Origin of the sequence: Nocardioides coralli, from assembly GCF_019880385.1 — a bacterium.
Classification (GTDB): Bacteria; Actinomycetota; Actinomycetes; order Propionibacteriales; family Nocardioidaceae; genus Nocardioides; species Nocardioides coralli.
In genome coordinates this window covers 1632217-1745081 of record NZ_CP082273.1, presented here as the reverse complement: position 1 = coordinate 1745081, position 112865 = coordinate 1632217, and the positions used below count along the sequence as shown (strand labels likewise).

The 112865-nt window shown below is 71.5% G+C and carries 110 protein-coding genes, 1 tRNA gene, 2 rRNA genes and 1 pseudogene (2 of these 114 only partly in view); 37 read left to right on the top strand and 77 right to left on the bottom strand.

Going from position 1 to position 112865, the window contains the following annotated elements; translation table 11 throughout:
* From tpiA to uvrC, 7 genes are all read right to left on the bottom strand, one after another.
* Window positions 1-648, bottom strand: partial view of a triose-phosphate isomerase gene (tpiA, locus tag K6T13_RS08535; protein ID WP_222898046.1) — the 5' portion only. 141 nt of this gene lie to the left of the window's left edge; only the first 648 of its 789 coding nucleotides appear in the window; it begins with the start codon at window positions 646-648; its stop codon lies off the left edge, out of view.
* Between the two features lie 40 nt (window positions 649-688).
* Complete coding sequence (locus K6T13_RS08530; protein WP_222898045.1) at window positions 689-1888, bottom strand: phosphoglycerate kinase; 1200 nt, start codon at window positions 1886-1888, stop codon at window positions 689-691.
* Between the two features lies 1 nt (window position 1889).
* A complete protein-coding gene (gene gap / locus K6T13_RS08525; RefSeq protein WP_222898044.1) occupies window positions 1890-2888 on the bottom strand; it encodes a type I glyceraldehyde-3-phosphate dehydrogenase in 999 nt (332 codons plus the stop codon).
* A gap of 130 nt (window positions 2889-3018) precedes the next feature.
* Window positions 3019-4005 carry a DNA-binding protein WhiA gene (gene whiA, locus K6T13_RS08520; RefSeq protein ID WP_222898043.1) on the bottom strand — a complete coding sequence of 329 codons (987 nt, stop codon included), beginning with the start codon at window positions 4003-4005 and terminating at the stop codon, window positions 3019-3021.
* A 50-nt stretch (window positions 4006-4055) separates the two neighbouring features.
* Window positions 4056-5015, bottom strand: coding sequence for a gluconeogenesis factor YvcK family protein (locus K6T13_RS08515; protein ID WP_222898042.1), 960 nt, complete (start codon window positions 5013-5015; stop codon window positions 4056-4058).
* A gap of 1 nt (window position 5016) precedes the next feature.
* A complete protein-coding gene (gene rapZ, locus K6T13_RS08510) occupies window positions 5017-5886 on the bottom strand; it encodes an RNase adapter RapZ (protein WP_222898041.1) in 870 nt (289 codons plus the stop codon).
* Window positions 5886-7868 (bottom strand): excinuclease ABC subunit UvrC, encoded by a 1983-nt coding sequence (uvrC, locus tag K6T13_RS08505; protein ID WP_222898040.1) that lies wholly within the window; start codon window positions 7866-7868, stop codon window positions 5886-5888. The genes rapZ and uvrC overlap by 1 nt, the downstream gene beginning before the upstream one ends.
* 145 nt (window positions 7869-8013) lie before the next feature.
* Between uvrC and K6T13_RS08500 the strand changes: the two genes are divergently transcribed.
* Window positions 8014-8649, top strand: coding sequence for a fasciclin domain-containing protein (locus K6T13_RS08500; protein ID WP_222898039.1), 636 nt, complete (start codon window positions 8014-8016; stop codon window positions 8647-8649).
* A gap of 58 nt (window positions 8650-8707) precedes the next feature.
* Here K6T13_RS08500 and K6T13_RS08495 read toward each other — a convergent pair whose 3' ends face one another.
* Complete coding sequence (locus K6T13_RS08495; RefSeq protein WP_222898038.1) at window positions 8708-9139, bottom strand: Rieske (2Fe-2S) protein; 432 nt, start codon at window positions 9137-9139, stop codon at window positions 8708-8710.
* Window positions 9140-9213: 74 nt separating this feature from the next.
* Complete coding sequence (uvrA, locus tag K6T13_RS08490) at window positions 9214-12219, bottom strand: excinuclease ABC subunit UvrA (RefSeq protein ID WP_222898037.1); 3006 nt, start codon at window positions 12217-12219, stop codon at window positions 9214-9216.
* A gap of 113 nt (window positions 12220-12332) precedes the next feature.
* Here uvrA and K6T13_RS08485 point away from each other — a divergent pair, with 113 nt between their 5' ends.
* From K6T13_RS08485 to K6T13_RS08475, 3 genes are read left to right on the top strand one after another with little or no spacing between them, the layout of a single operon-like run.
* On the top strand, window positions 12333-13049 hold the full coding sequence (locus K6T13_RS08485; protein ID WP_222898036.1) for a maleylpyruvate isomerase family mycothiol-dependent enzyme: 717 nt from the start codon (window positions 12333-12335) through the stop codon (window positions 13047-13049).
* Entirely contained in the window at window positions 13049-13720 is a 672-nt protein-coding gene (locus K6T13_RS08480; protein WP_249424012.1) for an MBL fold metallo-hydrolase, read from the top strand. The genes K6T13_RS08485 and K6T13_RS08480 overlap by 1 nt, the downstream gene beginning before the upstream one ends.
* A 2-nt stretch (window positions 13721-13722) precedes the next feature.
* Window positions 13723-14445: a maleylpyruvate isomerase family mycothiol-dependent enzyme gene (locus tag K6T13_RS08475; RefSeq protein WP_222898035.1), complete on the top strand. Its 723-nt coding sequence runs from the start codon at window positions 13723-13725 to the stop codon at window positions 14443-14445.
* A 13-nt stretch (window positions 14446-14458) separates the two neighbouring features.
* Here K6T13_RS08475 and K6T13_RS08470 read toward each other — a convergent pair whose 3' ends face one another.
* Entirely contained in the window at window positions 14459-14926 is a 468-nt protein-coding gene (locus K6T13_RS08470) for a cupin domain-containing protein (protein ID WP_222898034.1), read from the bottom strand.
* Window positions 14927-14931: 5 nt separating this feature from the next.
* Between K6T13_RS08470 and K6T13_RS08465 the strand changes: the two genes are divergently transcribed.
* On the top strand, window positions 14932-16860 hold the full coding sequence (locus K6T13_RS08465; protein ID WP_430228199.1) for an alpha-amylase family protein: 1929 nt from the start codon (window positions 14932-14934) through the stop codon (window positions 16858-16860).
* Here K6T13_RS08465 and K6T13_RS08460 read toward each other — a convergent pair.
* From K6T13_RS08460 to K6T13_RS08445, 4 genes are read right to left on the bottom strand one after another with little or no spacing between them, the layout of a single operon-like run.
* Window positions 16857-17912, bottom strand: a complete 1056-nt coding sequence (locus tag K6T13_RS08460) for an NAD(P)H-binding protein (RefSeq protein ID WP_222898033.1) — start codon at window positions 17910-17912, stop codon at window positions 16857-16859. The genes K6T13_RS08465 and K6T13_RS08460 overlap by 4 nt on opposite strands.
* A 4-nt stretch (window positions 17913-17916) precedes the next feature.
* A complete protein-coding gene (locus K6T13_RS08455) occupies window positions 17917-18378 on the bottom strand; it encodes an SRPBCC family protein (RefSeq protein ID WP_222898032.1) in 462 nt (153 codons plus the stop codon).
* Between the two features lie 13 nt (window positions 18379-18391).
* Window positions 18392-18916, bottom strand: a complete 525-nt coding sequence (locus K6T13_RS08450; protein WP_249424011.1) for a flavin reductase family protein — start codon at window positions 18914-18916, stop codon at window positions 18392-18394.
* A gap of 32 nt (window positions 18917-18948) precedes the next feature.
* Window positions 18949-20226, bottom strand: coding sequence for an HNH endonuclease signature motif containing protein (locus K6T13_RS08445; protein ID WP_222898030.1), 1278 nt, complete (start codon window positions 20224-20226; stop codon window positions 18949-18951).
* 195 nt (window positions 20227-20421) lie between these two features.
* Between K6T13_RS08445 and K6T13_RS08440 the strand changes: the two genes are divergently transcribed.
* On the top strand, window positions 20422-21264 hold the full coding sequence (locus K6T13_RS08440) for a hypothetical protein (protein WP_222898029.1): 843 nt from the start codon (window positions 20422-20424) through the stop codon (window positions 21262-21264).
* 10 nt (window positions 21265-21274) lie between these two features.
* Here K6T13_RS08440 and K6T13_RS08435 read toward each other — a convergent pair whose 3' ends face one another.
* The 3 genes from K6T13_RS08435 to K6T13_RS08425 all read right to left on the bottom strand — a co-directional run bounded on the left by K6T13_RS08435 (window position 21275) and on the right by K6T13_RS08425 (window position 22984).
* Entirely contained in the window at window positions 21275-21448 is a 174-nt protein-coding gene (locus K6T13_RS08435; protein ID WP_283247958.1) for a Txe/YoeB family addiction module toxin, read from the bottom strand.
* A 73-nt stretch (window positions 21449-21521) separates the two neighbouring features.
* Window positions 21522-22607 (bottom strand): DinB family protein, encoded by a 1086-nt coding sequence (locus K6T13_RS08430; protein ID WP_249424010.1) that lies wholly within the window; start codon window positions 22605-22607, stop codon window positions 21522-21524.
* A complete protein-coding gene (locus K6T13_RS08425; RefSeq protein ID WP_222898028.1) occupies window positions 22604-22984 on the bottom strand; it encodes a VOC family protein in 381 nt (126 codons plus the stop codon). Before K6T13_RS08425 ends, K6T13_RS08430 begins: the two co-directional genes overlap by 4 nt.
* On the opposite strand from K6T13_RS08425, the gene K6T13_RS17650 reads away from it, so the two are divergent.
* Window positions 22962-23471: a cupin domain-containing protein gene (locus tag K6T13_RS17650; RefSeq protein WP_430228195.1), complete on the top strand. Its 510-nt coding sequence runs from the start codon at window positions 22962-22964 to the stop codon at window positions 23469-23471. The two genes, K6T13_RS08425 and K6T13_RS17650, sit on opposite strands and share 23 nt — an antisense overlap.
* Window positions 23472-23496: 25 nt before the next feature.
* Complete coding sequence (locus K6T13_RS08415; protein WP_222898211.1) at window positions 23497-24141, top strand: class I SAM-dependent methyltransferase; 645 nt, start codon at window positions 23497-23499, stop codon at window positions 24139-24141.
* On the opposite strand, the gene K6T13_RS08410 is transcribed toward K6T13_RS08415, so the two are convergent.
* The 6 genes from K6T13_RS08410 to K6T13_RS08385 all read right to left on the bottom strand — a co-directional run bounded on the left by K6T13_RS08410 (window position 24112) and on the right by K6T13_RS08385 (window position 29325).
* Window positions 24112-25212: a prenyltransferase gene (locus K6T13_RS08410; RefSeq protein WP_222898026.1), complete on the bottom strand. Its 1101-nt coding sequence runs from the start codon at window positions 25210-25212 to the stop codon at window positions 24112-24114. The genes K6T13_RS08415 and K6T13_RS08410 overlap by 30 nt on opposite strands.
* Window positions 25202-25930: a class I SAM-dependent methyltransferase gene (locus K6T13_RS08405; protein WP_222898025.1), complete on the bottom strand. Its 729-nt coding sequence runs from the start codon at window positions 25928-25930 to the stop codon at window positions 25202-25204. The genes K6T13_RS08410 and K6T13_RS08405 overlap by 11 nt, the downstream gene beginning before the upstream one ends.
* Window positions 25917-27173: a glycosyltransferase family 4 protein gene (locus K6T13_RS08400; RefSeq protein WP_222898024.1), complete on the bottom strand. Its 1257-nt coding sequence runs from the start codon at window positions 27171-27173 to the stop codon at window positions 25917-25919. Before K6T13_RS08400 ends, K6T13_RS08405 begins: the two co-directional genes overlap by 14 nt.
* A gap of 99 nt (window positions 27174-27272) precedes the next feature.
* Window positions 27273-28277 (bottom strand): NAD(P)/FAD-dependent oxidoreductase, encoded by a 1005-nt coding sequence (locus K6T13_RS08395; RefSeq protein ID WP_222898023.1) that lies wholly within the window; start codon window positions 28275-28277, stop codon window positions 27273-27275.
* A 45-nt stretch (window positions 28278-28322) separates the two neighbouring features.
* Window positions 28323-28829 carry a hypothetical protein gene (locus K6T13_RS08390; RefSeq protein ID WP_222898022.1) on the bottom strand — a complete coding sequence of 169 codons (507 nt, stop codon included), beginning with the start codon at window positions 28827-28829 and terminating at the stop codon, window positions 28323-28325.
* Between the two features lies 1 nt (window position 28830).
* The gene (locus K6T13_RS08385; RefSeq protein WP_222898021.1) at window positions 28831-29325 is read right to left on the bottom strand and encodes a hypothetical protein; all 495 of its coding nucleotides are present in this window, start codon (window positions 29323-29325) and stop codon (window positions 28831-28833) included.
* Between the two features lie 80 nt (window positions 29326-29405).
* Here K6T13_RS08385 and K6T13_RS08380 point away from each other — a divergent pair, with 80 nt between their 5' ends.
* On the top strand, window positions 29406-29954 hold the full coding sequence (locus tag K6T13_RS08380; RefSeq protein ID WP_222898020.1) for a DUF1707 SHOCT-like domain-containing protein: 549 nt from the start codon (window positions 29406-29408) through the stop codon (window positions 29952-29954).
* Window positions 29951-30613, top strand: a complete 663-nt coding sequence (locus tag K6T13_RS08375) for a potassium channel family protein (RefSeq protein ID WP_222898019.1) — start codon at window positions 29951-29953, stop codon at window positions 30611-30613. The genes K6T13_RS08380 and K6T13_RS08375 overlap by 4 nt, the downstream gene beginning before the upstream one ends.
* A 9-nt stretch (window positions 30614-30622) precedes the next feature.
* Here K6T13_RS08375 and K6T13_RS08370 read toward each other — a convergent pair whose 3' ends face one another.
* Window positions 30623-31171, bottom strand: a complete 549-nt coding sequence (locus K6T13_RS08370; RefSeq protein ID WP_222898018.1) for a hemerythrin domain-containing protein — start codon at window positions 31169-31171, stop codon at window positions 30623-30625.
* Window positions 31172-31281: 110 nt separating this feature from the next.
* Window positions 31282-33408 carry an excinuclease ABC subunit UvrB gene (gene uvrB, locus K6T13_RS08365; RefSeq protein WP_222898017.1) on the bottom strand — a complete coding sequence of 709 codons (2127 nt, stop codon included), beginning with the start codon at window positions 33406-33408 and terminating at the stop codon, window positions 31282-31284.
* Window positions 33409-33597: 189 nt separating this feature from the next.
* Here uvrB and K6T13_RS08360 point away from each other — a divergent pair, with 189 nt between their 5' ends.
* From K6T13_RS08360 to K6T13_RS08335, 6 genes are all read left to right on the top strand, one after another.
* Window positions 33598-37080, top strand: coding sequence for a sensor histidine kinase (locus tag K6T13_RS08360; protein WP_222898016.1), 3483 nt, complete (start codon window positions 33598-33600; stop codon window positions 37078-37080).
* A gap of 5 nt (window positions 37081-37085) precedes the next feature.
* A complete protein-coding gene (locus tag K6T13_RS08355; protein WP_222898015.1) occupies window positions 37086-37520 on the top strand; it encodes a roadblock/LC7 domain-containing protein in 435 nt (144 codons plus the stop codon).
* Window positions 37517-37906, top strand: coding sequence for a DUF742 domain-containing protein (locus tag K6T13_RS08350; RefSeq protein WP_222898014.1), 390 nt, complete (start codon window positions 37517-37519; stop codon window positions 37904-37906). The genes K6T13_RS08355 and K6T13_RS08350 overlap by 4 nt, the downstream gene beginning before the upstream one ends.
* Window positions 37887-38471, top strand: coding sequence for a GTP-binding protein (locus tag K6T13_RS08345; RefSeq protein WP_222898013.1), 585 nt, complete (start codon window positions 37887-37889; stop codon window positions 38469-38471). Before K6T13_RS08350 ends, K6T13_RS08345 begins: the two co-directional genes overlap by 20 nt.
* Window positions 38472-38520: 49 nt before the next feature.
* Window positions 38521-39270: a class I SAM-dependent methyltransferase gene (locus K6T13_RS08340; RefSeq protein WP_222898012.1), complete on the top strand. Its 750-nt coding sequence runs from the start codon at window positions 38521-38523 to the stop codon at window positions 39268-39270.
* Between the two features lie 108 nt (window positions 39271-39378).
* Window positions 39379-40548, top strand: coding sequence for a phospholipase D-like domain-containing protein (locus tag K6T13_RS08335; protein WP_222898210.1), 1170 nt, complete (start codon window positions 39379-39381; stop codon window positions 40546-40548).
* Between the two features lie 12 nt (window positions 40549-40560).
* Here K6T13_RS08335 and K6T13_RS08330 read toward each other — a convergent pair whose 3' ends face one another.
* Window positions 40561-41502, bottom strand: coding sequence for a DNA-3-methyladenine glycosylase family protein (locus K6T13_RS08330; RefSeq protein ID WP_222898011.1), 942 nt, complete (start codon window positions 41500-41502; stop codon window positions 40561-40563).
* 104 nt (window positions 41503-41606) lie between these two features.
* Here K6T13_RS08330 and kynA point away from each other — a divergent pair, with 104 nt between their 5' ends.
* Window positions 41607-42458: a tryptophan 2,3-dioxygenase gene (gene kynA, locus K6T13_RS08325; RefSeq protein ID WP_249424009.1), complete on the top strand. Its 852-nt coding sequence runs from the start codon at window positions 41607-41609 to the stop codon at window positions 42456-42458.
* Between the two features lie 147 nt (window positions 42459-42605).
* Complete coding sequence (locus K6T13_RS08320; protein ID WP_222898010.1) at window positions 42606-44105, top strand: ATP-dependent DNA ligase; 1500 nt, start codon at window positions 42606-42608, stop codon at window positions 44103-44105.
* 50 nt (window positions 44106-44155) lie between these two features.
* On the opposite strand, the gene K6T13_RS08315 is transcribed toward K6T13_RS08320, so the two are convergent.
* A complete protein-coding gene (locus K6T13_RS08315) occupies window positions 44156-44482 on the bottom strand; it encodes a hypothetical protein (protein ID WP_222898009.1) in 327 nt (108 codons plus the stop codon).
* A 239-nt stretch (window positions 44483-44721) separates the two neighbouring features.
* Between K6T13_RS08315 and K6T13_RS08310 the strand changes: the two genes are divergently transcribed.
* Window positions 44722-45285 (top strand): VanZ family protein, encoded by a 564-nt coding sequence (locus K6T13_RS08310; RefSeq protein WP_222898008.1) that lies wholly within the window; start codon window positions 44722-44724, stop codon window positions 45283-45285.
* A gap of 72 nt (window positions 45286-45357) precedes the next feature.
* Complete coding sequence (locus K6T13_RS08305) at window positions 45358-46044, top strand: TetR/AcrR family transcriptional regulator (protein ID WP_222898007.1); 687 nt, start codon at window positions 45358-45360, stop codon at window positions 46042-46044.
* A gap of 81 nt (window positions 46045-46125) precedes the next feature.
* Here the strand turns inward: K6T13_RS08305 and K6T13_RS08300 are convergent, their stop codons facing one another.
* Window positions 46126-47406: an acetyl-CoA C-acetyltransferase gene (locus K6T13_RS08300; RefSeq protein WP_222898006.1), complete on the bottom strand. Its 1281-nt coding sequence runs from the start codon at window positions 47404-47406 to the stop codon at window positions 46126-46128.
* Between the two features lie 99 nt (window positions 47407-47505).
* Here K6T13_RS08300 and K6T13_RS08295 point away from each other — a divergent pair, with 99 nt between their 5' ends.
* Both K6T13_RS08295 and K6T13_RS08290 read left to right on the top strand, forming a co-directional pair.
* On the top strand, window positions 47506-48837 hold the full coding sequence (locus tag K6T13_RS08295; RefSeq protein WP_222898005.1) for a 3-oxoacyl-ACP reductase: 1332 nt from the start codon (window positions 47506-47508) through the stop codon (window positions 48835-48837).
* Window positions 48837-49682 (top strand): MaoC family dehydratase, encoded by an 846-nt coding sequence (locus K6T13_RS08290; RefSeq protein WP_222898004.1) that lies wholly within the window; start codon window positions 48837-48839, stop codon window positions 49680-49682. The genes K6T13_RS08295 and K6T13_RS08290 overlap by 1 nt, the downstream gene beginning before the upstream one ends.
* Here K6T13_RS08290 and K6T13_RS08285 read toward each other — a convergent pair.
* From K6T13_RS08285 to K6T13_RS08255, 7 genes are all read right to left on the bottom strand, one after another.
* The gene (locus tag K6T13_RS08285) at window positions 49670-50665 is read right to left on the bottom strand and encodes an NAD-dependent epimerase/dehydratase family protein (RefSeq protein WP_222898003.1); all 996 of its coding nucleotides are present in this window, start codon (window positions 50663-50665) and stop codon (window positions 49670-49672) included. The two genes, K6T13_RS08290 and K6T13_RS08285, sit on opposite strands and share 13 nt — an antisense overlap.
* A 61-nt stretch (window positions 50666-50726) precedes the next feature.
* Entirely contained in the window at window positions 50727-51590 is an 864-nt protein-coding gene (locus tag K6T13_RS08280; protein ID WP_222898002.1) for an acyl-CoA thioesterase, read from the bottom strand.
* A gap of 3 nt (window positions 51591-51593) precedes the next feature.
* A complete protein-coding gene (locus K6T13_RS08275; RefSeq protein ID WP_249424008.1) occupies window positions 51594-52544 on the bottom strand; it encodes a proteasome assembly chaperone family protein in 951 nt (316 codons plus the stop codon).
* Between the two features lie 31 nt (window positions 52545-52575).
* Window positions 52576-54486 (bottom strand): 1-deoxy-D-xylulose-5-phosphate synthase, encoded by a 1911-nt coding sequence (gene dxs / locus K6T13_RS08270; protein ID WP_222898001.1) that lies wholly within the window; start codon window positions 54484-54486, stop codon window positions 52576-52578.
* A gap of 49 nt (window positions 54487-54535) precedes the next feature.
* Window positions 54536-55417, bottom strand: a complete 882-nt coding sequence (locus K6T13_RS17430) for an NUDIX domain-containing protein (RefSeq protein ID WP_283247953.1) — start codon at window positions 55415-55417, stop codon at window positions 54536-54538.
* Window positions 55407-56063 carry an SDR family oxidoreductase gene (locus tag K6T13_RS08260; RefSeq protein ID WP_222898000.1) on the bottom strand — a complete coding sequence of 219 codons (657 nt, stop codon included), beginning with the start codon at window positions 56061-56063 and terminating at the stop codon, window positions 55407-55409. The genes K6T13_RS17430 and K6T13_RS08260 overlap by 11 nt, the downstream gene beginning before the upstream one ends.
* 71 nt (window positions 56064-56134) lie before the next feature.
* A complete protein-coding gene (locus K6T13_RS08255; protein ID WP_222897999.1) occupies window positions 56135-56500 on the bottom strand; it encodes a hypothetical protein in 366 nt (121 codons plus the stop codon).
* 98 nt (window positions 56501-56598) lie between these two features.
* On the opposite strand from K6T13_RS08255, the gene K6T13_RS08250 reads away from it, so the two are divergent.
* Window positions 56599-57870, top strand: a complete 1272-nt coding sequence (locus K6T13_RS08250; RefSeq protein ID WP_222897998.1) for an ATP-binding protein — start codon at window positions 56599-56601, stop codon at window positions 57868-57870.
* A 53-nt stretch (window positions 57871-57923) separates the two neighbouring features.
* Here K6T13_RS08250 and K6T13_RS08245 read toward each other — a convergent pair whose 3' ends face one another.
* Window positions 57924-58328 (bottom strand): secondary thiamine-phosphate synthase enzyme YjbQ, encoded by a 405-nt coding sequence (locus K6T13_RS08245; RefSeq protein WP_222897997.1) that lies wholly within the window; start codon window positions 58326-58328, stop codon window positions 57924-57926.
* 206 nt (window positions 58329-58534) lie between these two features.
* On the opposite strand from K6T13_RS08245, the gene K6T13_RS08240 reads away from it, so the two are divergent.
* The 3 genes from K6T13_RS08240 (at window position 58535) to K6T13_RS08230 (ending at window position 60609) form a co-directional block, all read left to right on the top strand.
* A complete protein-coding gene (locus tag K6T13_RS08240) occupies window positions 58535-59269 on the top strand; it encodes a glycerophosphodiester phosphodiesterase (protein WP_222897996.1) in 735 nt (244 codons plus the stop codon).
* Window positions 59270-59395: 126 nt separating this feature from the next.
* On the top strand, window positions 59396-59917 hold the full coding sequence (locus K6T13_RS08235; RefSeq protein WP_222897995.1) for a DUF421 domain-containing protein: 522 nt from the start codon (window positions 59396-59398) through the stop codon (window positions 59915-59917).
* A 2-nt stretch (window positions 59918-59919) separates the two neighbouring features.
* On the top strand, window positions 59920-60609 hold the full coding sequence (locus K6T13_RS08230; RefSeq protein WP_249424004.1) for a DUF305 domain-containing protein: 690 nt from the start codon (window positions 59920-59922) through the stop codon (window positions 60607-60609).
* Window positions 60610-60713: 104 nt separating this feature from the next.
* On the opposite strand, the gene K6T13_RS08225 is transcribed toward K6T13_RS08230, so the two are convergent.
* The gene (locus K6T13_RS08225; protein WP_430228184.1) at window positions 60714-60875 is read right to left on the bottom strand and encodes a thiamine-binding protein; all 162 of its coding nucleotides are present in this window, start codon (window positions 60873-60875) and stop codon (window positions 60714-60716) included.
* 419 nt (window positions 60876-61294) lie between these two features.
* Between K6T13_RS08225 and K6T13_RS08220 the strand changes: the two genes are divergently transcribed.
* A complete protein-coding gene (locus K6T13_RS08220) occupies window positions 61295-61672 on the top strand; it encodes a hypothetical protein (RefSeq protein ID WP_222897994.1) in 378 nt (125 codons plus the stop codon).
* Between the two features lie 71 nt (window positions 61673-61743).
* Entirely contained in the window at window positions 61744-62148 is a 405-nt protein-coding gene (locus K6T13_RS08215) for a hypothetical protein (protein WP_222897993.1), read from the top strand.
* Between the two features lie 187 nt (window positions 62149-62335).
* On the opposite strand, the pseudogene K6T13_RS08210 reads toward K6T13_RS08215, so the two are convergent.
* The 9 genes and pseudogenes from K6T13_RS08210 to K6T13_RS08170 form a co-directional block, all read right to left on the bottom strand.
* Window positions 62336-62452, bottom strand: a pseudogene (locus K6T13_RS08210) (thiamine-binding protein); the annotation flags it as partial.
* Window positions 62449-62961, bottom strand: a complete 513-nt coding sequence (locus K6T13_RS08205) for a SigE family RNA polymerase sigma factor (protein WP_222897992.1) — start codon at window positions 62959-62961, stop codon at window positions 62449-62451. The gene K6T13_RS08205 and the pseudogene K6T13_RS08210, both read right to left, overlap by 4 nt.
* The gene (locus K6T13_RS08200; protein WP_222897991.1) at window positions 62948-64225 is read right to left on the bottom strand and encodes a TolB-like translocation protein; all 1278 of its coding nucleotides are present in this window, start codon (window positions 64223-64225) and stop codon (window positions 62948-62950) included. The genes K6T13_RS08205 and K6T13_RS08200 overlap by 14 nt, the downstream gene beginning before the upstream one ends.
* 76 nt (window positions 64226-64301) lie before the next feature.
* Window positions 64302-65363 (bottom strand): arginase family protein, encoded by a 1062-nt coding sequence (locus tag K6T13_RS08195; RefSeq protein ID WP_222897990.1) that lies wholly within the window; start codon window positions 65361-65363, stop codon window positions 64302-64304.
* Window positions 65360-66364 (bottom strand): ABC transporter ATP-binding protein, encoded by a 1005-nt coding sequence (locus K6T13_RS08190; RefSeq protein ID WP_222897989.1) that lies wholly within the window; start codon window positions 66362-66364, stop codon window positions 65360-65362. Before K6T13_RS08190 ends, K6T13_RS08195 begins: the two co-directional genes overlap by 4 nt.
* Entirely contained in the window at window positions 66361-67332 is a 972-nt protein-coding gene (locus K6T13_RS08185; protein ID WP_222897988.1) for an ABC transporter ATP-binding protein, read from the bottom strand. The genes K6T13_RS08190 and K6T13_RS08185 overlap by 4 nt, the downstream gene beginning before the upstream one ends.
* Window positions 67332-68240 carry an ABC transporter permease gene (locus K6T13_RS08180; RefSeq protein WP_222897987.1) on the bottom strand — a complete coding sequence of 303 codons (909 nt, stop codon included), beginning with the start codon at window positions 68238-68240 and terminating at the stop codon, window positions 67332-67334. Before K6T13_RS08180 ends, K6T13_RS08185 begins: the two co-directional genes overlap by 1 nt.
* Window positions 68237-69277, bottom strand: a complete 1041-nt coding sequence (locus K6T13_RS08175) for an ABC transporter permease (RefSeq protein WP_222897986.1) — start codon at window positions 69275-69277, stop codon at window positions 68237-68239. The genes K6T13_RS08180 and K6T13_RS08175 overlap by 4 nt, the downstream gene beginning before the upstream one ends.
* Window positions 69274-71094: an ABC transporter substrate-binding protein gene (locus K6T13_RS08170; RefSeq protein WP_222897985.1), complete on the bottom strand. Its 1821-nt coding sequence runs from the start codon at window positions 71092-71094 to the stop codon at window positions 69274-69276. Before K6T13_RS08170 ends, K6T13_RS08175 begins: the two co-directional genes overlap by 4 nt.
* A 12-nt stretch (window positions 71095-71106) precedes the next feature.
* On the opposite strand from K6T13_RS08170, the gene K6T13_RS08165 reads away from it, so the two are divergent.
* From K6T13_RS08165 to K6T13_RS08155, 3 genes are read left to right on the top strand one after another with little or no spacing between them, the layout of a single operon-like run.
* Entirely contained in the window at window positions 71107-73281 is a 2175-nt protein-coding gene (locus K6T13_RS08165; RefSeq protein ID WP_346729106.1) for a prolyl oligopeptidase family serine peptidase, read from the top strand.
* Entirely contained in the window at window positions 73278-74594 is a 1317-nt protein-coding gene (locus tag K6T13_RS08160; protein WP_222897983.1) for a M20/M25/M40 family metallo-hydrolase, read from the top strand. The genes K6T13_RS08165 and K6T13_RS08160 overlap by 4 nt, the downstream gene beginning before the upstream one ends.
* Window positions 74595-74603: 9 nt before the next feature.
* A complete protein-coding gene (locus tag K6T13_RS08155) occupies window positions 74604-75023 on the top strand; it encodes a PaaI family thioesterase (RefSeq protein ID WP_249424001.1) in 420 nt (139 codons plus the stop codon).
* Here K6T13_RS08155 and K6T13_RS08150 read toward each other — a convergent pair.
* From K6T13_RS08150 to K6T13_RS08140, 3 genes are all read right to left on the bottom strand, one after another.
* Entirely contained in the window at window positions 75020-75715 is a 696-nt protein-coding gene (locus K6T13_RS08150; protein WP_283247957.1) for a sulfite exporter TauE/SafE family protein, read from the bottom strand. The two genes, K6T13_RS08155 and K6T13_RS08150, sit on opposite strands and share 4 nt — an antisense overlap.
* Before the next feature lie 31 nt (window positions 75716-75746).
* On the bottom strand, window positions 75747-78560 hold the full coding sequence (acnA, locus tag K6T13_RS08145; protein ID WP_222897981.1) for an aconitate hydratase: 2814 nt from the start codon (window positions 78558-78560) through the stop codon (window positions 75747-75749).
* 143 nt (window positions 78561-78703) lie between these two features.
* Window positions 78704-79168 (bottom strand): SRPBCC family protein, encoded by a 465-nt coding sequence (locus K6T13_RS08140; RefSeq protein WP_222897980.1) that lies wholly within the window; start codon window positions 79166-79168, stop codon window positions 78704-78706.
* Between the two features lie 106 nt (window positions 79169-79274).
* Here K6T13_RS08140 and K6T13_RS08135 point away from each other — a divergent pair, with 106 nt between their 5' ends.
* From K6T13_RS08135 to K6T13_RS08120, 4 genes are all read left to right on the top strand, one after another.
* Entirely contained in the window at window positions 79275-79829 is a 555-nt protein-coding gene (locus K6T13_RS08135; protein WP_222897979.1) for a GNAT family N-acetyltransferase, read from the top strand.
* 285 nt (window positions 79830-80114) lie between these two features.
* Window positions 80115-81295, top strand: a protein-coding gene (locus K6T13_RS08130; RefSeq protein WP_222894389.1) for an IS3 family transposase whose coding sequence is annotated in 2 segments (ribosomal slippage) — window positions 80115-80399 and window positions 80402-81295 — 1179 coding nt in all. Because the reading frame shifts where the segments join, the coding sequence is not laid out codon by codon here.
* 192 nt (window positions 81296-81487) lie between these two features.
* Window positions 81488-81706, top strand: a complete 219-nt coding sequence (locus K6T13_RS08125; RefSeq protein ID WP_191281024.1) for a helix-turn-helix transcriptional regulator — start codon at window positions 81488-81490, stop codon at window positions 81704-81706.
* 4 nt (window positions 81707-81710) lie between these two features.
* Window positions 81711-82892, top strand: a complete 1182-nt coding sequence (locus K6T13_RS08120) for a tyrosine-type recombinase/integrase (protein WP_222897978.1) — start codon at window positions 81711-81713, stop codon at window positions 82890-82892.
* A 104-nt stretch (window positions 82893-82996) separates the two neighbouring features.
* Here K6T13_RS08120 and K6T13_RS08115 read toward each other — a convergent pair.
* The 13 genes from K6T13_RS08115 to K6T13_RS08055 form a co-directional block, all read right to left on the bottom strand.
* A tRNA-Pro gene (locus K6T13_RS08115) sits at window positions 82997-83070 on the bottom strand.
* An 81-nt stretch (window positions 83071-83151) separates the two neighbouring features.
* Window positions 83152-83787, bottom strand: coding sequence for a class I SAM-dependent methyltransferase (locus K6T13_RS08110; RefSeq protein ID WP_222897977.1), 636 nt, complete (start codon window positions 83785-83787; stop codon window positions 83152-83154).
* Window positions 83784-85175: a ribosome biogenesis GTPase Der gene (gene der, locus K6T13_RS08105; RefSeq protein WP_222897976.1), complete on the bottom strand. Its 1392-nt coding sequence runs from the start codon at window positions 85173-85175 to the stop codon at window positions 83784-83786. The genes K6T13_RS08110 and der overlap by 4 nt, the downstream gene beginning before the upstream one ends.
* On the bottom strand, window positions 85172-85921 hold the full coding sequence (locus tag K6T13_RS08100) for a lysophospholipid acyltransferase family protein (RefSeq protein WP_222897975.1): 750 nt from the start codon (window positions 85919-85921) through the stop codon (window positions 85172-85174). Before K6T13_RS08100 ends, der begins: the two co-directional genes overlap by 4 nt.
* The gene (gene cmk / locus K6T13_RS08095; RefSeq protein WP_249424000.1) at window positions 85918-86607 is read right to left on the bottom strand and encodes a (d)CMP kinase; all 690 of its coding nucleotides are present in this window, start codon (window positions 86605-86607) and stop codon (window positions 85918-85920) included. Before cmk ends, K6T13_RS08100 begins: the two co-directional genes overlap by 4 nt.
* A 9-nt stretch (window positions 86608-86616) precedes the next feature.
* Window positions 86617-87687, bottom strand: coding sequence for a prephenate dehydrogenase (locus K6T13_RS08090; protein ID WP_222897974.1), 1071 nt, complete (start codon window positions 87685-87687; stop codon window positions 86617-86619).
* Window positions 87680-88066 carry a chorismate mutase gene (gene aroH, locus K6T13_RS08085; protein WP_222897973.1) on the bottom strand — a complete coding sequence of 129 codons (387 nt, stop codon included), beginning with the start codon at window positions 88064-88066 and terminating at the stop codon, window positions 87680-87682. Before aroH ends, K6T13_RS08090 begins: the two co-directional genes overlap by 8 nt.
* 52 nt (window positions 88067-88118) lie before the next feature.
* Window positions 88119-88418 (bottom strand): hypothetical protein, encoded by a 300-nt coding sequence (locus K6T13_RS08080; RefSeq protein WP_222897972.1) that lies wholly within the window; start codon window positions 88416-88418, stop codon window positions 88119-88121.
* Window positions 88415-89152, bottom strand: coding sequence for a pseudouridine synthase (locus K6T13_RS08075; RefSeq protein ID WP_222897971.1), 738 nt, complete (start codon window positions 89150-89152; stop codon window positions 88415-88417). Before K6T13_RS08075 ends, K6T13_RS08080 begins: the two co-directional genes overlap by 4 nt.
* Window positions 89149-89790: an SMC-Scp complex subunit ScpB gene (gene scpB / locus K6T13_RS08070; protein WP_222897970.1), complete on the bottom strand. Its 642-nt coding sequence runs from the start codon at window positions 89788-89790 to the stop codon at window positions 89149-89151. The genes K6T13_RS08075 and scpB overlap by 4 nt, the downstream gene beginning before the upstream one ends.
* Window positions 89783-90646, bottom strand: coding sequence for a segregation and condensation protein A (locus K6T13_RS08065; protein ID WP_222897969.1), 864 nt, complete (start codon window positions 90644-90646; stop codon window positions 89783-89785). Before K6T13_RS08065 ends, scpB begins: the two co-directional genes overlap by 8 nt.
* A complete protein-coding gene (locus tag K6T13_RS08060) occupies window positions 90643-90996 on the bottom strand; it encodes a hypothetical protein (protein WP_222897968.1) in 354 nt (117 codons plus the stop codon). Before K6T13_RS08060 ends, K6T13_RS08065 begins: the two co-directional genes overlap by 4 nt.
* Window positions 90981-92021 carry a ParA family protein gene (locus K6T13_RS08055; protein WP_430228174.1) on the bottom strand — a complete coding sequence of 347 codons (1041 nt, stop codon included), beginning with the start codon at window positions 92019-92021 and terminating at the stop codon, window positions 90981-90983. Before K6T13_RS08055 ends, K6T13_RS08060 begins: the two co-directional genes overlap by 16 nt.
* Before the next feature lie 221 nt (window positions 92022-92242).
* Here K6T13_RS08055 and K6T13_RS08050 point away from each other — a divergent pair, with 221 nt between their 5' ends.
* The gene (locus K6T13_RS08050; protein WP_222897967.1) at window positions 92243-93985 is read left to right on the top strand and encodes a CocE/NonD family hydrolase; all 1743 of its coding nucleotides are present in this window, start codon (window positions 92243-92245) and stop codon (window positions 93983-93985) included.
* Between the two features lie 3 nt (window positions 93986-93988).
* Here the strand turns inward: K6T13_RS08050 and K6T13_RS08045 are convergent, their stop codons facing one another.
* From K6T13_RS08045 to K6T13_RS07990, 12 genes are all read right to left on the bottom strand, one after another.
* Window positions 93989-96553 (bottom strand): DEAD/DEAH box helicase, encoded by a 2565-nt coding sequence (locus tag K6T13_RS08045; RefSeq protein WP_222897966.1) that lies wholly within the window; start codon window positions 96551-96553, stop codon window positions 93989-93991.
* Window positions 96550-97488, bottom strand: a complete 939-nt coding sequence (gene xerD / locus K6T13_RS08040) for a site-specific tyrosine recombinase XerD (protein ID WP_222897965.1) — start codon at window positions 97486-97488, stop codon at window positions 96550-96552. Before xerD ends, K6T13_RS08045 begins: the two co-directional genes overlap by 4 nt.
* Window positions 97481-98596 (bottom strand): alanine dehydrogenase, encoded by a 1116-nt coding sequence (gene ald / locus K6T13_RS08035; RefSeq protein WP_222897964.1) that lies wholly within the window; start codon window positions 98594-98596, stop codon window positions 97481-97483. Before ald ends, xerD begins: the two co-directional genes overlap by 8 nt.
* A 55-nt stretch (window positions 98597-98651) precedes the next feature.
* Window positions 98652-99275, bottom strand: a complete 624-nt coding sequence (locus K6T13_RS08030; protein ID WP_222897963.1) for an NUDIX domain-containing protein — start codon at window positions 99273-99275, stop codon at window positions 98652-98654.
* A 66-nt stretch (window positions 99276-99341) separates the two neighbouring features.
* Window positions 99342-101039 (bottom strand): CTP synthase, encoded by a 1698-nt coding sequence (gene pyrG / locus K6T13_RS08025; protein WP_222897962.1) that lies wholly within the window; start codon window positions 101037-101039, stop codon window positions 99342-99344.
* Window positions 101040-101050: 11 nt separating this feature from the next.
* On the bottom strand, window positions 101051-101905 hold the full coding sequence (locus K6T13_RS08020; RefSeq protein ID WP_249424029.1) for a copper transporter: 855 nt from the start codon (window positions 101903-101905) through the stop codon (window positions 101051-101053).
* Window positions 101905-103074 carry a putative cytokinetic ring protein SteA gene (gene steA / locus K6T13_RS08015; protein ID WP_222897960.1) on the bottom strand — a complete coding sequence of 390 codons (1170 nt, stop codon included), beginning with the start codon at window positions 103072-103074 and terminating at the stop codon, window positions 101905-101907. Before steA ends, K6T13_RS08020 begins: the two co-directional genes overlap by 1 nt.
* Window positions 103075-103131: 57 nt before the next feature.
* Window positions 103132-104826 carry a DNA repair protein RecN gene (gene recN, locus K6T13_RS08010; RefSeq protein ID WP_222897959.1) on the bottom strand — a complete coding sequence of 565 codons (1695 nt, stop codon included), beginning with the start codon at window positions 104824-104826 and terminating at the stop codon, window positions 103132-103134.
* Window positions 104819-105766, bottom strand: a complete 948-nt coding sequence (locus K6T13_RS08005; protein ID WP_222897958.1) for an NAD kinase — start codon at window positions 105764-105766, stop codon at window positions 104819-104821. Before K6T13_RS08005 ends, recN begins: the two co-directional genes overlap by 8 nt.
* Window positions 105763-106599 (bottom strand): TlyA family RNA methyltransferase, encoded by an 837-nt coding sequence (locus K6T13_RS08000; RefSeq protein WP_222897957.1) that lies wholly within the window; start codon window positions 106597-106599, stop codon window positions 105763-105765. The genes K6T13_RS08005 and K6T13_RS08000 overlap by 4 nt, the downstream gene beginning before the upstream one ends.
* 18 nt (window positions 106600-106617) lie before the next feature.
* On the bottom strand, window positions 106618-106797 hold the full coding sequence (locus K6T13_RS07995; RefSeq protein WP_222897956.1) for a hypothetical protein: 180 nt from the start codon (window positions 106795-106797) through the stop codon (window positions 106618-106620).
* Between the two features lie 10 nt (window positions 106798-106807).
* Complete coding sequence (locus K6T13_RS07990; protein ID WP_249423998.1) at window positions 106808-107821, bottom strand: HAD-IIA family hydrolase; 1014 nt, start codon at window positions 107819-107821, stop codon at window positions 106808-106810.
* Window positions 107822-107870: 49 nt separating this feature from the next.
* On the opposite strand from K6T13_RS07990, the gene K6T13_RS07985 reads away from it, so the two are divergent.
* On the top strand, window positions 107871-108989 hold the full coding sequence (locus K6T13_RS07985; RefSeq protein WP_222897955.1) for a DUF1015 family protein: 1119 nt from the start codon (window positions 107871-107873) through the stop codon (window positions 108987-108989).
* Here the strand turns inward: K6T13_RS07985 and K6T13_RS07980 are convergent.
* The 3 genes from K6T13_RS07980 to K6T13_RS07970 form a co-directional block, all read right to left on the bottom strand.
* Window positions 108964-109320, bottom strand: coding sequence for a single-stranded DNA-binding protein (locus K6T13_RS07980; RefSeq protein WP_222897954.1), 357 nt, complete (start codon window positions 109318-109320; stop codon window positions 108964-108966). The two genes, K6T13_RS07985 and K6T13_RS07980, sit on opposite strands and share 26 nt — an antisense overlap.
* Window positions 109321-109540: 220 nt before the next feature.
* A 5S ribosomal RNA gene (gene rrf / locus K6T13_RS07975) occupies window positions 109541-109657 on the bottom strand.
* A gap of 159 nt (window positions 109658-109816) precedes the next feature.
* A 23S ribosomal RNA gene (locus tag K6T13_RS07970) occupies window positions 109817-112865 on the bottom strand; it runs 93 nt beyond the window's last position.

Here is a 112865-nt window from a genome sequence, read left to right as displayed (position 1 = left end):
GAGGACGCGTACGCCGTCGGCCGCCGTGTCACCGTGCACCTCGCGGATCCGCTCGCGGATGGCGGCGCACACCTCCTGGGCGTCGTCGGGCGTGGCGACCTCCCCGGTGCCGATGGCCCACACCGGCTCGTAGGCGACCACGAGCTCGGCCACCTGCTCGGCCGAGAAGCCCGCGAGCGAGCCGTCGACCTGGGCCAGCGTGTGGGCGACGTGCTCGCCGGCCTGACGCACCTCGAGCCCTTCGCCGACACAGACGATCGGGGTCATGCCTGCCGCCAGGGCGCGGTGGGCCTTGGCGTTGACGAGCTCGTCGCTCTCGCCGTGGTGCTCGCGGCGCTCGGAGTGGCCGACCACCACGTAGGAGCAGCCGAGCTTCGCGAGCATCGCGGCGGAGATCTCGCCCGTGTAGGCGCCTCCCTCGTGCTGGGAGACGTCCTGGGCGCCGTACTTCACCAACAGCTGGTCGCCGTCGACGAGGGTCTGCACCGACCGCAGGTCGGTGAACGGCGGCACCACCACCACCTCGACCTGCTGGTAGTCGTGCTTCTTGTCGGCGAGCGTCCACGCCAGCTTCTGGACCAGCACCACCGCTTCCTGGTGGTTCAGGTTCATCTTCCAGTTGCCGGCCATCAGGGGCGTGCGGGTCATGCGGGCTCCTTGGAGGGTGGGAGGGAGGCGGAGACGTGGGTCAGCGCTCGAGCACCGCGATGCCGGGGAGCTCCCTGCCCTCGAGGTACTCGAGGCTGGCGCCACCACCGGTCGAGATGTGGCCGAAGCGCGACTCGTCGAAGCCCAGGGCGCGGACGGCGGCCGCGGAGTCGCCGCCCCCGACCACCGACAACCCCTGGACGCCGGTCAGCGCCTCGGCGACCGCGCGGGTGCCCTCGGCGAAGGCGGGCGTCTCGAACACGCCCATGGGGCCGTTCCAGAAGACGGTCGTCGCACCGCCCACCACCTCGGCGAACCGCGCCGCGGCGGTGGGTCCGATGTCGAGACCCAGGCTGTCGGCCGGGATGGCGTCGGCGGCGACGACCTGCGGCTGCGGCTCCCGGTCTCCCGACGGGAACGCCGTGTCGACCACCACGTCGGCGGGGAGCACGATCTCGACCCCGGTCTCCTCGGCGCGCGCGAGGTAGTCGCGACAGGTGTCGAGCTGGTCCTCCTCGAGCAGGCTCTTGCCGACCTCGTGGCCCTGGGCCGCGAGGAAGGTGAAGACCATCCCGCCGCCGATGAGCAGCGTGTCGGCCTTGGTGAGGAGGTTGTCGATGACACCCAGCTTGTCCGAGACCTTCGACCCGCCCAGCACCACGGCGTAGGGCCGCTGCGGCTCGTGGGTGAGGCGGTGGAGCACCTCGACCTCGTCGGCGACGAGGCCGCCCATCGCTGCGGGCAGTCGCAGCGCGATGTCGTAGACGGAGGCCTGCTTGCGGTGCACGACGCCGAACCCGTCGCTGACGAAGGCATCCGCCAGCTTGGCGAGCTCGCTGGCGAAGGCCGCACGGACCTCGTCGTCCTCGCTCGTCTCACCGCTGTTGAACCGGACGTTCTCGAGCACCGCGACCTCGCCGTCGTCGAGGGCGTCGACGGTGGTCGAGGCGCTCTCGCCCACGGTGTCGGTCGCGAAGGCGACGTCCTGCCCCAGCAGCTCGCCCAGGCGCGCCGCCACCGGCGCGAGGGAGTACGCCGGGTCCGGCTCGCCCTGCGGGCGACCGAGGTGGGCCATGACGACGACGCGGGCACCCGCGTCGGTCAGCCGACGGATGGTGGGCACGCTGGCCCGGATCCGCCCGTCGTCGGTGATCGTGGTGCCGTCGAGAGGCACGTTGAGGTCCGACCGGACGAGGACCCGCTTGCCGCGGAGATCGCCCAGCGCGTCGATCCCCGCCACGTCAGAGCGAGGAGCCGATGTGGGTGATCAGGTCGGCCAGCCGGTTGGAGTAGCCCCACTCGTTGTCGTACCAGCCGGCGACCTTCACCTGGTTGCCGATGACCTTCGTCAGCGGCGCGTCGAAGATGCAGGACGCCGGGTCGGTGACGATGTCGGTGGAGACGATCGGGGCGGTCGAGTAGCGCAGGAACCTGCCGTCGGCCGCGGCCTTCACGATCTCGTTGACCTCCTCGACCGAGGTCTCGCGCGAGGCCTCGAAGGAGAGGTCGGTGAGCGACCCGGTCGGGGTCGGCACCCGCAGTGCGTAGCCGTCGAGCTTGCCCTTGAGCTCGGGCAGCACCAGCCCGATCGCCTTCGCGGCGCCGGTGGAGGTCGGCACGATGTTGACCGCCGCGGCCCGGGCACGGCGCAGGTCCTTGTGGATGTTGTCCTGCAGGTTCTGGTCGGCGGTGTAGGCGTGGATGGTGGTCATCAGGCCGTTGTTGATGCCGAGGCCGTCGTTGAGGGCCTTGGCCATGGGGGCCAGGCAGTTGGTGGTGCAGGAGGCGTTGGAGATCACCGTGTGCTGCTCGGCGTCGTAGAGCTCGTGGTTGACGCCCATCACGACGGTGATGTCCTCGTTCTTGGCCGGCGCGGAGATGATCACCTTCTTGGCCCCGCCCGAGTCGACGTGGGCGCGCGCCTGGGTGGCGTCGGTGAAGAAGCCGGTCGACTCGACCACCACGTCGACGCCGAGGTCGGCCCACTTCAGGCTGGCCGGGTCGCGCTCGGCGAAGGCGGCCACCTCCTGGTCACCCACCTTGATCGCGTTGTCGGTGCTCGTCACCTCGGCGTCGAGCCGCCCCAGGATCGAGTCGTACTGGAGCAGGTGCGCGAGCACCGCGTTGTCGGTGAGGTCGTTGACGCCGACGATCTCGATGTCGGCGTCCGAGGCCTGGACGGCGCGGAAGAAGTTGCGGCCGATGCGGCCGAAGCCGTTGATACCTACACGAACGGTCACAGCAGGTCTCTCCTGAGTGGGTGGGTCGGTTCGGGTTCGACCCTATCGCCACCCCGGATCCGGGACGAGCGTCGGTCCCAGGTACGGGTGAGTAACGTTGGAACGATCCAATCCGTGCTACCGGATCGGGTCACCCCTCGGCGAGCATGTCCGGGGTCAGCGAGGCCTCGGTGTCGGGGATGCCGAGCTCCTCGGCGCGCTTGTCGGCCATGGCCAGCAGCCGCCGGATCCGGCCGGCGATCGCGTCCTTGGTGAGCGCGGGCTCGTGGAGCTGCCCAAGCTCCTCCAGGGACGCCTGCTTGTGCTCGAGCCGGAGGCTCCCCGCCTGTCGCAGGTGGTCGGGGATCTCCTCGCCCAGGATCTCCAGGGCTCGATCGACGCGAGCGCCGGCCGCGACCGCGGCGCGGGCGGAACGGCGCAGGTTGGCGTCGTCGAAGTTGGCGAGCCGGTTGGCGGTCGCCCGGACCTCGCGACGCATCCGCCTCTCCTCCCAGGCCATCAGGGACTCGTGAGCGCCGAGGCGCGTCAGCAGCGCGCCGATGGCGTCGCCGTCGCGGATCACCACGCGGTCGACGCCGCGGACCTCACGTGCCTTGGCCTGGATCCCGCCGAGCCGGCGAGCCACGCCCACGAGGGCCAGGGCGGCCTCGGGCCCCGGACAGGTCACCTCGAGGGAGGAGGAACGACCCGGCTCGGTCAGCGAACCGTGAGCGAGGAAGGCGCCGCGCCAGGCGGCCACGGCGTCACAGCTCCCCCCGGAGACGACGGCCGGCGGGAGTCCGCGCACCGGCCGGCCACGCTGGTCGAGGAGCCCGGTCTGGCGGGCGAGCGCCTCACCGTCCTTGACGATCCGGACGAGGTAGCGGCTCCCCTTGCGGATGCCGTTGCCCTGCACCATGACGACGTCGGACTGGTGGCCGTAGACCTCGGCGATGTTGGTGCGCAGCCGTCGCGCGGCCGAGCCGGTGTCGAGCTCGGCCTCCACGACCACCTTGCCGCCGACGAGGTGGAGCCCACCGGCGAAGCGGAGGGTCGAGGCGACCTCGGCCTTGCGGCAGCAGGTCTTCGAAATCGAGGTGCTGGACAGCTCTGCCTTCACCTGGGCCGTCATCGCCATGCGCCCGATCCTGCCATGCGCGTCAACGATCCGCTGGGACCCGTGCGCAGTCACTCCCCGGTGAGGATCTGCTCGTAGGCCTTGGCCAGCAGGTCGGGGTCGTGGCGGGCACCCGCCGCGGGGTCGGCGACGTCGGCCACCACCAGCCGGGCGTCGTACGACGCCACCGCGCCCTGCAGCACGTCGTGGTCGGTCACGGTGCGGGTGTCGGCCAGCACCGTGTGGACCGTCAGCTCCGGCGCGTGCTCCATGAGCGCCGCCAGGTGGTCCTCCGGGGCGTAGCCCTGGGTCTCCCCCGGCTGCTCCTCGAGGTTGAGCACGACCATCACCCGGGCCCGGGTCGACACCAGCGCGTCGCGGAGCTCCGGCACCAGCAGGTGCGGGATGACCGAGGTGAACCAGGACCCCGGCCCGAGCACGACCCAGTCGGCGTCGAGCACCGCCTGCACCGCCTCGGGGCAGGCCACCGGGTCGGCGGGGTCGAGCGCGACGCTGGAGATGATGCCCTCGGTGGTCGCCACCTCGACCTGGCCGCGCACCGTCGTGGGCACGTCGCCACCGGCCAGGCCACGCACCTGGGCGGTGATGTCGAGCGGTGTCAGGGCCATCGGCAGGACCCGACCGCGGGCTCCCAGCAACCTTCCCACCCAGTCGAGGGCGGACACGTGGTCGCCGAGCCGCTCCCACAGGCCCACGATGAGCAGGTTCCCGATGACGTGGCCGTTCATGTCCCCCTCGCCGGCGAAGCGGTGCTGGACCACGTCGGCCCAGGTGCGACCCCACTCGTCGTCACCGCACAGGGCTGCCAGCGCCATCCGCAGGTCGCCTGGGGGCAGCACCCCGAACTCACCCCGGAGCCGGCCGGAGGAGCCGCCGTTGTCGGCGACCGTCACCACGGCGGTGACCTGGTCGAGGGTCAGCTCGTCGTGGAGCTTGCGGAGCGCGCTGAGCGAGGCGTGCAGCCCGTGGCCGCCGCCGAGGGCAACCGCCGACTGGGCGAGGGGACGCACCTCACTCCCGCCCGAGGTCGCGGTGGTGGGGGCGTACGTCGTAGCCGACGGCGGCGAGCCGGGCGGCGACCTCCTCCGTCATGGCGACGCTGCGGTGCTTGCCGCCGGTGCAGCCGATCGCGATCGTCATGAAGCGCTTGCCCTCCGCGAGGTAGCCCTTGGCGACGCCCTCGAGCACGGGCAGGTAGCCGTCGAGGAACTCGGCCGCACCGGGCTGACCCTTGACGTAGTCGGCCACGGGCTGGTCGGTGCCGTTGAGCGGCCGCAGGTCGGGGACCCAGTGGGGGTTGGGCAGGAACCGCATGTCGGCGACGAAGTCGGCGTCGACGGGGATGCCGTACTTGAAGCCGAAGCTGATCACCGTCACCTTGAGGCGGGAGGTCTCCGGCGTCCCGAACGCCTCGGCGATCCGGTCGGTGAGCTGGTGCACGTTGAGGTTGGTGGTGTCGATGACGAGGTCCGCGTTGCTGCGCATGTCGGCGAGGACGACGCGCTCGCGCTGCAGCCCGTCGAGGAGCCGGCCGGAGCCCTGCAGCGGGTGGGGCCGGCGCGCGGCCTCCTGCCGCCGGACGAGGACGTCGTCGCTGGCCTCGAGGAAGACCAGCGTGGCCCTCCGGCCCGTGGCGCCCTGGGCGAGGTTGGCGGTGAGGGACTGGAAGAAGGACCCCGAGCGGACGTCGACCACGACGGCGATCGACTGCTGGACGCCGCGGTTCTCGTCGACCAGCCGCACGACGTCACGCAGCAGCGACGGCGGGAGGTTGTCGACGACGTAGAAGCCGAGGTCCTCCAGCTCCTTGGCCGCGGTGCTGCGCCCGGCGCCGGTCATGCCGGTGACGACGACCAGCTCGCCGCTGGACTGTTCCTCCATCAGGACTCCTCGACCTCGCCGGTGGCGGTGTTGACGTGGACAGTCTTGCGGTCCGAGTCCGCGATCGCATCCTTGATCGCACCGGCGGTGCGGGCGCCGATGCCGGGGACCAGCGCGATCTCGTCCACCGACGCCGCCCGCAGCTTGCGCAGCGACCCGAAGTGCTTGAGGAGGGCCTTGCGTCGCACCTCCCCCAGGCCGGGGACGTCGTCGAGCAGGCTCTCCACCATCGACTTCGAACGCCGCGACCGGTGGTGCGTGATCGCGAACCGGTGGGCCTCGTCGCGGATCCGCTGCAGCAGGTAGAGGCCCTCGGAGGTGCGCGGGAAGATCACCGGGTCGTCCTCGTCGGGGAGCCACACCTCCTCGAGCCGCTTGGCCAGGCCGCACACCGGCACGTCGACGACCCCGAGGCGGGAGAGCGCGTCGCGCGCGGCCGCCACCTGGGGGGCGCCACCGTCGACCACGACCAACCCCGGGGCGTAGGCGAACTTGCGGGGACGCCCGGTGTCGGGGTCGACCAACATCGGGCCGGAGTCGGTCACCACCTCGGTGGACCGCCCCTGCTCGTCGAGCAGCCGCCGGAACCGGCGCGTGATCACCTCGTGCATCGAGGCGACGTCGTTCTGCCCGCCCTCCGGGTTGGCGTCCCCGCGGATCACGAAACGGCGGTACTCCGACTTGCGCGCGAGGCCGTCCTCGAAGACGACCATCGAGGCCACGATCTCGGTTCCCTGCAGGTTGGAGACGTCGAAGCACTCGATGCGCAGCGGGACCTCGTCGAGGCCCAGCGCCTGCTGGATCTCCTCCAGCGCCTTGCTGCGCGTGGTCAGGTCGCTGGCCCGCTTGGTCTTGTGGAGCGCCAGCGACTGGGCGGCGTTGGACGCGACCGTCTCCTGCAGCGCTCGCTTGTCGCCTCGCTGCGGGACCCGGATCCGGACCCGGCTCCCCCGCAGCTCGCTGAGCAGCTCCTCGAGGGTCGCGGCGTCGGGCGGGAGTGCCGGGACCAGCACCTCGCGCGGGATGGTGTCGGCTGCCTCCTCGCCCGCCCCGCCGTAGAGCTGGAGCACGAAGTCCTGGACGAGCTCAGGGGTCTGGCCCTCGTCGACCCGGTCGGCCACCCAGCCGCGCTGCCCCCGGATCCGGCCGCCGCGCACGTAGAAGATCTGGACCGCCACCTCGAGCGGGTCCTCGGCCAGCGCGATGACGTCGGCGTCGGTGCCGTCGCCGAGCACGACCGCCTGCTTCTCCAAGGCCTTCTCCAGCGCTCCGAGGTCGTCGCGCAGCCGCGCGGCCCGCTCGAACTCCTCGGCCGTGGAGGCGGCGTACATCTCCTGCTGGATCCGCTTCACGAAGCCGGCGGTGCGACCGGCCATGAACTCGCAGAAGTCGTCGACGATCTCGCGGTGCTCCTCGGCGCTGACCTGACCCACACAGGGTGCGGAGCACTTGCCGATGTAGCCCAGCAGGCAGGGGCGCCCCATCTGGGAGTGGCGCTTGAAGACGCCGGCCGAGCAGGAACGCATGGGGAAGACACGCAGCAGCAGGTCGACGGTCTCCCGGATCGCCCAGGCATGGGAGTAGGGACCGAAGTAGCGCGTGCCCCGCTTCTTGGCGCCACGCCCGACCATCACCCGCGGGAACTCCTCACCGACCGTGACGGCGAGCCACGGATAGGACTTGTCGTCGCGGTACTTGACGTTGAACCGCGGGTCGAACTCCTTGATCCAGGAGTACTCGAGCTGCAGCGCCTCGACCTCGGTCGCCACCACGGTCCACTCCACCGACGCCCCGGAGGTGACCATCGACGCGGTACGGGGGTGGAGGTTGCCCACGTCCTGGAAGTACGACGAGAGCCGGGCCCGGAGGTTTTTGGCCTTGCCGACGTAGATGACCCGGCCTCGCGCGTCGCGGAACCGGTAGACCCCCGGCCGTGTGGGGATCGACCCGGGAGCGGGTCGGTAGGACGCGGGGCTGGCCACGCGGCAACCCTACGGGTGCCCACCGACCCTCCCTGCCACGCCTCGGCGGCGGGGAGCCGGTCTGGACCACCCATCCGAACTCGACACTGTGTCGAAGGTGGTGTTGAGGGGAACAGGCCCCTCCCTGCTGATACCAGGAGACACGATGCACAAGCGCACCACCGCCACCGTCGTCGCCGGCCTCGCCGTGGCCCTCGCCGCCCCGCTCACGGGGTCTGCCGCGCACGCCGGGGACTCCCGCGGCAACACCAGCCTCGCCCAGGTGCTCGCCGCCGATGGCAACGAGTTCGACCGCAACTGGATGGACTTCGACATCGTCGACGCGGCCGTCAACGCGGTGCTCGACGCGAAGCCGGACAGCACAGTGGGCGTGCTGGCCGACGGCGACGTGGACCTCACGGCCTTCATCCCGACCGATCGCGCCTTCCGCCGTCTCGTCGACGACCTGACCGGCGACAAGCCGGCCACCGAGCAGGAGACGTTCGACGTGGTGGCGTCGCTGGGCATCGACACCGTCGAGGGCGTCCTGCTCTACCACGTCGTCCCCGGTCCGGCGATCGACTACCGGACCGCCCGCAAGGCCGACGGTGCCCGCCTCGAGACGGCCTTGGGCAAGAAGATCCGCGTGAACGTCAGCCCCAACGGCAAGGTGGTCCGGCTGAAGGACCGCGACCCCGACGCGCGCAACCCGATCGTGCTCCGGAAGCTGAGTGACATCAACAAGGGCAACCCGCAGATCGCCCACGGCATCCGCGACGTGCTGCGGCCGGCGAACCTCTGAGAACCTCGTCCGGGCGGGGCCTCGTCGGACGGGGACCCGCCCGGACGCACGCTCCGGGTCAGCTGCGCGAGATCTCCTCGCCGTCGACGGAGATGGCCACCTCGTCCAGGGGCGAGGTCGCGGGGCCCGAGATCACCGACCCGTCGGCGATCGAGAACGCGCTCCCGTGGCAGGGGCACTGGATCTGCTCGCCCTCGACCCGTCCCACCAGACAGCCCTGATGGGTGCACACGGCAGTGAAGGCCTTGAAGTCGCCCTCGCTCGGCTGCGTCACCACGACCCTCTCGTCCTCGAGGATCAGGCCACCGCCGACCGGTACGTCGGCGGTCGATGCCAAGCCGCCCGCGGCCCCGCCTGCGTCGTCCGGCGGCGGCGACTCGGCCCCGGTGTCGGCGTCCCCCCCTCCGCATGCCGCGAGCACGGGGAGCCCGAGCCCCAGGCCGGCCATGCCCGTCAGGGCGTGACGTCGGTGCAGTCCGGGGGTGGTCATCGGTGCCTCCTGATCGGTGCGGGCCATGGTCGCGACACTACTCAGCAACCTGAGACGGAGTTGAGAGCGCTGTGTCAGCGACGCCCCGCCGGCTTGCCCGACCTCTTCGCAACGGTGGTGCGCGCAGCCACCTTCTTGGCCGGGCCCTTCGCCGGCGTCGCCTTCTTTCCCGCGGCCTTCTTCGCCGGAGCCCGGGTGTCGGCCGGCGCACGCCGACGCTTCGGTTGAGCAGCTGCCCTTCCCTCCAGGATCGGCGCCAGGAACTGACCGGTGAAGCTCGCCGGGTTGGCGGCGACCTCCTCGGGGGTCCCCTCCGCCACGACCAGCCCGCCCCGGGACCCGCCCTCCGGTCCCATGTCGACCAGCCAGTCGGCCGTCTTGATCACGTCGAGGTTGTGCTCGATGACGAGCACGGTGTTGCCCTTGTCGACGAGGCTGGAGAGCACGCCGAGCAGCTTGCGGATGTCCTCGAAGTGGAGGCCCGTCGTGGGCTCGTCGAGGACGTAGACGGTGCGGCCGGTCGAGCGCTTCTGCAGCTCGCTGGCGAGCTTGACGCGCTGGGCCTCGCCCCCGGACAGGGTCGTGGCGGGCTGGCCGAGCCGGACGTAGCCCAGCCCGACCTCGCACAGCGTCTTCATGTGGCGCGCGATCGCCGGGACCGCCGCGAAGAAGTCGGCGGCCTCCTCGATCGGCATGTCGAGGACCTCGGCGATCGTCTTGCCCTTGTAGTGGACCTCCAGCGTCTCGCGGTTGTAGCGCGCGCCGTGGCAGACCTCGCACGGCACGTAGACGTCCGGCAGGAAGTTCATCTCGATCTTGATGGTGCCGTCGCCCGCGCACGCCTCGCAGCGGCCACCCTTGACGTTGAAGGAGAACCTGCCCTGCAGGTAGCCGCGCATCTTCGCTTCGGGCGTGGAGGCGAAGAGCTTGCGGATGTGGTCGAAGACGCCGGTGTAGGTCGCCGGGTTGCTGCGCGGCGTCCGGCCGATGGGCGACTGGTCGACGTGGATCACCTTGTCGACGTGGTCGACCCCGGTGATGCGGCGGTGGCGGCCGGCGACGCGGCGCGCACGGTGGAGCTCCTTGGCCAGCGCGGTGTAGAGGATGTCGTTGACCAGCGTCGACTTGCCGGAGCCGGAGACACCCGTGACCGCGACGAAGAGCCCGAGGGGGAAGGTGACGTCGATGTCGCGCAGGTTGTGCTCGTGGGCACCCCTGACGACGAGCTCGCGGCCCTTGGTGCGGGGCCGGCGTACGTCGGGGACCGGGATCTCGCGCCGGCCCGAGAGGTAGGCGCCGGTCATCGAGTCGGGGTGGTCGAGCAGCCCCTGGACGGGGCCGGAGTGCACGACCTGGCCGCCGTGCTCGCCGGCGCCCGGCCCGATGTCGACGACCCAGTCGGCCACCCGGATGGTGTCCTCGTCGTGCTCCACCACGATCAGGGTGTTGCCGAGCTCCCGGAGCCGCACCAGCGTCTCGATCAACCGGTGGTTGTCGCGCTGGTGGAGCCCGATCGACGGCTCGTCGAGGACATAGAGGACGCCCACCAGTCCGGCCCCGATCTGGGTGGCCAGGCGGATCCGCTGCGCCTCACCGCCCGACAGCGAGCCGGAGGCACGGTCGAGGGTGAGGTAGTCGAGGCCGACGTCGAGGAGGAAGTTGAGCCGCTCGAGGATCTCCTTGAGGACCCGCTCCCCGATCTGCTTCTCGCGAGGGGTGAGGTCGAGGCCACGGAGGAACTCGGCCGTCTCGTTGATCGGCAGGGCGCAGACCGCGGCGATGCTCATCCCGCCGACCGTCACCGACATCGAGACCGGCTTGAGCCGCGAGCCCTCGCACGTCGGGCACGGCACCTCGCGCATGAAGCCCTCGAACCGCTCGCGGCTGGTGTCGGACTCCGCCTCGCGGTGGCGCCGCTCGATGTAGGCCTGCACGCCCTCGAACTGCGCGTAGTAGGAGCGCTCGCGGCCGTAGCGGTTGCGGGTGACGACGTGGACCTTGGTCGGGTGACCCCACAGCAGCGACTTCTGCTGCTTGCCCGTGAGGTCCTCCCACGGCGTGTCCAGGTCGAATCCCAGCTCCTGGCCGAGCGCGCCCATCAGCCGGTGGAAGTAGTCGGCGACGTGGGCCTGGCTCCACGGCTGGATCGCGCCCTCGCCCAGCGACGCGGACGGATCGGGGACCACGAGCTCGGGATCGACCTCGAGCCGGGTGCCGAGGCCGTGGCACTCCTGGCAGGCGCCGAAGGGTGAGTTGAACGAGAACGACCTCGGCTCGAGCTCGTCGGTGTCGATGGCGTGGTCGTTGGGGCACGACATCTTCTCGGAGAAGCGGAGCTCGCGACCGGGGTCTCGCTCGTCGAGGTCCACGAAGTCGAGCACCACGAGCCCGCTGGCGAGGTTGAGCGCGGTCTCGACCGAGTCGGTCAGGCGCCGCTTGGCGGACTCCTTGACCGCCAGCCGGTCGACCACCACCTCGATGGTGTGCTTGCGCTGCTTGTCGAGCTTGGGCGGGTCGTCGAGCTGGTGGGTCTCGCCGTCAACCCGGGCCCGCGCGAAGCCCTGGGTCTGCAGCTGGCGGAAGAGCTCGACGTACTCGCCCTTGCGACCGCGGATCACCGGCGCCAGCACCTGGAACCGACGGCCCTCCTCCAGCGCCAGCACCCGGTCGACGATCTGCTGCGGGGTCTGCCGCTCGATGGGGGCGCCGCAGGTCGGGCAGTGCGGGTGACCGATGCGGGCGAAGAGCAGCCGCAGGTAGTCGTAGACCTCGGTGATCGTGCCGACGGTCGAGCGGGGGTTCTTGGAGGTCGACTTCTGGTCGATCGACACCGCGGGCGAGAGCCCCTCGATGAAGTCGACGTCGGGCTTGTCCATCTGGCCCAGGAACTGTCGGGCGTACGCCGAGAGCGACTCGACGTAGCGGCGCTGCCCCTCGGCGAAGATGGTGTCGAAGGCGAGGCTGGACTTGCCGGAGCCGGAGAGCCCCGTGAAGACGATGAGGGAGTCGCGCGGCAGGTCGAGGGACACGTCCTTGAGGTTGTGCTCCCGGGCACCCCGGATGATGAGCTGGTCGGCCACCTGCGGTCCTGTCCGTCCCGTCGTCTGTTCGAACACATGTTCGCTCGTCGTGCGCCCGCGCGCAAGCCACCGCGCCGACGCGCCCAGACTCTCACGTCGGGCAAGATGGGCGTATGGCCGATCCCACGACCACCGCCCTGGACGCCGACGTGCTCGTGGCGGCCGGCCATCGACTCACGCGCACCGTCGACGCGCTCGAGCCCGACGACTGGCACGCGCCCTCGCTCCTCCCCGGGTGGACCCGGTCCCACGTCGTGGCGCACCTCGCGCTCAACGGCGAGGCGCTGGGCGGAGTGCTGCGTGGCGTGGTCGATGGTGAGACGGTGCCGATGTACCCCTCCCAGCAGCGTCGCGACGACGACATCGAGGAGCTCGCCGCCGCCGAGCGCTCCAACCTGCGCGACCGGCTGCTCGCGTCCCTGACGACCTTCGTGGAGGCGGCCCGCGCGGTGCCGGAGCACGCGTGGTCGGGACGCTTCGACCGCACGACCGACGGTCCGTCGCTCCCCCTCGACGCGATCCCGTTGATGCGGCTCCGCGAGCTGGAGATCCACCACGCGGACCTGGGGGCCGGCTACACGTCCGCCGACTGGTCCACGGCGTTCGCCGAGCACGTCATCAGCAGCATGTCCAGGCGGCTCGACCCCGACCAAGGGTTCCGGGTGGCGCCCCTCGACGCCTCGCGGACCTGGGACGTGGGCGAGATCGGCGAGGACTCACGGGTGGTCACCGGGCCGGTCACCGACGTCGCGTGGTGGCTGACCGGCCGCGAGCCGAGCGACCAGGTGAGCTGCAGCCGCGGCGCCCTGCCGATGATCGGCGGCTGGTAGTGGCCTACACCGGCCGGGTCTCCCCCGGGGGCGATCCCGACGTACGTGAGCTGTCGCGGCTGACCGTCACGAAGGTCGCGGTCGACCCCGAGATGTCCAACAACTGCTACCTGCTGCGGTGCGCGACGACCGGGTCGCAGCTGCTGGTCGATGCCGCCGACGAGCCGGACGTGCTGCTGCGACTGGTCGGCGACGACGGGCTGACCGCCGTGGTCACCACCCACCAGCACTGGGACCACCACCGCGCCCTGGCGGCGGTCGTGGCGGCCACGGGCGCGGCGGTGGTGGCCGGTACGCCGGACGCCGAGCCGATCACCGAGCAGACCGGCGTCGAGGTGACGCGCCGGGTCGACCACGGCGACACCGTCGAGGTGGGCACGTGTGACCTCGAGGTGATCGCGATCCCCGGCCACACCCCCGGCTCCATCGCGCTGCGCTACCGCGACCCGGAGGGGCACGACCACCTCTTCACCGGCGACTCCCTGTTCCCCGGCGGGGTCGGCGCCACGTTCGGCGACGCCGACGCCTTCGCCCAGCTGATCGACAACGTCGAGACGCGCGTCTTCGGCACCCTCGACGACGACACGTGGTTCTACCCCGGCCACGGCGACGACTCCACCCTCGGGGCCGAGCGACCCCACCTCGCCGAGTGGCGCGAGCGGGGCTGGTGACCGTGGCGGAGCCGACGCTCGACCAGGCCCTCACCGACCGGGTCCAGGACGCGACCGCCCGCTACCTGCAGGTCCTGGACTCGCTGACCGACACGGGCCGAGCGGCGCCGAGCGTGCTGCCGGGGTGGGACCGTGGCCACGTCGTGGCCCACCTCGCGCGGCAGGGTCTGGCGACCGCGGCGGCGCTCGACGAGGTCCGACGCGGCCAGGACCCCGTCCTCTACGCGTCGCCGTCACAGCGCGAGGACGACATCGAGACCCTGGCCGCGGCACCGCTCGACGAGCTCCGCGCCGCGACCCTCGAGGCGGCGGGACGGTGCCACCGCGCGATCGAGGCCGCGCTCCACCACGACCCGGCCGCCCTGGCCGGACGCCGCGTCACCGTGTTCCCCGGGTCCGACCGGGCGATGGACGTCACCGAGCTGGTCCGCACCCGGTGGCGAGAGGTCGAGATCCACCACGCCGACCTCGACGGCGGCTACGGTCCCGCCGACTGGCCCGACGACTTCACCGACCACCTGCTCGAGGTCGTCGTCGCCGACCGCGCCCCGGAGTGCGACCTGCTGCTCGTCACGCCGACCCGTGACGTCGTGGTCGGCGCCGCCGGTGGGCTCCGGGTCGAGGGCACGGCCGCGGGCCTGGCCTGGTGGCTGCTGGGGCGACCGGCGGTGCCGGAGCTCACCGGGCGGTTGCCCCAGCTCTCCCCCTGGGTGCGACGGGGCTGACGCTCGCGCCGCCTCAGAGATAGGAGTCGGGCACCGGGCCCAGCACCTCCATGCGATTGTCGTGGGCGATGCGGTCCAGCAGCTCGGGTGTCGCCCGACCGGTCGCCTCCGCAATCGACAGCTCGGCGAAGAACCCCACCATGGCAGCCGGTGCGAACAGGTTCAGCTTGACCCCGGGCGTCGAGGACACCACCTGGAAGGTGTGGGGAGCGGCTCGTGGCACGTACACGAAGGTCCCGGGCGGGCACTCGTGCTGCTGGTCGTCGGCGAACACCTGGTAGGTCCCCTCGAGGACGTAGAACGCCTCGGCGGCGTCCTGGTGGCGGTGCAGCGGTGGGCCGAAGCCCGGGGGCTCCCGCCGGGTCTGGATGAGGGAGAACGCCCCCTCGGTCTCCGGTCCATCCACGATCACGCGCGCCTCGAAGTTGCCGAGGTCCAGCAGCCGCCCCTCGTCGGGGCGGACCACGACGGTCCTGTCCATGAGGCATGGTCGCGGACGGCGGCCTCGGCAGGCAACGGGCCGACACTTTCGACATACTCGGACCCGTGCACCCCCACGACATGCGCGCCGGGTTCGAGGGGCGGGTCCGCACCTGGCGGCCCGATGTCGAGCGTGGCCTGCGACGGGTCTGGCCGGAGCTGCCCGAACGCCAGCAGCAGGCCCTCCTGGGCCGGTTGCTCTCGATCGCCGAGGACGGTTGGGAGGAGCGGCCCGCCGACCTCCGCGAGCTCGACCACCGCCGGCTGGCCGAGCCCGACTGGTTCCAGCGACCGACGATGCTCGGCTACGCGGCGTACGCCGACCGCTTCGCCGGAACGCTCCAGGGCGTCGCGCGGCGCGTCGACCACCTCGCCGACCTCGGCGTCACCTACCTCCACCTGATGCCGCTGCTGACGCCGCGGCCCCGACCCAACGACGGCGGGTACGCCGTCGCCGACTACCGCAGCGTGCGCGCGGACCTCGGCGACGTCGACGACGTCCGCGACCTCGCCACGACGTTGCGGGGCTGCGGCATCAGCCTCTGCCTCGACCTGGTGCTCAACCACGTCGCCCGGGAGCACCCCTGGGCGGTCGCCGCGCGCGCGGGCGACCGTGAGAAGCGGGCCTACTTCCACGTCCACCCGGACCGGGCGGTGCCCGACGCGTTCGAGGCGTCGCTGCCGGAGGTCTTCCCGGACTTCGCCCCCGGCAACTTCAGCTGGGACGACGACCTCGCGGCCTGGGTGTGGACGACCTTCCACGACTACCAGTGGGACCTCGACTGGTCGAACCCCGACGTGCTGTGCGAGTTCGCCGAGCTGATCTGCCTCTGGGCCAACCGGGGCGTCGAGGTGTTCCGGCTCGACGCCATCGCGTTCCTCTGGAAGCGGCTGGGCACCAGCTGCCAGAACCAGCCGGAGGTGCACGAGCTCACCCGGCTGCTGCGCACGGTGGCGCGGATCGCCTGCCCGGCGGTGATCTTCAAGGCCGAGGCGATCGTCGGTCCGGCCGACCTGCCCGCCTATCTCGGGGTGGGCGAGCACGCCGGTCGGGTGTCCGACCTCGCCTACCACAACAGCCTCATGGTGCAGCTGTGGTCGATGCTCGCCACCGGGGAGGTGGGCCTGGCCACCCTCGCCCTGCAGCGACTCGCGCCACCGCCCCCGACGACCTCGTGGCTGACCTACGCCCGCTGCCACGACGACATCGGGTGGGCCATCGACGACCGGGACGCGGCCGAGGTCGGTCTCGACGGCGGCTCGCACCGCCGCTTCCTCTCCGACTGGTACGCCGGCACGTTCCCGGGCTCGTGGGCGCGTGGGCTGGTCTTCCAGGACAACCCCGCCACCGGCGACCGCCGGATCTCCGGCTCGCTGGCGTCCCTGGCGGGCCTGGAGTCCGGCGACCCGGGTGCGGTGGATCGGATCCTCCTGCTGCACGCGGTGATGTTCGGCTTCGGTGGCCTGCCCGTGCTGTGGATGGGTGACGAGGTCGGTCTCCTCAACGACGAGGGCTGGCACGACGACCCGGCCCACGCCACCGACAACCGGTGGGTCCACCGCCCCGAGATGCCCTGGGACCGGCTGGACTCCCTGACCGACGAGCAGCACCAGGTCGCCGTGGGGATCAAGCACCTGGCCACCGTCCGGGCCGGGCTGCCCGCCCTGCACGCGGGGGTCCCCACCGAGGTCTGGGACCCGCGCGACCCCGGGGTGCTGCTGGTCGTCCGTCGGGCCGAGCAGGGCCCGTTGCTGGTCGCCGCCAACATGACTGCCGAGCAGCGGTGGGTCGCCGACGACGTGCTCCACTGGCTGGGGCTGCACACCGAGGGCCTGGTCGACGCGATCACCGGCGACCGGCCGGAGCTGCGCTCAGGTGCGGTGCCGCTCGCGCCGTACGCCTGCGTCTGGCTGCACGACGGGGAACTCCCTTAGCCGCGACCGAGCCGCAGCAGGCCGCGCGTGCGGTGGAGCGCCAGGCTGGCGCCGGCACGCACCGCGGCGGGTGCCCGCAGCTCGTCGAGCACCGGCGCGCGCTGCCGGGTCCAGGCCGGGTCGCTGGCCAGCGGCGCCTCGGCGGTCGTCGGGTCGCCGGCCAGCGCCCGGTCGATCGCCTCCTCCAGCGGCAGCAGGGGTACGCCGTCGGCCGGCTGCCAGGTCTCCCCCGGCCGGCAGACCATGTCGTGCCGCAGCGACTCGACGAGCGCGGCCACGGTCCAGAACGGGGCCTGGACCAGGCCGGCCGTGGCCAGCGAGACCAGACCGGGTGGCGCCGAGAGCACGGGCACCGAGACCCGGCGGAGCCGGGCGCCGCGGGTGCAGACCCGGAGCAGCCGGGGGTAGGTCACGACGTCGGGACCGCCTACGTCGAGCGTGCCGGTCCGCGGGACGCTCTCGTCGAATCCCTCGACGAGGGCCCGCACGACGTCCGTGACCGCGACCGGCTGCACGGAGCTGTGGAGCCACCGCGGGATCGGGTGCACCAGCAGCAGGGTCGCGAGCTGGCGCACCACCTCGAAGGACGTCGAGCCGGCGCCCACCACGACGCCGGCGCGCAGCGCCAGCGTGTCGCACTCGGCGGCCAGCAGCTCCTGCTCGACCTCGAGCCGCGAGGCCAGGTGGGCCGAGAGCGCGCCGGGCGGCTCGTCCGGCACCAGTCCGCCGAGGTAGACCAGTCGACGGACCTCCGTGGACGCGTCCACGGCGCGACGTACGTTGCGGGCGGCCGCCCGATCCCGGTTCGAGAAGTCGCGCAGGTCGAGCGAGTGCACGAGGTAGCAGACGGCATCGACCTCGGCCACCGCGTTCGCCACCGCCACGGCATCGGTTACGTCGCAACGGCGGTGGGTCACGCCGGCGCCCCAGGCGAAGCGACCGGGGTCCGGCGGCGAGGAGGACGCCGCCACCACCTCGTGGCCGGCCTCCAACAGGGCCGGGACGAGGCGGGTGCCGACGTAGCCGGTCGCGCCGAGGACGAGGATGCGCATGCCGTCAGCCTCGCAGGTGGCGCCGCATGTTCCGGCTGAAGACCCGGCCGGTGGCTGCGAGGAAGGCGTGCATCGTGGACTGGACGGCGGGCCGGGAGACGCGCGGCAGCGGGAGGTCGACCCAGATCGTGATGTCGATCGCGACCCTGGTCCTGTCGCCCTCGGCCGTGAGGAGGTACTCCCCCTCGGCACCGGTGCGCTCCCGCTCCTCGTCACCGTCGTGGGTGAACCCGATGCGGCGCCCCTCCTCGAACTCCATGCGCTCGGTGAAGGAGGGCTGGATGGCCGTCGAGAGGACCGGGATCCGGGTCAGGTGCCACGTCCAGCGGTCTCCGTCGGTGTCGATGCGGGTCAGGTTGGGCGTCATCCGCACCAGCAGGTCGGGGTCGGTGAGCACCGCCCAGACCGCCGCGGTGTCGGCGGCGAGCGTGGCGTCGGAGTGCGTGTGCGCCTGGAACCGGTTCATGGGGGAAGGCCTCTCAGGCGCCGTCGGTGGAGCCGTACCGGCCCTGGAAGTAGGTGAGACCCGCGACGTCCTCCACCAGGTCGAGGTCGACGACGCGCCCCACGACGAGGTAGTGGTCACCACCCTCGTGCACGGCCTCGATCGTGCAGTCGACGTAGCCGACCACCCCGTCGAGGAGCGGGGACCCGGTGACCGTCGAGGGGCGCCAGCCGACTCCGCCGAACTTGTCCGCACCCCGCGTCGCCATCCGCTCGGCCAGCTCGACCTGGCTGGCGGCCAGGAGGTTCACGCAGTAGGACCCGGACTCGTGGATGTGCGGCCACGCGCGGCTGGTGCGCGAGGCGGCGAAGACCACCAGGGGCGGCTCGAGCGACAGGGACATGAAGCTCTGCACGGTGAGTCCGACCGGGCCGAACGGTGCGGTGCCGGTGACGGCGGTGACGCCGGAGGAGAACCTGCTCAGGACGTGCCGGAACTGGTCGGCGGCGTCGTCGGGGCCGGGGCTCGACTCGCCGCGGCGGCTCCCCTGGACGTGCATGGTCGCCCAGTGTGTCACGGGGGGTGAAGGCCTCATGTCCGCCGGTTGAACCTGACGGATCCGTCGGGGTGGTGTCGGTGGAGGTAGCCGCGGTCGTGGATGCGGCGGTGGTGGAAGCCGCAGAGGGGGATCATCTGGTCGAGGTCGGTGGTGCCGCCGTGGCTCCAGGGTTGTCGGTGGTGGAGCTCGGTCCAGGCGTAGGGGACGTCGCAGCCGTCGGCGGCGCAGCTGGTGTGGTGGAGGGCGCCGGCGGTGGCCTGGGTGTCGGTGAAGAAGCGTGTGCGGCGGCCGAGGTCGAGCAGCTGGGAGGCGCCGTCGAGGACGGCGGGCAGGATGCCGGCCTGGCAGGCCAGGCGGCGGGCCTCGGCGGCGGAGACCAGGTCGCCGGTGTCGAGGCCGGCGGCCTTGAGCTGGCCGCGCAGGGTGTCGGCGTCGAGCGTGACGATGACGGTGGCGGCGACCTTGCGGTGGAGGTGGTCGGTGGGCAGCCGTTCCAGCAGGCTGGTGAGGGCCTCGCCGTGGCGGCGTGGCCAGTCGAACCCTTCGGCGGTCGGGGAGGGCGAGCGCCCGGCCTGGGCGGTAGTGGCGCCGAGCCGGCCGCGGCGGGGTGAGGCGAGCTGGTCGACGGCCTTCTTCAGAATCGCGGCGGCCAGGGTGGGCACGGTGAAGTGGCCGGTGCTGGTGCCGTCGCCGTTGTCGTGGAGGGTGAACCGGGTCTTCGCCAGCGCGGCGCTCTCCTCGTCGACCAGCTGGGCGTCCTCATGGGCGTCGACGGTGGCGGGGTCGGGTTCGACGGCAGCCAGGGCGCGGCGGGCCAGGCGGCGCAGCTGGGTGGGGTCGACCCGGCGGGCCTGGTCGACCAGCCGGTCTTCCACGCGGGCGCGCTGGTCACCGGTGAGGTGGCGGGGCAGGCGGGAGGCGGCATGCGCGATCACGGCGGCGTGCTCAGCCGAGACCTCCCCGGCGCCCAGGGCCGCCCGGGTCGCGGGGAGCTGGGCGTCGAGGTCACGCGCGAGCCTGACCTCCCGGGCGGCCGCGGCGGTGCCGGTCCGGGTCTGCCGGGACAACCACGCACCTGTGGAGGCACAGCCGGCGTCCTCGGCCACCGTGGACCGCTCCGCGGCCGCGACCAGCCGGAGCTTGATCGCCTCCATCCGGTGCAGCGCCCGCTCCCACTCCGTAACCGTCGCGGCGAGCTGGTCGGCGGGCAGCCCGGCCACCTCGACCCGGTCGAGCACCTCGTGCACCGCCGCCACCACCGCGGCCGGATGACCGCTCGGCGGTGCGTGAAGCTCGAGGACCGGTGACATACCAACCACGCTATTCGAACACATGATCGAACGCCATGCCCTCCGCCGAGGGTGTGCACACCCGGGACCGAAGAGAGCTTGTGGACACCACCTGGCCCCGCTGGGTGCGGTCTGATCGTGCGTCCGGTCTGCGTCTGAGTGCCGCCGCCCGTCGCGAGGGCGGCGGTCTGCGCGGGGTGTGACAGCGTGATCTGTGTGCGTGTGCTCTCGACCGTGGATGCCTGGCTTGACGTGGCGCATCTCAGCGACCCGGACCAGCGGATCGCAGGCTGGAGCGCAGACTACGAGGCGGCGTTCCCGTCCGTGTTCGAGGTCTACTACAGGTCGTGGGGCTCACACGCTCGACGGGTGGAGGCGGCGAAGTCGGCGCCCACACTCATTGAGAGTGTGCGCCGTGCGGAGGGTCGCGCCATCGAGTTGCTCCAGACCGCCGAGCAGGACTTTCGCGACCATGGACTCATTGACGGAGATGACCTGAATGTCGTCTTGATGGTTGGCGGCCGTTCCTCCAATGGCTGGGTGGCCGATCACGAAGGGCAGCCCACCCTCTTCCTCGCGCTGGAGTACCTCGGGCTGTCGCCGTACGACGACCTGCTGGTCGTGCACGAACTGACCCACGTAGCGCAGCAGAGACTCTCTGCAGATGCCCGCGATGCCACGTACACCAGCGCACTGGCGCTGCTGGTGGAGGGGTCGGCGGTCACCACCACGCGGCTTCTCCGGCCCGGCTTCTCCGACAGTGCCTACCTGTGGTCAGACGAGGAACACGGAGAGTGGGTTTCGAGATGCGAGGTGTCAGCGCCTCGCATCGCTCGACTCGTCCTCGATCATCTCGACACCCTGGACGATGACGAAGGAGTCGCACCACTCTTCAGGAATCGCGAGCACGGTCATGTGCCAGCGCGGGCGGGCTACTGGGCTGGTGACCAGATTGCCCAGGCGCTGGTGACGCAGGGCATCGGCCTGTCGGATCTGCTCGCCGTGGACGCCGCAGAGGGTCGAAGGTTGGCCGCGCGCTGGGGCGAACAATTGGCGTAGTTCGGTGACGTCACCGGCCGTAGTGGTACCGGCAAGCTGCGATGCGAACCTCGGTGTCGGTGAGCTTGTACTCGAGCCTGTGTTCGTCCGTGATTCTTCGTGACCAGTAGCCGGCGACGTCGTGCTCGAGGTGCTCAGGCTTGCCGATGCCGGCGTTTCCGTTGCGCCGAATGTCCTGGATCAGCAGGTTGATCCGCGGCCAGCCTCGAGGCGCTCCATCGCGTCGAGGAGGCGCCGAGGGTTGGCCGGCGAGCAGGTCAGTGGCGCCCGGTCACCGGACCCGAGCGGAGCCTGCGGCCCTCGGCGTCGTAGAGCTCGGCCTGGAGGTCGCGTCGGGCGTGGCCGCCCTCGGCGATCAGGATGGCGACGCCGTCGATGACCTGGTCCTCGTCGACGACGTCGCCACTGCTGGTGTCGAGGAGGCGGGCGGTCACCGCGTCGGGGTCGGCGACCCAGCCCCCATGGACACTGCGGCGACCGTTGCCCCAACCGCCGTTGGCCGCGAAGACGTCGTCGGGCTCGGCCTCGACCGGGCCGGACATGAACCCGGCCGAGGTCCGCCACAGCCCGTCGCTGCGGCGGTCCAGTCCGACGAACCCCTGCCGTGGCCGACCGTCGGGCCCGTCGAAGGTCACGGCGACCGCCGCCGCGTCGCCGACGTCTCGTTCACGCACGAGGCGCAACGACTCCTCCTCGAGCGCGTAGTCCGCCAGCACCCGGGCTCGCGCGACCTCCTCGGGGCTGGAGCTGTCGACGGTCGGCTCGTCCGCGAACGACACGGCGACGGCCTCCAACCGGGCGACGTGGGCCGGCCAGTCGACCTCGTCCGGGAGGTTGCTGACGTCGCGTCGGAGCCCCGCCGACCCGTCCAGGCCCTCCCGCAGGATGTCGGCGTGCCCGGCGTGACGGTTGGTGTCGGCGATGACATGGATGAGCAGCAGCCGCAGCGGGACGCGGTTGGTCTCGGCCGGCCACCACGGCACGGTGCCCTCCGCGTCGAGGTCGAGCTCCTCGAAGGTCTTGGCCGCTTCAGCCCAGGCGAGGTGGTAGAGGCCGACGACGTCGTCGCGGGACTCCTCCTCGGTCGCCCACATGTCGGCGTTCGGCTCCGCGTCGTCGGCGTACCAGGGCAGGGCCACCGGGATCTGCCGCCCGAAGCAGCCCACGAAGTAGCCCAGCTCGACACTGGCAAGGTGCTTGACGAGGCCCAGCAGGTTGGTGCCCGTCGGCGTGAGGGGCCGCCGAACGTCGTAGTCGTCGAGCCCCTCGAGCTTCCACAGGATCGCCTCACGCGCGGCCTGCAGGTAGCGGACCAGGATCTCCTTCTCGGTCTCCATGGTCATGCGCCCTCACCGAGCGGGCGCAGGACGCAGAACTCGTTGCCCTCGGGGTCGGCCAGGACGGCCCAACCACGGTCCGGTCCCTCTCGCCGGTCGTCGACCATGGTGGCCCCGAGCTCCAGGATCCGCTGCACCTCCTGGTCCCGGCTGCGGTCGGTGGGGCGCAGGCACAGGTGCATCCGGTTCTTGACCGTCTTGGGCTCCGGCACCTTCAGGAACAGCAGGTAGCGGTCGTCGGGCCCGCTCAGCCCGCACTCCTCGTCGTCGGGCGCCGGCGCCTCGTCCTCCAGCACGAAGTCCTCGAGCACCCGGGACCACCACACGGTCTGGGCGTGGGGGTCGCGCGCGTCGAGGCAGATGTTGGACGTCCGAGAGGCCATGCACGCACCCTGCCACCTGCCGCCCCCGCCCGCCACGCCCCACAGGGGTGGGTGTCTCCGTATCCTCAGGGCATGGCTGAGCAGCCTCAGGACCAGCGGCGCGACCCCGACCCGGCCCGCCCGTGCGAGCACGTCGCGGCCGAGTCGCTCACACCGGCCGACCCGACTCCCGGGATGGCGCGCCGCCTCGCCTCCCACGACGCCGGGATGTGGACCGGGCTCGTCGACACCGAACCGGGGGCGGTGTCCGGCTGGCACCACCACGGAGACCACGCTCTACGTCGTCGCCGGGCGGATGCGGCTGGAGTCCGGCCCCGGGGGCGGCGACGTCGTCGAGGCGGGCCCCGGCGACTTCCTCCGGGTCCCGGCCGGCGCGGTGCACCGGGAGTCCAACCCTGGTGACGCGCCCTCCCGGGCGGTCATCGTCCGGTGCGGGACGGGCGAACCGACAGTCAACGTCGACGGACCGGCACCGGACCCGACGTGAGCACGCGGCTACAGTCCGCGGCGTGATGCCGGCCGACCTGCTCGCCCACGCCCGTGCGGCGAAGGGCTTCATGCCCGACGACGAGGGTCTGCTGCTGCACCGGTACGCCCTGGAGCGCCTGCCGCACGGGCCCGTGCTCGAGGTGGGGACCTACTGCGGCAAGTCGGCGATCTACCTCGGCGCGGCCGCCCGAGAGGTCGGCGGCACCGTGTTCACCGTCGACCACCATCGCGGCAGCGAGGAGAACCAGGCCGGCTGGGAGCACCACGACCCGACCCTGGTGGACGCCGAGACCGAGCTCATGGACACGCTGCCGGTGTTCCGCCGAACCCTCGAGCGCGCCGGGATGGAGGACGTGGTCGTGGCCGTGGTGGGGCAGTCGGCGACCGTCAGCCGGCACTGGCGCACCCCGCTCAGCATGCTCTTCATCGACGGTGGTCACGCCGAGGAGCACGCACACCAGGACCTCACCGGCTGGGCGCCCTGGGTGATGCCGGACGGGCTGCTCGTCATCCACGACGTCTTCCCCGACCCTGCGGACGGAGGCAGGCCGCCGTACGACGTCTTCCTCCGCGCGCTGGACGGGGGCTGCTTCGCCGAGGTGGAGGCGCTGGGCTCGATGCGCGTGCTGCGCCGGACCTCAGGAGCGCCGGGCGACCCGGTCGGCTGAGGCACAGCCGCAGGCGAGGCCGATCTCGGCGAACGCCGGCCCCAGCGTGGTCCCCCGCATGATCGTCGACCCGGACGTCGTCCCCGAGAGGGCGTCGACGGCGAGGATCACCGCCGCCGCGGTGTAGGTCGTCTGCTCCCCCGGCCAGTTGACGTCCTCCGGGAAGACGAGGCCCGTCCAGTAGGACCCGTCGTCGCGGCGCAGGTGCTGCATGTCGCGGAGCAGCGCGACGGCCCGCGTCCGGTCACCGAGCGCGTCGAGCGCCAGCACCAGCTCGCTGGTCTCCGCACCCGTCACCCACGGGTTGGGGCTGACGCACCGGATCCCGAGCCCGGGTACGACGAAGGCGTCCCACCGCGAGGCGATCAGCTCCTCGCCGGCCGGACCGCGCACCGCACCCCCGAGCACCGGGTAGTACCAGTCCATCGAGAACTCGGACTTGTCGAGGAACAGGTCGCGGTGGTCCCGCAGCGCGTGGGCCAGGCGACCACCGGCCAGCTCCCAGTGGGGCTGGGGGTCGTCCATCAGGCCAGCCAGGGCGGTGCCCGCCTGCAGGGCGTGGTGGATGCTCGAGGACGCCGCGACCAGGGCCTCCTCGTCGACCCGGTCCGGTCGCCCGTCACGCCACTCCTGAGACCAGGCGATGCCGCCCCACGGGAGCTGCAGGCCGACGACGAAGTCGAGACCGCGGCGCACGACCGGCCAGAACCGGCGTACGAAGGCGCTGTCCCGGTGGACCAGCCAGTGGTGCCACACTCCCACCGCGAGGTAGGCCGACATGTTGGTCTCGCCGCTGTGGTCCTCGACCTCGCCGGCGACGATCTTCATCGGGACCGACCCGTCGTGACGCTGGACGGTGGCGACCCAGGCGTAGGCGCGCTCCGCTGCGCGCCGCTCGCCCGCTGCGACGAGACCCATGGCGGACTCGACGTGGTTCCAGACGTCGGTGTGACCACCGACCCGCCACGGGATCGCCCCCGACGGCTCCTGCGCGGCGACGATGCTACGGGCGGTCGCCCGCACGTCGTGGGCGGTGAGGACCCCGTCCAGGTGGGGGACGTCAGCGATCACGGGAGCGCTCCGGCTTGCGGCAGTAGAGCACCAGCGACTTGCCGATCAGCGGGTCGAGCACCCGGCTCGCCCACCGCAGCACCCGGGGCTGCGACATGATCTCCCACACCAGCAGCCGGTGGTAGGCCCGCGCGAGCGGGTGGTCGTCGTTGGTCACGCCGACGGCGCACTTGATCCACCAGTACGGCGAGTGCAGCCCGTGGGCGTAGCCGTGACCGGTCACCTCGAGGCCGGCGCCCGCGGCCTTGGACGCGAGCTCCTTGTCGGTGTAGATGCGGATGTGGCCGCCGGGGACGTCGTGGTACTCCTCCGACAGCTTCCAGCTGACGACCTCGGGGAACCAGCGGGGCACCGTCAGCGCCACCGTGCCACCAGGCCGGGTCACGCGCACCAGCTCGCGGAGCGCCCCGATGTCGTCGGGGATGTGCTCGAGTACCTCTGCGGCGACCACCCGGTCGAACTCGCCGTCCGCGAAGGGCAGGGCCAGCGCGTCACCCTCCTTGACGTCCGCCTCGGCCCCGTCCGGGACCTCGCCGGCCTCCCTCATGGCGGCGAAGAGCTCCCGGACGCCGGCGAGCTCGTCGGCGTCCTGGTCGAAGGCGACCACGTCGGCACCCCGCCGGTACATCTCGAAGGCGTGCCGGCCGGCCCCGCACCCGAGGTCGAGCACGCGGTCACCGGGCCGCAGCCCGAGCCGGTCGAAGTCAACGGTCAGCACGGCGGCGCTCCTCCTGGTGGTCGGCGATGGCCTCGGCGTACGCCTCCGCCGTGGCGCGGGCGACGGCGTGCCAGCTGAAGTGGTCGAGCACGCGTTGACGCCCCGCGGCCCCGAGCCGTGACCGCCGCTCCGGGTCGTCGAGGAGCCCGGCCAGAGCCTGCTCGAGCTCACCCACGTCGCCGGGCTCGACCAGCACAGCGCACTCCCCCTCCTCGCCGACCACCTCGGGGATCGCTCCCGCCCGGGAGACCACGAGCGGCGTCGCGCAGGCCATCAGCTCGGCCGTGGGCAGGCTGAAGCCCTCGTAGAGCGACGGGACGCAGGCCACCTCGGCCGACCCCATGAGCGTGACCAGCTCGTCGTCGGAGAGGCCGTGGACGAAGCGGACCGAGTCGGCGATGCCGAGGTCGTCGATCAGCTGCTCGGTCCGGCCACCGGCGACCGGCCGGGTCACCAGCACCAGCTCCAGGTCGCGCTCCACGCGCAGCTTGGCGAAGGCCTCGAGCAGGGTGGCGATGCCCTTCATCGGGGCGTCGGCCGAGGCCATGGCCATGATCCGGCCCGCGACCCGCGGTTCGGTGGGCGGCACGAACCGGTCGTCCACGCCGAGCAGGATGACCCGCATCCGTTCTGGGTCCACGCCGAAGTCCCTGGCAGCGTCCCGCCGCGAGGCCTGCGACGGCGTGAGGATCAGGCGCATCTGGCGGGCCACCTTGGCCTGCATCCTCACGAAGCCGTACCAGCGACGGACGGAGAGCCGCTTGCGCCACGTGGGCGCCTGGGCGAGGTCGATCCGGCGGTCGAAGGTGATCGGGTGGTGGATCGTCGCGACGACGGGGAGTCCGAGCTTCCGCTCGATGTCGACGATGCCGTGCCCGAGGACCTGGTTGTCGTGGACGACGTCGAAGTCGTCCACCCGGTCGGCGAGCAACCGCGCCACCCGGGTGCTGAACGTCCTGGGCTCCGGGAACCCGCCCACGCACATGGTGAGGAACTCCTCGACGTCCACGAGGTCGCGGAACTCCCGGAGCCGGGGCACCCGGAAGGGGTCCGGCTCCCGGTAGAGGTCGAGGCTGGGGACCGGCGTGAGCGTCACGCCCTCGTCGAGCTCGGGGTAGGGCTGACCGGAGAAGACCTCGACGGTGTGGCCCAGCCGGGCGAGCTCCCGGCTCAGGTGGCGCACGTAGACGCCCTGCCCGCCGCAGTGCGGCTTGCTGCGGTAGGACAGCAGTGCGATCCGCATGCGGCGCCTTTCTGTGTGACCCGGGGAACACGTGTTCCTATCACGTCCGTGGCCACGGGGGCTGCGGCGGACGCCACACGCCGGACCGTCCCCCGGGGGCTACTGGTCGCTGGAGTGGCCCGGGAACACGTGGGCGGACGGGTCGATCGCCACCGCCGCGTTGTTGACGGCCGTGGCCGCCTCACCGAAGCCGACAGCGATCAGCCGGACCTTGCCGGGGTACTCGGTGACGTCGCCGGCGGCGAAGACGCGCTCCAGGGAGGTCCGCATGGAGGAGTCCACGACGACGTGACGCTTCTGCACCTCGATCCCCCACTCCTGCAGCGGGCCCAGGTCGGCGACGAAGCCGAGGGCGGCCACCAGTGCCTGGGCCGGCCGGGTCTCGGGCTCCTCGCCGTCCACGGTGATCTCCACCTCGCTCAGGGTCGACTCACCCCGCAGGGCGGTGACCTGCGCGCGGGTGATGATCTCCACCGAGGAGCCCCGGACCTCCTCGACCGTCCGCTGGTGGGCCCGGAAGGCGTTGCGCCGGTGCACGAGGGTGACGGAGCTGGCCACCGGCTCGAGGTGGAGGGCCCAGTCGAACGCGCTGTCGCCACCACCGACGATCACGACGTCCTTGCCGGCGTACGGCTGGAAGGAGGGGACGAAGAACTCCAGGCCCCGGCCCAGCCACCCGTCGCCCGCCGGCAACGGTCGCGGGCTGAACTTGCCGATGCCGGCGGTGATGATGACCGCGCCCGCGGTCACCTCGCTGCCGTCGTCCATCCCGATGGTCACGGCGTCGCCGTGGTGCCGCAGGGTGGCGGCGGTGCGGTCGAGCAGGTAGTCGGGACGGGCGGTGGACGCCTGGGCGACCAACCCGTCCACGAGGTCGCGGCCCTTGACGTTGGGGAAGCCGGCGACGTCGAGAATCGCCTTCTCGGGATACATCGCCGTGATCTGGCCGCCGAGCTCCGGGAGGCTGTCGACGACGGTGACCCGCAGCCCGCGGAAGCCCGCGTAGTAGGCGGCGTAGAGCCCGGTCGGACCTGCCCCGATGATCAGCAGGTCGGTGTCGGTGGGCGTGCCGGCAGGCTCTGCCGGGCTGTCGTCGTCGGGCACGCGCCGATCCTCGCGCGCGGACGGGTGCGTCTCAAGGGCATCCGGTCAGCGCGTCTCGATGTCCTGCAGCAGCCAGCGCCCGTCGTCGCGCACCACGGTGGCCAGGGCGCGGTACGGCGTGACGGTCGGGTCCGACCCGGCCTTGGCGACGTACTGGTCCAGGAAGAGCAGTGCCGTCACGCGGCCGGCGGAGGCTGTGACCACGCCTGACCCTACGACCCGGACCTCCTGGGTCGTGCGCTCGGCGACGAACCGGTCACGCGCCTCGAGCGTGGTACGCCGGTACTCGTCGGCGAAGCCCGCGGTCATCTCCTCGGTGGCGGCATCCACCTGCGCGTCGAAGTCCTCGAACCCGTAGGAGAGCGCCCGCTGCGTGGCGGCGGCAGCAGCCCCGACACCCGCCCGGTGCGTGGCCTCGCCGACCGTCACGGGCATCCCGCTCGTCGAGGTCGACTCGATCTGGTCGATCGCGCGGATCTCGATGACGACCAGTGCCGCGAGCATCGCGGCAACCGCCGCCAGCAGCGCGGTGACCCGCGATCCCGACCCCATGTCAGGACACCAGCTCGACGTCGTCGACGAGCCAGCGCCGGCCCTCGAGGACGAGATGGATCCGCAGGCGCAACCGTCGGGTCACCCGCTCACCGTCGGTCCGCCGACTCCTGACCGTGCCCGTCGTGGCGGCCAGGGCCGTCGCCTCGTCCGCCGCCATCGTCTCCACGCCGGTCCACACGACGAAGCCCTCGAGCACCGACCGGTTCCTGACCACCGGCCCGCCGACCCGGCCGGTCTCGGTGTAGTCATCGACCAGGTCCCCGGTGGCCCCGGCCTGTGCCCGGCGCAGCGTGGCCGGCTCGTCGTGACGGAGGTTGACCAGTGCGTCGGCATGGGACCTCGCGACGCGGATCACCTCGCCGTAGGGCCGCTGCCGGGCCTCCGCCGCCCGCTGGTCGCGGTCGGCTCGCCACACGAGCGCGGCACCAGCGACCGTGGCGACCACGAGGGCGACCACGAGGGCCAGCAGCGCAACGTTCGGTCGCGCGGTCACGATCGCCTCCCCGGATGTCGACGTCCCCGGCATCCTAGGGTCCACCCCCCTAGGATGCGGGCCGTGGTGGGAGTGTCGGGATGAGAGAGCCAGTGCAGGTGTGGGCGGCGTTCAGCCGCGACCCGCGCGACCCCGCGGCACGCGACCTCCGCGCCTCGGACGCCGACCGCGACGTGGTGCTGGGTGTGCTCGGCGAGTCGTTCGCGGACGGGCGTCTCGACCGTCACGAGCTGGACGAGCGCACCGCCGCCACCGCTGATGCACGGACCCTCGGGGCGCTGCTCGCGCCGCTGGAAGGTCTCGTCCCCCGCGATGACGCCCCCTCGTCGGCCCTGACCCCGGCCGAGCTCGATGCACGGGCGCTGGAGTCGTGGCGGAGCGACCGGCGCGAGGCACTGTGGGGGGTGCTGACGATCTCCGCCATCGTGTGGACCATCTGGCTGGTCGGCTCCTTCGGGGACGCCGGCTTCGAGCCCTACTTCCCGTGGCCCGTCTTCGTCACGCTCGTCGGCCTGGTCAACCTCGCCCGGGTCCAGGCCCGCCGGGAGGAGTCGGTCCGCGAGGAGCGGCGGCGGCTCGAGAAGAAGCAGCGCAAGGCGATCGAGAAGCGGCGCGAGGAGACCGAGTGAGCGACTCCCCCACCGAGACGCTGCGCCGACACCCCTCGGGCCTGGTGCTCCTCGCCCAGGTGGTGGCGATCCTCGCCTACCCGTTCCTGGAGAGCTCGACAGCCGGCCGCGCGATCCTCGGTGTCGTGCAGCTCGCCATCGTGCTCGCGGCCGTCTTCGCCGTGCGCCGAACGCCCACCCTGACCTGGGTCGGGCTGCTGCTGGCCCCGCCGGCCATGTTGTTCAGCGTCGGCGAGTCGATATGGCAGGACACCGACTGGATCGTGCTCGGATCCGCAGTCCTCCACGCACCGTTCTACTTCTACGTGTCCTACGCGATGATCCGCTACCTCTTCCACGACGACCGGGTGACGCGGGACGAGCTCTACGCGACGGCGGCAGCCTTCACGGTGGTGGCGTGGGGCTTCGCCTACGTCTACGCCGGCGTGCAGGTGCTCGTGCCCGGCTCCTTCGCGGGAGCCGACCCAGGTGCGCAGTCCTGGTTCGAGCTGCTCTACCTCTCCTTCGCCACCCTGACCAGCGTCGGCCTGTCCGACGTGGTGCCGGTGATGCCTCACGCCCGCTCGGTGGCCATGCTCGAGCAGGTGGCCGGGGTGTTCTACATCGCGCTGGTGGTCGCCCGCATGGTCGGACTCACCGTGGTCCGCCACCGGGCCTGACCGAGCGACTCACTCGTCGTCGTCGTCGAGGAGTCCCTCGCGCTCGGCGTCGCGCACCAGCGCCCGGACGTTGTCGAGCCGGCCGCAGTCCTGCTCGATCTGCCGGTTGCGCTCGGCCGCGAACTGCTCCCCCAGGTCGGCGCGCACCTGCTCGCCGACCTCCTCGCGCGCCGGGTTGAGGATGGTCAGCTCCTCCTCGGTGAGGTGGTGGTTGACCGCCTCGGCCAGCTTCTCGACGGCGTCGTCGAAGGCCTGGGTGTCGGTGCCCTTGAGCTCGAGCACGGCCAGCAGCGCCTCGTGTCCCTCGGCGTGCTCCTCCTCGCCGTGCTCGGCCTCGTGCTCGCTCACCGCCCGCTTCTTGCGCAGCGTGGGGTAGACGTGCTTCTCCTCCGCCTCGGCGTGCGCCACGTGCAGCGCCGCGAACGCCTGGCGGACCGCGTCGCGGTCGCTGCTGGCGTCACGCAGGTCGCGCAGCAGGGACTCGAAGAGGCGGTGGTCGTGGAGGATCAGGTCGATGACGTCGCCCTGGACGGGCCGGCCGAGGTCGATGGTGGTCATGACGGCAACCCTAGTGAGCGGTCGAAGCGGGCGGCTCCGCCCGAGCGGGTGAACCCGGTCGGGCCGAGCTCAGTCGAGCCTGTCTTCACCGTTGTCGCTCGGCGCTGCCCTCACTTCGTCGCTTCCATCATCTGGCGGAGCTCCTTCTTGAGGTCGGAGATCTCGTCGCGGAGCCGGGCCGCCACCTCGAACTCCAGCTCGGCGGCAGCGGTCCGCATCTGCTCGGTGAGCTCCTGGATGAGGTCGGCGAGCTCGGTGCTCGGCAGTCCCGCGAGGTCGGGGTGCTGGCCGTCCTCGCGCAGCCGCGACAGCGCCGGGGTGGGTGAGGTGCCCTTGACGCCGCCGGCCCGGCCCTTCTGGCCCACGTCGGCCCAGGTCTGCAGGAGTGCCTGGGTGTTCTCGTCCTCGCGGGCGAGCATCTCGGTGATGTCCGCGATCTTCTTGCGCAGCGGCGTCGGGTCGATGCCGTGCTCGCGGTTGTAGGCGACCTGCTTCTCGCGCCGTCGGTTGGTCTCGTCGATCGCCGCCTCCATCGACGGGGTGATCGAGTCGGCGTACATGTGCACCTGTCCGGAGACGTTGCGCGCCGCACGACCGATTGTCTGGATCAGGGACTTGTCGGAGCGGAGGAAGCCCTCCTTGTCGGCGTCGAGGATCGACACCAGGGAGACCTCGGGCAGGTCGAGACCCTCGCGGAGCAGGTTGATGCCGACCAGCACGTCGTACTGGCCCAGCCGCAGGTCGCGCAGCAGCTCGATCCGCTTGAGGGTGTCGACCTCGGAGTGGAGGTAGCGGGTCCGGATGCCGGCGTCGAGGAGGTAGTCGGTGAGGTCCTCCGACATCTTCTTGGTCAGCGTGGTGACCAAGACCCGTTCGCCCTTCTCGACACGCAGGTTGATCTCGTGGATCAGGTCGTCGATCTGGCCCTTCGTCGGCTTGACGACCACTTCGGGGTCGACCAGGCCGGTGGGACGGATGATCTGCTCGACCGTGTCGCCCTGCACCTTGTCGAGCTCGTAGTCGCCCGGGGTCGCCGAGAGATAGATCGTCTGCCCGATCCGGTCGAGGAACTCCTCCCACCGCAGCGGCCGGTTGTCCATGGCGCTCGGCAGCCGGAAGCCGTGGTCGACCAGGTTGCGCTTGCGGGACATGTCGCCCTCGTACATGCCGCCGATCTGGGGCACGGCCACGTGGGACTCGTCGATGACGAGCACGAAGTCCTCGGGGAAGTAGTCGAGCAGGCAGTTGGGCGCCGACCCGCGGGCCCGGCCGTCGATGTGCATCGAGTAGTTCTCGATGCCCGAGCAGCTGCCGACCTGGCGCATCATCTCGACGTCGTAGGTGGTGCGCATCCGCAGCCGCTGCGCCTCGAGCAGCTTGCCCTGTCCCTCGAGCTCGGCCAGCCGCTCCTCCAGCTCGGCCTCGATGCCGGCGATCGCGCGCTCCATCCGCTGCGGGCCCGCGACGTAGTGGCTCGCCGGGAAGACGTAGAGCTCGGTGTCCTCGGTCAGCACCTCGCCGGTGATCGGGTGGAGGGTCATCAGCCGCTCGATCTCGTCGCCGAAGAACTCGACCCGGACGGCCATCTCCTCGTAGACCGGGAAGATCTCCAGGGTGTCGCCACGCACCCGGAACGTCCCCCGGGAGAACGACATGTCGTTGCGGGTGTACTGGATCTGGACCAGCCGTCGCAGGATCTGGTCGCGGTCGTGCTCCTCCCCGACGCGCAGCCGCAGCATCCGGTCGACGTACTCCTGGGGGGTGCCCAGGCCGTAGATGCAGGAGACCGTCGACACCACGATCACGTCACGCCTGGTCAGCAGGCTGTTGGTGGCCGAGTGACGCAGCCGCTCGACCTCCTCGTTGATGGAGGAGTCCTTCTCGATGTAGGTGTCGGTCTGGGGGACGTAGGCCTCGGGCTGGTAGTAGTCGTAGTAGGAGACGAAGTACTCGACGGCGTTGTCGGGGAACAGCTGTCGCAGCTCGTTGGCGAACTGGGCCGCCAGCGTCTTGTTGGGCTGCATCACCAGCACGGGACGCTGCACCTGCTCGGCCACCCACGCCACCGTGGCGGTCTTGCCGGTGCCGGTCGCACCCAGGAGCACGACGTCGGACATCCCTGCCTCGACCCGGCGGGTGATCTCCGCGATCGCCGCCGGCTGGTCGCCGGACGGCGAGTAGTCGGAGACGACCTTGAAGGGCGCCACCCGGCGCTCGAGATCGGTCACTGGACGCATGGGTCGAGCGTACGACCACCCACCGACAGGTAGGACTATGCAGGTCTGGCCGAACGATTGCGTCGTTCGCGGGACGGGATGTCCGGTTGTCCCTAGGCTCGAAACGAGCGTCATCGAGGTCCCCCCGGCCCCGATGGCACCACCACCACACGGCACCACTCAGCCAGCGACGACGAGAACAGAGCGATCATGGACCAGAGGCCAGACCCGAGCCGGCGGGCACTGCGGACTCCCGACGTGTCCGACTGGCCGGTACGCCGCAAGGTCGCCCTCGTCGTCGCGCTCCCCCTGCTCCTGGCCGTGGTGCTCGGCGGCCTGCGGGTGGCGTCCGCGCTCGACCGCTCCGAGGCCGCCACCGCGGCGGCCAGCCAGGTCACCGTCCTCGAGCCCGCTCTCGGCTACCTCTCCGCCGCGGAGGAGGCGGCGATGGTGCACCGCGACGACGACGTCGAGCAGGCGGGCCGCGAGGCCGCCGTGGTCGCGGTCCGGGCGGCAGGCGCCGAGCTCTCCGCCACCGCCGACGACGCCGACCTCACCGGCAACCAGCGGGCGCTCGTCGACCGCGCCCTCTCCGGGTCCGAGTCGCTCCGTGACGGTTCCGCCTATGCCTCCGGCCCCTCCTCCCTCGTCGAGCTCGGGCAGCTCGAGGCCGACGTCTCGCTGCTCGTCGCCGACCTCGCCGCCACCGGGTCCCCCGCCGAACGGGCTCTCGCCCTGACGGGCCAGCTGGTGGAGGGACGCTACGCCGTCACCCGGCTGCAGCTGCAGGCCCTCGACGAGCCACGCTCGCTGCCGGCCGACGTCCTCTACAGCCAGCTCGGCGTCGAGTCCGCCGTGATCTCGAACCTGCTCCGCGCCCTGCCGGACGACGACCGGGTGCAGCTCCTCCGCCGTCTCAACGCGAGCAACCAGGGTGCCGTCGACCGCGGCGCCGCCGTGCAGGGCGGAGACGCCCTCCGGATCTACGACGAGCTCGCCGGGGAGCTGCTCGCCGACGCCGAGCGGTCGCTCGCCGAGGAGGCCTCGGGGTCCCGCACGGAGGCCACCGTCACGGCGGTCCTGGTCGGGGTCGCGCTGCTCATCGCCCTGGTCCTCGCGCTCCTGGTCTCCCGCGCCCTGGTCCTCCCGCTGCGTCGGCTGCGTGACGGTGCCCTCGAGGTCGCCAACGAGCGGCTTCCGGAGACCGTCGGGTGGATCCGCTCGGGCCACCGCCCCGGTGACATCGAGCCCATCGACGTCACCACCACCGAGGAGCTCGGTCAGGTCGCGCGTGCCGTGGACGACCTGCACCGCACGGCCGTCCGTCTCGCCCAGGGCGAGGCCGAGCTCCGCTCGCGCGTGGGCGACATGTTCGTGACCCTGTCGCGCCGCAGCACCTCGCTGGTGCACCAGCAGCTGCACCTCATCGAGGAGCTGGAGCGCGACGAGGAGGACCCGGAGCGGCTCGAGAACCTGTTCCGGCTCGACCATCTCGCGTCCCGGATGCGGCGTACGGCGGAGAGCCTGGTCGTGCTGGCAGACGCACCGACCCAGCGCAGCGAGCAGGAGTCCCTGACGATCACCGAGGCGCTGCACGCCGCCACCGCAGGCGTCCGCGACTACCAGCGGGTGAGCGTCACCTCCGCGCCCGCGGTCCGGATCAAGGGAACGGCCGCCGCCGACGTCGTCCACCTGCTCACGGAGCTCGTCGACAACGCGCTGACCTACTCGTCGCCGGACAGCGAGGTCACCATCCTGGTCAACGCCCCCAGCGGGATGCTGCTGGTCGAGATCCGCGACGAGGGGGTGGGCATCGAGCACACCACGCTCGAGATGCTGAACCGCGAGCTGCGCTCGGGCGGCACGCTCACCGTCGAGGCGACCAAGCGGATGGGCCTGCTCGTCGTGAGCCGCCTGGCGCGCCGTCACGGCATCACGGTGCTCCTCTCCGACAACGTCGACCGCGGTGTCACCGCCCAGGTGTTCCTGCCGCGCCCCCTGCTCACGGGCCTGTCGCCCGTCGCCGGCGTCCCCGCCCTCGTCGGCCCCGCAGCCGAGTCGCCGGCCGAGCTCGAGTCCTCCGGGGCGCCGGAGGCAACCGCGGCCGAGGAGCCGCCCCTCGAGGACGAGGACGCACCCGTCGAGGCCCCCGGCTGGCAGCCGGCCGCGTGGGAGCCCCCCATGCCGACGCTCGACCCGGTGGCCACCCGCGAGGACCTGTCGGCGGAGACGTTGTCGGCGGTCATCAGTGCCAACATCGGTCTTCCCCAGCGCCAACCCGGCGCCACGCAGCCCCCCGCCGCCGGTTCGCTCTTCCCGCGGATGGGTGACCGCGACCTGGCCACCCCGGGTGCGGCGGATCCGGCTATGGAGGAGTCCGAGCCGGTCGGGCTCGACCACGGCGCGGGCGCTGAGGGCCCGTCCGAGGTCGACGAGACCCTCGTGGTCGCGGAGGACAGCCCGAAGGACAGCCCTGAGCACGTCACCGAGGACGACACCGAGGTTCTTCCTGAGACCGTCGCCCGGCCGGTCGTCGAGGAGCCGGCTCGGCCGGCGCACCCGCACACGACCTGGGCCCAGCTCTTCTTCCCCGAGCGGTACGGCACCGACCAGGGCGAGGCCGACGTCGACGAGCAGGACGTCGCCAAGCAGGACGTCGCCGAACAGGGCGTCGACGAGCAGGAGCACGTCCACGACGGCGACGAGGTCGCCGCGGAGGAGCAGCCGGTCGCCGAGGACGCCGACGAGGTCGAGCCTGTCGAGGGGCAGGACGAGGTCGCCCTCGCGGACACGGCCGCCGACACCGAGGACACCGAGCACGCCTGGGTCGCTGACGACGAGGAGGCCGACCTCGACGACGCGGTCGCCGAGGTCGACGCCGAGGTCGACGCCGAGGTCGACGACGAGCACGCCCACGAGGACACCGAGGTCCCCGACGTCGCTGACGAGGCCGACGAGATCGACGAGACCGACGAGGCCGTCGAGGCCGTCGAGGCCGTCGAGGCCGTCGAGGCCGTCGAGGCCGACGAGGCCGACGAGTCCGACGAGTCCGGTCAGGCCGACCTCGAAGACGCGGCCGCCGAGGTCGACACCGAGCCCGACCGCGACCACGAGGTCCTCTCCCCCGAGCTGTTCCGCGGCTTCGGAGCGGAGCCCGTCTTCCCCGACTCGGAGGAACCGGCTGCCGAGGAGCACGTCGCAGCGGGCGACGACTCCCCGGCCGCCGGCCTCCCGGTCCGCGAGCCCGCCGTCCCGCTCTCGCTCGCCGTCGTCCCGGACCTCGTCGAGGACCACGACGAGCAGGACCTCGGCCTCCCGGTCGTGGCCGAGGTGGAGGACGACGACGAGTTCGACAGCCCGATCTTCCGCCAGCTGCGCTCGAGCTGGTTCGAGGACGAGGACCAGGACCAGCAGGAGGAGGCGTGGAGCCCCTCCGAGGCCGACGAAGGCTGGAAGGCCGCCGAGCGTGCCTCCGCCGAGGCGCCGCGCTCCGACAGCGACTCCGGCCTGCCGACCAGGCGACCCGGTGACCGGCTGGTGCCGGGTGGCGTCTCCGGCTCGGGCACCGACCTGATGCGCGACCCGGAAGCGATCAAGGCCCGGCTCTCCGCCCACGCCAACGGGGTCGCACGCGGCCGGGCCGCGGCCGCCGGCGGGGTGGCCACCCCGGTCACCGACGAGGACGAGGAGTGAGCGACATGGGCGAGGGGTTCCCCGGTCCCGCCGCACGCCGCGGTCGGGACCTCGACTGGGTGATGACCCGCTTCGTGGACGACGTCCCCGGTGTGTCCCACGCGGTCCTCGTCTCCGCTGACGGGCTTCTCACCGCCGCCAGCGCTGGGCTTCCCGGCGACCGAGCCGAGCAGGTGGCGGCCGTCAGCTCGGGCCTGGCCAGCCTGGCGGTCGGAGCCAGCGGGCTCTTCGACGGCGGTGCCGTGCTGCAGACCGTGATCGAGATGGAGCGCGGGCACCTGCTGCTGATGGCGGTGGGCAACGGCTCCCACCTCGGTGTGCTCACCAAGGACGGCAGCGACCTCGGTCAGGTGGGCTACGAGATGGCGCTGCTGGTCGACCGCGTCGGTCGGATGGTGCAGACCCGGCCACGCACCCTCCCCTACGGGTTCCGGTCATGATGACCACCGACGCCGTGATGGCCGACGACGTCGGCACCGCTGGGACCGAGCCGGTGCCCACCGTCAGCCTGGTCCGCTCCTACACGATCACCGCGGGTCGGACCCGCCCGACCGTGGAGCTGCCGCTGGAGGCGCGCCTGCAGCGCGACGCCGACGAGCCGGACGGCGACGCCCCGCGCGACGTCGTGCTGCGGGCGGCCGAGGGCCGTTCCGTCGCCGAGGTCTCGGCCGAGGTGCGGATGCCCGTCGGCGTCGTACGGGTGCTGCTCGGCGACCTCGTCGAAGCCGGTCTGGTGCGCGTCGGTGGCACCCTCGCCGCGGACGCACCGCGCGAGGACCGCCGGAGCCTCATCGAGAGGACGCTGCGTGGACTCCGGGCGCTCTGACACCGTCACGTCGACCAAGATCGTCGTCGCCGGCGGCTTCGGCGTCGGCAAGACCACCTTCGTCGGTGCGGTCTCGGAGATCACCCCGCTGCGCACCGAGGCCCTCGTCACCAACGAGTCGGAGGGCGTGGACGACCTCGCCGCGACCCCTGCCAAGTCGACGACGACGGTCGCCATGGACTTCGGCCGGATCACCCTCGCCGAGGACCTCGTGCTCTACCTCTTCGGTACGCCGGGGCAGGAGCGGTTCTGGTTCATGTGGGACGACCTGTGCATCGGCGCGATCGGTGCGGTCGTCATCATCGACACCCAGCGACTCGACGCCGCCTTCGCGCCCCTCGACTACTTCGAGTCCCGCGGCATCCCCTTCGTCTGCGCGGTCAACCAGTTCGAGGGCGCCCACCGCTACGACCTCGCGGACGTGCGCGCCGCGCTGGCGCTGCGTCCCGGGGTGCCGATCATCGCCATCGACGCACGGGAGCGGCGGTCGGTGAAGCGCGCACTGCTCACGGTCACGGAGTACTCGCTGCGCCAGCTCGACGTCGCCCTGGCCGCCGGGCACTGACGCAACACCCGTTCGTTGCGCCCGACCGCAGCGGGTGCCACCCTGAGTCATGTCCCCCGTCGGGGTCCGGAGCACCATCTCCGCCACGGTCGTGGCCATGCCACCGCCACGGGTGGCGGTGCGCGGCTTCGCCCGGTGGGTCGCCCGCGAGTGCCCCGCCGGCGGCCGGGTCCTCAACATCGGCGCCGGCCACAACCTGTCCGGGACGTTGCGCCCGGTCTCCCGCGTGGCCGGGACCATCGTGGGCATCGACCCCGACCCCGCCGTCCTGGGCAACACCACCCTCCACGAAGCGCAAGCCCTGACCATGGAGGCGTACGCCGCCACCGACCCGGAACCCTTCGACCTCGCCTTCTCGGTCTTCGTGCTCGAGCACGTCTCCGACCCCCGGGCCTTCACCCGGGCCTGCGCCGCCGTGCTGCGGCCGGGCGGGGTGCTGATGGGCATGACGGTCAACAAGTGGCACTACTTCGGGCTCTCGACCTGGGCGGCCACCCGGGCGCACGTGGCGGAGCCGTTGCTGCGCAGGCTCCGCCCGGTCGAGCAGGTCGAGGGGTACCACTTCCCGACCGAGTACCGCATCAACACGACGCGTGCCGTGACTGCGCACCTCGGTCGCGCCGGGTTCACCGACGTCGAGTTTCGGCTGTGGGACCTCCCGTCGATGTACGAGCCCTACCTCCCGGGGCCGGTGCGCGGCTTCGCGTCGACGTACCACGACTGGGTCTATCGTCGCGACGCCGCGCGGCTGATGGGGCATCTGACGTTCCGGGCCCACCTGCCGGGCGGCGCTGGCTAGATTGGCGGGGTGTCCGACGCCTCCCGCTCCCCCGCCGGCCGGCTGATCCGGCTGGTCCGGCGGACCCTCCTGGCGCTCTTCGGGCTGCAGCTCGCCATCGCGGTCGGCATGTCGGTGGTGGACTCCTACCGCCGTCGGGGCAAGAAGCCGAAGCCGTTCCCGGTCACGCCACCGCGCACCGTCGAGGTCGGCGAGAGCGGAGGTGAGGTGACCACCTACACCTACGGGCAGGACCTGTTCGACGCGATGCTCGCCGCGATCGAGGGAGCGCGGCGCCAGATCCTCTTCGAGACCTACATCTGGAAGGGCGACGCGGTCGGTGAGCGGTTCAAGCGAGCCCTGGCCGAGGCGGCCGCCCGGGGCGTCGAGGTTCACTGCATCTACGACAGCTTCGCCAACCTGGTGGTGTCGCCACGGTTCAAGCGCTTCCCCCGCAGCATGAAGGTGCTCCCCTACCCCGTCTACAACGCGGGGTGGCGGGTCCTGGACCTGCGTCGCTACGGCCGCGACCACCGCAAGATCCTGGTCGTCGACGACACGGTCGGCTTCGTGGGCGGCTACAACATCGGAGCGGCGTACGCCACGGAGTGGCGCGACACCCACATCCGCATCACCGGGCCGGCGGTGTGGGACCTGAAGCGGGCGTTCGCAGACTTCTGGAACCTCAACCGCCGGCGGCTGCTCGGCACCAGCGAGCGGCCGCTGCTGCTGGAGACGGCGTCCGAGTGGGAGCCGCGGTTCCGCGTGCACCGCAACGTGCCGCGGCTGTGGATGTTCCCGATCAGGAACATGTACCTCGAGGCCATCAACCGTGCCCGTGACCGGATCTGGATCACGCAGGCCTACTTCCTGCCCGACCCGGACTTCGTCGACGAGCTGGTGGCCGCGGCCCAGCGGGGCGTGGACGTACGGCTGCTCGTGCCGCTGAAGTCGAACCACGTCGTGGCCGACTGGATCTCCCGCGGCTACTACGACGAGCTGCTCCGTGGCGGCATCCGCATCCTGCGCTACCAGGGCGCCATGGTCCACGCCAAGACGGCGACCGTCGACGGCACCTGGACGACGGTCGGCACCGCCAACATCGACCGGCTCAGCCTCACCGGCAACTACGAGGTCAACGTCGAGGTGATCGACGACTCGCTCGCGCACGTGATGGAGGAGATCTTCCGGACCGACGAGAGCAACTGCCTGGAGTTGACCCTGCATGAGTGGGAGGCGCGCGACCTGCACCGCCGCTTCACCGAGGCGCTGCTCCGGCCGTTCCGGCCGCTCCTCTGAGACCCGCTCGTCTCAGGTGGGCAGGTGGGTCCGGGGAGGCATCCGCGGCCCGAGCCGGGGCCGATGGAGCCCGGCGAGCGCCACCAGGCCCTGGACCCGGCCGCGGTGCGGGCGGTAGGGCTCGAGGTAGTCCTCGAGCTCCTCGTCGTCGAACGCCTTGCCGGTCAGCGCCCACCCGATGTCCTTGGCGACGTGGTAGTCGCCGAAGGAGACCGCGTCGGCGTCGCCGAGCGCGCGTTGCCTCACCTCGGCACTGGTCCACACGCCGACCCCGGGCAGCGACCGGAGGGCGCGGTCGGCCTCCTCCAGCGTGGCGTCGGCCGTCCGCTCGATGGCATGGGCGACCCGCGCCGCCATCACGATCGCCTTCGACCGCGCCGGGTCGATGTGGAGCCGGAGCCACTCCCAGGACGGGATGTGACGCAGCGTCTCGGCGTCCGGCTGCACGTAGAGGTCGAGGTCGTGGCCCGGGCCGGGTGCCCGGGTCCCCCAGCGGTGGACCAGGTTGCGGAACCCCGCGAACGCCTCCTGGCCGGTGACCTTCTGCTCGATGATCGAGGGCACCAGGGCCTCCATCACCAACCCGGTGCGGCCGATGCGCCAGTGGCGGTGGTGCCGCCACACGTCCGCGAGCACCTGGTGGGTGGGTTCGAAGCCGGTCGGGTCGTCATCGGCGCCGAGCAGGGCGGGCAGCGACTCGAGGGCCCACTCGGCCCCGCTGCCCCAGGCGGCTGCGTAGACGCGCCCCTCGCGGGGCCGGGTCTCGACCATCAGGGTGGCTTCGCCGACGGGGGTCCTGATGCCACGCCAGTGACGGCCCTGGAAGTCGATGCGGTAGGTGGGGTCGCCGCCGCCGCGACGCTGCTGGCCGAGGATCTGCCCGACCGGGACCGGCCACGCAGGCACCCAGAGCCGCGTGTTGTGCGCGGTGCTCTGGTCCGGGGGGGCGGTCATGCACCGAGGGTAAGTCACGGCCGGCCACGTGCGGGAGGGCCGCGCCCCGGGCAGCGCGGCCCCGCGGGCGGCCCTCAGGGCGCTCCGTGGCCTAGGTTGGGGCCGTGCCCGACGACGACCGCCGCGAGCTCGAGGCCGGCATCGAGACCGACTTCCGCCAGCAGATGTCCTACGGCGACTACCTCTGCCTCGACCAGCTGCTGTCCGCGCAGCGCCCGCAGAGCGACCCGCCGCAGCACGACGAGCTGCTCTTCATCATCCAGCACCAGACCTCGGAGCTCTGGCTGAAGCTGATGGTCCACGAGCTCCGCTCCGCGCGCTCCTTGCTCGCCTCCGACGAGCTGGCTCCCGCCCTCAAGCGGCTGGCGCGGGTCAAGCACATCCAGCACACGCTGACCGACCAGTGGTCGGTCCTGGCCACCATGACCCCCAGCGAGTACGCCGAGATCCGTCCCTTCCTCGCGACCTCCTCGGGCTTCCAGTCGGCGCAGTACCGCGAGGTCGAGTTCCTGCTCGGCAACAAGGACGCCGACATGGTGCGGGTCCACGAGCACGACACGACGGCACACGACGAGCTGGCGACGCTGCTCGCGGAGCCGTCGCTGTACGACGAGTTCCTCCGACACCTCGCCCGGGGCGGTTACGACGTCCCCGCGGAGCTGGTCGAGCGGGACTGGTCGGTCAAGCACCGGCTCCACCCCGGGCTGGTCGACGTCTTCGCCGGGGTCTACAACGCGCCCGAGCAGCACTGGGGCGTCTACGAGACCTGCGAGGAGCTCGTCGACCTCGAGGACAACTTCCAGGAGTGGCGGTTCCGTCACCTCCAGGTGGTGCAGCGCACCATCGGCCACAAGACGGGCACCGGCGGCTCCAGCGGGGTCAGCTTCTTGCGGCGCGCGCTCGACATCTCCTTCTTCCCGGAGCTCTACGAGGTCCGGACCCGGATCGGTGGCTGAGGGTGGGGCCCCTGGGTTTGCCCGGTCGACCGGGGAAACCGGACGTTGTCAGGTGTTGCAACAGCCGACAACGGGCAGTTCCCCCCGTCCGGCGTGGCCGGTGTGACTCGTGGGGTCGTGTCGGCACGGGGTCGCTAGCCTGACCGCGTGCTGATCGCAGACCTGGTGGCGACCTCCGCGGCGGTGGCCGCGACCCGGTCACGCAAGGCGAAGGTGGCCGCCCTCGCCGAGGCACTGGGCGGGGCCGAGCCCGGCGAGCTGCACCTCGTCACCTCCTACCTCGCCGGCTCGCTCCTCCAGCGTCGTACCGGCGTGGGGTGGCGGGGCCTGCAGTCGCTGCCCGAGCCGGCCGCCGAGCCGACCCTGGCCGTGACCGAGGTGCACGAGGCGTTCGACCACCTCGCCTCGCTCGCGGGGTCAGGGTCACAACAGGCTCGAGCCGCCGCTCTGGGGGAGCTGTTCGGCCGCGCCACCGCTGCCGAGCAGCGGTGGCTCCGTGGGCTGGTCACCGGCGAGGTCCGTCAGGGTGCCCTCGACGCCCTGGTCCAGGAAGCGCTGGCCGCGGCCGCCGGGGTCCCCGTGCCCGCCGTACGCCGGGCGGCGATGCTCGCGGGGTCGACCGTCGCGATCGCGCGGACGGCCTTCGAGGGGGCGGACGCCCTGGCCGCGATCGGCCTCGAGGTCGGACGGCCGGTGTCGCCCATGCTGGCCTCGAGCGCGACCGATCTCGAGGCGGCCCTGGCCAAGGCCGGTCCCGACGGCGCCGAGGTCGCGGTCGACACCAAGCTCGACGGTATCCGGATCCAGGTGCACCGCGACGGTGACGAGGTGGCCATCGCGACCCGCAGCCTCGACGACATCACCCACCGGCTACCGGAGGTGGTCACGCTGGCCCGGTCACTGCCCGCCTCGCGGTTCGTGCTCGACGGCGAGGCGATCGCGCTCGACGACGACGGTCGGCCGCGCCCGTTCCAGGAGACCGCGTCACGCACCGCCATGGACGAAGGGGTCGAGGTCACGGCGTACTTCTTCGACCTGCTCCACGTCGACGGCCGTGACCTGCTCGACTCCCCCGGTTCCGAGCGCGCCGAGGCGCTCGCCGCCCTGGTCCCCGAGGCCTCGCGGGTGCCGCGGGTCGTCACCGCCGACCTCGCGGAGGCCCAGGCCTTCACCGACCGCGCCCTGGCTGCGGGCCATGAGGGCGTGGTGGTCAAGAGCCTCACGGCGCCCTACGCCGCCGGCCGGCGCGGCGCCGGCTGGGTCAAGGTGAAGCCGGTGCTGACCCTCGACCTGGTCGTCCTCGCGGTCGAGTGGGGCTCCGGGCGCCGGCAGGGCTGGCTCTCCAACATCCACCTCGGCGCTCGCGACGGGGACGGTTTCGTGATGCTGGGCAAGACGTTCAAGGGCATGACCGACGAGATGCTGCAGTGGCAGACCGAGCGGTTCCAGGAGCTGGAGACCCACCGCGAGGGCCACGTCATCCACGTCCGTCCGGAGCAGGTGGTCGAGATCGCCCTCGACGGGCTTCAGCGCTCCACCCGCTACCCGGGCGGGCTCGCGCTCCGCTTCGCTCGTGTCGTCCGCTACCGCGACGACAAGTCCGCCGCCGAGGCCGACACGATCGACACCGTGCGGGCGCTCCGCTAGGTGGAACCACCTGCACCTGCCGATGTGCGGATGGGCCGCCGCTGCGTGCGCTAGGAGCAGGCCCCGCTGGCTACGTCTCCGTCCTCGCCGGCACCAGGCAAGGTCACGCAGGCCCACTCACCATCCGCCGTGACGCTGACTCGTCCGTCATCGTCGCGCCCGTCGCCGTCGTCATCCACGATGCCGGTGGCCTCCGCGCCGTTGGGGAGGTCGGTGGTAGCGGTCTCCAGAGTCTCGACGGACCAGCCATCCGAACCCCTAGCGTCCTCCACAACGGCGAGCCAGGTCTTGCCAGCCTCCATCGCAGGGTCCCCGCCGGCACAACCAGCGACCAGGAGTACACAGAGCAGCGCACTTGCAGTGCGTCCGAGATTCATGTGAGGAGGATAGGGACTGGCCGGCGCGTTCTCGTGCGAGGGTCACCCGTTCGCGGCGTCTCTGCGTCCGCGCCGCTCCGTTCGTACACCGAAGGACCGAAGGAGCGCTCCACGGACGCTGTCTCGCGTGACGAGCCGACCGGTTCGGGCGTTCGGTCCTTCCGGGTACGACCTCGCCCCGGCACTCATGTGCCGCTGTCCGTACGGCACTTCTACGTGCGCGAGTAGGTTGAGGTGCGATGGTTCTCTTCCGCTCGGACAGGGAGCGGCGGCTGTGGTGGTGGACCCTCGCCGTCGTGACGGGGATCTACCTGACGCTGGGTCTCGCCGGAGCCCTCGCCGGCGCCCTCCGTGCGCGGGGACTGATCGACCTCATGTTCGGGATCGGCCTGGGCCTGGTGGTCGCGGCCGGGCTCGTCCTCGCGCTCCGGGTGCGGCCGGGTGGCCGGGAGATCGGCGTCGCACTCGGGGTCGGCGCCGTCTACCTGCTGGTGCTCACCCGCATGGCGATCCCGGAGGAGCGGACCCACCTGATCGAGTACGGCGTGCTGGCGCTGCTGCTGCACGAGGCACTGCGCGAGGGTGTCCGCTGCGGACGCCGGACGCCGCTGCCATCAGTGCTGGCGATCCTCGCCGCGTCCCTGGTCGGCACGGTCGACGAGGGGCTGCAGTGGATCCTCCCGAACCGGGTGTTCGACCCCGTCGACCTCGGCTTCAACGCGCTGGCCGCGACACTGGCCGTCGGCTCCCGCCTCGCGCTCGAACGGGCGCGAGCGGGCCCCCCCGGTGCACCAGCGTCCTGACAGGCCACCGACCGGCCTCGTGACGACAAGCTGTCACACCTGTGCAACTCGGTGTTGCACTAACCTGTGGCCATGGCTGCGAGCAGGGCGCCCGAGTCCGACGGCCGGCGTACCGCGGCAGCGGCCCGGCGCCGCAAGCGCGAGGCCGAGATCATCGCCGCCACCCGCGCCCTCTTCGACCGCAGCGGCGTCCGCGACGCCCAGATCGACCAGATTGCCGGCGCCGTCGGCGTCAACCGCGCCATCGTCTACCGCCACTTCACCGGCAAGGAGGAGCTCTTCGCCCTCACGCTGGTCGAGTACCTCAACGAGCTGCGCGAGGAGCTGGTCGCCGCCGACGACAGCGCCACCGATCCCCCCGACCGCCTGCGAGCCATCACCACGGCCTTCGCGGACTACGGCGTCACCCACCCGGCCTTTGTCGACTGCGCGCAGACGCTGATGCGGCGGAGCGGACCCGAGCTGCTCGACGAGATCTCGGAGTCCGCGCTGTTCCGTCTCGGGCGCGCGATCTCCTCGTGCCTGTCGGTCCTGTCGGGCGCGCTCGAGGACGGCGTCGAGAGCGGCGACTTCACCGTCGACGACCCGACCCTCCTCGCCAACACCCTCTACGCCAGCGGGCTCGGGGCGCTGCAGCTCGCGCGCGTCGGGATCCTGGTCAAGGAGGCCGCCCCCGGCATCCCGACCGTGGGGCAGATCTCCCGGGAGCAGGTCCGCGACCACCTCGTCGCCAGCGCCCTCGCCCTCGCCACCCGCTGACGTCCCGTCACGACCGCTGTGCCGAGGATCCCAGCCACCAGGTGACCGGGATCCTCGGCAGAAGCCTGGTGCGGGTGCGGGCTACTTCTCCAGGATCGCGACGACGCCCTGGCCGCCGGCGGCGCAGATCGAGATCAGCACCCGGCCGGAGCCCTTCTGGTCGAGCAGCTTGGCGGCGTTGGCCAGGATCCGGCCGCCGGTCGCGGCGAAGGGGTGGCCGGCGGCGAGCGAGGAGCCGTTGACGTTGAGCCGGGTCCGGTCGATCGCGCCCAGCGGCCCGTCGAGGCCGAGCCGCTCCTTGCAGAAGATCGGGTCCTCCCACGCCTTGAGCGTCGAGAGCACCTGCGAGGCGAAGGCCTCGTGGATCTCGTAGTAGTCGAAGTCCTGCAGCGCCAACCCCTCCCGCTGCAGCATCCGCGCCACGGCGTACGCCGGCGCCATCAGCAGCCCCTCGGCGCCGTGCACGTAGTCGACCGCCGCGGTCTCGTAGGCGGTGAACCAGGCGAGCACCGGGAGGTCGTGGGCCTGCACCCACCCCTCGGAGGCGAGCAGCACCGCCGAGGCGCCGTCGGTCAGCGGCGTCGAGTTGCCGGCCGTCATCGTCGCCGCCTCGCCCTTGCCGAAGACCGGCTTGAGCTTCGAGAGCTTCTCGACGCTGGAGTCCGGCCGCAGGTTGTTGTCGCGTTCGAGACCGCGGAACGGGGTGATCTGGTCGTCGAGGAACCCGGCGTCGTAGGCCGCCGCGAGCCGCTGGTGGGAGGCGGCGGCGAGCTCGTCCTGCTCCTCACGACCGATCTGCCACTCCAGCGCGGTGAGGGCGGCGTGCTCGCCCATCGACAGCCTGGTGCGGGGCTCGCCGTTCTGCGGGATCTCCAGGCCGATGTCGGTGGGGCGGATCGCACCGAGCGCCTTGAGCCGGCTGGCGGTGTCACGGGCCGCGTTGACCTTCATCAGCTTCTTGCGCAGCTTGTCGCTGATCGCGACCGGCGCGTCGGAGGTGGTGTCGGTGCCGCCGGCGATTCCGGCCTCGATCTGGCCGAGCGCGATCTTGTTGGCCACCTGGATGGCGGCCTGCAGGCCGGTCCCGCACGCCTGCTGGATGTCGGTGGCGGGCGTCTCGGGAGCGAGCCGCGAGCCGAGCACGGCCTCCCGGGTCAGGTTGAAGTCGCGCGCGTGCTTGAGCACCGCGCCCGCCACGACCTCACCGAGTCGTTCGCCCTGCAGCCCGAACCGCGTCACCAGGCCGTCGATGGCCGCGGTCAGCATCTCCTGGTTGGAGGCATCGGCGTAGGCGGTGTTGGAGCGGGCGAACGGAATCCGGTTGCCGCCGACGACGGCGACACGGCGCGTGGAGGTCTGCATGCGGCCCATTGTGACTCGCGAGTAGCCTCGGGCGAAACCGTCTGAGTCCCACGTCACGATGTGTGGACGCGTAGTTGCACAGGGAGTTACAAAACAGCCATGAGCGATCGCTACCAAGGTTTCGTGCGCACCCCCGTCGGCAAGCTGCTGGTCAACAACCTCGGCCTGCCGAACCCCACCCCGCTGCGGCGCCACGAGGACGGCGCGCCGCTCGTGGACGGCACCGTGGTGGTGGGCGGCACGGGTCGGCTGGTCGAGTCCCTCCCCGGCCTCCTCGACACCCTCGGGGTGGCTTCGACGGCCGCCGCTGACGCGGCCGAGACCTACCGCGGTCTGGTCTTCGACGCCACCGGCCTGACCGACGCGTCACAGCTGTCGGCGCTGCGCGACTTCTTCACGCCCCTGCTGCGCAGCCTCGCCACCTGCCCGCGGCTGCTGGTCCTCGGCACGCCGCCCGAGCAGGTCTCCGGCTCCGAGCGCGTCACCCAGCGGGCCCTGGAGGGCTTCACCCGCTCCCTCGGCAAGGAGGTCGGCAAGGGCGGCACCGTGCAGCTGGTGTACGTCGCCGACAGCGCCGAGGGGGCACTGGGCTCCACCCTCGGCTTCCTGCTGTCCGCGAAGTCGGCCTACGTCTCCGGGCAGGTCGTCCGCGTCGGCACCCACACCAGCAAGGCGGTCGAGGTGGAGGACCCCGACCGACCGCTGGACGGCAAGGTGGCCCTCGTGACCGGGGCCAGCCGCGGCATCGGCGCCGAGATCGCCCGGGTCCTGCACCGCGACGGCGCGACCGTCGTGGGCCTCGACGTCCCCCAGGCCGCCAGCGAGCTGCAGCGGCTGATGACCGAGCTCGACGGGGACCACCTCACCCTCGACGTGACCGCCAAGGACGCGCCCCAGCGCATCGCACGCCACCTCTCGGAGAAGCACGGTGGGGTCGACGTCGTGGTCCACAACGCCGGCATCACCCGCGACAAGCTGCTGCGCAACATGGACGAGGAGCGGTGGGACTCCGTGATCGGCGTCAACCTCCTCGCCCCCGAGCGGATCAGCCGACACCTCCTCGACAAGGGCGTCGTCAACGACAACGGCCGCATCATCGGGGTCGCCTCCATCGCCGGTATCGCCGGCAACCGGGGCCAGACCAACTACGCGGCCTCCAAGGCGGGGGTCATCGGGCTGGTCGACAGCCTCGCCGACGACCTCGACAAGGGGATCACCGTCAACGCGGTCGCCCCCGGCTTCATCATCACCGAGATGACGGCCAAGGTGCCGTTCGCGACCCGCGAGGTCGGCCAGCGCCTCAACGCCATGGCCCAGGGTGGCCTGCCGGTCGACGTCGCCGAGACCATCGCGTGGTACGCCCATCCCGGCTCCACCGCCGTCAACGGCAACGTGGTGCGGGTCTGCGGCCAGATGATGATGGGTGCCTGATGGCTGTCCCGGTCATCCTCAAGGCGGCCCTGCCGTCGATCCCGGTCGTCAACCAGCTGCCCGGGATCCGCAAGGACCCCGGCGCCGACCCGAGCCAGCTGGCGTTCACGCGCGACCGCGTCGTGGTCTCGCGCGACCACGTGGCGGCGTACGCCCGCGTGTGCGGCTTCCCCGCCAAGGACACCCTGCCGCTGACCTACCCGCACCTGCTGGCCTTCCCGCTCCACATGCGGGTGATGACCAGCCCGTCGTTCCCCTACCCCGCGATCGGGACCGTGCACCTGGAGAACTCGATCACGGCTCGTCGCCCGGTCTCGGCGACGGAGGAGCTTTCGGTCGGCGTCCGGGTGTCCGCGCCGCGCCCCCACCCCAAGGGCACGGTCATCGACTTCCTGGCCGAGGTGCGCTCCGGAGTGGAGGTGGTGTGGGAGTCGACCTCGACCTACCTCCGGCGCGGGAAGGGCGATGCGGATGCCTCGTCCGGCACCACGATGGAGCGGACACCACCGGGCACCGTGGAGTGGCGCCTGGCCGACGACCTCGGCCGCCGCTACGGCGCCGTGTCGGGTGACCGCAACCCGATCCACCTCTACCCCCTGACGGCCAAGGCCCTCGGCTTCCCCCGGCAGATCGCCCACGGCATGTGGAGCCTCGCCCGCTGCGTCGCGGCACTCGAGAACCGGTTGCCCGACTCGGTGACGGTGGACGCGGCGTTCAAGAAGCCGGTCCTGCTGCCCGGGACGGTGGCCTTCGGCCACGAGTCCACCGAGACCGGCCAGGCGTTCGCGCTCACCAGACCCAAGGACGGGGCGCCCCACCTGGTCGGTCGCGCCTACGCCGTCTGACCGGCCGCCTTCCAGAGCCGCCGCTCGGCGGCGACGTCCATCCCGGTGCGGGGCCGGTCGCCGGGCTGCGGCGGCAGGCCCTCGCGCTGCATCCAGGCCCACGTGGCGGCCACCGTCTCGCGCACCGGCCGGCACGTCAGCCCGGCGGCGTACGCCGCGGAGACGTCGCCGTCGTGCAGGCCGGCGAGCTCGCCGGTCGGCGGCACCCAGATCGGGAGCTCGGTCCACGGCGCCACCCCGGCCCGTTCGACCGCCTCGGGAGACAGCCAGACGAGCTCCGCTTCGCTGCCGGTGACGCGGACGCACTCGGCGAGCAGCTCGCCGACCGTGGTGTGCCCGGGGCGACTGACGGTGTTGAACACCCCGACCGGCTGGTGCTCCAGCACCCACTGGGCCAGGTCGCGGGCGTCGACGAGCTGCAGCGGGCGGTCCTCGGGGCCCGGCGTGGGCACCCGGCCACCGGCCGCCACCCGGTCCAGCCAGAACGGCAGGCGCCCGACGCGCTCCCAGGGGCCGAGGATGAGCCCGGCCCGGGCCAGCAGCACGTCACCGTCGAAGTCCCGGATTGCGGCCAGCTCGCCGCCACGCTTGGCGGCGGCGTAGTCGCCGGCGTCGGTCCCGTCCGGGTCGCCCTCGACGACGGGTGCTGACTCGTCGAGCCCGGGGGCAGGGGGCCAGGTGTAGACCGAGCGCGAGGAGACGTAGGTGTAGTGGCCGGCGCGCCCGGAGAGCAGCCGCGCCGCGTCGCGCACGACCACCGGTTCCTGCGACCAGGTGTCGACGACGGCGTCGAACTCGTCGTCGCCGAGTGCCGCCGCGACCGCGCCCGGGTCTCGCCGGTCCGCGTGGCGGACGTCCACGCCCGGGGCCGTCACCCCGGTGAGCCCGCGGTTCAGGGTCACGACGTCGTCGCCTCGGGCCAGGGCGGTCTCGACGACAGCACGGCCGACGTGGTGGGAACCGCCCAGGACCAGGACCCTCATGACGCCCGATGCTCCCGCCTCGAGCGAGGCCTGGACAGGACTGTTCGCGCTGGGCGGAACGTCAGTCGGTCGGTCGCATCCGCAGCAGGCCCTCCTGGGCCACGGAGGAGACGAGGCGACCGTCGGCGGTGAAGACCTGGGCGAGCGCCAACCCGCGAGCACCCTGCGCGGACGGCGCGTGCTGGTCGTAGAGCCACCACTCGTCGGCGCGGAAGGGCCGGTGGAACCACATGGCGTGGTCGAGCGAGGCCGGCTGCAGCCCCGGCGTTCCGATCGTCACGCCGTGGGGCACCAGGGCCGCACCGAGCAGCGTCAGGTCGCTGGCGTAGGTGAAGGCGGCGAGGTGCTCCAGCGGGTCGTCGGAGAGCTCGCCGTTGACGCGGATCCACAACCGGGCGCGTGCCGGGTGGTCGGGGTCGTCGGGCAGGCCGCGGCCACTGATCCCGACGTACCGCACGTCGAGGGCGGCCCACTCCTTCTCGAACCGCTCGGCCTCGGCGGCGTCGCGCGCACGCACGAGGTCGACCAGCCGGACGCCGTCCTCGGGGGCCGGCACGTCAGGTATCGCGTCTTGGTGGTCGAAGCCGGGCTCCTCCTGGTGGAAGCTGGCGGTGAGGAAGAAGATCGGTCGGCCGTGCTGCCGCGCGACGACGCGACGGGTGGCGAAGGAGCGGCCGTCGCGCAGCTGCTCGACGTCGTAGACGATCGGCACGGCGGTGTCGCCCGGGCGCAGGAAGTAGGAGTGCAGCGAGTGCGGGCGGTAGGCGGGGTCGACGGTCTGGCACCCGGCCAGCAGGGCCTGGGCAGCGACCTGACCACCGAAGACCCGCTGCATCTCCGTGTCGGGCTGACGTCCCCGGAACAGGTTGGTGTCGAGCTTCTCCAGGGAGAGCAGCTCGAGGAGCTCGGTGGCCGAAGCGGGCACGGGTCAGTCCTCGTCGTCGGGGTCGTCGGTGTCGTCCTCGGTCCCGTCGAGGCCGGCCAGGAACTGCTCGAACTGCAGGCCGATCTCCTCGCCTGTGGGCAGCGGCTGGTCCTCGGCGAGCAGGCTGGAGCCCTCCGACTCGGCCCGCTCGAAGGCGTCGTACTGACGCTCCAGGGAGGCGACGACCTCACCGACGTCCTCGTTGGCCGCCAGGTAGCGGGCGATCTCGGCCTCACGGTCGCCGGCCTCGGCGCGGAGGTCGGACAGGTCGACGGTGAGCCGCGCCCCCCGCTCCACGTGCTCGAGCAGGGAGACCGCCGCCGCCGGGTAGTCGAGCTGTGCCAGGTAGTGCGGGACGTGGGCGACGAAACCGAGCGCGTCGTGACCCCACTCCCCCAGCCGCAGCTCCAGCAGGGCCTGGGCGCTCGAGGGGATCCGCAGCTCGCCGCGCCACGGGCTGTCCGCGTCGAGGAGCGCCGCGTTGTTGGCGTGCGGGGTGATGGCGATCGGACGGGTGTGGGGAACCGCCATCGGGACCGAGCCCATCGCCACCACGCGTGACACGGCGAGCCGCTCGACCACCAGACGCACACCGGCCACGAAGGCCTCCCACCGCGTGTCGGGCTCAGGACCGTGCAGGAGCAGGTACGGCGTCCGGCCGGTGTCACGCACGAGCCGGACGACCAGGCGAGGCGGCTCGTAGGCCTCGTAGTGGTCGCGCACGAAGGACATCGGTGGGCGTCGCGCGCGGTAGTCGTGGAACAGGTCGACGTCGAAGGTGGCCACGACGGGGGACTCCGCCAGGTCGGACTGGTCCAGGAGGTGCCGGGCGGCGCGGGCGGCGGCGTTGCCGGCGTCGAGGAAGCCGTCGAGGGCCACGACCATCGCCAGGTCGTCCACCCCGTCGAGCTCGGGGACCTCGTCGACGACGTGCACGACCGGTTCGTTCACCACGGCCGCGATCCTACGGCGTGGACCACGGGCCTCAGCGCTCGGCGTCGACCGCCGGCGGACCTGCTGTGGGCGCGTCCACGCCGGTCGCGATCTCCTCGACGATGCCACGGGCCAGCGTCTGCGGGTCGAGGCCGATCCGCTCCAGGATGGCAGCCCGCTTGGCGTGGTCGAGGAACTCCTGGGGGATGCCGTGCACCCGGATCGGGGTGGTCACGCCCTGGTCGTTGAGCTCCTGCAGGAGCGCGGCTCCGCAGCCACCGACGCGGCCGTTGTCCTCGAGGTGGACGACCAGCGCGTGGTCGCGCGCGAGCTCGACCAGGGCCGGGTTGACGGGCTTGACCCAGCGGGGGTCGACCACGGTCGCGCCGATCCCCTGGGCGACCAGCCGCTCCCCCACGTCGACCGCCGTGGTGGCCATCGACCCGATGCCCACGATCAGCACGTCGTGGGTGCCGTTGCGCAGCAGCACGTCGACGCCGCCGACGTGGTCGACGGCCTCCAGGTCCGCCGGCGGGGGGCCCTTCGGGAACCGGACGACCGTCGGGGCGTCGTCCACCGTGATCGCCTCGCCCAGGAGCTCGCGCAGGCGGCTGGCGTCGCGGGGTGCGGCCAGCCGGAGGCCGGGGACGACCTGGAGCACGGACATGTCCCACATGCCGTTGTGGCTCGCGCCGTCGTCGCCGGTGACCCCGGCCCGGTCGAGGACGAAGGTGACGCCGCACCGGTGCAGGGCGCAGTCCATCAGCACCTGGTCGAAGGCCCGGTTGAGGAAGGTGGCGTAGATCGCGACCACCGGGTGGAGCCCACCCATGGCGAGCCCGGCGGCGCTGGTGGCCGCGTGCTGCTCGGCGATCCCGACGTCGAAGGTGCGCTCGGGGAACCGGGCCTCGAAGTGGTGGAGCCCGACCGGGTGCATCATCGCCGCGGTGATGGCGACGACGTCCGGTCGACGCTCGCCGATCCGGACCATCTCCTCGGCGAAGACGTCGGTCCAGATGCCGCCGACGGGGTGTTCCTCGCCGGTCTCGATGTCGAAGGGGCGCGGCGAGTGGAACTGGTCGGCCTCGTGCTGCTCGGCCGCGTCGTACCCGAAGCCCTTGCGGGTCAGGGCGTGCACGATGACCGGTCCCTCGAAGCGCTTCGCCTGCGAGAGTGCCTGTTCCATCGCTGCCTGGTCGTGTCCGTCGACCGGGCCGACGTACTTGAGCCCGAGGTCCTCGAAGAGGCCCTGGGGGGCGATCGCGTCCTTCATCCCCTTCTTCATGGCGTGGAGCACGTCGTAGGCGGCCGGCCCGACACCCGGCACGGCGTTGAGGCGTCGCTTCACGAGGTCGAGGAAGTGCTCGTAGCGGGGGTTGGTGCGGAGCGACGTCAGCGCGGTCGCGAGACCACCGACGGTGGGCGTGTAGGACCGGCCGTTGTCGTTGACGACGATGACCAGCCGGCTCCGGGTGTCGACGGCGATGTTGTTGAGGGCCTCCCAGGCCATCCCCCCGGTGAGGGCGCCGTCGCCGATCACGGCGACGACGTGGCGGTCCTCGCCCCGGACGGTGAACGCCTTGGCCAGGCCGTCGGCGTAGGACAGCGCGGTCGAGGCGTGCGAGTTCTCGACGATGTCGTGCTCGGACTCCGCCTGGTTGGGGTAGCCGCTGACGCCGCCCTCCTGGCGGAGCTTGTCGAAGCCCGCACGGCGGCCGGTCAGCAGCTTGTGGACGTAGGCCTGGTGGCCGGTGTCGAAGACGATGCGGTCGCGCGGCGACTCGAAGACCCGGTGCACGGCCAGGGTGAGCTCGACCACGCCCAGGTTGGGACCGAGGTGCCCGCCCGTGCGCGAGCAGGTCTCGACCAGGAAGTCGCGGATCTCGCTGGCCAGTGCCGTCAGCTCGTCGGACGTGAGGTCGCGCAGGTCACGCGGCGACGCGATCGACTCGAGGTGGCCCATGGGGAGCGAGTCTAGACGTGGCGCGGGCGCCCGACCCAGCCACGGCGGCTCACCCCCGGAGTGCGGCGTAGAGCCCGGAGCGGAGGAACGCCGGCAGCACGACGGACCCCGCGGCGGTGAGGTCGAGAGTGGCGACGGCGGCGGGGTCGACGAAGACGATCTGTCGACCCTCACGGCAGTCGATGTCGGCGTCGGTCAGGTCGGCGGCGGCGGCGAAGACCCGCATCCGGTCGACACTGCCGTAGGCGTCGCGGTGGTCGACGCGGTACTCGCCGTGGAGGGTGAGCTCGTCGGGGGTCAGCTCCACCCCGGTCTCCTCCTCGAGCTCGCGCACCGCCCCGGTCAGGAAGTCCTCGCAGTCGTCGAGGTGCCCGCCGACGAGTCCCCACTTCTCGGGGTCGATCCGCGGGTGCTCGTCGCGTTCCTGGAGCAGCAGCGCTCCGCTCCGGTCGACGAGGACGACGCCGGCGAACCGGCGCGAGGGTCGGCCACCGAACCGGCCGAGGTAGGTCGGCGAGTCCACCACGTCCGGCAGCTGGAGCCGGGCCGCCTGCAGCAGGTCGCGGTCGAACAGCAGGTCGCGGTCGACGAACACCATCTGCCGTCCCTCGCCGCAGCGCACGTCGGCATCCGAGGCCGGTGACCGGGCGAGGTAGAGCTCGAACTCGTCGAGCCCGCCGCAGGACTCGGCGTGGTAGCGGGTCCGCCCCAGGTGCTCGAGCTCGTCGCGGCCCACCCGGAGCCCGGTCTCCTCGGCGAGCTCCCGCACTGCTGCGTCGCGGTAGTCCTCGCCGGGTTCGAGGGCACCACCGGGGAGTCCCCAGCGGTCGGGGTCCACCGGAGCGTGCTCGTCCCGTTCCTGGAGCAGGACGCGCCCGTGGTCGTCGAGGACCGCCACACTCGCGAACCTGTGCTGCGGTTCAGCCCTCATAGGCGAGCTCGCTGCGCCAGGCGGCGGGATCCTGGTGGGCGGCCGCGTGCAGGGCCTCGGCGACGCGGTCGGGCGTGAAGGCACCCTCGCGCGACAGGGACCCCCGGACCGTCACCGACACCGCACGGATCCCGTCGGGCTCGAGGGCGGCGTCGATGCTGCGGACGAGGTTCTGCAGCCCGGCCTTCTGGACTCCGAGGGACGCGACGCGGTGGTCGGGTCGGTCGGCGGCCATGCTGCCCGTGGCCGTGACCCGGCTGCCGGCCGTCAGGAAGGGGCGGGCAGCCTGCAGGACGGTCAGCAGGGCGCCGACACCGAGCGTCACGTCCTCCAGCAGCTCGGCGACGGTCAGCTCCAGCGGACCCCGCTCGCGGTAGGCGCTCGGGTTGAAGTGGAGCACCTCCAGGTGGCCGAAGCGCTCGCCGATCCGCGTCACCGCCGCCCTGGTGGCCGTCTGGTCGGTGAGGTCGGCGACCACGTGCTCGACCACCGCGCCCCGTTCGCCGAGCTCGGCGGCGAGGGTGGCGAGCACCTCCTCGTCGGCACCCAGCAGCCCGACGTCGTGACCGTCCTGGGCATACGTCCGGGCGAGCGAGCCGCTGACGCCCGGACCGGCGCCGGCGACGAGGACCACGGGTCGCGTCATGGCTCGACCGTACCCGGGTCTCCGGGCGCCGGTGGGCACTCCCCGCGTGCCCGCGACCGCCCGCCTGGGCGTCAGAGCCGCGCCACGTAGCGCCGACCCCGCAGTGCCTCCTCGACCAGACCGACGGCACGACGGGCCGCGAGCAGGCGGGCTTCCTCCAGCTGGAAGGTCTGGATCGCCGCGTCCACCACGGCCGGCTCGGCCACTTGGCCCAGGTCGGCCCTGGCCTCGCTGAGCCCCCGCCGGCAGGCCGCGAGACCGGCGTCGACGTGGAGCACCGCGAACCGGGCCAGCACCACGACGTGTCGACGCAAACCGGCGTAGCGCCGGTAGTCGGCCGGGCAGAGGTCGAGCAACCAGCTGGCGGCGGTCGTCTCCCAGTCCGGGGTGTCGGGGGGACGGACCTCGCGGGGCCATCCCGGTGGGGCGACGTTCACCGTCCCAGCCTACCGCGGCGTCGAACACCTGTTCGATCTGAGTGTCCAACCGGCGGGGGTGGTTTCGCTGGGCCCCCGTGGGAGGAAGGATGGGCCGTGTGACGACCGAGGTGGAGGCGGACGAGGAGCTGCCTGCCGAACCCACCAGCGCCGGGCGCGCGCGCCGTCTGGTGCGCGAGGTCGTCGCGGGACGTGGTCAGCACGAGCTCCTGGAGGCGGCCGAGCTCGCCATCAGCGAGATCGTGACGAACGCCCTCGTCCACGCCGGTACGGCGATGCGACTGCGGATCCTGGCCGCCGACCGCCGGCTGCGGTTCGAGCTCGAGGACGGCGGCAGCAGGCTGCCCCATCCCCGCGACTTCGGCCCGTCGGCCTCCACCGGGCGCGGCCTGCGGCTCGTCGACCAGCTGGTGTCACGGTGGGGAGCGCACGCCTCCCCGATCGGCAAGGTCGTGTGGTTCGAGATCAGCGAGGACCCCGAGGCCGACGACCTCGACCTCGCCGACGACGAGCCCGCGCCGTACGAGCAGGAGCGGGTCTCCGTCGAGCTGCTCCGGATGCCGCTGCTCATGCACCAGGCGTGGCAGGAGCACGCCTCCGCCTTGCTGCGCGAGCTGATGCTCGTGCGGCTGGACGCGGGGCTCGACGCGCTGACGGAGCACGCCCGGGCCAGCGACGCCCTGGGCATCCTCGAGGACCAGGTGCCGGTCCCCCACATCGGGATGGAGCCAGCCGGCGTGATGGCCAACGCGATCGAGCCTGACATCTCCGAGCCGCGGCTGGTCATCGAGGTGCCCCGGACGTCGCTCCCCAGCTTCGAGGCCCTCGACGTGCTGATGAACGAGGCCGTCCACCTCGCCGACTCCGGGCGCCTGCTGGCCCCGCCGAGCCAGCCCGAGATCGAGTCGCTGCGCCGGTGGATCTGCGGACAGGTCAGGAGCCAGGCGGCCGGCGGTGACGCTGCGCCGTGGTACACCCTGTCCACCGAGGCGCCGCCAGCGCGCACCCCGATCCCGGCGGATCACTGGAGCCCGGACGAGCTCTCCCGTTCGGACCGGGCTGTCGTCGCCGCCGACGACTTCAACGCCATCGTCGCCGTCAGCCGGTCTGCGCTCGACCTCCTGGGCTACGACGACGCCGCCGACCTCGTGGGCCGGCGACTGCTCTCGATCATCCCGGAGCGCTTCCACCAGGCTCACATCGCGGGATTCACGATGTTCCTCGTCAACGGACGGGCTCCCCTGCTGGGGCAGGAGATCACGGTGCCGGTGCTGCGCGCCGACGACACCGAGGTCGAGCGGCGGCTCCTCATCACGGCTCAGTCGCTCGCCGGCGGCCGGCACGTGTTCGTGGCCGAGTTTCCCGGCTGATCGCACAGCTCGACGACCGTCGGCCGTGGCGACCTGCGGACCGGTGCAGCACCTCAGCCCGGCAGGAAGGAGAACCGGACCTCCCGGTCCGGGTTGTCGACGTTGAGGTCGACCAGGCAGATGCTCTGCCAGGTGCCGAGGGTGAGCCGGCCGTCCAGCACGGGAACCGTCACCGAGGGCGGCACGAACGCCGGCATGACGTGGCTGCGTCCGTGGCCCCGGCTGCCGTGCTGGTGCTGCCACCGGTCGTCGGCCGGCAGCAGGTCGCCGAGAGCCGCGAGCAGGTCGTCGTCGCTGCCTGCGCCGGTCTCGATGATCGCGAGGCCGGCGGTGGCGTGCGGCACGAAGACGTGCAGCAGTCCGTCACCGCGCCCCTCGACGTACGCCGTGCAGTCCTGCGTGAGGTCGCGGACCTCCTCGCTGTCCCCGGTGCGGTATCGGCGGGTCTCCGAGTCCATGCCCCGATGGTGTCACGTCCGCCTCAGGCGCGATCCGTGCACGCGTCTAGACCATTTGGGTGACGCGCCGCCCCGCCTCCGCGGCTTACGGTGCCGCAACGCCCCCCTTTGTCGGGAGGGGGCACGGGGGACCACAACGGGGGAAGATCATGACGCGTGCGAGGAGTGCCGCGGCGGCGGCTGTGCTGACAGCAGGGATCCTGACGGTGCCGACTGTGCCGGCGGAGGCGGCACGGGCCTGCCAGAACATCGCCCACCGGGCCATCTACCAGGGCACCGAGGAACAGGTGCGCGGGGTGCGTCGGAACGCCAAGTGGGGCTTCACCGAGATCGACGCCCGCGTCACGGCGGACCAGAAGGTCGTCGCCGTGCACGACTCGACGCTCGAGCGGACCTCGGGCGGTGCCACGCGGGCGCGTGTGGAGGGGTTGACCCTGCAGCAGATCCGGCGCAAGCGCTACGTGCTCGGCCGGCGCGTGGAGACGACGCGGCGGCTGATCACGGAAGCGGCCCGCACGAAGTCGTCGATCATGGTCACCATCAACTCCTACGCCCGCTACCGCGACGCGTGGGACGACTACGGGCTCCAGACGCTCTGGAACGCGGCGCAGACCCACCCCAAGCCCTCCAAGGTCTACTTCGGGGGTGCCGGGGCTGAGAAGGCGATGCGCAACCAGTTCCCCGCCGCGAGCACCTTCCACCGCTACAAGGGCCGTGACAGCGACATCCTCTCCCACGCCGTCGACACCGGCGTCGCGCTCGCTGCGCTGCCACCCGCCCACTTCGACCCTGGCCTGGTGTCTGACCTGCGCGCGGCCGGGATCCGGGTGGCCTCGGTGCAGCTCAACCGCAAGAAGTCCGTGCGCCGAGCCAACGCGGCGGGCATCCGCCTCGTCCAGACCGACCACTCGCGCAAGACCGTGCGGAAGTGGTGCCGCTGAGCCTCCAGCGGGGGAGCTGGTCGGCGAGGTGGTGAGCCCCGCCGGGTCCCGCGCGCAGAGGGAGCGAGAGCATGCCCCTCCTCCGGTCGCTCACGTATCTTGCCCGGGCCTGGGTACGGCAGGTAGATGTGGTTCGACTCCTGGTCCCAGATCGTGCGCGTGGTCCTGGTCGCGGGCGCGACGTACCTGAGCTTGCTCGTGCTGCTGCGGGTGTCAGGAAAGCGCACCCTCGCGAAGCTCAACGCGTTCGACCTGGTCGTGACCGTTGCACTCGGGTCGACGCTGGCGACGGTCCTGCTCAACAGCACGGTGGCCTGGACGGAGGGTGTGGCGGCTCTGGTCGCCCTCGTCGTCCTCCAGTTCCTGGCGGCTGGCGTGTCCGCGTGGGTCCCGGGAGGCCACGCGGCCATCACGGCCCGCCCCACCCTGCTCCTGAGTGACGGGAAGGTGGACCAAACCGCTCTGAGACGCACTCGGGTCGCTGAGGGCGAACTGCGACAAGCCGTCCGCGGCAGCGGTCAAGGCGACCTCGGGTCGGTGGCGGCGGTCGTCCTGGAGACCGACGGTTCGATGAGCGTCATCCCACGATCATCGGCGGGCGACATGTCGGCACTGAGAGACCTTCGCTCGACAATCCGGAAAGGGTGAACATGTCTGACCAGCACCACGAGATGACGTCGAACGACGCCCACCAGCGCCACGGCGGGAACGGAGCAGGACGCGCCTACGTGCGGTTCGGCCTCATGATCGCCACGTCCACACTCACCATGTTCCTCCTGACCTACACCAACCTCTTCAGCATCGACCATGCGCACGTCAGCGAGGAACGCATCTACATGGCTGTCCTCATGGGGTCGGCCATGGCGATCATCATGCTCTCGTTCATGTGGGGGTCGATGTACCAGAACACCAAGGTCAACGTCGTGATCATCGGGACAGCCCTCGCCGCCGGCAGCCTGGCGCTCTTCCTCTCGCAAAGCCAGACGCTCGTGCAGGACGAGGCATACATGAAGGGAATGATCCCGCACCACTCGATCGCGATCCTGACCAGCGAGCGCGCGGAGCTGCGAGACGTCCGCGTCGAGGAGCTGGCCAGTCAGATCAGCGACACCCAGGTCAAGGAGATCGCCGAGATGGAGTGGCTGCTCGACGACATCGACGACAACGGCGCAGCGACCACGGACGAGGAGGCGCGTCAGCGACCTGTTCCGGAGTTCGATGCGGAAGGTCAGCGGGCGGAGGCGTCCGGGCGCGAGCCGTTCGGCCTGCGAGCCTCCCCGTGGCTGGCTCGCCTGGTGGGGAGCCAGCACCTTCAACCTCTTCCGCGGCCGGGACGGTGACGTCCACGCCCACGCCCACGCCCACGCCCTCGACACCGGCGTCGATCTCCCGGCCCTGCGCAAGACCGTGCGGAAGTGGTGCCGCTGAGCTTCCAGCGGGGGAGCTAGTCGGCGAGGTGGTGCTCGACCCGCTCGACCTTCGCGGTCAGCTGACCGTCGTAGCCGGGACGGATGTCGGCCTTGAGCACCAGGCCCACGCGGGGCGAGGCGGCGGCGACGACGTCGACGGCTCGCTTCACGACAGCCATCACCTCATCCCACTCCACTGAGACTTTAGGTAGGTAAAGGATCGTTAGGGCAGGTCAGAGCCTATGCGGCCCCCTCCCCGGCCGTGTCGGATCAGCCTCGTAGCGGCCTTCGGGAAGCCACTAGGAGCGCAGCCAGCGGCCTGCCGGACCCCGACCCCGGGCCCCTGCCTCCAGCCGCACTAGCGGTCCCGTAGCGGCCCCGACCCGGAGGCAGCCAGCCCGACCCGCCAGCCGCGACACCGAGGGGGTGGGGTGGCCCCGCGAGTGGGGCGAGGCAGTGGGAACCCCCGGCCAGCCATTCGTCCGTGGTGCCAGATCAAGCATCCGGGAGGATGCACGCACGCCTCGGTGTGACCTACGCTTCAGTCACCTGCCGTCGGGGGCGAAGGAGTGCAGGTATGACATGCGCCTGGATGACAACGACTCAAGACAGTCGAATGCTGCTGAAGATCCTGAGCGCTGCTCACGTGCCACTGGACGAGCTGCCCTCCAGAAGCGGCGCCGAGGTCGCCACAGAACTCGCGGGCAGGGCACTGCTTCGCTACGTGGCCGCGACCGGGGTTCACGAGAACTCTCACCCGGGTCCGACATTCGTCACCCCCACCGCTTACACATCCAGCGAACTGAACTCGTACCTCGCGTTGCCCCGTCCAGATCTCCTGCGCGACCACGCGATCTGGATAGATCCGAGCAGGGTCGACACGATACTGGGGCCGCGATGGGTACACCTCGGTTCCGGCATCGAGTATGTGCTCCCCAATGGATACACCAGTGATGCAGTCATCGAACCGGGTTGGGCGGTGCAGATCCGGTGATTCGTGACCACGTCCTCAAGGAACTGTCAGCCGCATTCGGTGCGAACTGCGGAAGAGCCAACATGCGGCCCGTGTACTCGGCAGTCGATCGACACGCGGTCCTTGAGTGGCTTGCCGAAGGAAGCGCGTCAGGCTTGGCTGGCGGCATCCAGGGTCATTACTACGTCACGATGTCTGCCTGGACCGAGGAGGACACCGGGGTCCTGGTCCTGGAGTTCTGGTCCGGCGTTGCTAGCGGGATCGGCTATCGGCGCTCCATGGTTGCGCGAGTCGGCTCGGGGACCCCCGATGATGCGATGGAGACTCTTGTGTTCGACGTTGAGCAGCAGTTCTACTCGTCGGTTGGGCGCGCACACCAGATGCTGGCCGCCTTCGCCGCGTCCAAGCGGATCCCGTTCACCCCCGACGTCACCCCGTTCGTCGGTCCACGGTGGGGCGACGAATCCGACAATCCCGGGCCCTTCCCGTTCCCATAAGGCTCTATCGGGAATAGTACGTGCCCGCGAGATCGTCGGTCTCGACCCGCCCTCGGCCACCCAGCCCTGGCCGGTGACAGCGCTGAGGGTCATCGAGCGGACCGGTGGCCGCTGAGTACGAGGCCCATCAGGGCGACGACGACTCCACGTAGTAGTGGTGTTCGCCCGGCGGAGTCCCGTCGTGCCCGTTGGTCTCGCACGGCAGGCCAGACTCCCTGACCACCCGGACTGCCGCGGCCACCGCCTCGGAGACCGAACCCGAGTCGTCGGCGGCGGTGGGGCTGAGGCTGAAGGCGACGATCATGTCACCAGCGTGCCGGATCCCGCCGGCTCCTCGGTGACCAGGTGGGGCGCTCGCTCGCGCATCCGTCGCAGGGCGTCGCGCGTCTGCGACTTCACGGTGCCGACCGAGACCCGGAGGATGTCGGCGGTCTCGGCCTCGGTGCGGTCCTCGAGGTAGCGCAGCACCACCACGGCGCGCTGACGCGGCGCCAGGCCGTCGAGCGCGCGGCGGAGGTCGACGCGCAGCGTCGGCTCCTCGGCCTCCCCCGCCGGTTCCGGGACGTCGTCGGTGAGCAGCTCGCGCCACCGCCGACGCCGCCACCGGGAGATGCTCTCGCGGACCATCACGCGCCGGACGTAGGGATCGGGGTCGCCGTGGATCCGCGCCCAGTGCGGCACCACCTTGACCAGGGCGGCCTGGACGAGGTCCTCGGCGTCGTGGTGGTTGCTCGTGAGCAGGTACGCCGTGCGCAGCAGGCCCCCCTGCCGGGCCGCGACGTACTCCTCGAAGCGAGCGTCAGACCCGCGCACGGCGTCTCCTGACGGTGCCGACCGTGCGGGCGACCAGCCACAGGAGCACCAGTGCGGCCAGCAGGTTCCACGGCCACCACCAGAACCACCAGCGCGGGTCCCGGTGGTCCGGTTGCGGCACGCCGGCGACGAGCGGGTCGGCGAACAGGTCGATGGCGTAGCTCGGGCTGCCCTGGACCTGCGACTCGTCGAGACCAAGCGGCTCGACCGTTGCGGTGTTCACGTCCACCCGCAGTGCCTCCCGCGCGTCGACCACGAGGTGCTGCGGACCCGCCCACCCCTGGATGTCTCCGGCGGGCTGTCCGTCCAGCGATACCTCCTCAGCACCCGATCCGTCGTCGACGAGAAGTCGGCGACCGTCCTCCAGCGACAGAAACGCCACCCGGCCGTCGTCGGCGACGGCGACGTCGAGGAGCGCTCCGGAACCCAGCCGTTCGGAGGTCGTCGACCCGGACACCGGGTCCAGCCGCGTCAGGGTCGACCGGCCGTCGGTCCAGGCGAAGCCGCGGGCGTCCGTCCCCACGACACCGACCGAGCTCGCCCGCGCGACGACGCGGTGCCGTCCGGTGGCGAGGTCCCACACCATCAGCACCCTCTGGCCGCTGGCCTGCTTGACGGCGGCCATCAAGTGGCGGGAATCTCCGGAGAACATCGGGAGATCGGGCACGTCGGACAGCGACCGGCCCCCGTCGGGTACCCGAACCGCCGTCGTCCCTCCCGTGACGGCGTCGTAGACGTCCCAGCCGTCCCTGCTCGTGCGTCCCGCCGCGCGCGCTTCGGCCCGCTGCCGGCCGACAGCGACCCGGTGGCCGTCGGGCGAGAGCACGGCCTCGCCGACGAGGTCGAGGAAGTAGGCGCGGCCGTCCGCGGCGGAGATCCCGAAGACCTCCAGGTCGGTCGACACGCCACCACCGAAGCCGGCCGCGCTCGTGCGGAAGGAGTGGGCGACGACGGCCAACGGCCCCGGCGCGCCCGCCTCCGCCACGCTGGGTGCCCATTCGTCGGGCGGATATATGGTCCGAGGGATCGAGAGCGCCCCGTCGGGCGAGTCCACCGGGTCAGGCTCGCGCCACGTCCAGGGGCCGCCGGCCAGTGCCGCTCCGACGACCAGTGCGGCGACCAGGGAGAGCGCGGTCCCCAGCGTCCGGCGGCGGCGGTGCCGTCGGGTGCCGTCGCGCCAGAGCTCGCTGGCGACGAGAACCTGCGACGGGGCGTCGTCGGCGAGGTCGCGCAGGGCGCTGCGCAGGTCGATGTCGGTGCTCATGGTCGTCTCCTCCCAGCCTCACACGGGAGTACGCCCTGAGAAGGAGATCCGGAGGGGTGGCGCGCCCAGGTTTTCCTCAGGCGCCGTCGTGGGCGTCGAGGTAGGCGGCGACCAGGGTCCCGAGCGTGGGCAGGTGGTAGCCGCCCTCCTGCACGACGACCGACGGGATCCCGAGCCCACCGAGCCGCCGGCCGGCACCGGCGTACCCGGCGGCGGTCACGGCCAACGGGCTCTCCGGGTCGTCGGCGGCCGCGTCGACGCCGAGCGAGACCACCAGACCGTCGGCACCCCACTCCGCCACCCAGCGGGCAAGGTCGTCGACGGCGACCAGCCACGCGTCGTCCCCGGTGCCCGGAGGGAGCGGCAGGTTCCGCGTCGCGCCGACGCCGTCGCCGACGCCGGTCTCCCCCGCATGCCCGAGGACGTGGGGGAACCAACCCGCCGCCGGGTCGACGTGGAGCGACCCGTAGCGGACGTCGCCACGCTCCCAGAAGATCGCCTGCGTGCCGTTGCCGTGGTGGGCGTCGAGGTCGAGGACCGCCACCCGCTCGCGACCCCCGTCGCGCAGCGCCTGTGCGGCCACGGCGGCGCTGTTGAGGTAGCAGGAACCGCCGTAGCCGGCCGCGGTCGCGTGGTGGCCGGGTGGACGGCTCAGGGCGTACGCCGCCGGCGCCCCGTCCAGCACGAGGCTCGCCGCCGTGGCCGCGCAGTCGGCGGCCGCCACCGCAGCCTCCCAGGTCCCTGGTCCGACCAGCGTCATCGTGTCGTAGCAGAACCGGCCGGTGAGTCCGTGCAGGGCAGCGGGGTCGCGAACCGGCATCCCGCCGGTGAGGGCAGGGGTGAGGAAGAAGTAGGGCGTCACGCGGTCCTGGCCGACCTCGTCGTCGTAGTCGGCCTCCACCCAGCGCTCGTGGGCGGTGGCGAGAAAGTCCAGCAACGCCGGCTCGTGCACGGTCGCCAGGAGGTCCCCGGCGAGGGGTCCGGCGGGGACGAGCACACGGTCACCCACGGCGTCGAGGATCGCGTCCACGCGCTCGGCCACCTCGACGGCGGGAGTGGCGACCCCGAGCCAGACCTCGTGACGGGGGTCGTGCCGCCGGGTGGCCGGTGACCACACGACCGGCATCCGGCCGTTCACCGGCTCAGCACCGACGCCAGGTGGCAGGCGACCTGGTGACCGGTCGGGTCGGCGGGGAGCACCGGCAGGGCCTCGCCTCGACACGCCTCGGCCACCCCGGCGGCCTCGGCCCGACCCTCGGCCAGCGCGGGGCACCGGGGGTGGAACCGGCAGCCACCCGGGATCCGGGTGGGGTCCGGGATCTCGCCCGTCAGGACGACCGGTTCGAGGCGCTCGATCTCCGGCACGACGGAGAGCAGGGCCTGGGTGTAGGGGTGCTGCGGACGCTGCAGCACCTCCTCGGTCGGTCCGGACTCCACGACCCGGCCGAGGTACATGACCGCGATCCGGTCGGCGATGTTCCAGGCCAGGCCCAGGTCGTGGGTCACCACGAGGACCCCGAGCCCCAGCCGCTCGCGCAGCGAGAGCAGCAGCGCCAGGATCTCCCCGCGGATCGAGGCGTCCAGCGACGAGACGGGTTCGTCCGCGACCAGCAGGTCGGGCCCGATGGCGAGCGCCCCCGCGATGAGCACGCGCTGGCGCTGCCCGCCCGACAGCTCGTGGGGGTAGCGCAGGAAGAAGCTCTCCGGGGGCCGCAGCCCGGCGTCCGACAGTGCGGCGGCCACGAGCGCGCTCTCGCTCCGACCCTCCGGGTCCGCGGCGACCAGGCCGTGGAGCCGGAGCCCCTCGGCCACCGACTCGTAGACCGTGTGGCGCGGGTTCAACGCCCCTGCCGGGTCCTGCAGCACCATCTGCACCCGTCGACGCAGTGCCCGCAGCCCGCGGGTCGAGTGGTCCAGCGGCTGCCCGTCGAAGCGCACCTCGCCGGCGGTGGGTCGCTCGAGGCCGAGGAGGGTCCGCGCCAGCGTCGTCTTCCCGGACCCGCTCTCACCGACCAGGGCGACGATCTCCCCCGCGTCGAGGCGTACGTCGGCACCGTCGAGGGCCCGGGCGACGCCACCCCCGCGCGGGGTGAACTCGACGACCAGGCCGGAGCCGGTCAGGCTCACGCCGCCGGTCACGGCTCACCCACCCGGATGCAGGCGGCCGCGCGCCCCGGCGCATGCTGCTCCAGCGGCGGCTCCGCCGCCCGGCAGGCCTCGACGACGCGGGGGCACCGGGGAGCGAAGGAGCACCCCGGTGGCAGGGACCGCAGGTCCGGCGGGTCGCCACCGAGGCCGGCCGGCGCGTAGCGGGCGGCCCGGTCACCGATCCGCGGGAAGGCCGCGGAGAGCGCGGCCGCGTAGGGGTGGAGCGGCTCGCCGAAGACCTCGCCGGCCGCGCCGACCTCGACCAGCCGACCGGCGTACATCACGAGGATGCGGTCACAGAGGTCGGCCAGCACCGAGAGGTCGTGGCTGATGAAGAGCATGCCCACACCGAGGTCGCGGACGAGGTCCGACATGACGGTCAGCACCTGGCTCTGCACCATGACGTCCAGCGCCGTGGTCGGTTCGTCGGCGATGACGAGGTCGGGGCGGCAGGCGAGTGCCATCGCGATCATGACGCGCTGACGCTGCCCACCGGAGAGCTGGTGCGGGTAGTTCCGGTCCCGTGAGGTCGCGAGGCCGACCTGCTCGAGCAGCTCCCCCACCCGACGGCGGAGCTCCTCGTCGGACAGGGAGGGCTCGTGGAGACGGATCGGCTCGGCGAGCTGGTGGCCGATCCGCTGGACGGGGTTGAGGGAGTGCAGGGCTCCCTGGAAGACGATCGAGGCGCCGGCCCAACGGAGGGCCCGCAGCTCGCCCCAGCCCATGGTCAGCACGTCACGGCCCTCGACGAGGACCCGGCCGGAGACAGTGGCCGACCGGGGCTGCAGGCGGAGCACGGTCGAGGCGAGCGTCGACTTGCCACACCCCGACTCCCCCGCGACGCCGACGACCTCCCCGCGCGCGACGCTGAGGTCCACCCCCCGCACGGCGGGGACGTCGCCGCCGCTGGTGCGGTAGGTGACCGTCAGTTCCTCCATCTGCAGCAGGCTCTCGGCCATCACCGCTCCTTGAGCCGGGGGTTGAGGACCTCTTCGAGCGCCCGTCCGATGACCGTGAAGCTGAGCACGACGAGCACCACGCACACACCGGGCGGGATGATGAACCACCACGACCCGGTGGTGATCGCCCCCAGGGTGTAGGCGTCCTCGAGCATGCTGCCCCACGAGATCCGCGTCGGGTCGCCGAGACCGAGGAAGCTCAGCGTCGTCTCGGCGAGGATCGCGATGGTCACGGTCAACGTGGTGTTGGCGAACACCATCGGCATCACGTTGGGCAGGATGTGTCGACTCATCTGGTGCCAGCGACCGGCCCCGAGCACCCGTGCCCGCTCGAGGTACGCGCGTTCCTTGATCGACAGCGTCTGGCTCCTGATCAGCAGCGCGGTCCCCGGCCACGAGGTCACGCCGATGACGAACGCGATCGTCAGCAGCGAGGGGCCCAGCACGGTGGCCATGACGATGGCCAACGGCAGGAAGGGGATCACCAGGAACCACTCCGTCAGCCGGAACAGCACCGCTCCCGCCCTGCCCCCGAAGTAGCCCGACATGAGGCCGACGAGGGTGCCGATGACCATCGAGATGGCGGTGGCCAGCAGACCGACGAAGAGGGACACCCGGGAGCCCCAGATCAGCAGCGTCAGCACGGAGCGGCCGTTGTCGTCGGTCCCGAGCCAGTAGTCGCCCGAGGGTGGCTCGAGCACCCCGCCGGTGGCCTTGGTGACCTCCAGGCCCTCGGCGTCCGCGAGCCAGGGCGCGAGGACTGCCATGGCCAGGAAGATCGTCAGGACGACGAGGCCGACCAGGCCGGAGCGGTGGGTCCGGAACTGGCGCCAGCCGCGACCCCAGGCCTCGCGCCGCCGCTGGCGAGCCAGCTGGCGGGCGCTGGGAGCCGCCGACGTCGTGCTCATGCCCGCACCCGCGGGTCGAGGAGTCCGTAGACGAGGTTCGCCACCAGGTTCGCCGCGATCACCGCCGCCGACGCGACCAGGAAGGTGCCCTGCAGCACCCAGTAGTCCGGCACCTCCAGGGCCTCGGTGGCCAGCAGCCCCAGGCCCGGGATGGAGAAGACGGTCTCGATGGTGATCGCTCCCGTCACCACGAACCCGATGTTGAGCGCGATGAGCGTGGTGGTCGGCAGCAGGGCGTTGCGAACGGCGTGCCGGTTGCGCACCTGCACGTCGCGCAGCCCCTTCGCGCGCGCCGTGACCAGGTAGTCCTCGCCGATCTCGTCCAGCAGCGAGCTGCGCATGATGAGCGCGTAGTCGGCGAGGTAGGCCAGGGCGAGGGTCAGCACCGGCAGGGTCAGGTGCCAGGCGACGTCGACCACGCCCGCGGGCGAGGTGGGGTCGACCCCCGGCGAGACGAGCCCGCCGGTCGGGAACAGTCCCGGGATCGGCCCGGCGCCCACGGCGAAGACGGCGATCAGCATGAGGCCGAGCCACCACTCCGGCATCGAGTAGAGCGTCAGGGACGAGCCCGTCCCGATCCGGTCGAACGCGCTGCCCCGGCGCCAGGCACCCAGGATGCCGAGCCAGACCCCGAAAACGGTGGCCAGCAGGGTCGCCGTCCCGACCAGCAGCAGCGTGGGCCACATCCGGTCCACGATCAGGTCGGCGACGGGGACGCGGTAGCGCAACGAGATGCCGAGGTCGCCGGTGAAGGTGTTCTGCAGGAACGTGAGGAACTGCTGCGGGAGGGGCTGCTCCAGCCCGTAGGTCCGGTTGAAGTCCTCGAGCTGCTCGGGGGTCGTGAACCGGCCCCGTCCGAGGGTGCGTCCCGGGTCGCCGGGCAGGACGCGGAACAGGAAGAAGTTCACGACGAGCATGAATGCCAGGCTCCCGAGTGCGCCGAGGGTCTTGCCCAGCGCGTAGCCGCCGAACCCGTGCCCGCGCCGCGGCGGCGCAGCGACCGGGGTCGGCGCCTCGGTGACGGCGCCGACCGTCACTCCCGGTCCTCGACCGTGGCGCGACGCCGCAGCATCACGACGGCACCGAGCCCGAGGAGCACCAGCAGTCCCGCGCCGGCGCCGATGGCCAGCCCTGTGCCCGGGCCGTCATCGCCGGCGGCGTCGGACGCCTGGGTCACGCCGTCCTCGCCGGCGCACTCCTCCGCCTCCGACGCCGGGCGCATGTGGAGGTAGTTGTAGGTGCTGGCCTGGATGAGGTAGACGCCGCCCGGGTCAGGCTGCGGCCGCATGCAGGCGAACCGGTCGCTGCGCCACGCCTCTCCGATGGTGCTGTAGGCGGTCACCAGGTAGGGCGCGTCGTAGTAGAGGATCTCCTGCATCCGCTGGACCATCTCCGCACGCGCATCCGGATCGGACTCGCTCTTCTGCTCCTCGTAGAGCCGGTCGCACTCCTCGTCGCAGTACCAGGTGTCCGACCAGTTGCCCCGCTGGTCGCAGGTCATGTACGACAACATCGAGTCGGGGTCGGGGTCCAGGAACCAGCCCCACTCGAAGACGTCGAACTCGCCGGCGAGGATGATGTCGGTGAGCTTGTTGGACTCGACAGCCCGGACCTCGGCATCGATGTCGATCTCCGAGAGCCATTCCTGGAAGAACGTCAGCACGTCGGTCGAGACCTTCGAGTCGCTGCGGGCAAAGAGCCGCAGCGTCCCGATCGGCTCCCCGCTCGGCAGTGTGCGGAAGCCGTCGTCCCCCACCGTGTAGCCGGCCTCGTCCAGCAGCTCTGCCGCACGCTCGAGGTCGAAGGTGAACGCGTCGTCCTCGGGCGGCTCCCAGTGGAAGGCGGGCAGGGCCGGAGGGACGATCGTCGACCCCGGCGTCCCCGCTCCCTGGTAGGCCTTCTCGACGATCTGCTCACGGTCGACCGCGAACCCCAGGGCGTAGCGGAACGCGGGGTCGAGCACCGCGGGGTTCGGGTCACCCATCGGCTCGCCGGTCTCGAGGTCGACCGAACCGGCGTTGAAGGCGATCTCGTCGAAGCCGGCGGACTCGGCGTTGACGGCGGTGATCCCGTCGCGCCCCTCAAGGGCCCGGACCTGGATGGCGGAGAGGTCCTCGACGAAGTCGACCTCCCCCTTCAGCAGCGCCTGGGCGGCGGCGTCGTCGGACTTGAACACGCGGAAGACGACCTCGTCGAGGTGCGGCGTGCCCTTCCAGTAGTCCGGGTTGACCTCGAACCGGTACGTCGAGCCGCCGGCCGTGCCCTCGACGAGGCGGAAGGGTCCGGACCCCACGACCGGCTCCCCGTCCTCCGGCTCGTTGGAGAAGGCCTTGACCTGCTCCTCCGACACGTCGGTCCACACGTGCTCCGGCACGATCGGGACCGGCAGCGCCGGCAGCACCGAGCTCGGCCGCTTCAGCTCCAGCACGACCGTGGTGTCGTCGGGGGCCGTCACGGACTCGACACCGCCGAGGAAGCTGCCCCACGTCGCCCGCTCCGGACCCCCGTCGACGATGCGTCCGAACGTGTAGGCGATGTCCTGCGCGGTCAGCGGCTCACCGTCGGACCACGTCACGTCGTCGCGGACGGTGTAGGTCCACGTCAGCCCGTCCTCCGAGCTCTCCCACTCGGTCGCCAGCGACGGCGCGGGAGTCAGGTCGTCCATGGTGTAGGTCGTGAGCGAGTCGTACATGAGACCCCACATCTCGAACGACTCGACCTCGATGCCGAGGAACGGGTTGAACGAGTCGACCTCGTTGTCCAGTGCGACCGTGAACGTGACCTCCTCCTCCGCAGCGGTGGCCGACGAGAGGACGGCGGCCGGAGCCAAGAGGGCGAGGACCAGACCGGTCACCGCGACGAGGCGGTGGCGAGTACGTTGTCCGCCGTGACGCCCCATCCCGCGGTTCCGCCCACGGCGCCCCGCGAGCCCCACGAGCACCGGCAGCACGGCGTGAGCCGCCCTGACCCCTACTGGTGGATGCACCAGGAGTCGCCCGAGCTGCTGGCCCACCTGGCGGCGGAACGGGCCTGGTACGACGGATCGGTTGCTCATCTGGACTCCCTGACTGAGCGCCTCACGGCAGAGATGTCGGCCCGCCTCCCCGCGACCGAGTTGTCTCCCCGGTGGAGGAGGATGCGCTTTTCGTACTACACGAGCACGCCCGAGGGAAGCGATTACCCCCGGATTATGCGGGAATTTCGTAACGATCGGGTAGCGACACCCGGAGAATCACTGCCCGAAGGGGCTGAATCCGACGAAATCCGTGATGCCGTCGACGGACCGACGGTGCTGCTCGACGTCGCCTCGCTGCGCACCGACAGCGACTACCTCGAGCTCGGTCTGACGCTCGTCAGCCCGGACGAGAACCTGCTCGCCTACTCGGCGGACACCACCGGCAACGAGGTCTACCGCCTCCGGTTCCGCGACCTCACCACCGGTGAGGACCTCGAGGAGGAGGTTCCCCGCACCTACTACGGCGGAGCGTGGAGCGCCGACTCCCGGTGGTTCTTCTACACCGTCCACGACCAGGCCTACCGTCCCCACCAGGTCTGGCGGCACCGGCTCGGGACCCCCGTGGCCGACGACGTGCTCGTCCTCGAGGAGCCCGACGCCCGTTTCGAGCTGCGGCTCCGCCAGGCCCGCACCGGCGACTGGGTGGTGATCTGGGCCGAGAGCAACACCTCGGCCGAGGCCTGGTTGGTCGACGCCCACCAGCCCGAGTCCGCCCCCCGCTCGACCGGCGGCCGCCGCGACGGCATCCGCTACCGGGTCGAGCACCGCCGGACGCCCGACGGCGAGGGCCTGCTCGTCGTCGCGGAGGACCGGGTCGAGGGACGGCTGATGACCGCGCCGGTCCCGGGGCCGGGCGGCCAGGACTGGACCAGCTGGGAGGAGGCCCGGCCCGAGGACGCGGACGAGCACCTGATCCAGGCCGACGCGTTCGCCCACGGGGTGGTGCTGTCGGTGCGCACCCGCGGCCAGCACCTCCTGCGACTGGTCCGTCACGACGACCTCGCCGGGCGCGGCATCGAGGTCGCCAGCACGATGTCGGGCGGTGGGGTCCACCTGGCGCGCAACACCGACTACGACGCCACTGCCGTCACCGTCGAGGACGAGGCGTGGCTCTCCCCGCCGGTGTGGAGCGACGTCGACCTGGCCACGGGGGCGTCGACGGAGGTGCTGCGCCGGGAGGCCCCCGGCTACGTCGCGGCCGACTACGTCACCGAGCGCTACGAGTTCCCCTCGGCGGACGGCACGCTGGTCCCGGCCTCGGTGATGCGACACCGGCGTACGCCGCTCGACGGCACGGCGCCCGCGGTCCTCTACGGCTACGGCGCCTACGGCTACACCTTCGAGCCGGAGTGGGACCCCGCCCTCCCGTCGCTGCTCGACCGCGGCGTGGTGTGGGTCCACGCGCACGTGCGTGGCGGCAGCGAGGGCGGCAACGCCTGGTACCTCGCCGGCAAGCTCGACCGCAAGCAGCGCACCTTCGACGACCACGTCGCCGTCGCCGACGGCCTGGCCGCCGCCGGTCTCGTCGACGCCCGTCGGATCGCGACCCGGGGCCTGAGTGCGGGCGGGCTGCTGCAGGGCGCGGTCTTCAGCCAGCGTCCCGACCGGTGGGCCGCCGTCGTCGCCGAGGTGCCGTTCGTCGACGTGGTCACCACGATGTTCGACGAGGCCACGCCCCTGACGATCACCGAGTGGGAGGAGTGGGGTGACCCACGGGTGCGCGAGGAGTTCGACGCGATGCTCGCCTGGTCGCCCTACGAGAACCTGCCGCCCGCCGGTGTCCGCCCTGACCTGTTGGTGACCGGTGCGCTGCACGACCCGCGGGTCATGGTGCGCGAGCCTGCCAAGTGGGTGGCCGCCCTCCGCGCGAGCGACCCCGCGTGGTCGCCCCGCTGCCTGTTCCGGTGCGAGGTGGGGGCCGGTGCCCACGTCGGGCCGTCCGGCAGGCTGGGCCACCTGCGCTACGAGGCCGAGGTGTACGCCTGGCTGCTGGACCGGCTCGAGATGACTGAGGAGGAGCGGTGAGCGACCTGCACGACGAGGTGCTCGAGGTGACCCGGGACCTGATCCGGCTCGACACCACCAACCACGGCTTCGAGGGGACCGAGTCCCTGGCCGCGGACTACCTGCGCGACTACTTGTCCGCGGCCGGCGTGGAGTGCGAGCTCGTCGCACGCGATCCCGCGCGCGCCAACCTGGTGGCCCGGATCCCGGGCACCGACCCGGACGCACCGTCGCTGGCGTACGTCGGCCACACCGACGTCGTCCCCGTGGAGGGGCAGGACTGGACGCACCCACCCTTCGAGGCCGTCGTGGACGACGGGGGCTGGCTCTACGGACGCGGTGCGATCGACATGAAGGACGAGGTCGCCGCCCGCGCGGTCGCGATGGCGACCCTCGCCCGTGAGGGGTTCCGCCCGCGGGGCGACTTCTGGTTCCTCGCGGTCGCCGACGAGGAGGACGGACGGGCCGACGTCGGCATGCGCTGGCTGCTCGAGAACCGGCCCGACATCCGCCCGACGATGGCCCTCAACGAGGGCGCGGGTGAGCGGCTGCCCCTGACCGACGGCCGCACCGTCCAGACCTTCGCCATCGCCGAGAAGGGCACCTGCCCGGTCCGGGTGGTGGCGCTGGGCGAGGCCGGCCACGCGTCCACCCCCGACGTCGGCGACAACGCGGTCCCCCACCTCGCCGAGCTCATCCGCCGGATCGGGGTCGGCATGCCCGACCCGGTCCACTCCCCCGAGGTGGCCGCGACGCTCGAGGTGCTGCTCGGCCGCCCGGTCGGCGACCTCGCCGCCGACCTCGACGAGGCCTCCCGCCTCCACCCGGCGCTGCGCCACCAGCTGCCGTGCCTGCCCGGCACGACCATGGCGCCCACCGTGCTGGCGGCCGCGACGGCCCGCAACGTGATGCCCGCTCGTGCCTCGGTCGAGCTCGACTGCCGCACCCTCCCCGGCACGACGGCCGAGGAGGTGCTGGAGGCGGTGCGCTCCCGGCTGGGCGACGACGTGCGCTACGACCTCGAGTTCTGCGAGGCCATGGTCCCCGGCAGCAGCTCCCCCGCGACCGGGACGCTGCCCGAGGCGGTCGCGGCGTGCCTCGCCGAGGACGGGGACGACGCGCTGGTCGTGCCGGTGCTGTGCACCGGTTTCACCGACTCGGTGCACCTGCGGGCGGTGGCCGGCACGGCGGCGTACGGCTTCACGCCCTTCCGCACCACTCCGGCCGAGGTTCTCGCCGCGGGGTTCCACAACGCCGACGAGCGGATCCATGTCGATGACCTGCTCGTGTCGGCGCGGTTCCACGTCGCGCTGGCCCGCCGGGTGCTCGGCTAGGTTCGGGGGATGACCGACGCGACGTCAGACCTGCCCACGCTCGACCCGTCCTTCGTCGTGGTCGAGCCCCTGCGCGAAGCGATGGCCATGGAGTTCGCCCGGATCGACGGCGACGGCATCGACGCCAGCTGGTCGGTGACACCGGAGACCCACCAGCCCTACGGGCTGCTCCACGGCGGCGTCCACTCCCTCGTCAACGAGGGGCTGTGCAGCATGGCGGCGGCGCTGTGGTTCGGCGACCGCGGGCAGGTGGTCGGCGTCAACAACAACACCGACTTCTACCGCGGCGTCTCCGCCGGACGCCTCACCTCCACGGTCCGCCCGGTCCACCGCGGCAGGTCCCAGCAGGTGTGGGCCGTCGAGACCACCGACGACGAGGGACGCCTCGTGGCCCGGGGCCAGGTCCGGCTGCAGAACCTGGCCCGCTAGGCGACCGACTTCGCCACGAGCGCCAGCGCGGAGACGGCCGAGACCAGCAGGACGGCCCGTCGAAACTGCTCGCGGGGCAGCCGGTCACGGGTGCGCGTGCCCAGCCACAGACCCAGCCCGACCAACGGGGCGCACAGCAGCGCGACCCACACCGAGGCGACCGGGAGCTCGCCGGCCACCCCCAGCGCACCCAGGCTCATGAGCACCCCACCGAAGAAGTAGACGGCCAGCGTCGCCCTCACCTCGGCCGGGCGTCCGTGCTGGAACAGGATGGCCACGGGCGGTCCGGCGATCGACGTCGCCGTGCCGCCGACGCCCCCGAGGAAGCCGGCGGTCACCATCGTGCCCGGGTTCACCGGAACCTGCAGCGTGCGCCAGGAGACCAGCACCGCCATGATCACCACCGTCGCCAGCACGAGGCCCAGCTGGTCGGAGGTGAACACCACGACGAGCCACACCCCGGGGAGCGTGCCGAGGGCGCGCGCCGGGAGGATCCAGCGGATGGCGCTCCAGTCCACGTGCCGGTGGTCGAGCAGGGTGGCGCTGCCGGAGATGAGCAGCCCGAACCAGAGCGGCAGCGCGGGCATCAGCTCGGGCGCGACGATGGCCACCAGCGGAGCCGTGACCAGGCCCATGCCGAGTCCGGCCACGGCCTGGACCCATGCGCCCAGGAGGACGGCGAGCGCGACCAGGACGATCGCGCCCGCCGCGAGTCCGGCCAGCTCAGGCCTTCAGCAGGTTGCGCAGGACGTACTGCATGATGCCGCCGTTGCGGTAGTAGTTCGCCTCGCCGGGGGTGTCGATGCGGACGACCGCGTCGAACTCGACGTCGCCGGCAGTGACCTTGACCGTCCGCGGGGTCGTGCCGTCGTTGAGCCCGGTGACCCCCGTGATCGCGAACTCCTCCTCGCCGGTGAGGCCGAGGCTCTCGGCGCTCTCGCCCTCGGGGAACTGCAGCGGCAGCACGCCCATGCCGATGAGGTTGGAGCGGTGGATCCGCTCGTAGGACTCGGCGATGACCGCCTTGACGCCCAGCAGGGCGGTCCCCTTGGCGGCCCAGTCGCGCGAGGAGCCGGAGCCGTACTCCTTGCCGGCCAGCACCACCAGCGGGATGCCGGCCTCCTGGTAGTTCTGGCTGGCGTCGTAGACGGTGCTCTCCTCGCCGTCCCGGGTGAAGTCGCGCGTGACGCCACCCTCGGTGCCGGGGGCGAGCTGGTTGCGCAGCCGGATGTTGGCGAAGGTGCCGCGGATCATCACCTCGTGGTTGCCGCGCCGCGACCCGTAGGAGTTGAAGTCGCGCTGCTCCACGCCGTGGTCGAGCAGGTAGCGACCGGCGGGGCTGTCCTTCTTGATGGCGCCGGCCGGGCTGATGTGGTCGGTCGTGACCGAGTCGCCCAGCTTGAGCAGCACCCGGGCGCCGGAGATGTCCTCGACCGCCTCGGGCTCGTCGGGCATGCCGTCGAAGTAGGGAGGCTTGCGGACGTACGTCGACTCCTGGTCCCACTCGAAGGTGTCGCCCTCCGGGGTCGGCAGCGAGCGCCACCGCTCGTCACCCGCGAACACGTCCTCGTAGGAGGAGCCGAACATGTCGGCGGTGATCGCCCGGCCGATGACCTCCTCGACCTCCGTCGGCGAGGGCCAGATGTCCTTGAGGAAGACGTCGTTGCCGTCCTGGTCTTGGCCCAGCGGGTCGTCGAACAGGTCGACGTCCATCGACCCGGCGAGCGCGTAGGCGACCACCAGCGGCGGTGAGGCCAGGTAGTTCATCTTCACGTCCGGGTTGATCCGACCCTCGAAGTTGCGGTTGCCCGAGAGCACGCTGACGACCGCCAGGTCGGCGTCGTTGACCGCCTCGCTCACCTCGGGGATCAGCGGACCCGAGTTGCCGATGCAGGTCGTGCAGCCGTAGCCGACGAGGTTGAAGCCGAGCTTGTCGAGGTAGGGCGTCAGGCCGGCCTTCTCGTAGTAGTCGGAGACCACCTTGGAGCCGGGGGCCAGCGACGTCTTCACCCACGGCTTGCGCTGGAGTCCCTTGTCGACGGCGTTCTTGGCGAGGAGGGCCGCGCCGATCATGACGCTCGGGTTGGAGGTGTTGGTGCAGGAGGTGATCGCCGCGATCACCACGGCACCGTGGTCGACCTCGCACTCCTCGCCGTCGATCGTGATCGTCACCGGCTTGCTCGGGCGGCCGCTGTCGACCGGCGCGGCGGAGGGCTTGCGCGGCTTCCCGTTGCCCTCGGCGTGGGAGGGCGCGTCGGATGCGGGGAACGACTCGTCGACCGCCTCGTCGTAGCCCTCGGGGTCCTGCGGGTCGTGGTCACCCACGAAGTCGCCCAGTGCTCCGCGGAAGGATCCCTTCGCGTCCGCGACCGTGACGCGGTCCTGGGGGCGCTTGGGACCCGCCAGCGACGGGACGACCTCGCCCAGGTCGAGCTCGAGGCGCTCGGAGTAGCGCGGCTCGGTGTAGCCGTCGGCGGACGGGTCGTGCCAGAGGCCCTGCTCCTTGGCGTAGGCCTCGACGAGGTCGAGCTGCTCCTGCGGGCGGCCGGTCAGCTCGAGGTACTTGATGGTCTCCTCGTCGATCGGGAACACCGCGATGGTGGAGCCGAACTCGGGGCTCATGTTGCCGATGGTGGCGCGGTTGGCCAGCGGCAGCGCGGAGACGCCGTCGCCGTAGAACTCCACGAACTTCCCGACCACGCCGTGCTCGCGGAGCATCTCGGTGATCGTCAGCACGAGGTCGGTGGCGGTCGAGCCCTCGGGGAGCTCGCCGGACAGCTTGAAGCCGACGACGCGCGGGATCAGCATGCTGACGGGCTGGCCGAGCATCGCGGCCTCGGCCTCGATGCCACCGACGCCCCAGCCGACGACGCCGATGCCGTTGACCATCGTGGTGTGGGAGTCGGTGCCGACGCAGGTGTCGGGGTAGGCCTGGGTCACGCCGTCGACCTCGCGGGTGAAGACGGTGCGCGCGAGGTGCTCGATGTTGACCTGGTGCACGATGCCGGTGCCGGGCGGGACGACCTTGAAGTCGTCGAAGGCGCCCTGACCCCAGCGGAGGAACTGGTAGCGCTCGCGGTTGCGCTCGTACTCGATCTCGACGTTGCGCTCGAAGGCCTCGGGCGAGCCGAAGACGTCGGCGATGACGGAGTGGTCGATCACCAGCTCGGCGGGGGCGAGCGGGTTGATCTTCGTCGCGTCACCGCCCAGCTCGGCCATCGCCTCGCGCATCGTGGCGAGGTCGACGATGCACGGCACCCCGGTGAAGTCCTGCATGATCACGCGGGCCGGGGTGTACTGGATCTCCTTGTCGGGCTCGGCGTCGGCGTCCCAGCCGGCGAGCGCCTTGATGTCCTCGGCGGTGATGTCGGCGCCGTCCTCGGTGCGCAGCAGGTTCTCCAGCAGCACCTTGAGCGAGAACGGCAGGCTGGCCACGTCGAGACCGTCGCCGGTGACCGCGTCGAGGCGGAAGATCTCGTAGTCCTTCCCGCCCGCGCTCAGCGTTCCCTTGGCTCCGAAGCTGTCCTTGCTGGCCATCCGTCGTCTCCTCGGTCGGTGCTCGCGTCGTCCCGCCCATCCTGCCCCCGGCGGCGGCACCCCGAGAAGTAAGGCCAGCCTTAGCCAGGGCGGGAGCGGATTATCTTGATGTCAAGATACCCGCTCCCCACCCCCGCCACAACTCAGTGCGTGCTGCCGGGGTTCACCTCGCCCCGCCAGGCACCGCTCTCCGCGCCCCGCGACTCGATGAACTCCTTGAACCGCTCGAGATCGCCGGCGGCGCGCCGGTCAACCACGTTGAGGGCGTCGCCCGCCTTCTCCACGATGCCCTCGGGCTCGAACTCGAGGCGGAGGGTCACCCGGCTCTTGGTCGGGTCCTCGGCCGCGAACGACACGGTGCCGTGGTTGGTGGTGCCGTCGGTGGCCCGCCAGCTGATGCGCTCGTCCGGGGTCTGGTCGACGATCTCCGCCTCCCACTCCCGGTCGACGCCGGCGATGCTGGCCTTCCAGAACAGGTGCCGGTCGTCACGCTGCTCGACCGACTCCACGCCGTCCATGAACTGGGGGAAGCTCTCGAACTGCGTCCACTGGTCGTAGGCGGTGCGCACCGGTACGTCGACGGTCACGCTCTTCTCGATCGTGCTCATGGTTCTCCCTTCCTGGGGGTCACCTGCCCTGTACCCGACCGACCGCGTCGCACACGTGCCCGATAACCGGTCGCGACCGGCATGCAGCGGCTCTACGGTCGTCGTCGTGCTGCCTCCCTCCCCCGTCAACCTGGTCCCGCCCACCCCGGCCCTCGCCGAGCAGGTGCTCGGCTGGCGCAACGACCCCGAGGTGCTGCGCTGGTTCCTGACCCAGCAGGTGGACGCCGCCGAGCTGCGCGAGTGGTTCACGACGTACGACGGCAAGGACGGTCACCTCGTCGTCGCGACGATCGAGGACGTGGCCGTCGGCTCGGCCAGCGTCCGGGTGAGCGACGGCATGGGCCAGAGCGGTCACGAGACCGAGTTCGTGGCACGGGAGGGCTGGATCGCCTACACCGTCGACCCGGCGTACGCCGGCCGCGGCGTCGGCACCCTGCTGGCCGAGGACGCCCTGTCGAACGCGTTCGGCCGGCTCGGGTTGCGGCGGGTGCAGGCCGGCTGCTTCGCCGACAACGTCGCGTCGTGGCGCGTGATGGAGAAGCTCGGGATGCGCCGCGAGCAGCACGGGATCCGGGACTCCTTCCACGCCGAGCTGGGGTGGGTCGACGGCTACACCTACGCGATCCTGGCCGAGGAGTGGGCGTCGCGCGGCGAGGTGTGATGCCTGCTGGGCCGCACTCAGCGGGCGAGCAGGGCGACGCACTCCACGTGGTGGGTCATCGGGAAGACGTCAAAGCGGCTGAGCGTGGCCGCGATCCCTTGCGGCCGACTGCGATCATCGTCCCGAAGTCACCCTTGACCTGCGGAGATGCCTGACCTTCTCGCCTGAACGCATCGGCACGCAGTTGCGCATGTTTGCGAATCAAACCGAGCCCAAGGGTCTGCTGCATGGATAGGTGACATCTGATCTGTGGCGCCGCGAGGTGTCGCTGGAAGGATGTGCACTGTGCCGAAGCCGTATCCCAGGGAGTTCCGCGACGATGTCGTGCGGGTTGCTCGGGGCCGTGATCCGAAGACGCCGTTGAAGCAGATCGCCGATGACTTCGGGATCGGGGAGTCGTGTCTGCGGAACTGGCTGCGTGCCGCCGATGTCGAGGAGGGCAGCCAATCGGGCGTGAGCTCCGACCAGGCCGCCGAGCTGCGTGAGCTGCGGCGACGCAACCGGCTACTTGAGCAGGAGAACGAGGTGTTGCGGCGGGCGGCCGCGTACCTGTCGCAGGCTCACCTGCCGGGAAAATGATGTACCCGCTCGTCCGCGAGCTGGCCGACAAGGACGCCCCGATCCGGGTGCCTGTGACGGTGACGTGCCGGGTGCTCGGGCTGGCCCGTCAGCCTTACTACCGCTGGTTGGCGCAGCCGGTCACCCCAGCTGAGCTCAAGGAGGCCTACCGGGCCAACGCGTTGTTCGACGCGCACCGCGACGATCCTGAGTTCGGCTACCGGTTCCTGCTCGACGAGGCCCGCGACGCCGGCGAGGCGATGGCGGAACGGACCGCGTGGCGGATCTGCTCTGAGAACGGCTGGTGGAGCTCGTTTGGGAAGAAGAACGCCCGCGGGAAGGGCAAGAAGCCCGGTCCGCCGGTCCACGACGACCTCGTCCGGCGTGCGTTCAGCGCGGATGCGCCGAACCGGTTGTGGCTCACCGACATCACCGAGCACCGCACCGGCGAGGGCAAGCTCTACCTGTGCGCGGTCAAGGACGTCTACTCCAACCGGATCGTGGGCTACTCGATCAGTGACCGGATGAAGTCAAGGATCGCGGTCAGCGCCATCGAGTCGGCTGTGGCTCGGCGCGGTCAGGTGGCCGGCTGCATCGTTCACTCCGACCGGGGCAGCCAGTTCCGCAGCCGCAAGGCCCAACGTGCGTTGAAGCGGCACGCCCTGGTCGGATCGATGGGCCGTGTCGGCGCGGCCGGTGACAACGCCGCCATGGAGAGCTTCTTCAGCCTGCTGCAAAAGAACGTCTTGAACCGGCGATCCTGGGAGACCCGCGAGGAGCTGCGGATCGCGATCGTGACCTGGATCGAACGCACCTACCACCGCCGACGGCGCCAAGACGCCCTCGGCCGATTGACCCCCATCGAGTACGAGACCATCATGACCGCACCAGCCACTCAGGCTGCGTGACCCAACCTGTCACCTGATCGTGCAGCAGACCCCATCGCCGGTCGGGTCCCGTGGACGCCGCTGGCCCGCTTGGCACCTGCGTTTCGCTCCAGAGAGTCGATACGGATCAATTCTCCACAGCCGGCGCGGTGTGGGCTGCACACCTTCAGTTACGAGGGCAAGCCTGTCCTCGTGATCACGAAGGAGAACACGATGAGTACCACCGTCGACACCAGTCACCAGAGCCTGATCCTCACCATCGACGAGGCAGCGGCCTACCTCGCGATCCCGAAAGCGACGCTGTACACCTGGCGGACCCGCCGGGCCGGGTTCGGACCACGCGCGGTGAAGATGGGCGGTTGCCTGCGCTACCGCCGCGCGGACCTCGACGCCTGGATCGTCGAGCACCTCGAGCCCGCAGCAGGCGAGTAGAGCCATGGCCAGGCCGCCACTCCCCCTCGGCACCTGGGGAACGATCACCACCGAAAAGATCCGCGACGGCAGCTACCGCGCGCTGACCAGGTTCCGTGACACCGACGGCAACACTCGTCGTGTCACCGCGACGGGCCCGAGCAAGGCGGCTGCGGAGCGAGCGCTTCGAGACGTCCTGAGCACGCGCACCGCGCCAGCAGGAGGACTCCTGACAGCAGATACCCGGCTGATCGACCTCGCCAACCAGTGGATCACTGGGCTCGAGGCCGAAGGACGGATTGAGCAGACCACCATCAACGAGTACCGCCGGGTGCTGGACAACCTGGTGCTACCCAGTGTCGGTGGGCTGAAGCTCCGCGAGGCCACCACAGGGCGGCTGGACCGGCTCCTGCTGAGGTTGCGCGATCAGAGCGTGAACCGACAACGCAAGGCCAAGGTCGTCCTCGGGGCCATGTTCGACCTCGCAGTTCGACACGATGCGATCCCCACGAACCCTGCCCGCGGGACGACCCGGGTTCACCGACCCAAACAGGAGACCAGGGCCCTGCGGGTCGAGGACCTCGTCGAGATCCGCGCTGCAGTACGCCGATGGGTCAACGCGGATCGGCCTGGCCCGAAGGCCACCGGCGACATGGCCGACATCATCGACCTGATGCTTGCCACCGGTTGCCGGATCGGCGAGATTCTGGCGCTGCGCTGGAGCGACCTGGATCTCGACGGGGATCTGCCCATCCTGTCGGTGTCGGGGACGATCAAGACCGAGAACGGCAAAGGCACCTACCGGAAGCCCACACCGAAGACGGACACCAGCCGGCGAACCGTGGTGCTCCCCCGGTTCGCGGCTGAGATGCTCCGGGTGCGCCGCGAGTTTGGGACTCCCAACGAGAACGATGCCGTCTTCGCGACCCGCAACGGCACGTGGCATCAGGTCGTCAACATCGAGAGGCGGTGGCGGCAGATCCGCAAGGAGACCGGCTACGAATGGGTGACCCCTCATACATTCCGCAAGACGGTGGCGACTCTGATTTCCGAGGCGACGACGTCCGAGCTCGCGTCGCGCCAACTCGGACACTCCTCTAGCCAAGTCACCCGAGACCACTACATCGCCAAGCCGCCGGTTTCGGCCGACCTCTCCGAGCTCCTCGAGCGGCTCGCTGAGAGCGACGACGCGAACTCGGATTCGTAGGCCGCGAAGTCGTTTACGACTAGTAAACGACCATTCTGAGGATCCACGTCAAAATCGAAACCGCCTCTGACCCGCGTTTCCGCAGGTCAGAGGCGGTGTTTCGGTCGGGCTGACAGGATTTGAACCTGCGACCCCTTGACCCCCAGTCAAGTGCGCTACCAAGCTGCGCCACAGCCCGAAGCTCTCCCGGGATCGCCGGTCGAGCGGTTGGAACCCTATCGCAGCGCCTGTGCGGCGCAGCAATCGGGACCGGTGCCCGTCAGTCGCGCCGCAGCACCACCCAGGTGAAGGGCTGCACGGCATCCCAGGGCGTGTGGTGCTCCGCGCGCCGGGAGTCCTCGAGGGTGAACCCCTCCCCCAGCTCCGCGGCCAGCCCCTCGGCATCCCACCGGGCCACCGGGAGCCCGGAGCAGGTCTCCGGACCCTCCGTGGCGAAGGTGCCGATGACCACCAGACCGCCCGGGACGACCGCGCGCCGCACCTGGTCGGCGTACGCCGTCCGCTGGGCGGGTTCGGTGAGGAAGTGGAACACGGCCCGGTCGTGCCACACGTCGTACTGCTCGTCGAAGTCGTGGGTGAGCACGTCCCCCACGATCGTCGTCACCCCCGTCGCCCGGCCCTCGAGGCGCGTCGCGGTGAGCGCCAGGGCACCCATCGACAGGTCCAGCAGCGTCACGTGCCCGACCCCGGCGTCCAGCAGGGCATCGGGCAGGGCCGAGGCGCCGGCACCGACGTCGATGACCGAGCTCGGCACGCCGCCGGAGAGGACGAGCTCGACCGAGGTGTCGGGTCGCTCCTCGTACCAGGAGACGCTCTCGCGGCCCTTGGTCTCGTAGATCGACTCCCAATGAGCCGCCGACTGCTGGCCGCGCGGATCCTTGGCGGGTGTGCTCATGGGCGCTTCCGCTTCTCCCGGGGACGTTGCTGCAGGACGACGGGGGTGCCGACGAAGCCGAACTCCTCGCGCAGCCGACGCTCGATGTAGCGCTCGTAGGAGGCTTCGAGCTTGCCGGTCGTGAAGAGCACGAAGGTCGGCGGCCGGGTGCCGGCCTGGGTCCCGAAGAGCACCTTGGGCTGCTTGCCTCCCCGCACGGGGTGGGGGTGCTCGGCCACCAGCCGACCGAGGAAGGCGTTCAGGGCCCCCGTCGGCACCCGGGTCTCCCACCCGGCGAGCGCTTTGTCGAGCGCGGGCACGAGCCGGTCGACGTGCCACCCCGTGCGGGCGGTGACGTTGATCCGCGGCGCCCAGCGCACCTGCACCAGGTCGCGCTCGATCTCGCGCTCCAGGTAGTAGCGGCGGTCCTCGTCGACCAGGTCCCACTTGTTGAAGGCGATGACGAGCGCCCGACCGGCGTCGCGGACGGTCTGCAGGATCCGGACGTCCTGCTCCGAGATCGACTGCCCGGCGTCCAGCACCAGCACCGCGACCTCGGCACGGTCGATCGCCGTGGAGGTGCGCAGGGAGGCGTAGTACTCGTGGCCGGACGCCTCCTTCACCCGCTTCCGGATCCCGGCGGTGTCGATGAAGCGCCAGGTCCGGTCGCCGAGCTCGACCAGCTCGTCGACGGGGTCCACGGTGGTGCCCGCCACGTTGTCGACGACGACCCGCTCGGAGCCGGCGAGCTTGTTGAGCAGCGAGGACTTGCCGACGTTCGGCTTGCCCACGATCGCGACCCGGCGGGGCCCCGTCTCCTCGACCTCCCGCTCCGGCGGCGGCTCCGGGAGTGCCGCCAGCACGGCGTCGAGCAGGTCGCCCGAACCGCGCCCGTGGAGCGCCGAGACGGGCCACGGCTCGCCGAGCCCGAGGTTCCACAAGGCGTGGGCCTCGGCCTCGGTGCGGGCGTCGTCGACCTTGTTGGCCGCGAGCACGACCGGCTTGCCCGCCTTGCGCAGGATCCGGACGACGGCCTCGTCCGCGTCGGTGATGCCGATGGTCGCGTCGACCACGAACAGCACGGCGTCGGCCAGGCTGACGGCGATCTCCGCCTGCCCGGCGATCCGCTCCGCCAGCCCGCGTGCGTCGGGGTCCCAGCCGCCGGTGTCGACGACCGTGAAGGCCCGGCCGGCCCAGTTGGCGTCGTAGGAGACGCGGTCGCGGGTCACGCCCGGCACGTCCTCCACGACAGCCTCGCGGCGGCCGAGGATGCGGTTGACCAGGGTCGACTTGCCGACGTTGGGCCGCCCCACCACGGCCAGCACGGGCAGGGGTCCGAGCGCCTCGACGGGGTCGTCGGGCCCGAGGGGCTCGGCGTGGGCGGTGTCGTCGGTGTTGCTGGGGGTCATCGGGCTCCCTCATCGACGAACCCGGTGTCGGGGTCGTCCTCGATCTCTCCGGGCGGCAACGGTCCGGGCAGGCTGCGGCCGGTCAGCGCGATCGCCTCCGTCAGGGTCGCACGCGTCCGCTCCAGCAACAGCGCCGAGGTCTCCCGGACCATTCCCCGCGTGCGGGGCCAGGGGCGTGCGTCGATGGTCACAGGCGTGCCGTAGACCAGATCGAGCCGACTTCCCCGTGCCGGGGTCGAGTTGATCCCACCGCCCGGCTCGCGGGTCCCGAAGAAGGTCACCGGCACCACGGGCGCTCCGCTCACCAGTGCCAGGTAGGCGGCGCCGTGGTGGAACCGGCGCAGCTCGCCGTCGCCTCGCGTGCCCTCGGGGAAGACACCCACGGCGTTCCCGTCGCGCAGAACCCGGAGGCTCATCCGGATGGCGTAGGGGTCCACGGCGTAGCGCTCCAGCGGGATCTGTCCCGCGAAGCGCAGGAACCGGCCGACCCGGCCCTCGAACATCTCGATCTTCGTGAGGGCGTGGACCGGTCGCGGACCGAAGATCGCCAGCAGCGGCCCGTCGAGCACGCCGAGGTGGTTGGCGGCGAAGATCACCGGCCCCTCGGCCGGGATCCGCTCCGTCTGGTGCAGGCGGACGTCGTAGCGCCTCCGGATCAGCCGTTGGGCGGGCCCGCGCAGGCGGTGGAGCGGCCACTGCGTCGGGTGCGGGACCTCGGTGCTGCTGGGCGGTTCGTCGTGGGTCACGCGCGGCCCTCCGCCGCGTCGGCGAGGGACACGACCAGGTCGATCACCTCGTCGAGGGTGTGCGGGGTGGTGTCCACGTGGACGGCACCGTCGGCCAGGACCAAGGGGGCGGTGGTGCGTCCCGAGTCGATGCGGTCGCGCGCGAGCAGCGACTCGCGGGTGAGCGCGTGGTCGGCGCCGCCCTCCTCGGCGGCGCGGCGGGCGGCACGGGCCCCGGCGTCCGCGGTGAGGTAGATCTTCAGCTCGGCCTGCGGCCACACCACCGACCCGATGTCACGGCCCTCGACCACGATGCCGCCGCCGCCGATCACTCCGCGCTGCTGCTCGAGGAGCAGCGCCCGGACCTCCGGCACGGCGGCCACGTGCGAGACGGCCGCGTTGACCTCGTCGCCGCGGATGGGCATGGCCACGTCGACGCCGTCCACGAGGATCGCGGGACTGACGGGGTCGGTGCCGACGAGGATCTCCGGCTCCTCGCAGCGGGCGGCGACGGCGTCCGCATCGGTGACGTCGACGCCCTGGCGCAGCATCCACCACGTCATGGCGCGGAACATGGCGCCCGTGTCAAGGTAGCGCAGGCCCAGCCGCTCGGCGACACCGCGAGAGGTGCTCGACTTGCCGGACCCGGAGGTTCCGTCGATGGCGACCACCAGGGCAGTGTCGGGCGCGGAGGTCGTGTCAGGCACCCGCGAAGCCTATCGGTGGGTGACCCACCCACGTGACTCGAGTGACTCCAGCAGCAGCTCCGTCCGGGCCTCGTCGACCACGAGCTCCACGAGGCCCACCGGTCGGCCCGGGTCGTGGTCGATGTGGATGTCCTCGATGTTGACGCCCACCGCACCGGCGTCGGCGAAGAGCCGGGCCAGCTCCCCGGGGTGGTCGGGCACCGAGACGTAGACCGAGCCCATGGCAGACAGGGGCCCGCCGTGCTTGCCGGGGATGGCGCGCGTGCCTGCGACACCCTGGCTGAGCAGCCGACCCAGGACCGCGCGATCGCCGGCCACGACGGCGTCCCGAAGCACGCCCAGCTCGGCGGCGACCTCCTCGAGCAAGCCGGCCAGGGCGTCGGCGTTCAGGGTGACGATCTGCTGCCACAGCAGCGGGTCGCCGGCCGCGATGCGCGTCACGTCACGGACGCCCTGTCCGGAGAGCGCCAGGTGGGCCTCCGGGGCGTCGGCCAGCCGCCCGGCGACGAGCACGGCCAGGAGGTGGGGAAGGTGCGAGGTGCGGGCGACAGCACGGTCGTGCTCGTCAGGGTCGAGGCGCACAGGAACCGCGCCACACGCTCGCGCCAGCTCCTCGACGAGCTCGACCGCTGCCTCTGGAGCCGTCCCATGAGGCGTCACGGCCCACGGCCGTCCGTCGAAGAGCGCGGCGCTGGCCGCCAGCGGACCCGAACGCTCGCTGCCCGCCATCGGGTGCCCACCCACGTAGCGGCCCGCGAGCGCGGCCACCTCGCCGGCGACCACCTGCAGCGGTGCGGACTTGATGCTGCCGACGTCGGTCACGACGGCGTCGGTACGTCGGAGCGCGGCCACGACCTCGCTGCCGAGCTGGTCCGGTGGCACCGCGACGACCACCAGCTGCGGCCGGTCACCCTCCGCCGTGACCCGGCCGGCGCCGAGACCGGTCGCCGTCCGCAGGTTCTCCGCCGAGGTGTCGCGGAGCAGTGCCTGGACACCGGCCCGGCGACAGGCGAGCCCGATGGACGTGCCGAGCAGGCCGGCGCCCACCACCTCGACGGGTCCGCGCAGCAGGTCACTCATCGTCGGGGACCTCGCGGGTCCGGGTCAGGTCCTTGCGCAGGGCAGCCGCCCCGTGCAGGTAGCAGTGCGTGAGCTCGGCGCGAGGGAGGTCGGTGTCGACGTGGGCCAGCATCCGCACGACGCGGGGCATCGAGCCGTCGATCTCCAGCTCGCGTGCACACAGCAGGGGCACCTCGCCGAAACCCAGCTGCCGGGCGGCGTAGGCCGGGAACTCCGAGACCAGGTCGGAGGTCGCGGTGAAGATCACCGAGATGAAGTCGTCGACGTGGAGGTCGTTGCTGCTCATCACGTCGCGCACCAGCTCGGCGACGCGGTCGAGCATGTGCTCGCGCTCGTCACGCTCGAGCTGGGTGGCGCCGCGTACGGCCCGCACGGCCACGTGGTCCTCCTGGGGTCTGGGGTACCGGCTGGAGCCTAGTCGGGGCCCCGGCTCAGTCGTCGAGGGCGTCCAGCGCCGCGAGCGCGCCCTCCCACCGCTGACGGCGCTCGTCGGCGTCCTGCTCCCACCAGGGCGTGCCGCGCTCGCCGAGCCCCCGCTTGGCCAGGTCGGTACGCCGGCGGGCGCGCCGCTCGGCGTCCTCGTCCCCCGCGCGCCGGGCCGCGCCGGTGGCGCTGCGTCCGCGGCCCAGGTGGGACCGCAGGCGCTCGGCCACGTCGGCCGGCAGGTCCGGGTCCTGGCGGCGCCAGCGGCGTCCGTCGACGACGAGCCAGCGCTCGTCCTCCTGGCTCACAGCCCGACGAGGTCGAGGAGGTCGCCGAGCTCCTCCCGGGTCAGGTCACGCAGCTCCCCCGTCCGCAGCTGCCCCAGCGACACCGGCCCGAAGGCGGTCCGGGTCAGCCGCCGCACCGGGTGGCCCACGTGGTCGAGCAGCCGGCGCACGATCCGGTTGCGGCCCTCGTGGATGACCAGCTCGACGATCGCCTTGCCGGGTCCCTGGCTCACCACGCTCACCCGGGAGACGGCGACCGGCCCGTCCTCCAGGGTCACGCCCTCCTGCAGCCGGCGCAGGGTGGCGCGGGTGGGGGTGCCCGCCACCTCCGCGACGTAGGTCTTGTCCACCTCGAAGGACGGGTGGGCCATCCGGTGGGAGAAGTCGCCGTCGTTGGTGAGCAGCAGCAGGCCGGAGGTGTCGGTGTCGAGGCGACCGACGTGGAAGAGCCGTTCGGGGCGATCGGCGACGAGGTCGCCGAGGTGTCGTCGTCCCTCGGGGTCGGACATGGTCGACACCACGCCCCGTGGCTTGTTGAGCACGAGGTAGACGTGCGGCGAGACCGGCGGGAGCCGGCGCCCGGCCACGCGGATGACCGCGGTGCGCGGGTCGACCTTGGTCCCCAGCCGGGTCACGACCTCGCCGTCGACCTCGACCTGACCGTCGAGCATCAGCTCCTCGCACTTGCGGCGTGAGGCGACACCCGACTGGGCGAGCAGCTTCTGGAGCCGGACCAGGCCGTCGTCCGCGGTCACGGAGCGGGCTCGGCGGCGGGCGCGTCCGGCGCCCCGTGCGCCTCGGGCGCCTCGAGGCCCGCCACGGCCTCGGCGAGGTCGTCCTCGAGGTCGTCCATGTCCGGCAGGTACGGCGCCAGCTCCGGCAGCTCGTCGAGGCTGGTGACCCCGATGCGCTCCAGGAAGTAGCCGGTGGTGCGGTAGAGGGTCGCGCCGTGCTCACCGTCGTGACCGGCCTCCTCGACCAGTCCCCGGGTGAGCAGGGTCCGCATCACCCCGTCGACGTTGACGCCGCGGATCGCCGACACCCGGGCGCGTGACACGGGTTGCTTGTAGGCGACCACCGCGAGCGTCTCGAGGGCGGCCTGGGTGAGCCGGGCCTGCTGGCCCTCCAGCACGAAGCCCTCCACGACCGCGGCGTACTCCTCGCGGGTGTAGAACCGCCAGCCGCCCGCGACGTTGCGCAGCTCGAAGCCCCGCCCCTGCTCGTCGTACTCGGCGGCCAGGCCGGCCAGGGCCTCCTCGACGTCGGCGACCGGGTGCCCGGCGGCGGAGGCGAGCGTGGCGGCGTCGAGCGGCTGGTCGGCCACCATCAGCAACGCCTCGAGCGAGGGCCGCAGCTCGGCCACGGCCACGTCGAGGGTCTGGGCGTCAGTCATCGTGGGTCTCCTGCTCGGGCTCGGCGGGGGCCGCGCCGTCGGGCGGCGCCCCCTCGAACTCGTCGATCTCGAAGTCGTCGTCGTGGTTTCCGGTCCACCGGACGGTCAGCTCGCCCAGGGGCGAGAGCTGGTCGAAGGCAACCGCGCCCTCCCGGAACAGCTCCAGCAGCGAGAGGAACCTCGCCACCGTCGTCAGCGTGTCGGGCGAGTCACCGCACAGGGACCGGAAGGTCATCGTCCCACTGCGGCGCAGCCGGTCGACGACGAGCTCGGCCTGCTCACGGACCGAGACCTGGGCGGCGTGGATGTGGGTCAGGGAGAGCTCGGCGACCGGCTTGGGCTCCATCGCCCTGGCCGCCAGCGCGGCGAACTGGTCGAGCCCGATGCCGATGAGCACCTCGGGCAGGAGCCCGGCGTAGCGCTCCTCGAGGCCGACGGCACGGGGGTGGCGACGCGACTCGTCGAGCAGGCGCTGCTCGAGCACGCCGGCGACCTGCTTGAACGCGCGGTACTGCAGCAGCCGGGCGAAGAGCAGGTCGCGAGCCTCGAGCAGCGCGAGGTCCTCCTCGTCCTCCACGTCGCCCTGGGGCAGCAGCCGGGCCGCCTTGAGGTCGAGCAGGGTCGAGGCCACCAGCAGGAACGAGGTGGTCTGCTCGAGGTCCCAGCTCCGGCCGCCCGCCTTGACGTGGGCGATGAACTCGTCGGTGACCTGGGAGAGCGCCACCTCGGTGATGTCGAGCTTGTGCTTGGCGATCAGGCTGAGCAGCAGGTCGAAGGGGCCCTCGAAGTTGGCGAGCCGGACCTCGAAGCCGCCGCCCTCGGCCGGCGCGGCCGGGGGGTCCATCAGCTCGGTCATTCCTCGGTCAACCGTCGCACCAGGGCGCTGTCGTGGCCCTGCTCCTCGAAGTCGGCCAGCACCAGCGCGACCGCCTCGCGCACCAGCCGGCCGCGGTCCACCGCCAGGCCGTGGTCACGTCGCAGCGTGAGCCGGGCGTGCTCGAGGTCGAGCAGCTCGTCCGAGGTGACGTAGACCGTCATCTTCTCGTCGTGCCGGACGCGGCCGCTGGGCCGCTTGGGTCCGGGTGGGGCCGCTGCCTCCTGCTCCTCCTGCTCCTCCGGGGCGTCGGGAACCGCACGCACCCGCGCCTGCTCGTTGGTGGAGCGGAACAGGTCGTCAGCGGCGGGCAGGCTCACCCGTCGAGGCACCGCTGTGCCACCTCCTTGGCCAGCTGGCGGTAGGCGTCGGCGCCGGTCGAGCTGGTGGCGTAGGTCGTGATCGGCTCACCCGCGACCGTCGAGTCGGAGAACTTGACCGTGCGCCGGATGACGGTGTGGAACACCTTGTCCCCCCACGCCTGGACCAGCCGCTCCATCACCTCGCGGCCGTGCAGGGTGCGCCCGTCGAACATGGTGCCGAGGACACCGTCGATCTCCAGCCGCGGGTTGAGCCGCTCCTGCACCTTGTCGATGGTCTGCTTGAGCAGCGCCACGCCACGCAGCGCGAAGTACTCGCACTCCAGCGGCACGATGACGCCGTCGGCCGCGGTGAGCGCGTTGACGGTCAGCAGGCCGAGCGAGGGCTGGCAGTCGATGAGGATGACGTCGTAGTGCTCGACCGCGGGAGCGAGCACCCGGGTGAGGGTCTGCTCGCGGGCGACCTCGTGGACGAGCTGCACCTCGGCCGCGGAGAGGTCGATGTTGGAGGGCAGCAGGTCCATGCCGGGCACGCCGGAGGGCACGACGACCTCGTCGAGCGCGACGTCGCGCTGCATCAGCAGGTTGTAGACCGTGAGGTCCATCTCGTGGGGGTTCAGGCCGAGCCCGACCGACAGCGAGCCCTGCGGGTCGAAGTCGACGAGCAGCACCTTGCGGCCGTACTCGGCCAGCGAGGCGCCGAGGTTGATCGTCGTCGTGGTCTTGCCGACGCCGCCCTTCTGGTTGCACATCGCGATGACCCGGGCCTTGCCGTGCTCGGTGACCGGCGCCGGGTCCGGCAGGTCGGGCATCGGCCGACCGGTCGGGCCGAGCACCGGCTCAGGGGCGTCGGCGGGTGCCGGGGTGGTGGCGGCGTCCGCTTCGACGTCGCGCTGCAGGGGAAGGGGCTGGCTCACGTGGTCTCGTGCCTCAGGGGGTGTGGGGGCGGGGTCGGGTTGTCTGACGAGAGGGGGCATCTCCTGCGCGGTGCTGCCCCGGTGGCCGAAGAGACCCGAGAAGGACCCGTTGCCGCTCATCTGATTCCCCTTGCGTTTTGTCGACTCGGCGACATTGGCCGAGCTTGGGGCGACGCTAGACGCGTCGGCGGGGCGTCTCAACCGACTCACCGATACCCTCAGGCAGTTTCTCGGATCTGTTGATCGCCCACGGCGCGGATGCACAGCCCTCGCCGCGGTGTGGACAAGTCTGTGCACGTGTCGGCCGACCCGCGCGGCTGCTGTCGAAGGGATCTCGGACCATGCCACACCGCCGTCGCCGCCACCGCCGGGCCGCCGCGGTCACGTCCACCGCCGCCGTCCTGGCGGGTCTGCTCGCCGTCGTCCCGGGCTCCCCGGGGGCGCAGGCCGACCCGACGCCCGCACCGCGTCGGGGGGAGGCGTGGGTGACCGTCCCCAGCGTCGACTCCGACCACGACGGTCGCGACGACCGGGTCCACGTCCGGTGGCGGCTGCCGCGCGCCGCTGAGGGGCCGGTCCCGGTGGTCGTGGAGCCGAGCCCGTACTTCGCCGGCCTGCGGGACGTGCGGATGCACGACGTCGACGTCGCGGCGCTGCGTCGCCGCACGGCCCGGCCCTGGTCCTCCTACCGTGACTGGCTGCTCCCCGAGGGCTACGCCTACGTCACCGCCGAGTCGCTCGGCAGCGGCGGCTCCACCGGCTGCCCGACGTCGGGCGGCCGCAACGAGACGGCGGCCATGACCGCCGTGGTGCGGTGGCTCACCGGCGACCTCGTGGGCCGCGGCACCGACGGTGGGCCCGTGACCGCCGCCTGGTCCACCGGCCGGGTGGGGATGATCGGCGTCTCCTACAACGGCACGCTCCCCCAGGCGACCGCGACCTCGGGCGTCGAGGGGCTCGACGCGGTGGTCGGGGTCTCGGCGATCTCCAGCTGGTACGACTACTACCGGTCCCAGGGCATGGTCCGCGCGCCGGGCGGCTACCAGGGGGAGGACGCCGACGTGCTCGCGCGGGCCGTCCTCACCCGGAACCGCCCGGGCCGCTGCCGGGAGGAGATCGCGAGCCTGCGGCGCCGTCAGGCGCGTCGCACCGGCGACCTCACGCCGTTCTGGCAGGCACGTGACTACCGGGCGGCCGCCCACCAGGTGTCGGCGGGGGTGCTGACCCTCCACGGAACCGCGGACGACAACGTCTTCAGCGACCAGGCCGGTCGCTGGGCGGAGGCGCTGGCGGCCACGGGGGCGCCGGTCCGCTCCTGGTGGCACCCCTACGGCCACGGCGACTGGCTCGCCGACCACCAGCCGTGGCGCGACCAGGTCCTGGCCTGGTTCGACCACTTCCTCCGCGACGCCGACAACGGCGTGCTCGCTGCCACCCCGGCGAGCACCCTCGTCACCCGCGCCGGCCGCTCGCGGAGCACAACGGCGTGGCCGGGAGGCGAGCCCACGACCCTCTGGGCAGGGCCGGTACGCCGTCACGAGGGCCGGCTGCGGACGAGTCCCGCGGCCGGCGGGGTCGGGGGCCTGGTGGACGACGCACGCCACACCCTCACCCGGCTCGCCCGGACCCCGCGCTCGCGCCACCGGCTGCTGTGGCGAAGCCCGCGGCTGGTGCGGCCCGTGGACCTCTCCGGTCACGGCTCGGTCGACGTCCGGTTCTCGGTCGACGCCGAGGCCGCCAACGTCTCCGTCGGCCTCGTGACGCTGGGTCACCGGCACGGCCAGCCGGTGCGCCTGGTGAGCGGCGGCTGGGCCGACCCCCGCAACCACGCGTCGCTCGCCCAGGAGTCGCCGTTGCGCCCCGGGGAGGTCTACGAGCTCTCCGTCGAGCTCGACCAGGCGCTCGTACGACGCGTGCCCGCGGGGGTCAGGCTGGGACTCGTCGTCGCCTCAAGCGACCACGCCCACACGCTGCGTCCCCCTGCGGGCACCCGGGTCCGGGTGCGGGTCGCCGGCACCCGGCTGGTGCTGCCGGTGGTGGGCGGTCCGGGCGCGCTCGCGGTCGCCCTCGGTGGGGCCGGCTGAGCCTCAGAGCCGGCGCAGGGCCGTCGCAGCGAGCACCAGCTCCCCGGTCTCGTCGGAGGCGTCGCAGTCGACGACGGCCTCGATCACCCAGTCGTGGTGGCCGGCGGGGTCGGCGAGGGTCTGCACGACGCGTCGGATGCGTGCCCCTGAGTCCTCCGGGGCGCCGGCGGGCACGCCCTGCTCCTCGGGCCCGATCCGCAGCAGCTGCGGCCCGCGGGCGTCGGCGTCGGTCCCGATGGCGTCGTGCTCCGCGTAGTAGTCCTCGAGCGCGACGTCCCACGCCCGACGGTCCATCACGACCTCGCGCGCCGGGTCGAGCCTGCCGGCGGCCTGCTGCTCGGTCCGCACGAGCGCGTCGAGGTCGTCGCGGGCGCACAGCAGCACGCGGGCGAACATCGCGTTGCGGATCATCACCTCGAAGCTGCGCGTCTGCCGCGACAACGGTCGCGGCGGCGGAGCCGGCTCGTGCCGCGCGACGTCGGCGGGCGCGTGCGCGGGGTCGGTCAGGGCCTCCCACTCGTCCAGGAGCGAGGAGTCGGTCTGACGCACCGTCTCCCCCAGCCAGTCGACCAGCTCCTCGAGCTCCGCGGTGCGGTGGCGCTCGGGCACGCTCTGACGCAGCGTGCGGTAGGCGTCGGTCAGGTAGCGCAGCAGGAGTCCTTCCGAGCGCGCCAGCTGGTAGCGGGAGATGACGTCGGTGAAGGTCATGCCCTGTTCCCACATCTCCCGCAACACCGACTTCGGGCCGAGCGCGTCGGGATCCAGCCAGGCGTGGGTCTGCCGGTAGGTCTCGAACAGCGCCTCCAGCCACTCCGCGAGCGGCTGCGGCCAGGTGATCTCCTCCAGCCGCGCCATGCGCTCGTCGTAGTCGAGGCCGTCCGCCTTCATCTCCGCGATCGCCTCGCCCCGCGCTGCGTACTGCTGGGCGAAGAGGATCTGACGCGGTGCCTCCAGCACGGCCTCGACCACCGACACCACGTCCAGGGTGTAGGTCGGGGCCTCCGGGTCCAGCACGTCGAACGCCGCCAGCGCGAAGTGCGCCAGCGGCTGGTTGAGCGCGAACTCCGGCGGCAGGTCGACCGTCAGCACGTAGCGGCGCCCGTGGGCGTCGAGCTCGTCCAGCCGGGTCAGCGTCCCCGAGCGGACCAGCGAGCGTGCCAGCCGCAGAGCGCGACGGGCCAGCCGGAGCTGCCGCCTGCGGTCCTCGTGGTTGTCGGTGAGCAGCCGCCGCAGCACCGGGAACGCGTCCTCCTCGCGGGAGACGACGTTGATCAGCATGGCGTTGTCGACCTTCATCCGGGACGTGAGCCGTTCGGGCGTCCCGCCGACGAGCTTGTCGAAGGTCTGCTCCGTCCAGACCACGGTGCCGTCGGGCGCCTTCTTGAGCTGGGCCTTGGATTTCTTCTTCGGGTTGGTGGCGTTCTTCTCGGCAGTCTTCCGCTTGGCCTTCTCGTTCTCGATGACGTGCTCGGGGGCCTGCACCACGACGTGCCCGGCGGTGTCGAAGCCGGCCCGGCCGGCCCGCCCGGCGATCTGCTGGAACTCCCGCACCCGCAGCACCCGCTGGCGGGTGCCGTCGAACTTGGCCAGACCGGTGAAGAGCACCGTCCGGATCGGGACGTTGATCCCGACCCCGAGGGTGTCCGTGCCGCAGATGACCGTCAGCAGCCCGTCCTGGGCCAGCTGCTCGACGAGGCGCCGGTACTTCGGCAGCATGCCCGCGTGGTGGACCCCGATGCCGGCACGGAGGAGGCGCGACAGCGTCTTGCCGAACCCCGCTCCGAACCTGACGCCGGCCATCCGCTCCGCGACCGCCTCCTTGTCCACGTGCTTCCCGGCCTTCCAGCCCTTGAGCAGGGTCGTGGCGTGGTCGACGGCGGCGGCCTGGGTGAAGTGGACGACGTAGACCGGCGCCTGTCCGGTCTCGACGAGCTCTGCGAGCGTGTCCGCGAGCGGCTCCAGCGACCAGGCGTGGGTCAGCGGCACGGGCCGCTCCGCATCCGCGACGACCGTGGTCTCCCGACCGTTGCGGCGCCCCAGGTCCTCGGCGATGGCCGACATGTCGCCGAGGGTGGCCGACATGAGGAGGAACTGCGCCTGCGGCAGCTCCAGCAGCGGCACCTGCCAGGCCCAGCCACGGTCCGGCTCCCCGTAGTAGTGGAACTCGTCCATGACCACGACCCCGACGTCCGCACCTGCCCCCTCCCGCAGCGCGATGTTGGCCAGGACCTCCGCCGTGCAGCAGATGATCGGCGCGTCGGGGTTGACCGCGGCGTCCCCGGTCAGCAGGCCGACGTCGTCGGGCCCGAAGACCTGGCAGAGGTCGAAGAACTTCTCGCTGACCAGAGCCTTGATCGGGGCGGTGTAGTAGCTCACCTGGTCCTCCGCGCGGGCGGCCATGTGGGCGGCCACGGCGACCAGCGACTTGCCCGAGCCCGTGGGGGTGGCGAGGACGACGTTGCTGCCGGCGAGCAGCTCGATGACGGCCTCGTCCTGGTGCGGGTACAGCTCCAGGCCGCGCTGCCGCGCGTGCCCGACCACCGCGTCGTAGACCTCGTCAGGGGTCATCCGCGAGCCCGCGGGTGCGCGGTGGCGAACACCTCGCGCAGGTTGTCGACCGTGACGAGGGTGTAGACCTGCGTGGTGGTGACCGACGCGTGCCCGAGCAGCTCCTGCACCACGCGGACGTCGGCACCACCGTCGAGGAGGTGCGTCGCGTAGGAGTGGCGCAACGTGTGGGGAGACACGTCGCGGGTCACGCCGGCGCGCTCGGCCGCGCGCACGAGGACGGCCCAGGCGCTCTGTCTCGACAGCCGCCCACCCCGGGAGTTGAGGAACAGTGCCCCGCTGGGGGTCCGGGTCGTGGCGAGCTCGGGTCGGGCGCGCACGAGGTAGGCGTCGACTGCCTCGCCGGCGTAGGACCCGAGAGGCACGAGACGCTCCTTGCCACCCTTGCCTCGCAGCAGCACGGTGCCCTCGACCAGGTCGAGGTCGTCGACGTCGAGCCCCACGGCCTCGGAGATCCGGGCACCGGTGCCGTAGAGCACCTCCAGCAGCGCCCGGTCGCGCAGCGCCAGCGTCGTGGCCGGGGCCCCGGCGGCCTCCAGGATCGCCTCCACGTCCGCCAGCGGCAGGGCCTTGGGCAACCGCTTGGCGGGCCGCGGCGGCTTGACCCCGGCCGCCGGGTCGAGCGTGGCCAGGCCGTCGGTGACGCAGAACTTGTGGAACCCCCGCACGGCCACCAGGGTGCGCGCCGCCGAGGTCGACGAGAGCGCCGGGTGGTCGGCGTCGCCCTCGCGAAGGCGGGCGAGGAACGAGGTCACCGTCGCCTCACTGACCCCGTCCAGGGACGTGATCCCCTCCCCCGCCAGGAACTCGGTGTAGCGGCGCAGGTCGCGCCGGTAGGACGACAGGGTGTTGGCCGCGAGGCCCCGCTCGACCCCCAGGTGGTCGAGGTAGGTGCGGACAGCGCGAGCGGTTGCGGGGACCGCAGCCTCAGGCAAGGGCCTCGTCCAGGGGCACGGCCTTGATGCCCACGGCCTCACCCACCGGACCGTTGGTGAGGTCGCCGGCGTGGGTGTTGAGGCCCAGCGCCAGGCTCCGGTCGTCGCGGCACGCCTGCTGCCAGCCCTTGTCGGCGACCGCCACCGTGTAGGGCAGCGTCGCGTTGGTGAGGGCGTAGGTGGAGGTGTTGGGTACGGCGCCGGGCATGTTGGCCACGCAGTAGAAGATCGAGTCGTGGACCTCGTAGGTCGGGTCGGCGTGAGTCGTGGCGCGGGTGTCCTCGAAGCACCCGCCCTGGTCGACGGCGATGTCGACCAGCACCGACCCGGACTTCATCTGCGAGACGAGCTCGTTGCTCACCAGCTTGGGGGCGGCCGCACCGGGGATCAGCACGGCACCGATCACCATGTCGGCCTCCATCACCTGCTGCTGGATGGCGAGCTTCGACGAGGCCAGGCCGTGGACCCTGTTGTTGTAGCGCCAGAACGACATCCGCAGCTTGTCGAGGTCGGTGTCGAGCAGGGTCACGTCGGCCCCCATGCCGAGGGCGATGTTGGCGGCGTTCTGCCCCGACACCCCGGCGCCGATGATGACCACCTTGGCGTTGGCCACGCCGCCCACGCCTCCCATGAGCACACCGCGGCCCCCGTTGGCCTTCATCAGCGAGTGGGCACCGACCTGCGGTGCCAGGCACCCGGCCACCTCGGACATCGGGTAGAGCAGCGGCAGCCCCCCGGAGGGCAGCTGCACGGTCTCGTAGGCGATCGCCGTCACCTTGCTCTCGATCAGCGCCTCGGTCAGCGGCTTGTCGGCAGCGAGGTGCAGGAAGGTGAAGAGCGTCAGCCCCTCCCGGAGCCGGTGGTACTCCTCGGCGATCGGCTCCTTGACCTTGAGCACCATGTCGGCGCTCCCCCAGACCTCGTCGGCGTCGTCGATGATCCGGGCACCGGCGGCGACGTACTCCTCGTCGGGGATCTGCGAGCCCTCGCCGGCGCCGCGCTGCACGAAGACCTCGTGGCCGTGCTGCGTCAGCTCGTGGGCACCGACCGGGGTGAGCGCCACCCGGTACTCGTGGTTCTTGACTTCCTGGGGGACGCCGACCTTCACCTGGACTCCTCGGGGTGCGTGAGCGCCCTCACACGATCGTGGGGCGGCGCCGAGACTACTCCCCGCGGGCCGATGGTGCGCCGACCCCCCGGGCATCGGCGAGGAGGACCGCCAGCACGAGGGGGGCGTCGGCCACCCGTCCGTCGAGCACCGCGGCGCGCAGCTCCGTGAGGGGCACCCACACCACGCTCATCTCCGCCTCCTCGTGCTCGAGGTCGAAGTCGTCGCGCCCCACGTCGGTCAGGCCGCGTGCGAGGTAGAAGTGCATCTGCTCGGTGCTCAGGCCCGGGGAGGAGTACGTCGTCGCGAGGTGCGCCCACGAGGACGCCGCCAGGCCCACCTCCTCCTGCAGCTCCCGCTGGGCCACGGCGAGCGGCTCCTCCCCCGGCTCGTCGCACAGCCCGGCAGGCAGCTCGACGAAGCGTCGTTGCGCGGGATGGCGGTACTGCAGCAGGCAGCACGCGCGGTCGCGCTCGTCGACCGCCAGCACCACCACGGCGCCCGGGTGCTCGAGCACGAGCCGCCGGAAGGGCTCCCCGTCCGGGTCACCCGGCCGCGTGATGCGGTCGGCCCGGAGCGCCACCACCCAGTCGTCGCGGTGGAGGTCCTCGCTGTCGGTGACCGGCCAGCTCTCCGCCACGTCGCCCAGGGGCGGCGCCTGCCCTCGCGGCTGATCCATGTCACCGGACGCTACGGTCCGCGTTCAGGCCTCGCCAGTCCGACGCGCCCGGCCGAGGAGGACCCGTCAGACCTCGTCGCCCACGGGCGGCCGTCGGAGCCCGGTCTCGTCGATGGGGAACCGCTCGGCCTTCTGCCGCTCGATGGCGGCACCGATCAGCCCGGCGAACAGCGGGTGCGGCCGCGTCGGCCGCGAGCGCAGCTCGGGGTGGGCCTGGGTGGCGACGTAGTAGGGGTGCACCTCGCGCGGCAGCTCCACGAACTCCACGAGACCCAGCTCGGGGTTGGTGCCCGAGAAGAGCAGACCCGCCTCGGCCAGCGGCTCCCGGTAGTCGTTGTTGACCTCGTAGCGGTGGCGGTGCCGCTCCTGCACGGTCGCCTCGCCGTAGACCTCGCGCACGACGCTGCCCTCCGCCAGCGACGCCGGGTAGAGGCCCAGTCGCATCGTGCCACCGAGGTCGCCGGCACCCTCGACGAAGGACTTCTGCTCCTCCATGGTGGCGATCACCGGCTCCGGGCTGTCGGGGTCGAACTCGGTCGACCCGGCCTTCTCGAGACCGGCGACGTTGCGGGCGTACTCGATGACCATGCACTGCAGTCCGAGGCACAGGCCGAGCGTCGGGATGCCGTGGGTCCGCGCGTAGGTGAGGGCGCCGAGCTTGCCCTCGATGCCGCGGATGCCGAAGCCTCCCGGCACGCAGATCGCGTCGACGTCGTGCAGGTTGCGGGCCGCGCCGGCCGGCGACTCGCACTCGTCGGAGGCGACCCAGCGCAGGTGCACGCGAGCCTCGTGGGCGAACCCTCCGGCCCGCAGCGCCTCGGCGACGGACAGGTAGGCGTCGGGCAGGTCGACGTACTTGCCCACGAGGGCGACGGTGACCTCCTCGTTGGGGTGGTGGACCCGACGCAGCAGGTCGTCCCAGGCGGTCCAGTCGACGTCACGGAAGGGCAGGTTCAGACGCCGCACCAGGTAGGCGTCGAGCCCCTCCCGGTGAAGCACCTTGGGGATGTCGTAGATCGACGGGGCGTCGGCCGCGGTGACCACGGCCTCCTGGTCGACGTCGCACATCAGGGAGATCTTGCGCTTGATGCCCTCGGGCAGATCGCGGTCGGCGCGGCACACCACGGCGTCGGGCTGGATACCGATCGAGCGGAGCGCCGCCACGGAGTGCTGGGTCGGCTTCGTCTTCAGCTCACCGGAGGGCCCGATGAAGGGCACGAGGGAGACGTGGATGAAGAAGCAGTTGTCGCGCCCGATGTCGTGGCGGGTCTGCCGCGCGGCCTCCAGGAACGGCAGCGACTCGATGTCGCCCACCGTGCCGCCGACCTCGGTGATCACCACGTCGACATCGCCGTCGGCCCCCATCGCCACGATGCGGTCCTTGATCTCGTTGGTGATGTGGGGGATCACCTGCACGGTGTCACCGAGGTAGTCGCCGCGACGCTCCTTGGCGATCACGCTGGAGTAGACCTGCCCCGTGGTGACGTTGGCGATCTGGGAGAGGTCGGTGTCGAGGAACCGCTCGTAGTGCCCGATGTCGAGGTCGGTCTCCGCGCCGTCGTTGGTGACGAAGACCTCACCGTGCTGAAAGGGGTTCATCGTCCCCGGGTCGACGTTGAGGTAGGGGTCGAGCTTCTGCATCGTCACGCGCAGCCCCCGCGCCTTCAGGAGGTTGCCGAGACTCGAGGCCGTGAGCCCCTTCCCCAGCGAGGAGGCGACGCCTCCGGTGACGAACACATGCTTGACGGGCGTCGCGTGCTTCACGGGGTTTCATCCTACCCGAGCGGGAGCATTCCGTCGGATCCTGACGCACCGTAGGAGCCCCCCGGTTCGGCGTCGGCCCGGGCCAGGGCGAGCACGGCGGCCAGGCGACCTGCCGGGCCGTCGACGCCGTCGACCGTGGTGACCGACCCGAGCTCGTCGAGGACCGCCAGGTCACGGGCACCCGCCGGCGCCGCGACCACGACTCCGGCGGCCCGCGTGGACAGCCCGGAGACCAGGTCGGCGACGACGTGGTCCTCGATGTCGGACCCGAGGACCACCAGCAGCAGCGGTGCGAGCCGTGACTCCTCGCCCCCGCCGGACAGCAGGCTCGCCGCACCGATGCTCTGCCGGATCGTCAGGGCGTCGCGGTCGGCCGCCACACCCGTGGCCTTCGGGGAGGCGATGGCCCGGCCCACCAGCTGGCCCATCCGCTCGTAGGCGACGGCGTCGTCGGCGGCAGCACCTCCGGCCAGCTGCTCCAGCAGCTGGCTGCCGAGGGTGTCGATGAGCGTCTTCTCGCGCGGACTGACCAGGGACCGGCCCGCACTCCAGCGTGCGACCACCGAGCCCTCGGCCTCGCGGATCCCCGCGACCAGGTCCTCGACGACCCCGTCGTCGGCCCCCGGCGTCGACAGCACCGCCACGACACGTCCGTCGAGCCGGGAGCCGAGCAGGGTGGCGGCTGCGGACTCGGCGAGGTCGTCGGCGGAGGCGCCCGGGTCGGTCGCGGGCTCCTGCGAAGGCGGCGGGGTGGCCGTGGTCGGCAGCAACCGCTCGTGGCTCAACGGACCGGCGCCGAGCGCGACCCCGGTCGCGAGCGCGAGGACCAGGGCCACGGCGACCACGAGGTGGCGACGTACGAGCATCACGCGAACCACCCAGACCACGTCTGCTGGACCCAGGCCCAGGCCGTCGCCGCCCACTCCTGACCCACCGGTGTGGTGGCCACGGCAGCGGCCACGGCCAGCAGACCGAGCAGCAGCGTCCAGAACAGGTGCCGGGGCCGCAGTCGTCCGGAGTAGAGGATGGGCACCGCGGTGGCGTCCACGAGTCGTTGTCCGACCCGCAGCCGGGTCAGGTAGGTGCTGGCCAGGCCGGACCGCTGCCGGTCCAGGAAGTCGTCCAGCGAGGCGTGCACGCCCACCCCCACGATGACGGAGGCCCCCGCCGCGTCTGCGAGCAGCAGGGCGACGTCCTCCGTGGTGGCACCGGTCTCCACCCGTCCGGCGCGGATCCCGATCCGGTCCAGCGCCTCGACGGGACGCCGGTTCCCCCGGTCGACCCGGACGACGACGTCGTGGGCGCTGCGCAGCGTCGCCGCCTGCGGCAGGTCCGGGTCGTCCGCGCCGGCGCCGACGACGATGATGTCGGGGGTGTGACCAGCCTGGCGGATCACCTCCGCACCCCCGTCGACGCCGATCAGCACAGGACGCTGCTCGTGCAGGAACGCCTTGATGCCACGCAGCTCCAGCAGGTGCTCGTGCCCGTCGACCACCACGACAGCAGGTCTGCCGGCCACCTTTGTCCCGGGAGTCGGTAGTCCCTGGCCGTGGAGCAGCAGCGCCTCCTCGCGACGCAGGAGCTCGGTGCTGTTGTGGGTGAAGGTCTCCAGCTGGGTCCCGAGCCCGGTCCGGGCCAGATCCATCTCGCTGGTCAGCAGCGCCAGGTCGACGCTGCGACCCATCGCCACCGGGGAGTCCTCGGTGAAGACCACCTCCTGGTGCACGCGCACCCGGGCACCGTCGGCGATCTGGTCACCGCCCTCCAGGCGGTCCAGCAGCAGCACCCCCGCCTGCGCGAGGACCGCGGGCCCCAGCGCCGGGTAGCGGCCGGAGAGGAACGGTGAGACGTTGAGCACGGCGGCGACCTGCGCGTCGACGAGGGCCTGCGCGGTGGCGCGGTCGAGGTCGAGGTGGTCGATGACGGCGATGTCGCCGGGCCGCAAGCGCGGGAGCAGCACCCTGGTACGACGGTCCACGCGGGCCGTTCCCGTGAGCCCGGGCAGGGCGACGGAGGATCGGTTGCGGACAGGCACTGCCACATGGTGTCAGCCGGGTGGGCGCGCCGACGGCATCCGTGGGGCGTCGGTGTGTCAGCCGCCGGCCCGTGCGGGCTGGGCCGTGGCCAGCAGCTCCCGGGCGTGGGCCAGCGCGTTGTCGGACTCGCTCAGCCCGGCCATCATCCGCGACAGCTCGCGCTCGCGCGCCTCCTCGTCGAGCACGCTCAGGCCCGAGCTCGTGACCGACCCGTCGTGCGACTTGGCCACCACGACGTGGCGGTCGGCATAGGCGGCGACCTGCGGCAGGTGGGTCACCACCAGGACCTGGGCCTCCCGGGCCAGCCTGGCCAGGCGGCGGCCGACCTCCACGGCCGCCGCGCCCCCGACCCCGGCGTCGACCTCGTCGAAGACGAAGGTGGGGACGGTCCCGGTCGCGGCGAGCGTCACCTCGAGGGCCAGCATCACGCGGGAGAGCTCACCCCCGGAGGCACCCTTGTGGAGCGGTCGGGGCTCCGCGCCGACGTTGGCGGCCAGCCGCAGCTCCACGACGTCGCGCCCCGAGCGGCCGAAGTCGTCGCGGGGCTCGACCGCGACCTCGAGCCGCGCGTGCGGCATCGCGAGGTCGGCGAGCTCGCTGGTCACCGCGGCGCCGAGACGCGCCGCGGCCTCGGTCCGGGCGGCCGTGAGGGTGCCGGCCACCTCGACCAGCTCATTCCGGAGCCGGTCCCGGGTGGCGCGCAAGGTCTCGATCCGTTCGTCGGTGCCGTCGAGGTCGAGGAGCCGTTCGGCGGACCGGTCGCGCCAGGCGAGGACCTCCGCCAGCGACTCGCCGTACTTGCGCGTCAGGCCGGTCAGGGCCGCCCGGCGCTCCGACACCGCAGCCAGTCGCGCGGGGTCGACCTCGATGCCCGAGGCGTAGGAGGCCACGTCGGCCGCGAGGTCGGAGAGCAGATAGGTGAGCTCGCCGATCCGGTCGGCAAGACCGGCAGCCTCCCGGTCGTGGTCGCGGACTCCGTCGAGCGCGTTGCGGGCGGCCGCCGTGGTCCCGAGCGCGTCGGGAGCGTCACCGTCGCCGCTGAGCGCCTCCCGCGCCGTCTCGGCCGCGACCCGCAGCGCGTCCGCGTGACCGAGGCGGGCCTCCTCCGCCGCCAGCGCCGTGTCCTCGCCGGCGACCGGCGCCACCGCGTCGATCTCGCCGAGGCCGAAGCGGAGCAGGTCGGCCTCCCGGGCGCGTTCGCGGGCCTGGCCGGAGACCTCGGCCAGCTCGCGCTCGGTGGCCTGCAAGGCCGTGTGGAGGTCGCGGTAGCGAGACAGGGGGAGGCCGATCGCGTCGCCGCCGTAGCGATCCAGGGCCCGCCGCTGCGCCGAGGGCTGCAGCAACCGGTGCTGGTCGGACTGACCATGGACGGCCACGAGGGGTGCGGTGAGGTCGGCCAGCCGGCTCACGGGCACCGTCGCGCCACCGACGAAGGCGCGCGAGCGACCCTCGGCGCTGACGGACCGACCGAGCACCACCCGCTGGTCCTCGACCTCTCCCCCGGCGTCGTCGACCGCCGCGGCGAAGTCCGGCAGGGCGGCCGTGACGACGGTGCCCTCGACCCGTGCCCGGGAAGCGCCGGTCCGCACGGCACCACTGTCGGCGCGGCCGCCGAGCAGCAGGCCGAGCGCGGTGACGATCATGGTCTTCCCGGCACCGGTCTCCCCGGTGATCACGGTCAGGCCGGGCCCGAGCTCGAGGACCGAGTCGTCGATGACCCCGAGAGAGGCGATCCGGATCTCCTCAAGCACCCGCGCCCCCGTTCCGCCGGCGGCGTTCTCCGGCGCCCCGCCACCCCTCGACGGGCAGGTCGAACTTGGCCACGAGCCGATCGGTGAAGGGAGCAGCGTGAAGGCGCACCAGGCGCACCGGGGTGGCGCCCCGGCGGACCTCGATGCGGGCGCCGGGAGGCAGGTCGACGGTGCGTCGGCCGTCGCACCACAGCACCCCGGCACCGTCGCTGCGGGTGAGGACCTCGACCGCGACCACCGAGGTCGGGGCCACCACCATCGGGCGGGCGAAGAGGGCGTGGGCGCTCAGGGGGACGACGCACAGGGCCTCGACGCCCGGCCACACGATGGGCCCCCCGGCGCTGAAGTTGTAGGCGGTCGAGCCCGTGGGCGTGGCACACACGACGCCGTCGCAGCCCCACCGCGACAGCGGTCGACCGTCGATCTCGAGCACGACCTCGAGCATCCGCTCGCGCGCCGCCTTCTCCACGCTCGCCTCGTTGAGCGCGAAGGTGCTGCTGACCAGCTCGCCGTCGTGGTGGACCGTGACGTCGATGGTGAAGCGCTCGTCGGTGGTGTAGCGACGCTGCACGATGGCCTCGATGGTCGACTCGACGTCATCGACCTCGGCCTCGGCCAGGAAGCCGACGTGGCCGATGTTGACGCCCAGCACCGGCGTCCCGCTCTCGTGGGTGATCTCGGCCGCACGCAGGATGGTGCCGTCACCGCCGATGACCACGGCGAGCTCGCAGCCGTGCCCGGCGTCGGCCTCGCCGTCGGCGTACTCGATGCCCTCGGGACACTCCGGGCCCAACCCCAGGTCACGTGCCTCGTCGGCGAGCAGCCTCACGAGGATCCCGTGACCGACGAGCGTGCGGACGAACGCCGTCGCGATCGCGTGCGCCTCCGGCCGGCCGGTGTGGGCCAGCAGCAGCACGCGGCGGTCGGTGGCCGGGGTCACGGGTCCACCTTCTCACCCGGCGCCGACGTCGAGGTGCCGCCCCGCACGACGGCGTCGCGTTCGGCCGCCGACAGGGAGTCCGGGCCGCGGCGGAGCCACAGGAAGAACTCGACGTTGCCCGAGGGACCGGGCAGTGGGCTCGGTGTGACCATGCGAACCCCCCATCCCCGCGTCGCGGCAGCCTCCGCCACGGTGGCCACGGCCTCCACCCAGAGCTCGGGATCCCGAACCACACCCCCCTTGCCCACGCGGTCCTTCCCCACCTCGAACTGCGGCTTCACCATGAGGGCGAGGTCGCCGTCGGGCGAGGTCACCGAGACCAGCGCGTCCAGCACCAGCGTCAGCGAGATGAAGGACAGATCTCCCACGACCAGGTCGACCGGGTCCCCCACCAGCTCCGGGGTGAGGTCACGGATGTTGGTGCGGTCGTGGACGACGACGCGTGGATCGGTGCGGACCGGCCAAGCGAGCTGGCCGTAGCCCACGTCGACGGCCACGACCTCTCGTGCGCCTGCCCGCAGCAGCACGTCGGTGAACCCCCCGGTCGACGCGCCGGCGTCGAGACAGCGGCGCCCTGCGACGTCGAGCCCCGCCGGGGTGAAGACCTCGAGTGCCCCTGCCAGCTTGTGACCCCCGCGCGAGACGTAGTCGGGTCGGTCGGGGTCGTCGCGCACCACGATCGCCGCGTCCGTGGTGACGCCGGTCGCAGGCTTCGTGGCCCGGGCTCCGGCGACGGTGACCCGACCGGCAGCCACCAGCTCGCTGGCGTGCTCACGGGACCGGGCCAGTCCTCGCCGGACCAGCTCGGCGTCCAGCCGGAGTCGGCGCGGCACCCCGGATCAGGCCCGGGGTCAGGCGTCGTCGCCGTCGAGGGCGGCTCGCAGGCGCGCGTGGGCGGACTCGAAGACAGGCGGGTGGTCAGCGACGTCGAGCTCGTCCAGCCCCGCGAGGGAGTCGAGCACCTCGTCCACCGCGGCGACGCCGGTCCGGACGGCATCGGCCCTGGGGGTCTCGGGATGCGCCTGGCTCATGGCCAGGAGGCTACCGCTCCGGGGCGGTCCCGGGCGGCACCGACCCCGTGGTGTCCACAGGCGTGCCGTGCTCGTCCAGGTGGTGCCACCCAGCCGTGGCCACCACCCGCCACCAGTCGTCGACCGCTCCCGAGCCGGTCACGGCGAGGACTCCGTCGTCGACGCGTGCGGTCCACCCCCCGAGCTCCCACCCGGCGTCGCGTCGCTCCGGGCACCCGTGCACCGCGAACAACCCCGTGAGATCGGTGGAGACGTGGGTCGGCCGCAGTCTCGGCGCGGCGGAGACCAGCTCATCCAGGCCGGTGACGCCCGTCATGACGAGGAGCGAGGCGACCGACACGTTCCGCGCGCCCTCGATGTCGGTGTCGATCCGGTCGCCGACCATCAGCGGTCGGTCACCGCCGACGCGGCGGATGGTCTCGTCGAGCAGGGGCCGCTCGGGTTTGCCGGCCACCTCCGGGGTGACGTCAGCGAAGCGCGCGATCATGTCGACGAGCACGCCGTGCCCGGGCGCTGGGCCGTCGTGCGTGGGGAGCGTACGGTCGGTGTTGCTGGCGACCCAGGGCAGGCCCCCGCGGATCCGCACCGCCGCACGCATCACGTCGCGCCACACGACGTCCGGCCCGTAGCCGCTCACGATCGCCACCACGTCCGCGTCGTCGACGTCGCGCGGCTCGAGGCCCTCCTCCCGCACCGCCTCGACCAGGCCCTCCGCGCCCAGCACCGCGATGGCCGCGTCGCTGCCGAACCTCGTCCGGAGCACGTGGGCCGCGGCCTGGGCAGAGGTGACGACATCGGCCGGGGAGGCCTCGACCCCCACCGCGGCGAGCCGCTGGACCACCGCGTCGGGAGGGCGAGAGGCGTTGTTGGTGATGAACGCGACGTGCACACCGGTGTCGCGCAGGGCGCGGAGCTGGTCGGGCGCCCCGGGCACGGCGGTCTCCCCGATGTAGACCACGCCGTCGAGGTCGAACATCACCAGGTCGTGGGAGTCGACCAAGGGTCCTGCCGTCGCCCTGAGCACGCTCACCCTCCTCCCTGCTGTCGCTGGGAGGGCACCCTACGATGACCCGGTGGATTCCGGACCGGCGCGCCCCCCAGCCCCCGTCGCCGGCCCGTTCCGTCTGGAGGCCTTCCGCGCCCTCGGTCTCTCCCCGCACCGGGTCGGGGACCCCGCGTCGGCCCGGGCCTTCGCGCGGCCGTACCGGGACGTCGGCAGCCGGCTGCGTCGGTGGGAGCGCCAGGGACACCTGACGCGCGACACCCAGCCCGCCGTCTACCTGCACGAGTACGCCGTCGGCGGCCTCACCGTCCGCGGTCTGGTCGGCGCGCTGGACGTGTCACGGCGGGCGAGCCCGGGAGAGCAGCAGGTCGTGCTCCCCCACGAGGGCGTCCACGACGCCCAGGCCGACGAGCTGGCGGCCCGGATGACGCAGATGCAGGTGAACCCCGCCCCCATCCTGCTGGTGCACCGCGGTCCTGCCGCCGTGCGCGCCCTCGTCCACGACGTCATGGCCGGCCCCCCTGACCGCGAGTTCACGGACCGTGCCGAGCGGCACAACCGGCTGTGGGCGATCCGTGCTCCCGAGCTGCTGGCGCGACTCCGGGAGGACCTGGCGGATGCCCGGCCGCTCATCGCGGACGGACACCACCGCTACGAGGCCTACCTCCGGATGCAGGAGGCCGATCCGGGCTCCCCCGCCGACCGGGGCCTCGCGATGCTGGTCGACCAGGACGACACCCCCCTCTTCCTCGGGGCCATCCATCGCACGGTGGCGGACACGTCGCTCCCGCAGCTCGGCGAGGCCGTCGAGGGCATCGCCGAGCTGAGCGCGGCCGCGGAGCCCGATGCCATGGCGGCGCTCGGCCCCAGCACCCTGGTGGTCACCGATGGTCGGGAGTGGGCCCGCCTCGAGCTCCGGCTGCCGGACTCCCGGGCGGCGGTGGAGGTGCTGCACGAGGAGCTGCTGCCCCGACTTCCCGGCAAGCCCCGTCGTGTGACCTACCACCACTCGGTCGAGGACACGCTGCAACGGCTCACCCGCCGACGGATCGCCGTGCTCATGCCGGCACCGGACTTCGACCTCGTGGGTGGGATCGTGGCCGACCACCGGGTCCTCCCGGAGAAGGCCACCTCGTTCCAGCCCAAGCCCAGTCTCGGCGTCATCATGCGGTCGCTGCGCGACGGATGATCCGGGCGGCGGCGACCTCCACCTCCACGCGCGACTGGGTGCCGCCACCGGTGCGGTAGAACCGTCGGCGCAGCGCACCCTCGACCTCGACGAGGTCGCCGGGGCTCCAGCGCGCGACCGAGCGTTGTGTCCGCCCGCTCCAGGCCGCGCACTCGAGGGCGTCGACGCGTTGCCGGCCGTGGGGCTGCTCACGCGCCACCACGACCCGGAACGCCCACACCCGGTCGCCGCTGGGCAACCTGCGTTCCTCGGGCTCCCCCGAGACCCGACCCACCAACCGCACCTGGTTGTGGTCGGCCACCTGCTGGCTCGCTGCTGTCGTCCCTGTCATCTCTCATCACCTCGGCACCCAGCCTGTCGGTGGGCACCGACGCCCCGGCGGGCCTGCCGATGCAGGCTGTGAAGACTGCCGGTCATGGCTTGCCTGTGCCTGACAGCTGGCTCGTCCCCGGGCTCGACCACAACCACCGTCATGGCCAGAAATGGGTCCGGAAAAGGTCTGGAAATGGATCGAGGGCCACCCCGTCTGGGGTGGCCCTCGATGAAAGAATGTCCGGCGGCGTCCTACTCTCCCACAGCCTCTCGGGTGCAGTACCATCGGCGCTGAACGGCTTAACTTCCGGGTTCGGGATGGGTCCGGGTGTTTCCCGTTCGCTATGGCCGCCGTAACTCTATTTCCAACTGTTCCCTGCCACACACTCGTGTGTGGTGGGTGTGTTGGTTGGGATCTGGTTAGTGGACGCGGAGCAGTGCTCTTTGTGTGTCTGTGGGTGTCGTGCACACCGTGACCGTGTTCCCCGGGTGGTGGGGGTGTGGTCGTGTGGGTGTGGGACAAGCCCTCGGCCTATTAGTACCGGTCGGCTGGGCATTGCTGCTGTACACCTCCGGCCTATCGACCCACTGTTCTGGTGGGGGCCTTAACCCCTCGTGGGGGTGGGAAACCTCATCTTGAAACGTGCTTCCCGCTTAGATGCATTCAGCGGTTATCACTTCCGAACGTAGCTAACCAGCCGTGCCCCTGGCGGGACAACTGGCACACCAGAGGTTCGTCCATCCCGGTCCTCTCGTACTAGGGACAGCCTTTCTCAAGTTTCCTACGCGCGCGGCGGATAGGGACCGAACTGTCTCACGACGTTCTAAACCCAGCTCGCGTGCCGCTTTAATGGGCGAACAGCCCAACCCTTGGGACCTACTCCAGCCCCAGGATGCGACGAGCCGACATCGAGGTGCCAAACCATCCCGTCGATATGGACTCTTGGGGAAGATCAGCCTGTTATCCCCGGGGTACCTTTTATCCGTTGAGCGACCACGCTTCCACATGCCGTGGCCGGATCACTAGTTCCGACTTTCGTCCCTGCTCGACATGTCTGTCTCACAGTCAAGCTCCCTTGTGCACTTACACTCGCCACCTGATTGCCAACCAGGCTGAGGGAACCTTTGAGCGCCTCCGTTACTCTTTGGGAGGCAACCGCCCCAGTTAAACTACCCATCAGGCACTGTCCCTGAACCAGATCATGGTCCCAGGTTAGACATCTAGTACGACCAGAGTGGTATTTCAACGTTGACTCCACCTCCACTGGCGTGAAGGTTTCACAGTCTCCCACCTATCCTACACAAGCCGAACCAAACACCAATACCAAACTATAGTAAAGGTCCCGGGGTCTTTCCGTCCTGCCGCGCGTAACGAGCATCTTTACTCGTAGTGCAATTTCGCGCCGAGTCCATGGTTGAGACAGCGCCCAAGTCGTTACTCCATTCGTGCAGGTCGGAACTTACCCGACAAGGAATTTCGCTACCTTAGGATGGTTATAGTTACCACCGCCGTTTACTGGGGCTTAAATTCTGAGCTTCACCACCGAAGTGGTTGACTCGTCCTCTTAACCTTCCAGCACCGGGCAGGAGTCAGTCCGTATACATCGTCTTACAACTTCGCACGGACCTGTGTTTTTAGTAAACAGTCGCTTGGGCCTGGTCTCTGCGACCCTCCCCGCTTCCCCCAGCTAGTGGGTTGACGGTTCGGGTCCCCCTTCTCCCGAAGTTACGGGGGCATTTTGCCGAGTTCCTTAACCATGGTTCTCTCGATCGCCTTGGTATTCTCTACCTGATCACCTGAGTCGGTTTGGGGTACGGGCGGCGCATAGCTCGCTAGAGGTTTTTCTCGACAGCATAGGATCACCCACTTCACCAGAAGTGGCTCCCCATCACATCTCAGACTCCACATCAAAGTGAGAGACCCGGATTTGCCTAGGTCTCGTCCTACATGCTTGGCCACGGACAACCATCGCCGTGGTTGGGCTACCTTCCTGCGTCACCCCATCGCTTGACTACTACCGGATCGGGTCCCACGCTCCACCACCGGGCCACCGGCCCGAAGGCCGACATACCCGGGGTTTCGGGTGGTTAGCATCACCGGCCTCGTCAGGGTCGCTACGTTGCCGGTACGGGAATATCAACCCGTTGTCCATCGACTACGCCCTGTCGGCCTCGCCTTAGGTCCCGACTTACCCAGGGCAGATTAGCTTGACCCTGGAACCCTTGATCATTCGGCGCACGGGTTTCTCACCCGTGATTCGCTACTCATGCCTGCATTCTCACTCGTGCCGCATCCACCCCTGGATCACTCCGGGACTTCCCACGCGACACGACGCTCCCCTACCCATCCACACACCTGAACCAACCCCACGAAAGGGCGGCTTGGCTTACGCGTGAATGCCATAGCTTCGGCGGATGACTTGAGCCCCGCTACATTGTCGGCGCGGAATCACTTGACCAGTGAGCTATTACGCACTCTTTCAAGGGTGGCTGCTTCCAAGCCAACCTCCTGGTTGTCACTGCGACTCCACATCCTTTTCCACTTAGTCACCGCTTAGGGGCCTTAGCTGATGGTCTGGGCTGTTTCCCTCTCGACGACGAAGCTTATCCCCCGCCGTCTCACTGCTGCGCTCTCACTTACCGGCATTCGGAGTTTGGCTAACGTCAGTAACCTGGTCGGGCCCATCGGCTATCCAGTGCTCTACCTCCGGCAAGAAACACACAACGCTGCACCTAAATGCATTTCGGGGAGAACCAGCTATCACGGAGTTTGATTGGCCTTTCACCCCTATCCACAGGTCATCCCCTCAGTTTTCAACCTAAGTGGGTTCGGTCCTCCACGTCGTCTTACCGACGCTTCAACCTGCCCATGGATAGATCACTCCGCTTCGGGTCTTGAGCGCGCTACTGAAACGCCCTGTTCGGACTCGCTTTCGCTACGGCTACCCCACACGGGTTAACCTCGCAACACACCGCAAACTCGCAGGCTCATTCTTCAAAAGGCACGCCATCACCCCACCCGAAGGCAAGGCTCTGACGGATTGTAGGCACATGGTTTCAGGTACTATTTCACTCCCCGCCAGGGGTACTTTTCACCTTTCCCTCACGGTACTGGTCCGCTATCGGTCATCGAGGAGTATTTAGGCTTAACGGGTGGTCCCGCCAGATTCACACGGAATTTCAGGAGTTCCGTGTTACTTGGGAAAACGCTCCACAGACGCACGCTTACGGTTACGGGGCTCTCACCCTCTCCGGCGCCCCCTTCCAAGGGACCTCACCTTCACGACGCGTTTTATCACTGCCCGAGGGGCCGGCAGACCCCTCACGAACGCTCCCACGACCCCCCACAACACAACCCCTGCCGGGTATCACATGCATGAGGTTTAGCCTCATCCGATTTCGCTCGCCACTACTCTCGGAATCACAATTGTTTTCTCTTCCTACCGGTACTGAGATGTTTCACTTCCCGGCGTTCCCTCCACACGCCCTATGCATTCAGGCGCGGGTAACACGACATGACTCGTGCTGGGTTTCCCCATTCGGACACCCCCGGATCACAGCTCG

Excerpts from the sequence above, each read along its gene's own strand:
- whiA (WP_222898043.1), bottom strand. The coding sequence starts at position 4,005 with ATGGCGATGACGGCCCAGGTGAAGGCAGAGCTGTCCAGCACCTCGATT.
- rapZ (WP_222898041.1), bottom strand. The coding sequence starts at position 5,886 with ATGGAGGAACAGTCCAGCGGCGAGCTGGTCGTCGTCACCGGCATGACC.
- K6T13_RS08500 (WP_222898039.1), top strand. The coding sequence starts at position 8,014 with ATGCACAAGCGCACCACCGCCACCGTCGTCGCCGGCCTCGCCGTGGCC.
- K6T13_RS08495 (WP_222898038.1), bottom strand. The coding sequence starts at position 9,139 with ATGACCACCCCCGGACTGCACCGACGTCACGCCCTGACGGGCATGGCC.
- K6T13_RS08485 (WP_222898036.1), top strand. The coding sequence starts at position 12,333 with ATGGCCGATCCCACGACCACCGCCCTGGACGCCGACGTGCTCGTGGCG.
- K6T13_RS08470 (WP_222898034.1), bottom strand. The coding sequence starts at position 14,926 with ATGGACAGGACCGTCGTGGTCCGCCCCGACGAGGGGCGGCTGCTGGAC.
- K6T13_RS08465 (WP_430228199.1), top strand. The coding sequence starts at position 14,932 with ATGGTCGCGGACGGCGGCCTCGGCAGGCAACGGGCCGACACTTTCGAC.
- K6T13_RS08460 (WP_222898033.1), bottom strand. The coding sequence starts at position 17,912 with ATGCGCATCCTCGTCCTCGGCGCGACCGGCTACGTCGGCACCCGCCTC.
- K6T13_RS08455 (WP_222898032.1), bottom strand. The coding sequence starts at position 18,378 with ATGAACCGGTTCCAGGCGCACACGCACTCCGACGCCACGCTCGCCGCC.
- K6T13_RS08450 (WP_249424011.1), bottom strand. The coding sequence starts at position 18,916 with ATGCACGTCCAGGGGAGCCGCCGCGGCGAGTCGAGCCCCGGCCCCGAC.
- K6T13_RS08445 (WP_222898030.1), bottom strand. The coding sequence starts at position 20,226 with ATGTCACCGGTCCTCGAGCTTCACGCACCGCCGAGCGGTCATCCGGCC.
- K6T13_RS08430 (WP_249424010.1), bottom strand. The coding sequence starts at position 22,607 with ATGACCATGGAGACCGAGAAGGAGATCCTGGTCCGCTACCTGCAGGCC.
- K6T13_RS17650 (WP_430228195.1), top strand. The coding sequence starts at position 22,962 with ATGTTGGACGTCCGAGAGGCCATGCACGCACCCTGCCACCTGCCGCCC.
- K6T13_RS08425 (WP_222898028.1), bottom strand. The coding sequence starts at position 22,984 with ATGGCCTCTCGGACGTCCAACATCTGCCTCGACGCGCGCGACCCCCAC.
- K6T13_RS08415 (WP_222898211.1), top strand. The coding sequence starts at position 23,497 with ATGCCGGCCGACCTGCTCGCCCACGCCCGTGCGGCGAAGGGCTTCATG.
- K6T13_RS08400 (WP_222898024.1), bottom strand. The coding sequence starts at position 27,173 with ATGCGGATCGCACTGCTGTCCTACCGCAGCAAGCCGCACTGCGGCGGG.
- K6T13_RS08390 (WP_222898022.1), bottom strand. The coding sequence starts at position 28,829 with ATGGGGTCGGGATCGCGGGTCACCGCGCTGCTGGCGGCGGTTGCCGCG.
- K6T13_RS08380 (WP_222898020.1), top strand. The coding sequence starts at position 29,406 with ATGAGAGAGCCAGTGCAGGTGTGGGCGGCGTTCAGCCGCGACCCGCGC.
- K6T13_RS08370 (WP_222898018.1), bottom strand. The coding sequence starts at position 31,171 with ATGACCACCATCGACCTCGGCCGGCCCGTCCAGGGCGACGTCATCGAC.
- uvrB (WP_222898017.1), bottom strand. The coding sequence starts at position 33,408 with ATGCGTCCAGTGACCGATCTCGAGCGCCGGGTGGCGCCCTTCAAGGTC.
- K6T13_RS08360 (WP_222898016.1), top strand. The coding sequence starts at position 33,598 with ATGGACCAGAGGCCAGACCCGAGCCGGCGGGCACTGCGGACTCCCGAC.
- K6T13_RS08355 (WP_222898015.1), top strand. The coding sequence starts at position 37,086 with ATGGGCGAGGGGTTCCCCGGTCCCGCCGCACGCCGCGGTCGGGACCTC.
- K6T13_RS08350 (WP_222898014.1), top strand. The coding sequence starts at position 37,517 with ATGATGACCACCGACGCCGTGATGGCCGACGACGTCGGCACCGCTGGG.
- K6T13_RS08340 (WP_222898012.1), top strand. The coding sequence starts at position 38,521 with ATGTCCCCCGTCGGGGTCCGGAGCACCATCTCCGCCACGGTCGTGGCC.
- K6T13_RS08335 (WP_222898210.1), top strand. The coding sequence starts at position 39,379 with ATGTCGGTGGTGGACTCCTACCGCCGTCGGGGCAAGAAGCCGAAGCCG.
- K6T13_RS08330 (WP_222898011.1), bottom strand. The coding sequence starts at position 41,502 with ATGACCGCCCCCCCGGACCAGAGCACCGCGCACAACACGCGGCTCTGG.
- K6T13_RS08315 (WP_222898009.1), bottom strand. The coding sequence starts at position 44,482 with ATGAATCTCGGACGCACTGCAAGTGCGCTGCTCTGTGTACTCCTGGTC.
- K6T13_RS08310 (WP_222898008.1), top strand. The coding sequence starts at position 44,722 with ATGGTTCTCTTCCGCTCGGACAGGGAGCGGCGGCTGTGGTGGTGGACC.
- K6T13_RS08305 (WP_222898007.1), top strand. The coding sequence starts at position 45,358 with ATGGCTGCGAGCAGGGCGCCCGAGTCCGACGGCCGGCGTACCGCGGCA.
- K6T13_RS08300 (WP_222898006.1), bottom strand. The coding sequence starts at position 47,406 with ATGCAGACCTCCACGCGCCGTGTCGCCGTCGTCGGCGGCAACCGGATT.
- K6T13_RS08295 (WP_222898005.1), top strand. The coding sequence starts at position 47,506 with ATGAGCGATCGCTACCAAGGTTTCGTGCGCACCCCCGTCGGCAAGCTG.
- K6T13_RS08290 (WP_222898004.1), top strand. The coding sequence starts at position 48,837 with ATGGCTGTCCCGGTCATCCTCAAGGCGGCCCTGCCGTCGATCCCGGTC.
- K6T13_RS08285 (WP_222898003.1), bottom strand. The coding sequence starts at position 50,665 with ATGAGGGTCCTGGTCCTGGGCGGTTCCCACCACGTCGGCCGTGCTGTC.
- dxs (WP_222898001.1), bottom strand. The coding sequence starts at position 54,486 with ATGGGCCACCTCGAGTCGATCGCGTCGCCGCGTGACCTGCGCGACCTC.
- K6T13_RS17430 (WP_283247953.1), bottom strand. The coding sequence starts at position 55,417 with ATGAGGGCTGAACCGCAGCACAGGTTCGCGAGTGTGGCGGTCCTCGAC.
- K6T13_RS08260 (WP_222898000.1), bottom strand. The coding sequence starts at position 56,063 with ATGACGCGACCCGTGGTCCTCGTCGCCGGCGCCGGTCCGGGCGTCAGC.
- K6T13_RS08245 (WP_222897997.1), bottom strand. The coding sequence starts at position 58,328 with ATGGACTCGGAGACCCGCCGATACCGCACCGGGGACAGCGAGGAGGTC.
- K6T13_RS08235 (WP_222897995.1), top strand. The coding sequence starts at position 59,396 with ATGTGGTTCGACTCCTGGTCCCAGATCGTGCGCGTGGTCCTGGTCGCG.
- K6T13_RS08230 (WP_249424004.1), top strand. The coding sequence starts at position 59,920 with ATGTCTGACCAGCACCACGAGATGACGTCGAACGACGCCCACCAGCGC.
- K6T13_RS08220 (WP_222897994.1), top strand. The coding sequence starts at position 61,295 with ATGCTGCTGAAGATCCTGAGCGCTGCTCACGTGCCACTGGACGAGCTG.
- K6T13_RS08200 (WP_222897991.1), bottom strand. The coding sequence starts at position 64,225 with ATGAGCACCGACATCGACCTGCGCAGCGCCCTGCGCGACCTCGCCGAC.
- K6T13_RS08185 (WP_222897988.1), bottom strand. The coding sequence starts at position 67,332 with ATGGCCGAGAGCCTGCTGCAGATGGAGGAACTGACGGTCACCTACCGC.
- K6T13_RS08180 (WP_222897987.1), bottom strand. The coding sequence starts at position 68,240 with ATGAGCACGACGTCGGCGGCTCCCAGCGCCCGCCAGCTGGCTCGCCAG.
- K6T13_RS08155 (WP_249424001.1), top strand. The coding sequence starts at position 74,604 with ATGACCGACGCGACGTCAGACCTGCCCACGCTCGACCCGTCCTTCGTC.
- acnA (WP_222897981.1), bottom strand. The coding sequence starts at position 78,560 with ATGGCCAGCAAGGACAGCTTCGGAGCCAAGGGAACGCTGAGCGCGGGC.
- K6T13_RS08140 (WP_222897980.1), bottom strand. The coding sequence starts at position 79,168 with ATGAGCACGATCGAGAAGAGCGTGACCGTCGACGTACCGGTGCGCACC.
- K6T13_RS08125 (WP_191281024.1), top strand. The coding sequence starts at position 81,488 with ATGAGTACCACCGTCGACACCAGTCACCAGAGCCTGATCCTCACCATC.
- K6T13_RS08120 (WP_222897978.1), top strand. The coding sequence starts at position 81,711 with ATGGCCAGGCCGCCACTCCCCCTCGGCACCTGGGGAACGATCACCACC.
- K6T13_RS08110 (WP_222897977.1), bottom strand. The coding sequence starts at position 83,787 with ATGAGCACACCCGCCAAGGATCCGCGCGGCCAGCAGTCGGCGGCTCAT.
- der (WP_222897976.1), bottom strand. The coding sequence starts at position 85,175 with ATGACCCCCAGCAACACCGACGACACCGCCCACGCCGAGCCCCTCGGG.
- K6T13_RS08090 (WP_222897974.1), bottom strand. The coding sequence starts at position 87,687 with ATGAGTGACCTGCTGCGCGGACCCGTCGAGGTGGTGGGCGCCGGCCTG.
- scpB (WP_222897970.1), bottom strand. The coding sequence starts at position 89,790 with ATGACTGACGCCCAGACCCTCGACGTGGCCGTGGCCGAGCTGCGGCCC.
- K6T13_RS08065 (WP_222897969.1), bottom strand. The coding sequence starts at position 90,646 with ATGACCGAGCTGATGGACCCCCCGGCCGCGCCGGCCGAGGGCGGCGGC.
- K6T13_RS08055 (WP_430228174.1), bottom strand. The coding sequence starts at position 92,021 with ATGAGCGGCAACGGGTCCTTCTCGGGTCTCTTCGGCCACCGGGGCAGC.
- K6T13_RS08050 (WP_222897967.1), top strand. The coding sequence starts at position 92,243 with ATGCCACACCGCCGTCGCCGCCACCGCCGGGCCGCCGCGGTCACGTCC.
- K6T13_RS08045 (WP_222897966.1), bottom strand. The coding sequence starts at position 96,553 with ATGACCCCTGACGAGGTCTACGACGCGGTGGTCGGGCACGCGCGGCAG.
- K6T13_RS08030 (WP_222897963.1), bottom strand. The coding sequence starts at position 99,275 with ATGGATCAGCCGCGAGGGCAGGCGCCGCCCCTGGGCGACGTGGCGGAG.
- K6T13_RS08020 (WP_249424029.1), bottom strand. The coding sequence starts at position 101,905 with ATGCTCGTACGTCGCCACCTCGTGGTCGCCGTGGCCCTGGTCCTCGCG.
- K6T13_RS07995 (WP_222897956.1), bottom strand. The coding sequence starts at position 106,797 with ATGAGCCAGGCGCATCCCGAGACCCCCAGGGCCGATGCCGTCCGGACC.
- K6T13_RS07980 (WP_222897954.1), bottom strand. The coding sequence starts at position 109,320 with ATGACAGGGACGACAGCAGCGAGCCAGCAGGTGGCCGACCACAACCAG.